We start from the raw sequence: 111,643 nt of genomic DNA on the forward strand, positions 1-111,643 counted from the left end.
CGGGTCGTGGGCCACCTTGAACAGCGGCCCGTCGCCGTTGCGGTTCTGCGCGGCGAGCTCGGCGCGCCGCTGCTCGGCGTCGACGCACATCGTGCGGAACTTGAGGATCGAGAAGGTGCGCCCGTCCCGGCCGACCCGCACCTGGCGGAAGAGGACGGGCCCCGCGCTGTCCAGCCGCACCGCCACCGCGACCGCCACGAGCACGGGCAGCACGAGCACGAGGGCGAGGGCCGCCACCACTCGGTCGATCAGCTCCTTGACCAGCCGCTTGGGACCGGTGAAGACCGGCTCCTCCACGTGCACCAGCGGGAGGCCGATGAACGGGCGCACGTGCATCCGCGGGCCGGCGACCTCCATCAGCCCCGGCGCGACGAGCAGCTCCACACCGCTGCCCTCGAGCTCCCACGAGAGGCGGCGGAGGTAGACGGCCGCGGTCTCGCTGGAGCTGGTGACCGCGACGGCGTCGACGTCGAGCCGTCGCGCCAGCTGGGCCGCCGACCGCAGGTCGCCGCCGACGGTCACGGCGGTGCCGGCGAGCGAGGTCCCCACCGTGGCCTCGGGGACGCAGGCCGAGACCACGACCATGCCGCAGTGCCGGTCATGCTCGAGCTGCCGGACGAGGTCGGCGACGGCGTTGGTCCGGCCGACGGCGAGGACCGTGCGCAGGCAGCGACCCCGGGCGCGCGACCGGTGGACGACCCGCCGGAGGACGTGGCGCCCGACCGCGCTGGCCAGGAGGGCCCCGGGCAGTGCCACGACGACCAGCCCGCGGGAGAGCTCCAGCGCGAACGCGTAGGAGACGAGTGCGACCAGCGCCAGGCACCCGACGCCGGCCCGGATCACCGCCCGGTACTCCTCGGTGCCCGTGCCGAGGTGGGCGCTGCGGTGACCCCCGGCCAGCGTGACGACCGCGAGCCAGACGACCGGGAACAGGCCCATGACCAGCCAGGTGGCGGGGACGACCTCGGTGCCGAACCGGACGGCCTGCGCGAGTGCTCCCGCCAGCGCGGCGGCGAGCAGGTCGGAGACGACGGTGGCGGCGCGGTACCGGCGGACCCACCTCGGCGCCGGGCGGCGGGCGCCGCCGACCGCGGTCGGCCACCCGGGTGCGGACGGCAGCGCGAGCGGTGGAGCGGGCTGGGTGTCGACGGCTGGGAGCGTGCCCACCGGCACCGACCCGCGCATGCCGTGCAGCGCCATGTCCGCCCCCTGTCTGCTCGAGTGGGCAGGGGGCGGACGCGACGCGCAGCCCCCGTACCTCCGCGTACGGACGGCGACCCGAGGGATCAGGGTCCGTTCGCTGGAGCGGCGCCAACGAACCAGAGCGCGGTCACCGTGCGCAACCCCCTTGCGCGCCGCCTGCGCAGTTGACGCAGTTTCTCCGCGGTCGGTGGTGCACGATCCACCACGGACGGTGACGACGCCCGAGAGCTTGAAATCTCAGGGACGCACGACGGACGGCGAGGAGGCGTCCGGTACGAGGATCGCCGGACGACTGTCCCCGGTCGGCTCCGCGGCCCAGACGTCCGCCTCACCGGAGTCGGCCAGGCCGCGCGCCACGGGGTAGAGCAGCCGGTCCCCGTCCCAGGTCACCTGGTCGTCGACCGCCCGCCCCTCGGGGAGAGGAGTGCGCTCGCCCGTCGCGACGTCGTAGGCGACGAGCAGGTCCGCCCGCGAGACGGGGTCGACCGTCTTCATGACGATCGTCGCCCCGTCGGCCGAGACCGAGGGGCAGGCGCCGTCCTCGGCGACGACGGTCAGCGTCCGCGTCCCGGCGTCACCGCGCACGAGGTACCGCACACCGCCGGTCCCCATGGTGGCGTAGAGGTCCGGGCCGTCCCCGACGAAGGTGACGCCCCAGAAGTTGCGGTCCTCCGCGGTCACCGGCGTGCCGTCGGCGTTGGTGGTCGTCCAGGACTCCAGGTTGCCGAGCGGCTCCGGGGTCTCCCCGGTCAGGTCGGTCACGACGGTCTCGGTGGAGAACTGCGCGTCGGTGTAGGCGTGCCCGGTGACGAAGACCGTCGTCGCCGCGTAGCTGGCGTCGGCCGACATCCGCGCCCGGCTCGGGATGCCCGGCAGGTCGGCGGTGCCGATCTCGGCGAAGTCGCCGTCGAGGAAGACCGCGCGGTAGGTGGGGACCACCCCGCTCACCGACTGCAGGCACACGGCCCCGTCCCGCACGGCCGCGACGCGCTCGCAGCTCACGTCCACGACGGCCCGGGGCCCGGACGGGTCGTCGAGCGGGACGAGCGCGACCTTGCCCGACGACGGGCCCGGCTCGGTGTTCCGCACGACGAGGTGCGGCACCTGCTGCACGTCCTCCACGGCCAGCCGGGGGCGGCCGGCCTCGTCCTCCGCCGCCGCGGCGGCGGCCGCCTCGTCCCCCTTGCGCTGGACCATGAGGTAGGCCACGGTCGCCGCGACCGCCAGCACCGCGACGACGACGAAGGCGAGCAGCCGGCGACGATCACGCACGCGGACCTCCCTGGATCCCCCGCAGCGCCCGCAGGGCCGCGGGCAGGACGACGACGAGGGCGACGGCGAACCCGGCGAGCGCCGTCCACTGCCCGGTGAGGGTCCAGAGCAGCCCGAACAGCAGGGCCGAGACCGACCGGCCGGCCGCCACCGCCGTCTGCACCAGGGCGATGCCCGACGTCCGCACGTCCTCGGGGCTGAGCTCGGCGGCCAGCGCGGCGAGGACGCCGTCGGTGGCCGCGTAGTAGACCCCGAGCGTCGCGACCACGAGCCCGGCCAGCAGCGGCCCGCCGCCGGGCAGCAGGAGCAGCGCGGCGTAGGCGGCGAGCAGCGCGACGTGGCCGGCGACGATGACCGGCACCCTGCCGACGCGGTCGGTCAGCCGGCCCAGCGGCACCGCGAGGACGAGGTAGACCGCCGCGGTGCCGACGAACAGCAGCGGGAACAGCGCGGCACTGACCGCCTCCCGCTCGCGGACGAGGAGGTAGAGGAAGCCGTCGGTGACGGTGAGCAGGCCGAGCACCGCGCCGGTCAGCGCCACCCGGCGCACCGGCCGGTGGCCGAGCAGGGCGGCGACCTGGCGCCAGCGGACCGGCGGGCGTCCGGTCGCGCGCCGCCGCTCGGGCACGAAGGTGACCAGCACCGCGAGGCCGAGCACCGCGAACACCGCGCTGACGAGGAAGAGGCTGTCGTAGTCGCCGGGCAGGTAGAGCAGCAGCCCGACGGCGAGCAGCGGGCCGAGCAGCGCGCCGGTGGTGTCCATGGCGCGGTGCACGCCGAAGGCCCGTCCGAGTGCGCCGGCCGGTGCCGCCGCGGCGATCAGCGCGTCCCGCGGTGCGGTCCGCAGCCCCTTGCCGGTGCGGTCGACGGCGAGCACCGCGCTGAGTGCGGCCGCGCCGGAGGCGGCCAGCAGGCCGAGCTTGCACAGCGCCGAGAGTCCGTAGCCGAGGGCCGCCGTCGTCTTCGGCCGCGACCACCGGTCGGCCGCGGCGGCGGCCCCCAGCCGGACGAGCACCGAGGTGCCCTGGTAGATGCCGTCGACGACGCCGAACGCGAGGGGCGACAGGCCCAGCGTGAGGGTCAGGTACACCGGCAGGACGGCGGCGACCATCTCCGAGGAGACGTCGGTCAGGAGGCTGACCGTGCCGAGGGCGAGGACCGTGCCACCGACCCGGGTGCGGGTCCTCGCGGTCGGCGCGCCCGCCTGCGGGACGTCGCGCACGCTGGCGTACACCCGGCCTCCTCCCCGCGGCCGGCGTGCTGCCGGCCCCGTGCCGCGCGCAGTATGCGGGCGCGGGCGGGCCGAGGGGACCCCCTCCGGGCCTCAGCTCGTGAGTGCGGGAGCCGAGCCGCCGGCCTCCAGCGCCTGCAGCGCCCGGCGCAGCGCGGTGCTGGAGGTGTGCATCGTGTACGGGAAGTAGTGGACCGTGACGCCGACGGTGGCCATGTCGCGCTCGAGCCGGTCGCCCTTGGGGGTCCCGCGCCAGTCGTCGCCCTTGAACAGGACGTCGAAGCCGACGGCGCGCCACGCCTCGAGCTTGTCCGGGACGACCTCGGCGTGGACGTCGTCGACGAAGCGGAGGTTCCGAACGATCTCCATGCGCTCGGCGAGCGGCACGACCGGCAGCCTGCCCTTGGTCTCCAGCAGCACCTCGTCGGCGACCACGCCGGCCACCAGCCGGTCGCAGTGCGCGGCGGCGTGCCGGAGCACGTTGAGGTGCCCGATGTGGAACAGGTCGTACGCGCCCGGCGCGTACCCGATCACCGTCATGACTCCCCCAGGACCTCGTCCGACGTCCCGGGCAGTCGACCAGCCGTGGTGACTCTGCGTCATCCCCCGGACGGGTCGACACTGCTCGGTTACACCCGGTCGGGCGACACGGTGACGGGTCGTGAGCGTCCGCGGCGGCGGTCAGCCCGTCGCGGCGGCGGCGAAGAAGGCGAGGACGCCGTCGAGGTCGTAGTGCGAGGCGTCGCCGTGCTGGCCGCGGGCCGGCAGCACCTCGGCCGTGCCGCCGTCGGCCAGGACCTGCGCGGCGCACGCGTCGGCGTTGCGCTCGCGGGCCACCACCGTGTCGTCCCCGGACGCCCACAGCCGCACCGGCACCCCGGCGTCGAGCCGCACCGGGGACAGCCGCTCCAGCGCCTCGTCGACGCCCGCGCCGTGGGCGGCGCGGATCGACCCGGCGAAGTCCCCGTACACCGACCCGAGGTCGCACAGCGGCGCGATGCCGGCGTAGGCGCGCAGCCCCTCGATCCGGTCGCCGGTGACCAGCTGCGCCGCGGCCAGCCCGCCCATGGACTCCGCCACGAGGAACACCTCGTCCGCGGCGGCCAGCCCACGGGCCGTGGCGGCCAGCGCGGCGTGCGCCTCGACGCTGGCGGCGCTGCCCCAGGCGTCGCCCCCGGCGTCGGAGGCCGCGACGGCGTAGCCGGCGGCGACGAGGCCCTGCGCCAGGCCCCCGAACGCCTCGTCGTCGAGGAGGGCGCCGAGGTCGGCGCCGTAGCCGTGCGCGTAGACGACCAGCCGGCCGGCCGGCTGCTCCGGGACCAGCACCACGGCGGGCGCGCCGGCCACCTCCAGGGAGTGCACCCCCGGGTCGAGCGGCACCCCGGGCGCCGTGCCCGGGACCGGTGAGGGTGCGACCGGGCCGGACCCGGTCGCCACCGCGCCCGGCCGGCCGTCGGCCGAGGTGCAGGCGCCGAGGAGCAGCGCCACCGCGACCAGGACGGCCGCCCTCACCGGCCGGGCCCGGTCGCCCCCGCGCCGCGCATGCGCCAGGAGTGCCGGGCCAGCTTGGCGAGCAGCTGGGGCGCGCCGTCGGTGGGGGCCACGTAGAAGCGCGGGATCGTGAAGCGGTCCCCGGGCAGGTAGTCGCCGGTGACGCAGGCGTGGTCGTGGCCGGCGGCGCGCACCGCGTCGGCCGCGGCGGCGTCGAAGTGGCCCCACGGGTAGGCGAACCCGGGCACGTCGGCCTGCAGCACGTCCTCCAGCACCCGCCGGCTGCCGCCGATCTGCTCGGCGAGCACGGCCGGGTCGGCTCCGCGGAGGGAGACGTGGTGCAGCGTGTGGCTGCCGACCTCGTGCCCCGCGGCGGCGATGGCGCGCACGCCGTCGGCGTCCACCAGGTCCAGCCGCGGGCCGTCGTCCCACTCGTTCTGCCCGGCCAGCCGGCCGGCGACCACGTACACCGTGCCGGTCATGCCGTGCCGGGCGAGCACCGGCGCGGCGTGCTCGAGGAAGTCGGTGTAGCCGTCGTCGAAGGTCAGCCCCACCAGCCCGGCGGCGGCGCCGCGGTCGTGGGCCGCGACCAGCTCGGCGAGGGGGACGCCGCGCAGGCCGAGGCGGCGCAGCAGCCGCAGGTGCCGGTCGAGCCGGTCGGGCCGGACCCGCACGCGGTGCGGGTCCGGCAGCGCCGACGGGCTGATCGAGTGGTACATGAGCACGGGCGGGACCCGCAGCCGCGTCCCGGCCGCCGGGGCCTGCGGCGCGGTCGCGCTCACGCGGCGCCCAGCCGGGACATCTCGCGCCGCCAGCGCGGCAGGGCGGCCAGCACGAAGCCGGCGGTGCAGAGCGCGAGGAGGCCGTAGCCGGCGAGGAACGCCGGCGCGGAGCCGAGCAGCACGAACACCAGGCACAGCGCGCCGTAGTCCGTGGGGAGCACGAGCAGCGAGCGGAGCACGCTGGCCCGCCCTGCCCGCGGCGCGGCGCGGGTCGGGGCGCCGTGGGCGGTGCGCAGCGCCTCGTTGAGCAGCATCGCGGAGAAGTAGACGACGTCGGAGACCACGAAGACGACCGGCACGAGCAGCCAGCCCGCGGCGACCTCGCCCTGGCGGAAGAGCCCGACGAGGACGGCGAGGTGGATGGACACGGTCTTCGCCGCGTCGACCATGTGGTCGAGCCACTCCCCCGCCGGGGTGCCGCCGCCGCGCAGGCGGGCGAGCTGCCCGTCGGCGGAGTCCAGCGCGTAGCCGAGGACCAGGCCCAGGGCGACGAGGACCCCGACCCACCAGGTGTGCGGCGCGAGCGCGACCGTGGCGATGGCGGAGAACGAGAAGGCGGCGCTCGTGGCCGTGACGGCGTCGGGCGTCAGGCCGCGGTGGAAGGCCAGCGCGGCCAGGACGCGGCCCGCCGGCCGGTTGACGAAGCGGCTGTAGGCCGGCGCCCCGTGCGCGCCCTTCTGCGCGCCGGCCAGCCGGCGGACGGTGTCGGCGAGCGACTCGCCGGGGGCGGGCCGCGACGGTGCCCGGGTCGGGGTCGCGGGCGCCTCCGCGACCGCCACGTCGTCCTGCAGCACGGGTCCTCCGGGGGTGTCGTGCGGTCCGCCTGCGCGGACCGGCCCGCCGAGTCTCGCCGCCGGCGGGGGCCCGGACGCCGGTCTCGGGGGCACGTCTCATCCGAAGGAGCGGGGTCCTCCGCGCTGCGGGGGCCCGGTCCACCCCGAAGGGGTCACGGGGCGTGGTGACGTCCACCCGGCCGCGGCTAGCGTCCGACGACCGCACCGACCCGACCGGGGGCCGCCACCGGCCGCCGACACCTGGAGCGCCCCGTGGGAAGACCGCGCACCGGCCGCGTCGTGGCCGTGCACCCGCACGCCGACCTCTACGGCAGCGACCGGATGTTCCTCGAGAGCCTCGGTGCGCTCGGACCCGACGTCCTGGCCGTCCTGTCCACCTCCGGCCCCCTGGTCGGTGCCGTGCGCGCGCGGGGGGTCGAGGTCCTGGTCAAGGACTTCCCCGTCCTGCGCAAGGTGGAGCTCAGGGACCCCCGCCGGGCCGTGGTCTTCCTGTGGCGCTTCCTGACCTCGGTGCTGACCCTCGCGGCCTGGCTGCGGAGGCAGGGCACCGCCGTGCTCTACGTCAGCACCGTCACCGCGCCCGAGTGGCTGCTGGCCGGCCGGCTCGGCGGCGTCCGCGTGGTGTGCCACGTGCACGAGAGCATGCCGATGCCGCGGCCGGCCGCCACGCTGCTGCTCCTCCCCCTGCTGGCCGCCGACGTGGTGGTCGCCAACAGCGGCGACACGCAGGGGTGGATCCGGGCCTCCCTCGGGGAGCGCGGCGCCCGGCGCACCCGCGTCGTCCACAACGGCGTGCGCGAGCCGGCGTCCCCCGCCCCCGCCCCCCGGGTGCCGGGCGGGCCGCGGAGCCTCGTGGTCGTCGGCCGGCTCTCGGCCATCAAGGGCCAGGACACCGCCATCCGCGCGACCGCGCTGGTGCGGCAGGCCGGCCACGACGTCACGCTCACCCTCGTCGGCGACTGCTATCCCGGCTACGAGGCCGTCGAGGACGGCCTGCGCGACCTCGCCGTGCAGCAGCGGGTCGACGACGTCACCGTCCTCACCGGCTTCACCGACCCCGCGCCGCACGTCGCCGCCGCCGACGTCGTCCTCGTGCCCTCGCGGGTCGAGTCCTTCGGCCTGGCCGCCGTGGAGGCCCTCCTGCTGGGGCGGCCGGTCGTCGCCACGCGGATCGGCGGGCTGCCCGAGGTGCTCCGCGACGGGGAGACGGGGCTTCTCGTCCCCGCCGACGACCCGCGGGCCCTGGCCGACGCGGTGCTCCGGCTGCTGGGCGACCCGCGGCTGGCCGCCGCCCTGGGCACGGCCGGCCGCGCCGACGCCCGCGCCCGCTTCTCCATGGCGGCGTTCACGGCGGCCCTCGCCGACGTCGTCCTCCCGGGTCCGGCCGAGGACCTGCCCGCCGCCGCCTGACGGAGGACCACCCTTCCCCCCGCCTCGCACGCTCGGCGCGGGCCCCTGAAAGGTGGCCTCCCTCAGCCGACCGCGCGGGCCAGCCGGTCGACGGCGTCCTCGAGCACCGCGAAGCACCGCCGGTACTCCTCGGGGGGACGGCGGTGCGGGTCGGCCACCTCCGCGGGGGCCGCGCCGGGCACGCGGTGGCGCGCCGCCAGCCCCGGCAGCGCCGCCAGCCGGGCCGCGGCCGAGGAGGCCACGTCGGCCGGCCAGCCCGCGGCGGCCGTGGCCTCGGCGATCGCCACCGCGTCGGTCAGCAGGAAGGTGCGGCGCAGCGCCGCGGGGGCCAGCTGCACCACCGCGGCGCGGTGCTCCCGGGTCATCGTGAGCACCAGCCCGGCCTGCCGGAGGTCGGCCGGGCGCAGCTCGCGGGCCCCCGAGGGCCCCGCCGGCACGCCGGCGGCCTCCAGCAGCGCCGCCATCGGCGGGTCGAGCGGCATCCCGGCGGGGGCGCGGGTGCCGGCGCTGGTCACCGTGACGCCGGAGCCGGCCAGGCGCCGGGCCAGGAGCCGCTCGGCCACGGGTGAGCGGCAGACGTTGGCGGTGCAGACGACGAGGACGGTGACCCCGGCGGGGTCACCGTCCTCGTCGTGCGGTCGGGACGACGGCATCGCTACCCGCGGCCCACCGGCGTCGCGTCCCGGGGGGCCCGGGCGAGCGGGGCGCGCCAGGACGAGGCCGGGACCTGCTCGGCGGCCCCCTCCTGCGACTCGTAGCCGTAGGTGTCGCCGGACCGGCGGCGGACGTGGGTGAGGACGATGCCGACCACGCGGGCGTCGAGCCGGCGCAGCAGCGCCAGGGACGAGGTCAGCGCGGGGCGCCGGATCCGGGTGGTGTCGCCGACGACCATCGTCCCGGAGACGACGCGGGCCAGGACGGCGGAGTCGGTGACCGGCAGGAGGGGCGCGCCGTCGACGAGCACGACGTCGTGGGTCCGCTCGAGCCGGGCGAGGAGGTCGGTCATCGCCGGGGAGGCGAGCAGCTCGCTGGGGTTGGGCGGCAGCGGGCCGGTCGTCAGCACGTGCAGGCCGGCGCTGCCCCACTCCTGCAGGACGTCGTCGAGCTCCGCCTGGCCGATGAGCACGGTGGTGAGGCCGGCAGCGCCCTCGAGCCCGAAGGTGTCGGCCACGGAGGGGCGGCGGAGGTCGGCGTCGACCAGCGCGACCCGCAGGCCGGCGTCGGCGAGGGCCAGCGCCAGGTTGGCCGCGACGGTGGACTTGCCCTCGCCGGAGTGCGACGAGGTCACCAGCAGCGACAGCGGCCGGCCCGGCTGCGCGGAGAACTGGACGGCGGTGCGCAGCGAGCGGACGGCCTCGGCGGCGGGGCTGCGCGGGGCGGTGAGGACGACGAGGTCGCGGCTGTGGTCCCGCCCCGGCGGGGTGTCCAGCGCGGCCAGCAGCGGCAGGTCGGTCACGCGGGACAGGTCCTCGGGCCGGCGGACACGGGTGTCGGTGAGGTCGCGGGCCAGCCCGGCGGCGATGCCCAGCACCAGCCCGGCGAGCAGGCCGATCGCGAGGTTCAGCGTGGTCCGCGGCGCGCTCGGGGCGGTCGGTGCCACGGCCGGCGACACGGTGGTGCCCCGGACCGTCGGCTGGCCCTCGGCGGTGGCCGGCGCGAGGTCGGCCACCGTCTCCACGAGCTGCTCGGTGACGGCGTTGGTCAGCTCGGCGGCGCGCTGCGGGGAGGCGTCGGAGACGCGGACCTGCAGCACCACGGTCCCGGCCATGACCTCGGTGGAGACGCGGCCGGCCAGGCGGCGGGCGGTCGTGTCCAGCCCCAGCTCGTCGATGACCGGGTCGAGCACGGTCGGCGTGGTGGCCAGCATCGCGTAGGAGGCGACCTGGTTCTGCGCGAACGCCGAGCCCTGGACGAGGTCGTCGGCGGAGTCGCCGAAGCTCAGCGAGAAGAACACGCTGCTGCTGGCCTCGTAGGACCTCGGCGTGGTCAGCGAGGCGGCGCCGGCCACGGCCAGGCCGACCAGCGCGCCGGCGACCACCCACCGCCAGCGGCGGCGCAGCATCTGCAGGAACTCGTGCAGGTCCATCAACTCTCCCCGTGCGTGCGCACACCGATCGGCCGGGCCCCGCGGGTCGTCGGCGGTGCCGGTGCGGTGACCAGCGGTCACCTCCGGCGCAAGGTACCGAGACGGGACCGGCCCGGGACCCCGTCGGGACCAGGGGTGACCCGAACGGGTTGCCCCCGCCGTCCCCCCGGGCCGGCGGGGAGGACGGCCTGCCACTTCCGGGTGGGAGCGTCCCGCGCCGCGGCCGCACGGCACGGCGGCGGCCGCACACTCCCTCCCGTGGAGAGCGGGGACGGCGACGAGCGCCGGGCTGGGGCCGACGGCGACGTCCGGAGCGGCCCGCTGCTGACGCGGCCGGGGACGGTGCTGCTCGCCGTGGTGGCGGCCTGGACCGCCGTCCCCTCGGTCGTGGCCCCGCCGAAGCTCACCTGGGGACTGCTGGCGCTGCTCCTCGGCGCCGTGGCCGTGGTCCTGCTCCGGCACGCGCGCGGGATGCGCTGGACCACCCCGGTGACGCTCCTGACGGTGGTCCTGCTCTGCGCCACCGTGTCCGCCGTCCGCTCCGCCGCCGTCGACGAGCTGGTCACCGCGACGCTCACGGCGGCGCTGCTCGTCGGGTGCGCCCTGCTGGCCGTCAACTGCGGCCCCGGTGACGTGCGGCTGCTCACCCGCGGCCTGGTGCTGCTCGCGCTGGCCGAGCTGGCGGTGGCCCTCGCCAGTGCCCTGCTCGGCGTGCCCGCCCCGTGGGGCTACCTCGGCATCGCCGGGACGACGTTCGAGGTCAACGACCTGGTCCCGGCGCTGGGCGGCCGGTCCACGGGCTCGATGGCCCACCCCATCCCCTTCGGCACCCTCATGGCCCTCGCGGCCGCCCTGTGCCTCACCTCGGTGACCCGCTGGCCGTTGCTCGTCCGCACGGTCGCGGGGGCGGCGGCCTGCTACGGCCTGGCCCTGTCGGGGAGCCGGAGCGCCGCCCTGGTCCTCTGCACCGCCGCCGTGGTCACCGTCCTCACCCCGCGGGCGCTGCGCATCGGCGCGGCCGCCCGCGTGGGCGTGGTGCTCGTCCTCGCCGCGGCGGTCCTGGCCCTGCAGGACGCCCGCCTGTCCGCCGTCACCAGCCTGCAGGGCACCGGCTCGCTGACGCACCGGCTCGGTGCGCTGGACGCCCTCACCCGGCTGCTGGGCCGCCCGCCGGCGGAGACGCTGCTCGGCAGCGGCACCGGGTCGCTGGACGACCTGTTCGCCGCCGGCCTCCTGCAGCGCGACGGCTTCCTCACCGTCGACAACCAGCTCGTGACCACCTTCGCCCTGTCCGGGCTGGTCGGGCTCGCCGCGCTGCTCGGGATGGTCGCCGTCGGCCTGCTGCGCGGCGTCCCCGGGGTCCGCCCGGCGGCGCTCCTCCTCGTCGGCATGGTGATGTCGTTCGACCTGCTGGAGTGGACCGCCACGGCGGTGCTGTTCGTGGTGCTCGTGCTGCTCGGCTCGGCCCGCCGCCCGGCCGCCGCACCGCTCCTGGACGACGCCCTCCCCGCACCGGCCGCGGCGGTGCGGCCGTGACCGCGACCGAGGCCCCGCGCCCGCCCGGGGCGCAGCCGCGCGCCGCCCGGGCCGCCGGGGTGACGCTGGTGGGGCAGGCGCTGCGCATCGTCGTGCAGTTCGGCTCGATCCTGCTGCTGGCCCGGCTCCTGCTGCCGGAGGACTACGGCCTGCTGGCGATCGTGCTCGTCGTCGTCGGCATCGGGGAGATCGTCCGCGACTTCGGCCTGAGCACCGCGGCGATCCGCGCGCCCGAGCTGTCGGAGGACACCCGCGACGCGCTGTTCTGGATCAACACCGCGATCGGCGCCGTGCTGTGCGTCGTCGTCGTCGCGTGTTCCGGGCTGCTGGCCGACCTGTTCGACCGCCCGCCGCTGACCGCGATCGCCTGCGCGCTGGCCGGCACGTTCGTGCTCAACGGCATGGCCACCCAGTACCGGGTCACCCTGACCCGCGAGATGCGGTTCCGCTCCCTCGTCACCGCCGACGTCGTCGCCCAGACCGCCGCGGCGGCCGTGGCGATCGCCCTCGCCGCGCTGGGCACCGGGTACTGGGCGCTGGTCGCCCAGCAGCTGGTCCAGTCCGCGCTCGTGCTGGTCCTCGTCGCCGTCCCGGCGCGCTGGCTGCCTGGCCGGCCGCGCCGCACCCCCGGCCTGCGCCCGTACCTGACGCTCGGCCTGCACCTGGTGGGCACCCAGCTGGTCAACTACGCCGGCAACAACGTCGACACCGTCACCATCGGCCTGCGCTTCGACGCCGCGGCCCTGGGGCTCTACAACCGCGGCTTCCAGTTGCTGATGACCCCGCTCAACCAGCTGCGCTCCCCCGCCACCACGGTCGCCCTGCCGGTGCTGTCCCGGCTGCAGGACGACCGCGAGCGCTTCGACGAGTACCTGCGGCGCGGGCAGCTCGCCCTCGGCTTCCCCATCGTGGTCTCCCTCGGCGTGGTCGCGGGCGCGGCCGGGCCGCTGGTCGAGCTGCTGCTCGGTCCGCGCTGGTCGGGCGTGACGCCGATCCTCGCGCTGCTGGCCGTGGCCGCGGCGTCGCAGACGCTGGCCTTCGTCGGACTGTGGACCTACCTGTCGCGCGGCCTGGGCGCCGCGCTGTTCCGCTACACCGTGGGCACCTCGGTCCTGCGCCTGGTCTGCGTCCTGACCGGCAGCGCCTGGGGCGTCGTCGGGGTGGCCGCCGGCTACGCGCTGGCCGCCTGCCTCGAGTGGCCGCTGTCGCTGTGGTGGCTCTCGCGGATCACCGACTTCCCGGGGCGGACGCTGATGGCCGGCGCGCTGCGGGTCCTCGCCTGCGCGGTCCCGGCCGGGCTGGCCGCCTGGCTGGTCGCGCAGGCCGCCGCCCTGCCCACCGCGGTCACCCTGCTGCTCGCCGTCCTGGCCGGCGCCGCGGTCGTGGCCCTGGCGGCCGCCGTCTCCCGCACGGTCCGGGCCGACCTCGCCGGCGTGCTCGCCTTCGGCCGCTCGATGGTCCGGCGGTGACCACCGCGCCGGCGGCCCCGACCGTCCCGAACCCGATCCAGGAGGACCCCGCGGCCATGAGTGCCGACGTCCCGGCGGCAGCGCCCCGGCCGTTCACCGTCCTGCAGTCCTTCCCGGAGCCGCGGGAGACCACGAACCCCTACGTCGTGATGCTGCGGGAGGCGCTGGACGCCGTCCCGGGCACGCGGGTGCTGACCTTCTCCTGGCGGCGGGCCCTGACCGCGCACTACGACGCCTTCCACGCGCACTGGCCGGAGATCCTCGTCGACGGCAACGGCCCGGTGAAGAAGGCCGTCCGCCAGGGCCTGTTCGTGCTCCTCCTGCTCCGGCTGCGGGCCACGCGCACGCCGCTGGTCCGCACGGTGCACAACCTCGAGCTGCCCGAGGGCATCTCGCGGCGCGAGCGGGTGCTGCTGCGGTGGGCCGAGCGCGCGACGGCGTCGCGGATCCGGATCAACGAGAGCACCGACCTGGACGCCGGCACGCCGGTGGAGACGATCGTGCACGGCCACTACCGCGACTGGTACGCCCCGCACCCGCGCCGGGAGCGCCGTCCCGGCCGCCTGGCCTTCGTCGGCCAGGTGCGCCGCTACAAGGGCGTCGACGCGCTGGTGGACGCCTTCGCCGAGACCCGCGACGAGGAGCTGAGCCTGCGGATCGCCGGCCGGCCGACGTCGGAGGAGCTGGCCGCGCGCCTGCGGGAGGCCGCCGCGGCCGACCCCCGGATCAGCCTGTCCCTGCGCTTCCTCCCCGACGCCGACCTGGTCGCCGAGGTCTCCGAGGCCGAGCTCGTCGTGCTGCCCTACCGGGAGATGCACAACTCCGGCGGGGCGCTGGCCGCGCTGTCCCTCGACACCCCGGTCCTCGTGCCGGACAACGCGGTCAACCGCCGGCTGGCCGAGGAGGTCGGCGACGGCTGGGTGCACACGTACACGCCGCCGCTGACCGGCGACGACCTGACCGGGACGCTGGCCCGGCTGCGCGCCACTCCCCCGGCGGCCGCGCCGGACCTCTCCCGGCGCGAGTGGGCCGAGGCCGGGCGGGCGCACCTGGCCGCCTACCGGCGGGCGCGGGCGGCGCTGCGCCGCTGACCGCGGCGCGGGACCGGCGGCGCGGGACCGGCCGCGCGGGACCGGCGGCGCGGGACCGGCCGCGCGGGACCGGCCGCGCGGGACCGAGGCCTCCCCCGGCCTCAGCGGACGAAGCGGGCCTCGCGGACGGCGGTGCCCCCGGCCAGCACCTCGCCGAGCGAGCGGGCCCGCAGCCCGTCGGCGGCGTAGCCGGCCAGGACCTCGGTGACGAGCCGGCCCTTGTCGAGGACCGGGGCCGGCCCGTCGGCGGCGCCGTCCTCGGGCCCGGCGAAGCCGTCGTGCGCCAGCACGATCGCGCCGCGGTGCAGCCCCTCACGTGACTTGGCCAGGCGCCGCTCGTGCGGCACGTCCCGCCAGTCCCAGGTGGTCGGGCCCCACAGCACGGGGGTCAGCCCGGCGCCGGTGACGGCCCGCCAGGTGCGCGGGGTCTGCCGCCCGTTCGGCGGGCGGTGCCAGCGCACGGTGCGGCCCAGGGCGTCCTCGAGCTCGGCGCGGCCGGCCCGGAGCACCGGCCCGACCTCGTGCGGCGGGAGCGTCGGCAGCGGGCGGTGGTCCACGCCGTGCAGCGCCACCTCGTGGCCGGCCGCGACCACCTCCTCGAACAGCGCGCGGTGGCGGCGCACCCGGGTCATCAGCACGAAGAAGGTGGCGGTGGCGCCGGCGTCGGCCAGCGCGGCGAGCACGCGGTCGGTGCCGCCGGGCTCCGGGCCGTCGTCGAAGGTCAGGGCCACCGACGGCGCCGTCGTCCGGACCGACACCACCGACCCGGCCACGGTCCCGGCGGCCCGGCGCGCGGCGGTCAGCGCGGCGCGGCGGCCGGCCCGGTAGACCCGCGCGGCGGGCGGGGTGCCGGTCATCGGGGGGTGACCCGGCCCAGGCGCCACCGGCGCCCGTCCCGGGCGTACTCCTCGTAGACGACGCCGAGCGCGCCGCCGAGCATGCCGAGACCGCGGAAGAGCGCACGGGCGCCGCGGGCCTGGTGCCGCGCCGAGCCGGTGAGGCGGCCGAGTGCCCAGCGGACCCCTCCACCGCCGAGGCGGAGCAGCCCGCGCAGCACGCCCCGGGCCCGGATCCGCAGCCGGGCCGCGGTGCCGCGAGCGAGCCGCAGCTCGGTCAGCACGGTCGCGTTGCCGTGGCTCCAGGCGCGGGTGAGGACCCAGCGGCGGGTCGTCCGCTCGGCCGGCACGCGGTCGACCGCCGCCGACTCGTCGCACCACACCATGCGCGCGCCGGCGTGCGCCAGCGAGCGGCTGAACAGGGTGTCCTCGCCGCCGGCCAGCCCCAGGGCCGACTCGAAGCGGGTGCCGGCGGCGCGGACCTGGTCGAGGTCGAGGAGCAGGTTGCCGGTGGCGGCGACGTCGATCTCGGTGCCGGTGGGCATCCGGCGGCGCACGAAGAACCGCCCGGCGAGGATCCAGGGGTCGACCGGGCCGGGGTACTCCGCGAGGATCCGCCCCGAGACCGCGGCGGCACCGGAGTCCTCCCAGGTGGCCAGCAGGGCGCCGAGCCAGTGCTCGCAGGGCCGCTCGTCGTCGTCGATGAAGGCGAGCAGGCGGGACCCGGCCGCCTCGTCGAGCGCGCGGTTGCGCACCGCGGCGATCCCCGGCCGGGACTCGACGACGTAGCGGACGCCGGGGACGGCCGCCGCGACCTCCGCGGCCGAGCCGGCGGGGTCGTTGTCGACGACCAGCACCTCAACGGTGAACCGGCCGCCCGCGCCCACCTCGGCCACGTGGTCGAGCAGCCGCGGCAGCAGCTCGCGCAGGTCGCCCGGACGGCGGAACGTCGGGACGGCGACGGTGACCCGCACGCCGCCCGGGCCGGGCCGGCCGGGGGTCGACGGCAGGGTGGTCGACGACAACGGGGGCGTGGCGGTCACGCCTCATCCCATCACCGGCGCAGCGGCGTGCGCCTCCCCCCAACGGGCTGGGAGGAGGGCCCGCGGACCAGCGCGACGAGGGCGATCCCGGCCCCCTCCAGGCTGCCCCGCACCGCCGCGAGCAGCGGCCGGGGCGAGTGCACCAGCTGGCGCCGGCCGCCGCGCAGCAGGATCTCCCAGCTGACCCACGGCGTCCGCAGCAGCCAGCCGAGCAGCTGCCGTCGGGAGAGGTTGCGCGCGGCGAACACGAGGCGGTTGCGGCAGTTGTAGCGGTAGTAGAGGTCGGACTTGGCGTCGCCCTCCCGCTCCCCCTGGGTGCCGCCCTCGTCGTGGACGGCGACCAGGTCGCTGCGGACGACGAGGGACCCGCCGGCGGCCAGCGCGCGGTGGCTGAGGTCGACGTCCTCCCAGTAGAGGAAGTAGCCCTCGTCGTACCCGCCGAGCCGGTCGGCCATCTCCGCCGAGACCACCAGGCAGGCACCCGTCAGCCAGTCCTCGACCGGTCCGCGGGACCGGGTGGGACTGTGCCGGGCGCCCGTGCGCCCGTCGCGCAGGCCCAGGGTCGACCCCGCGAAGACCGTGGTCCCGGAGGAGTCGACGATGCGCGGGGCGAGGACCGCGAGGGGGTCGGCCAGGCTGGCCCGGCGCAGCTCCTCGAGCACCTCGGGGGTCGCCGAGGCGTCGGGGTTGAGGCAGCAGAAGGTGGCGCAGCCGAGCTCGCGGGCCCGGGCGAAGCCGGCGTTGGACGCCGCGCCGAAACCCCGGTTGTCCGGGAGCGCCACCAGGTCCCACCCGCGCTCGGCCGCCAGCGCCGTCACGGCCGCGCGTTCGGCGTCGGTGCTGTGGTTGTCCACCACCACGACGCGGACGTGCGGGCCGAGCGCCGCGGCCGCCGCGAGGTTCCGGCGCAGCAGCGCGCTGGAGCCGTAGTTGACGACGACCAGGCCGAGGCCCCCCGGGCCGCCGCGGTCAGCGGCGGCGCGAGGGGCCTCGGTGCTCTCCGGTGACACGGGAGCAGTGTCGGTCACGGAGCCGCCGGCGCCGTGCCCGCCTCGCCGACCCACAGCTGGTCGAACCGGACCGCGGTGGCCGCCGTGGCGGAGCTCGACACGTAGGTGTCCAGCAGCACCGTGCCGGCGCGCTGCAGCACCGCGGCGTCGTCGGTGCGGACCAGCGCCCAGGCCGCCGGCTCGGCGGTCCCGGTGGCCCACGCCTTGACCCGCAGGGTCGTGGTGCCGGTGCCGGCGGCCTCGAACCGGACGGTCAGCGAGGAGCCGGGCCGGTAGCCGCCGGGCAGGAGGTAGCCGCCGAGGATGGTGTCGACGTCGTTCACCGTCCGGACCAGCATGACCTCGACCTGGCCGTCGGCCCGGAACCGCATCTTCACCCGGTAGTCGGTCAGCCCCACGCTGCGGGCGGCCAGGCCGACGTACGCGCCACCCCCGGTGGGGGCCTGCGGGAGCGTCAGCGCGACCTGCACCGCGACGTCCTGCCGGGAGAACTGGGCGAGCGCGGCGCTGCTCGTCTGCCCGGCCGGGACCGACAGCTGGCCGGCGCCGCCGGTCACCGAGGCGTTGGCCACCGGGCCGGCGACGGCCCAGGGACCGCCGGTGTCGGCCGTGCCCCACCCGCCGGTGACCTGGCGCTCGAAGGCGTCGGCGGCCAGCGGCTGGGTGCCCGGCTGGGGCTGGGCGGCGGCGACGGTCACCGACCGGGTGGTGGTCCCGGTCAGGCCGGCCGCGTCGGTGACCGTGAGCCGCACGGTGTAGGTGCCGGCCGCGGCGTAGGTGTGCGACGCGGTGGCCCCGGTGGCGGTGCCGTCGTCACCGAAGTCCCACGCGTAGCCGGTCACGCCGGTGTCGTCGGTCGAGCCCGAGCCGTCCACGGCCACCGTCAGGGCCGACGGCGTCGCGGTGAACGCCGCCACGGGCGCCTGGTTCGTCGGCTGTGCCGCCGCGACGGTCACCGACCGGGTGGTGGTCCCGGTGGCGCCGGCCGCGTCGGTGACGGTCAGCCGCACGGTGTAGGTGCCGGCCGCGGCGTAGGTGTGCGACGCGGTGGCCCCGGTGGCGGTGGCGCTGTCACCGAAGTCCCACGCGTAGCCGGTCACGCCGGTGTCGTCGGTCGAGCCCGAGCCGTCCACGGCCACCGTCAGGGCCGACGGCGTCGCGGTGAACGCGGCCACCGGAGCCTGGTTCGGCTGCGGGGTCGGCGTGGTGCCCGTCGTGCCGGCCGGGTCGACCCGCAGGTCGTCCACGCGCACCGTGGCGGTCGCCGTCGAGCTGCCGGAGGTGTAGGTGTCCAGCGCGACCGCGCCCGGGCGCTGCAGGGCCGCCGTGGTGTCGGTCCGGGTCAGGTCCCAGGCCGTCGGCTGGGTCGTGCCGGCGCGCCACACCTTGACCTGCACGGTCGTGGTGCCCGTGCCGCTGGTCTCCAACCGCACGTTGAGCGACGTCCCCGCCGTGTAGCCGCCGGCCAGCAGGTAGCCGCCGAGGATGGTGTCCTCGTCGTTCACCGTGCGCATCAGCATGACCTCGACCTGGCCGTCGGCGCGGAACCGCAGCTTGGCCCGGTAGTCGGTGAGCCCGACCTGCTGGGTGGCGAGGCTGACGTACGTCCCGCCGCCGGTCGTCAGCTGGGGCACCGTGAGGGTGGCCTGCACGACGACGTCGGTCCGGTTCACCCCGGCCAGCCGCGCCGAGGCGCTCTGCCCCCTGGCGCCGCTGAGCTGGGCGGCCCCGCCGGTGACCGACGTGGTGCCGGACGTGGTCCACGCCCCGCCGACCTCGGCGGTGCCCCAGCCCGAGGCGACCTCCCGGCCGAACGTGTCGGCCGCGATCGGCGCGCCCGGCTGCGGACCGGCCGGGGGCGCCGTGACGGTCACCGTGCGGGTGGTGGTCCCGGTCAGGCCGGCGGCGTCGGTGACGGTCAGCCGCACGGTGTAGGTGCCGGCCGCGGCGTAGGTGTGCGACGCGGTGGCCCCGGTGGCGGTGGCGCTGTCACCGAAGTCCCACGCGTAGCCGGTCACGCCGGTGTCGTCGGTCGAGCCCGAGCCGTCCACGGCCACGGTCAGCTGCGACGGGGTCGCGGTGAAGGCCGCCACCGGAGCCTGGTTCGGCTGCGGGGTGGGCGTCGTCACCGTGCCGGCCGGCTCGACCCGGAGGTCGTCGACGCGGAGCGTCGAGGTCGCCGTCGCGCTGGCGGAGACGTAGGTGTCCAGCGACACCGCGCCCGGGCGCTGCAGCGACGCGGTCGCGTCGGTCCGGGTCAGGCTCCAGGCCGCGGGCTCGGCCGTGCCGGCCGGCCACACCTTGAGCCTGAGGGTCGTGGGCGCACCGCCGCTGGTCTCGAACCGCACCGTCAGGGCCGTGCCCGCGGCGTACCCGCCGGGCAGCTGGTAGCCGTCGAGGATGGTCTCCACGTCGTCCACGGTGCGGGCGAGCATGACCTCGACCTGGCCGTCGGAGCGGTACCGGAGCTTCACCCGGTAGTCGCTGAGCCCGACGCTCTGGGCGGCGAGGCCGACGTAGGTGCCGCCGCCGGTGGCGAGCTGCGGCATGGTCAGCGTCGCCTGGAGGGCGACGTCGGTCCGGCTCACGCCCGACAGCCGCGCCGAGGCGCTCTGCCCGGCGGCGCCGGCCAGCCGGCCGGTGCCGGCGCTGACCGAGGTCGAGCCGGAGGTGGTCCAGACGCCGCCGCGCTCGGCGGTGCCCCAGCCGGAGGCGACCTCCCGGCCGAAGGTGTCGGCCGCGATGGAGCCGGCGCCGGTCGGGGGCGCGGTGACGGTGACCGACCGGGTGGTGGTGGCGGTCAGGCCACCGCCGTCGGTCACGGTCAGCCGCACGGTGTAGGTGCCCGGCGCGGCGTAGGTGCGCGCGGCGGTCACCCCGGTGGCCGTGGTGCCGTCACCGAAGTCCCAGGCGTAGGAGCGGATCACGCCCTCGGGGTCGGTGGAGGCGCCGGCGTCGACCCGGGCGGTCAGGTCGGCGACCTGCGTGCCGAAGGCGGCGGTCGGGGCGAGGTTCTGGCCCCGGCCGAGGGCGGCGTGGTTCGCCACCTGCTGCGCCGACAGCGCGGACGGGTAGACGGCGACCTCGTCGATCCGCCCGGTGAACCACGGGGAACCGCTCCAGGAGGCGTCGCCGCCGATCCGCCAGTAACCGTTGAACGCCTGGGCGCGCATCGAACCGGTCTTGGAGGCGACGAGGGTCCCGTCGACGTACAGGGCGAGCCCGGACCGGGTCATCGTGCCCACGACGTGGTGCCAGCGGCCGTCGTTGTAGGCGGTGGAGCCGGTGACGGTCTGGGCCGTGCCGTCCCAGATGGCGAACGACAGCCGGCCACTGGTGTCCATCCAGACGTGCCGGTCGCGGTTGTCGCTCAGCCCGGTGGTGCGATCACCGAAGCCGATGATCTTGCCGCCGGCGGTGGACGTCGTCTGGAACCACGCCTCCACGCTGAACGTCTGCGGGCCGGCGACGGCCGTGCCGGTGGACGCGGTGCCGCTCGAGGTGCCGTTGAAGGTCGACGCCGTGTTGGTGTCGCCCGGGATGGCACCCGCCGCGCCGCGCGTCACGCCACCGCCGACCGTGAGGTCGCGGGTGCCGGCGTAGTCGTAGGCGATGCCGCCGGAGCCCTCGCCGAGCCACCAGTGGTCCAGGGCACCGTCGGCCGCCACCGCTCGGGCGTACGGCCGGGACGCGCCGCTGCTGGCGGCGGGCACCGTGGCGGTGACCCACGCGGAGCTCAGCCGGTTGCCCGCCGGGTCGCTGACCGTCACCAACCAGCGGTGCGAGCCCGCCGAGGCGCTGGTGTCCACGCAGCCGAACGCCGGCAGGTCCCACCACCGGGTCGGCCGGGTGGCCTCGCAGACCGGCGCGGAGGTGTCGCTGTCCCGGTACACGCGGTAGGTCAGGTTCTCGTTGTCCCGGTCGGTGACCGACGGCCAGGTCAGCCGGACGGCGCCGGGGACCATCGTGGTGGTCAGCGCGAAGGGCCTGCTGGTGGCCGGGCCGACCCGGTTGGGCGCCAGCGCCGGGACGGCGAAGCGGACGAGGCCCTGCTGGCCGACGCCGTTGACGGTGGGGAACTCCCCGCCGTAGACGACGTAGTCGCCGTTGCCGGTGACCGACCAGCCGGCCTGGAACTGGCCGGTGTAGGTGCCGGCGATGAAGTCCGGGTCCCACGGGAGGTACGAGGGGGCCGGCTGACCGACCAGGTTGGTGTTGCCGCCGCGCAGGTCGCTGATCCGCTGCACGGTCCCCGTCGCTGCCGCGGACAGCGCGTTGGCGAACATGTGCACGCGGGGCTGCTGCTCGGGGAAGCTGCCGATGTTGGCGCAGTCGTGGGCGTGCGACGCGGTGTAGACGACGGTGCTGGTCGCGTGGACCGAGTAGTGGTCACCGCGGCAGTCGGAGAACCAGACCGCCTGTCCCCCGTCGGCCCGCGCGGCGAAGGTGTCCTCGAGGTTGCCCGGGCCGCCGAAGTCGTAGCCGGTGCCGTAGACGACCCCGTTGCTGGTCGTGAGGCTGTAGATCGCGGCGTCCGGTCCCTGGTTGGTGATCCGCTGCCCGACGGCGAAGGGCCTCGTGGCGCCGGTGGTGGCGTCGAGGGCGCCGACGCCGGACGTCGCCGTGCCGTTCAGGGAGGCGAACCGGCCGCCGACGACGACCTGGTTCGTGCCGGCCAGCGTGATCGCCAAGATCTGGTTGCTGGTGCCGCCGGGCTGCGGCGCCCAGGCGGTGAGGGCGCCGGTGGCGGCGCTGACGGCGGCCAGCCGGGTACGGGCGACGGAGCCGACGGCGGTCACGGTGCCGCCGAAGTAGACGGTCGCGTTGGTCGCCGCGATGGCCGACACCTGACCGGACACGGCCGGCCGGAAGTCGGTCACCAGCTCCCCGGTGGCGGCGTTGAAGGCGGCGATGCGGCTGCGCACCTGCCCGTTGACCCGCCCGAAGTCGCCACCGACGTAGAGGCGGGAGCCGTCCGGCGAGGCGGCGAGGGCCAGGACCTGACCGTCGAGCGCCGGGGCGAAGGAGGTGATCAGCTCACCGGTGCGGATGTCGTAGGCGAGCAGGTTGCTGCGCGGGGTCTCCGCGACGCCGGGCGCGGCGCCGGCCGGGCGGGCGGTGCTGAAGTCGCCACCGACGAAGACGGTGTTGCCCACCACGACCTGGGTCCAGGCGACCCCGTTGATCTGCACGGTGGGCAGGGCGTCCGCCGTCACCGTGGCCGGGGTGGCGGGGTCGGCCGGGTTCACCGGCGCCCAGTCCGCCGAGGCGGTGCCCGGCACCGCTGCGCCGAGGACCCCGGCGAAGAGCAGGGTCGCGAGGAGGCCTGCCAGGAGAGCCCTGGGCGAGGCGGCCGTGCGTGCTGACGTCACTTGATCCCCCGTGTGTCGCGTCGAGCGCGTGGCCGTCCTCCGGCCAGGCGGATGAACACTAAGCGTGACGACAGGGGGGTCCCATCCCCCGTTACGGGGACATGTCCGCAGGTCGTGCGGAGATCTTGCGGATCCGTCATGACCCACGGTGAGGACCGCGCGAACGACAGCAGGGCCCCGGCCGGAGCCGGGGCCCTGCTGTGCGAGGGGCGGAGCGGGTCAGCCGGCGGAGCCGGTGAAGACCATGAACGGCGCTCCCGCGCGGTGGCCGACGGAGACCGTGACCGTGCCGCGGTCGTCCGGGGGGACGCTGAACACGTAGACGCCCTCGGCCGTCTCCCCCGGCTCCAGCGAGCCGGAGAAGGGGGCGTGCGACCGGTCGTCCAGCGGGGACGCGGGCACGGCGTCGGTGCCGTGGGTCAGGTCCACGGCCACCCCGCCGAGGTCGAGGATGTCGTCGGTGCCGTTGGTGATCGTCAGGGTCACCCGCAGCGCCGGCCCCGACACGTTGCCGCGGCCCTGGCCGAAGCCGTTGATCGCCTCGACCGAGGCGACCGTGGCCGTGACCCCGTCACCGGCCGCGGCCGGCTGGTCGAGGGCGACGGGGGCCTGGCGGGGCGGCAGGTCGTCGACGGCGGCCTGGGACGCCTCCGCCGGAGGGGTCGCCTGGGCCCCGGGGGCGTCGGCGCCCAGCGACGGTTCGGTGACGGTCGCCGGCGTCGAGGACGCGGTGGCGGCGGGAGAGCCGCCCGGCTCGTCGTCGTCCCCGCGCACGAGGACGAACACGGCGACCAGGGCGACCAGCGCCACCGCGGCCAGCGCGAGCAGCAGTCGCACCCGGGACGGACGGCGTCCCTCCTCCGGCCGGCTCACTGCTGGGCCGCCCGGAGGTCCTCGTCGGCCCACTGCCGCGGCTGCGCCGGGGTGGGCAGGGGGACCACGGTGCCCGCGGGCGCCGGGACGCCCGGCAGGTCGGCGTCGGTGGGCCGGCGGTGTCCGCTGGGCCGCCTCCGGGGGAAGCGGCGGGAGGCCAGGTCCTCGGCGAGGGCCTCGTAGCCGGCGGCGACCTCGTCCCAGTCGTAGCCGCGGGCGAGCTCACGGGACCGGCGGCGGTCCCGCTCGACGCGGGCGGGGTCGGCCTCGACGGCGGCCAGCTGGCGGGCGACGTCCTGCGACGTGCGGAAGAAACGGCCCGCGTCGCGCACGACCTCGCGGTTGAAGGCGACGTCGAAGGCGGTCACCGCCGCGCCGGCGCCGATGGCGCGCAGCAGCGAGGGGTTGGTGCCGCCGACCGAGTGGCCGTGCAGGTAGGTCGCGCAGTTGGCGTAGAGCTGGTCGAGCAGCCGCTGGTCCCACACCCCGCCGAGGAAGCGCACCCGCTCGTCGGCGAGGGCGTGCACGCGCCGGGTGTAGCCGTCGTTGTAGGGCGCCGAGCCGACGACGACCAGCGGCTTGCCGGCCTCGCTGGCGACGTGGCCCCGGACGATGACGTCGACGTGGTTCTCCGGCTCGAACCGCGCCACCACCAGGTGGTAGCCGCCGGGCTCGAGGCCGACCCCGGCGAGCAGGTCAGAGCCCGGGTCCACCAGCGGGGCGCCGTAGGTGAGCAGCGTGGTCGGCGCGTCGAAGGTGTCGCGGTAGTAGTCGGCGATGCCCTGGGCGTCGGCGATGAGGACGTCGGACCAGCGGACGGCCAGCGACTCGGCCACCCGGTAGTAGCGGCGGCCGGCCGGGCCCCACTTGGCGCGCTTCCACTCCAGCCCGTCGACGTGCGTGGCGACCGGGATGCGCGCCGCGCGCAGCACCGGCAGGAGCGGGGCGTTGGCCGCGTTGAAGACGATCGCTGCGTCGGTGCGGTGGGCCAGCAGGTGCCCGACCGACAGCGCGGTGTGGCTGAGGGTCTCCAGCGACCGGCGGCGGGCGGCGGGCAGGTGCACCAGCTCCATGCCGAGGTGCTCGGCCGGCGGCGGCTCCTGCGCGCCCGGGGTGGTGCGGCAGTAGACGACCACCCGGTGCCCGCGGTCGGCGAGCCGGCGGCCCACCTCCTCCACCGCCGTCTCGAAGCCGCCGTAGCGGGCGGGGACCCCGCGGGTCCCCACCAAGGCGATGCTCGTGCGGGCCATCGGTCGGTCCTCCGGGGTGCGCGTGCGAACGGGACGTCAGCGGCCTCGGGAGAGGCCGGGTCCGACGCTAGGAACGGAACGAGGGTGCGCTCGTCCCCCCGCGGGGTGGGGCGGGGGTGAGGCGCGGGTGAGGCCGGTCAGTACGCGCCGGAGCTGCTCACGACGGCGCGGACGGTCTTGACGAGGATCAGCGCGTCGAGGGCCAGCGACCAGTTCTCCACGTAGCGGAGGTCCAGGCGCACGGCCTCCTCCCAGGACAGGTCGCTGCGGCCGGAGATCTGCCACAGGCCGGTGAGCCCGGGCTTGACCAGCAGCCGGCGGCTGACCGAGGAGTCGTAGCGCTCGACCTCGGCCGGCAGCGGCGGCCGCGGGCCGACCAGCGACATGGTCCCGCCGAGGACGTTGAACAGCTGCGGGAGCTCGTCGAGGGAGAAGCGGCGCAGCCAGCGGCCGACCCGGGTGACCCGCGGGTCGCGGCGCATCTTGAACAGCAGCCCGTCGCCCTCGTTGCGGTCGAGCAGCTCGGCCAGCCGGCGGTCGGCGTCGACGGCCATGCTGCGGAACTTGAGGATGGTGAACCCGCTGCCGTTCACGCCCACGCGCTCCTGGCGGTAGAGGACCGGCCCGGGGCTGTCCAGCCGGACGGCGAGCGCGATGACCAGCAGCACCGGCGCCAGGAACAGCAGGGCCAGCGCGGCCGCGGCGCGGTCGACGCCGCCCTTGACCACCCGGCGCCAGCCCTCGAAGCGCGGCTGCTCCACCGACAGCAGCGGCAGGCCCTCGAAGGGCCGGATGTGCAGCCGCGGGCCGGCGACCTCGATGAGGCCCGGTGCGACGAGCAGCTCGGTGCCGGTGCCCTCCAGCTGCCAGGACAGCCGGCGCAGGTACTCCGCCGCGGTCTCGCTGGCCGAGGTGACCGCGACGGTGTCGGCGCCGTGGCGGGCGACCGCGGTGGCGACGTCGTCCAGTCCCGAGACGGGGACGCGCAGCGCCTCGGCCACGCTGCTGCGGCTGTCGGGCGTCACGCAGGCGGCCACGACCTCCAGGCCGGCGAAGTCGCCGCGGCGCAGCCGGGCGGCCAGCTCGGTGACCGCGCGGCCGCGGCCGACGACGACGACCCGCTTGGTGCACGAGCCCCGGGCGCGCAGCCGGCGCAGCCGGCACCGGGCGGCGTACCGGCCGGTGAGGGTGAGCACGGTGAGCGCGGGGACGGCGAGGACGACGAGGGCGCGGCTGAGGTCGAGCTGCGCGACGTAGGACACGAAGCTGGTCAGGGCGAGCAGGAGGAAGCCGGCCCGGCCGACGCGGCGGAACTCGTCGCTGCCGGTGCCGAACACCCGCTCGTCGTGGGCGCCGGCGGCGGCCAGCAGCACCGGCCAGGCGAGCACCATGACGACGGCCGGCACCAGCAGGGCCGCCCGGACGTCGGCCGACGAGGCGAAGAGCACGGTGCCGGTCGCGGCGACCGCGGCGGTCAGGTCGAGGGCGTGCAGGGCGGCCGAGTAGCGGCCCTCCCAGCGGCGCGACGGCGGGCGGGACACCGCGCGCAGGCGGCCTGCGGCGCCGCCCGGGGCGGCTCGGAGCGCCGTCGTCCGCGCAGCCGTCCCCGGTCCTGCGCCGTGGTGGTCCAGCAGCACGTCTCCCCCTCGGCTCGCGTCACTCTCGGTACGCGGAGGAGGTGCCGGTCACGGTGTGTGTCAGTTCATCGAACGCCGTGCTCGCACATCTCCCCCTGAGCACGGCTGACACTCACAGAGCGTCATGAGAGGGTCAATGCGGAGAGTGACCGGTTCACCCGAAGGGGAGACGTCGCGGTCAGGTGCGGGGGTGCACCACGTTCTGCGCCCCCTCGAGGCCCAGGGCGAGCAGCTCCTCGGCGGCGTCGGCGGCCTCGGCGACCAGCAGGTCGAGCTCCTTGCGCTCGGTCGCGGAGAAGTCCTTGAGCACGAAGTCGGCCGGGTCCTGCCGGCCGGGCGGGCGGCCGATGCCGACCCGCACGCGCAGGTAGTCCCTGGTCCCGGTCGAGCGGCTGATGGAGCGCAGGCCGTTGTGGCCGCCCTCGCCGCCGCCGCGCTTGAGGCGCACGGCCGCGAAGGGGATGTCGAGCTCGTCGTGGACGACGACGAGGTCGGCGACCGGCAGCTTGTGGTAGTCGAGCAGGCCGCGGACGGGACCGCCGGACTCGTTCATGTACGTCGTCGGCCGGGCCAGAACGACGCGGCGGCCGGCCAGGCGTCCCTCGCCGGCCAGCGCGCGGGCGCGCGCGCCCTTGCCGGCGGTGAGCTTCACGCCGGCGCGCGCGGCGAGCTCGTCGAGCACCATCGCGCCGACGTTGTGCCGGTTGCCCGCGTAGCCGGGGCCCGGGTTGCCCAGGCCCACGACGAGGAAGGGGCCCTCGGAGGGAGGGGACGCCGCAGGGGCGCCGGCGGTGCCGGCGCCCCTGCGGGTGGTGCTCTCGGTCAGCGGGGACCTCAGCTGTTCTCGGTCGACTCGATCGACTCGCCGCTGCCCTGCGCCAGCGGCTCGGGGACGACGTCGCCCTGGCCGACGCCCTCGGCGGCCGGCGCGGACTCCTCGCGCTCGATGCCGGCCTCGGCCTCGGCCTCGGCGAGCTCGGCGTCGAGCTGCTCGGCGGTCGGCGCACCGAGGAAGCCGATGACCAGCGCCTCCGGGTCGGTGACCAGCGTGGCGCCGCGCGGGAGGACGAGGTCGCCGGCGGTGATGTTCTGGCCGGCGGTGCGGCCGGTGACGTCGACCTCGATCGTGTCGGGCAGCGCCGTGGCGTCGGCCTCGATCGAGACGGTGTTGAGCTGGTGGTTGGTGATCGCGTCCACGCCGGGCTCGCCGACGACGACGAGCGGCACCTCGACGGTCGTCTTCTCGCCGCGGCGAACGGCCAGCAGGTCGACGTGCTCGTGCTGGCGGGTCAGCGGGTCGCGCTGCACCGACTTGGTGAGCGCGAGGTGCTCGGTGCCGTCGAGGACGACGGTGATCAGGGCGTTGCTGCCCCCGTTGCGCAGGACCGCGGCGAACTCGCGGGCCGGCAGGGACAGGTGGACGACGTCCTGGCCGTGCCCGTAGAGGACGGCGGGGACGCGGCCCGCGCGGCGGGTCCGGCGGGCGCTGCCCTTGCCGAACTCGGTGCGGGCCTCGGCGACGAGGCGGTGGTCAGCCACGGTGGTGTGCTCCTCGGAGGTGGGTTCTGGCGGTGGCCGGCACACGGCGCGGCACACCCCTCGGGGCACACGCACGTCGATCACGGAGTACGGACGGACCGTCTCCCTCGCCGGGCTCCCGCCGAGTGTACGCGACGCCTCCCGGGTCCCGGGCAGCAGAACGTCCGCCTGACCAGGCCCCGCGGGTCCCGGCGCAGGTCACCGGGCCGCCACGAGGCACGCCCGGACCCCCCGGGACGCCACCGCGCGGACGGGCGCCGGCGCGCCCGCCCGCCGCGGGCGTCCGCGCGCTAGCTCGCGCCGCCGAAGAGGCTGGTGACCGAGCCGTCCTCGAAGACCTCCTTGATCGCCCGTGCGAGCAGCGGGGCGATCGAGAGGACGGTGAGCTTGTCGAACTGGCGGGCCGGCTCGATCGGCAGCGTGTTGGTCACGATGACCTCGCTGACGCGGCTGTTCTTCAGCCGGTCGACCGCCGGGCCCGACAGGACGCCGTGGGTCGCGCAGACGATCACGTCGGCGGCACCGGCCTCGAAGAGCGTCTCGGCGGCCTTCACGATCGTGCCGCCGGTGTCGATCATGTCGTCGACCAGGATGCAGACCCTGCCCTCGACCTCGCCGACGACGCGGTTGGCGACGACCTCGTTGGGCCGCATCGGGTCGCGGGTCTTGTGGATGAAGGCCAGCGGGACGCCGCCGAGCTTGTCGCTCCACCGCTCGGAGACCCGCACCCGCCCGGAGTCCGGCGACACGACGGTGATGTCGCGGTCGCCCCAGCGCTCCTTGACGTGGTCGACCAGCAGGTCGAGGGCGAAGAGGTGGTCGACCGGGCCGTCGAAGAAGCCCTGGATCTGCGCGGTGTGCAGGTCGACGGTCATCAGCCGGTCGGCACCGGCGGTCTTGAACATGTCGGCGACCAGGCGGGCGGAGATGGGCTCGCGGCCGCGGTGCTTCTTGTCCTGCCGGGCGTAGGGGAAGAACGGCGCGACGACGGTGATCCGCTTGGCCGACGCGCGCTTGGCGGCGTCGACCATGAGCAGCTGCTCCATGAGCCAGGTGTTGATCGGCGCGCTGTGGCTCTGCACGATGAAGGCGTCGCAGCCGCGGACGGACTCCTCGAAGCGGACGAACAGCTCGCCGTTGGCGAACTCGTAGGCGGCCGTGGGCGTCGGCGTGACCCCCAGGTGCCCGGCGATCTCGGCCGCCAGCTCGGGGTAGGCCCGGCCGGAGAAGAGCATCAGGCTCTTGCTCGTCGTCTGTCGGATCGCGCTCATGAGCTCACTGCCTCACTGCTGGTCGTCGGCCACGGGCCGGGCCGGCTGGTCCGGGACATCGGTCGCGGGCCGGCTGGCGGCCACTGCTCCTCTGGCTGCCGACGCGGCCTGCGCGGCGGCAGTCCCAGGGCGTCGGCGTTCCACCCAGCCTGCCACATTCCGCTGACGGGCCCGCGCCACACCCATGGCTCCCGGCGGGACGTCCTGCGTGATGACCGAGCCCGCGGCGGTGTAGGCGCCGTCCCCGATGGTGACCGGGGCGACCAGCATCGTGTCCGATCCCACACGCACCTCGTCGCCGACGGTCGTGTGGCTCTTGGTCACGCCGTCGTAGTTCACGAAGACCGTCGCCGCGCCGATGTTCGACCCGCGGCCGATCGTCGCGTCGCCCACGTAGGACAGGTGCGGCACCTTCGACCCCTCGCCGACCACGGCGTTCTTGGTCTCCACGAACGCGCCGACCTTGGCGTCGGCGGCCAGCCGGGTGCCCGGCCGCAGGTAGCTGAACGGGCCGACGGCCGCCCGGGGCCCGACCTCGGCCGAGCTGCAGTGCGAGCGGACCACGGTGGCGCCCTCCCCCACCGTGCAGTCGGTGAGCGTGGTGTCCGGGCCGACGACGGCCCCGGCGGCCACGGTCGTCGTCCCGTGCAGTTGGACGCCGGGCAGCAACCGGGCTCCCGGGAGGACGGCGGCGGTGACGTCGACCCAGGTGGTCGCCGGGTCGACGACGGTGACGCCCGCGACCATGAGGGCGTCGAGCACGCGGTCGTTGAGGGTGCGCCGCCGCGCGGCGAGCTCGCGCTGGTCGTTGCAGCCGAGGACGTCGGCCGGGTCCTGGGCGGGGACGGCGGCCACGGGGGCGCCGCCCTCGACCAGCGGCGCGAGCGCGTCGGTCAGGTACTGCTCGCCCTGGGCGTTGTCGGTGGACAGCCCGGCCAGCACCCGGCGCAGCGTGGCGGCGTTGGCGACGTAGACGCCCGCGTTGACCTCGCGGATCGTCCGCTGCTCGTCGGTCGCGTCCTTCTCCTCGACGATGGCCCGCGGCGCGCCGTCGGCACCCCGCACGATGCGGCCGAGCCCGGCCGGGTCGTCGACCTCGGCGGTCAGCACGGTGAAGACGCTCCCGGCGGCGGAGTGCGCGGCCACCAGCGCACCCAGCGTGGCGGGGGTGAGCAGCGGGGCGTCGCCGTTGACCACGAGCACCGGGCCCTCGAGGTCGGGGACGGCGTCCAGCGCGACGCGGGCGGCGTGTCCCGAGCCGCGCTGCTCCTCCTGCAGCACCGGGCGGGCGTCGGGCGCGACCGCGGCCAGGTGCTCCTCGACGGCCTCCCGCCCGGAGCCGACGACGACCAGGGTGGTGCCGGCTCCCAGCGGCGCGGCCGCGGCGAGGACGTGGCCGAGCATGCTGCGCCCGCCGAGCTCGTGCAGGACCTTCGGGGTGGCCGACCGCATCCGGGTGCCCTGGCCGGCGGCCAGGACGACGACGGCGGCGACTGCCTGCTGCGGGCTCACGGAACTCCTCGGGACGGTGGGGGGCTGCTGCCGGCCGGACCTGTGCCGGCCGGACCTCTGCGGGTCGGACCCTGCCGGCCGGACCTCTGCTGGGGGACTCGGACTCGAACCGAGACTTCCCGGCTCCAAAGGCCGGCGGGCTGCCGATTACCCCATCCCCCACCGCGCGCCGTCCCCGCACGGCACCGCGTGGGACGAGCCTAGGGCGCGCGTCCGGCCCGGGCACGGGAGCCGGGGTCCCGGGGACGGGCCCTCGGAGGAGCGGCCGCTCCTACGGTGACGTAGGTTACGGCCTCGTAGCCGCCGGTCGCCGGACGCGCGCGGCCCGCGACGGACGACCCCTGGAGGCCACGTGTCCGCCCCTTCCCTCACCCGGCCGACGGCCTTCACCCCCGCGGACCCGGACCGGGGTCTGCCGGCCAACGCCTACGGGAAGGAGAAGGGCCACCTCGAGCAGCTGGTCCTGTACGTCTTCGTCGTCATCCCGTTCCTCGCCCTCGCCGCGATCGTGCCGGTCGTGTGGGGCTGGGGGATGTCCTGGCTCGACGTCGCGCTGTTCGCCGCGTTCTACTTCGTGCCCCTGCTCGGCGTGACCGTCGGCTACCACCGCTACTTCACGCACGGCTCCTTCAAGGCGACGCGGCCGCTGCGCATCGCGCTGGCGATCGTCGGCTGCATGGCGATCCAGGGTCCGGTCGTGCAGTGGGTGGCCGACCACCGCCGGCACCACGCCTTCTCCGACCGCGAGGGCGACCCGCACTCGCCGTGGCGCTACGGCACCGACACCCGCGCCCTGCTCAGGGGCATGTTCCACGCCCACCTCGGCTGGCTGTTCGACCGCCGCCAGACCAACGCCGCCCGCTACGCCCCCGACCTGCTCAAGGACCGCGGCCTGACGATCACCAGCCGGCTGTTCAGCCTGTGGGCGTTCCTGAGCCTGGCCCTGCCCGCCGCGATCGGCGGCCTGGTGACCGGCAGCTGGGCCGGCGCGTGGAGCGCGTTCTTCTGGGCCGGGCTGGTCCGCACCGGGCTGCTGCACCACGTCACCTGGTCGATCAACTCGATCTGCCACGTGGTGGGCAACCGGCCGTTCGCCTCGCGCGACCGCGCCACCAACTTCTGGCCGCTGGCGATCCTCAGCGCCGGCGAGTCCTGGCACAACCTGCACCACGCCGACCCGACCTGCGCCCGCCACGGCGTCCTGCGCGGCCAGATCGACATCAGCGCCCGCGTGATCTGGGTGTTCGAGAAGCTCGGCTGGGCGCACTCGGTCAAGTGGCCCGACCCGGTCCGCCTGGCCGCCAAGCGCGTCCCTGCCGCGAGCGCCGCCTCCTGAGCGACGCCGGGGCGCCCCGGCCCCGGCGCCGGCCCCGGATGACCGCGGCGCAGCGGCGGGAGCAGCTCGTCGCGGTCGGCCGGGAGGTGTTCGCCCAGCGCGGCTACGAGGCGACCTCGATCGAGGAGCTGGCCGCCCGCGCCGACGTGAGCAAGCCGGTCGTGTACGAGCACTTCGGCGGCAAGGAGGGGCTCTACGCCGTCGTCGTCGACCGGGAGATGGAGCGGGTGCTCGACCGCTTCACCTCGGCCCTCGCCGCGGGCGGCAGCTCGCGGGCGCTGCTCGAGCGCGCGGCGCTGGCGCTGCTCGACTACGTCGAGGAGGACACCGCCGGCTTCCGCGTGCTCTCCCGCGACTCCCCCGGGTCGTACTCCTCGCTGATCGGCGAGCTCGCCCGGCGCGTCGAGCACCTGCTGGGCGAGCGGTTGGGCGAGCGCGGCTACGACCCGCTGGTGGCCGCGCTCTACAGCCAGGCGCTGGTCGGGATGGTCGCGCAGGTGGGCCAGTGGTGGCTGGAGACCCGCTCGCCGGGCAAGGCCGAGGTGGCCGCCCGCCTGGTCGACCTCGCCTTCGCGGGGCTCTCCCGCCTCGACCCCGAGCCCGCCCTGCGGCACGGGGGCGACTGAGCCGTCGCTCAGCCCACGAGGCGGGCGCCGGGCACCGGCCCGTGCACGACGCGGACGGTGCGGAACAGGCCCTCCCCGGCGAGGACGGCGGCCAGGCGCACCGCGGCGTCCTCGTCCGCGGCGAGCGCCGCCACCGTCGGGCCCGAGCCGCTGACCACCGCGGCGGCGGCACCGGCGTCGGTGGCGCCGCGCAGGGCACGGCGCAGCGCGGGCCGCAGCGACACCGCGGGGGCCTGGAGGTCGTTGGCCAGGGCCGCGGCCAGGGCCTCGACCGGCCCGCTGCGCAGCGCGGCGACCACCGGCTCGGGCGAGGGGAAGGCGGCGCCGTCGGGCAGCCGCCCCTCGGCCCGCAGCCGGTCGAGCTCGGCGTAGACCGCCGGGGTGGACAGCCCACCCCCGGCGATGCCGAGCACCCAGTGCCACGGCCGCCGGGCGAGGACGGGCGTGAGCCGCTCCCCGCGGCCGTTGCCGATCGCGACCCCGCCGGCCAGGGAGAACGGCACGTCGCTCCCCAGCTGCGCGGCCAGGGCGGTGAGGTCGCCGCGGGTGGCGTGGGTGCCCCACAGCGCGTCGAGGGCGACCAGCGCGGCCGCGGCGTCGGCGCTGCCCCCGGCCAGCCCCGCGGCGGCCGGGATGGCCTTGTCGACGGCGATGGCGGCGTCGGGGGCGACCCCCGCGTGGTCGGCGAGCAGCTCGGCGGCCCGCCACACCAGGTTGCGCCGGTCGGTGGGCACCGGGTCGGGCCCGTCGGCGCCCTCGCCGGTCACCGTGACCGACAGCCCCTCGCCGCGGCGCACGGTCACCGTGTCCAGCAGCGAGACGGCCAGGTAGACCGTCTGCAGGTCGTGGTAGCCGTCCTCGCGCAGCGGGCCGACCGCCAGCGAGACGTTGACCTTGGCGGGGGCGTGGGCGGACACCGCGCCGTCGCCGCGGGTGTGCCCGGGGCCGCCGGCGGTCGACCAGGTCACGGCGCCGTCGCCGCCAGCCGCGCGAAGTCGGCCACCGAGAGCTGCTCGCCGCGGGTGGTGGGGTCGATGCCGGCCGCCCGCAGCCGCTGCTCGGCCGCGGCCGGGCTGCCCGCCCAGCGGGCGAGGGCCGCGCGCAGGCCCTTGCGGCGCATGGCGAACGCGGCGTCGACGACGGCGAACGTCGCGGCCCGGTCGCCCGGTGGCGGGTCGTGCCGGTCGAGGGCGACCAGCCCGGAGTCGACGTTGGGCTCGGGCCAGAACACGCGGCGGCCGACGCTGCCGGCCCGGCGGGCGGTGCCGTACCAGGCGGCCTTGACCGACGGCACGCCGTAGGCGGCGCTGCCGGGGGGTGCGGCCAGCCGGTCGGCGACCTCGGCCTGGACGAGCACCAGGGCGCGCCGCAGGGAGGGCAGCAGCTCGAGCAGGTGCAGGAGGACGGGCACGGCCACGTTGTACGGCAGGTTGGCCACGAGCGCCGTGGGAGGCGGTCCGGGGAGGTCGGTCACCCGCAGCGCGTCGGCCTCGACGACGGTCAGCCGGCCGGCGAGGTCGGGCCGGCGCGCGGCCACCGTGTCGGGCAGCAGGGCGGCCAGCCGCGGGTCGATCTCGACGGCGGTGACGGCCGCGACGGCGGGCAGCAGGCCGAGGGTCAGCGAGCCCAGCCCCGGGCCGACCTCGAGGACGACGTCGTCGGGCCGCAGCTCGGCGGTGCGCACGATCCGCCGGATGGTGTTGGCGTCGTGCAGGAAGTTCTGCCCGAGCGTCTTGGTGGGACGCAGACCGAGCTGCTGGGCCAGCTCGCGGATCGCGGCCGGGCCCAGCAGCCCGTCGGTCTGCTCGGGGGTGCTCAGCGGCGTCTCGTCAGCTGAACAGGCGCGGGCCGCAGTGCGGCCACTGACCGGCGCCGGAGCGCTGGTACAGCAGCTGCGCGCGGTGGGTCTGCTCGTCGGGCGAGGCCTGCGACGGCAGGCCTGTCCCGCCGACCGACTGCCACGTGCCGACCGAGAACTGGTAGAGGCCGTGGTACCGGCCGGTGGAGCTGACCGCGTTCGCGCGGCCGCCGGACTCGCACTGGGCCAGCGCCGCCCAGTTCAGCCCGTCGGCGGAGGGGGCGTTGCCGCTGCTGGCGGCCGGGGCCGGGCGCTCCTTGGTGCCGACGCTGACGAGCTCGTCGACCGCGGGCCGGGTCACGGCGGTGTCCAGCTGCTCGCGGGTGGTCGGCACGCCGTCGACGTAGGTGACCCGGAACGTGGTGGCCTGCTCGCCCTCCACGCCCTCCTGGGTGACGGTCCGGGTCCCCTCGAGGGCCTCGGGGTCGTCGGTCTCGACGGTCCGGTAGTCGACGGCGGCGGTGACGACCTCCTCGACCACCTGCACGCGGTAGACCTGCAGCCGCATCGCGTTGAGCAGCGGCTGGGTGGCGAACAGGCTCAGGCGGTCGTCCGGCCCGAGGCTCACGCCCTCCTCGGCCAGCAGGTCGCCGGCGGTCGCGGCCGTGGTGGTGACCACCCGGGTGCCGCCGTCGACGACCAGCGTCACGTCCTTGGGGGTGGTGATCGACAGCTCCATGCCGTCGAGCGGGAGCCGCTCGCTGCGGCTGGCCGACAGCACCATGTCCTCGGCGCGGTAGCCGAGCTGGTCGAGGGCCTCGTCCACCGACAGTGCGGTCACGTAGACCTCGCGGGCGACGCCGTCGACGGTGAGCTGCAGCGGGCGGGCGCGGTTGACCACGACCGTGTCACCGTCACCGACCGCGGCCTCGGGGGCGGGGAGGACGACGTCGTGCGACTGCGTCTGCAGCCCCTCCTCCTCGAGCACCTCCCCGACGGTGTCGGCGTAGGTGCTGACCTCGCGGGCCTGGCCGTCCACGGTGAGGGTGAGCGACTTCTGCGCGGCGAACCAGGCCACGGACCCGCCCACCAGTCCGAGCAGGACGAGGGCGCAGAGGGCGAGCTTCAGCGTTCGGGGCACGACACTTCCACGAGGTCGGGGGACCGGGCAGGGGTGTCGTGCGCGCGAACGACAGCCTCGGGGATCCCGGGACCGTCGGACGCCGCCCGGGTCGATCCCCACTCCGGCTGTCAGTCACGACACGATAACGAGCCCGGTGCGTGTGGCAACTGTGCGCACGGAGTGAAGCAGAGGGACGACGTGTCGACATGCAGCCGCGCCGACACGGTCAGTGAGGAACGCGCCGCGTGTGACGGGTGGGACGGATGCGGTTCACGAGGTCAGCTCGTGATCGAGGTCACGGTGTGACCGGTGCCGCGGCGGGGCATCCGGCGCGGTCAGCCGGCGAGCGCCCGCTCGCTGATCCGCACCGGACGCAGCCAGGTGACGAGGAACGCGGCCACGGCCAGCCCGGCGGCCAGCGCCGCGAAGCCGCCGGCCACCAGCGCCACCGGGAGCAGGTCGACGCCCTCGGTCACGCGGTCGCCGAGGTCGATGCCGGCCGCCAGGAGCAGGGTGCCCAGGGGCAGCAGGGCGAGCACGCTCGTCGCCGCCGTGACCAGGTGCGCGGTCCACGTCCGCAGCGCCTCGTCGACGGGCACGTCGGCGCCCTCGGCCGGCAGCGACCGGAGCAGCGTGCGCAGCAGCGCGGTCTCGGCCAGCAGCCAGGCCACCAGCGGGACGCCCACGGCGACCCAGCCGACGGTGTCGGCGAGGTCCCCCCGCCGCCACATCACGACCGCGACCACGACCTCCGCGACGACGACGGCGCGGGTGGTCCACAGCAGCCACAGCGAGACCTGCTCGCTGCGGCGGGGCCGGCGGGCGGGGTCCGACGGCCGCCAGCGCGGCCGCGGCCGGGTGGCCTCGGCGAGGACCACCCCGGCGAGGAGCCCGACCAGGAGGGCCGGCAGCCAGAGGAAGACCGACGCCTCGGCGAACATGACGACGCTGGCGGCGATGCCCACGAGGCCCAGCAGCAGCCCGAGCCGCCGGACCCGGCGGCCGTGCTGCGCCTGACGCTGCAGCGTGGCCACGCCCTCGGCCGTGGGGGTCGCGAACTCCACGGCCGCCGACGCGACGGCGCGGCGGCCGGCCGCCAGGGCCCACGCGCGGGCGAGCAGCACGCCGGGCACCAGGACGGCGATGAACAGCACGACGGCGATGAGGCGGCCCACGCCGACCAGTGTGCAACGCCACGGCGACTAGCCGGTGGAGTCGGTCCCCCAGGAGCCGAAGACGCGTTCGGCGTTCCGGGTCAGCGCGTCGCAGAGCTGCGCGAGCTCCACCCCGGTGACCTCCGCCAGCGCCCGGACGGTGTGCGGCACCAGCCGCGAGGCGTTGGGGCGGCCGCGGTGCGGGACCGGCGTGAGGAACGGCGAGTCGGTCTCGACGAGCAGCTGGTCCAGCGGCGTGCGCGCCGCCGCCTCCCGCAGGTACCCGGCGTTGCCGAAGGTCAGCGTGCCGGCGAAGGAGAGCACGTGGCCACGCTCGACGCAGGCCGTGGCGAAGGCGGCGTCGCCGGAGAAGCAGTGGAACACCGTGTGCTCCGGCGCCCCCTCGTCGTCGAGGACCCGCAGGATCTCCTCGTGCGCGTCGCGGTCGTGGATGACCAGCGCCACGTCGTGCTGCTTCGCGATCCGGATGTGCGCGCGGAAGGACGCCTCCTGCGCCGCCCAGCCCTCGGGGCCGGTGCGGTAGCGGTCCAGCCCGGTCTCCCCCACCGCGCGGACCCGCGGGAGCGCCGCCAGCCGGTCGATCTCGGCCAGCGCGTCGTCGTCGGCCGCGCCCTCGCCCGCCTCGTTCGGGTGGACGGCGACGGCGGCCAGCACGTTCGGGTGCCGGGCCGCCAGCTCCGCCGACCAGCGCGAGGAGGGCACGTCGACGCCGACCTGCACCAGCCTCGGGACCCCGACGGCCGCCGCGGCCGCGATCTCGGCGTCCACCGCGGCCCCGTCGACCGGGCCGTCGGCGGGCTCGTCGGAGCGGAAGCCGTCCAGGACGATGTCGAGGTGGGTGTGGCTGTCGACCGCCGGTGCCGGCAGCGGCTCCGGCGACGGCGGCGGCTCCCCCCGCCGGTTGGCGCGCGACGCGGCCGACCGACTCACTCCTCGCCCTCGAGCCGGCGCAGCTCCTCCTCGACCACGGAGTCGTCGAGCTTGCGGAACACCGGGGTGGGCGGGGACAGCGGCGTGCCCGACGGCAGCGGGCGGGAGGCCCACACCGCCTGCGCGTCGCCGTAGTCGCCGGTGATGACCGGGTAGGGCGAGCCGTCGTCGAGGTCGGTGACCTCCTCGATCCGCGGCGCCGGGGACCACACGCCGGTGCCGCCGAGCAGTTCGTGCACCTTCTGCGCCGAGTGCGGGAGGAACGGCGTGAGCAGCGCGTTGCAGTCGCTGATCGCCTGCAGTGCGGTGTGCAGCACGGTGTCCCGGCGGGCCGGGTCCTCCTTGAGCTTCCACGGCGCCTGGTCGGACAGGTACTTGTTCGCCTCGCCGACCACCCGCATCGCCTCGGTGGCCGCGGCCTTCTGCCGGTTGCGCGCGAGCAGGTCGCCGATCGGGGTGAACGCCGACGACGTCGCCTGCAGCAGCGCGCGGTCGGCGTCGGTCAGCTCCCCCGGCGTCGGGACGGCGCCGACGTTCTTGGCCGCCATCGACACCGTGCGGTTGACCAGGTTGCCCCAGCCGGCGACGAGCTCGTCGTTGTTGCGCCGGAGGAACTCCGCCCAGGTGAAGTCGGTGTCCTGCGACTCCGGGCCGGCGACGGCGACGAAGTAGCGCAGCGCGTCGGCGTCGTAGCGGGCGAGGAAGTCGCGCACGTAGATGACCACCTGGCGCGAGGAGGAGAACTTGCGCCCCTCCATCGTCAGGAACTCGCTGGAGACCACCTCGGTGGGCAGGTTCAGCCGGCCGAGCGAGCCCGGGGAGCCGCCGCGGTCCCCCTCGCCGTCGTAGCCGAGCAGCTGGGCCGGCCAGATCTCGGCGTGGAAGACGATGTTGTCCTTGCCCATGAAGTAGTAGGCGTCGGAGTCCGGCGTCTGCCACCACTGCCGCCAGGCCTCGGGGTCCCCGGAGCGGCGGGCCCACTCGATGGAGGCCGACAGGTAACCGACGACGGCGTCGAACCACACGTAGATGCGCTTGTCGGGCCGGTCGCGCCACCCGTCGAGCGGCACCGGCACGCCCCAGTCGATGTCGCGGGTGTAGCTGCGCGGCTTGAGGTCCTCGAGCAGGTTCCGGCTGAAGTTGAGGACGTTGGGCCGCCAGCTCTTCCGCGTCGCCAGCCAGTCGCCCAGCGCGCGGCTGAAGGCGGGCAGGTCGAGGAAGTAGTGCTCGCTCTCGACGAAGCGCGGCGTCTCGCCGTTGATCCGGCTGACCGGGTTGATCAGGTCGGTGGGGTCGAGCTGGTTGCCGCAGTTGTCGCACTGGTCGCCGCGGGCGCCGTCGTACCCGCAGATCGGGCAGGTGCCCTCGATGTAGCGGTCGGGCAGCGTGCGGCCGGTCGACGGGCTGATCGCGCCGAGCGTCGTCTGCGGGAAGACGTACCCGTTCTTGAGCAGGCCGAGGAAGATCTCCTGGCTGACCTGCGCGTGGTTGACCGTGGTGGTGCGCGTGAACAGGTCGTAGCTCAGCCCCAGGGCCTGCAGGTCGCCGACGATCAGCCGGTTGTTCCGGTCGGCGATCTCCCGCGGGCTCACCCCCTCGGCGTCGGCGGCGACGGTGATCGGGGTCCCGTGCTCGTCCGTGCCGCTGACCATGAGGACGCGGTCCCCGGCCATCCGGTGGTAGCGGCTGAAGACGTCCGAGGGGACGCCGAAGCCGGAGACGTGGCCGATGTGCCGCGGGCCGTTGGCGTAGGGCCAGGCCACGGCGGTCAGGATGTGCCGATCACTCACGGCACGAGAGTAGTGAGCGGCGGCCACCCACCGGATCAGTGACCGGAGACGCTGCTCACCGGCGGCAGCTCGCCGCCGACCGGGGTGGTGACCGCCAGCGCCCCGAGGGCGATGCCGATGAGCGCCACGGTGGCCAGGCGAAGCCGCGGGTGGCGGGCCGGAGCGGCGGTGCGCACGCGCGGCGGGGCGGCCTCGGCCCAGGCGAGGGTGGCCGGTGCCGAGGTCAGGAGCAGCTTGCCGACCGGCACGGCCAGGGCGAGCAGCGCGACGGCCGGCAGCGGCAGGGTGGTGGGCAGGTCGCCGACCAGCGGGGTGACCTGGCTGACGACGACCAGCGCGGCGACGGCGGCGATCTCGGCGCAGGCGAGGCCGTTCACGAGGCGCCGTCCGCCCTCCAGGGCCGCCAGCCCGCTGCCCGCGCAGAGCACGACCCAGCCGGCCAGGCCGCCGAGCACGGTGACCACGAGGGGCACCGACGGCCGCAGCGAGGCGGTGAACAGCCCGTCGAGGCCGGTGAGGCCCCGGCGAGCAGCGCGAGGGCCTCCAGCCCGCAGAGCGCGGCCAGCGCGAGCACCGGCGCCGGCCACCACCCGCGCGCGGGGACGGCGGGGACGGGGAGGGGGGCGTCGAGGACGCTGGTCGCCACGGGTCTGCTCCTGGCCGGGGACGTCGGTCACCGGTCAGGTCGTCGCCGGCGCGGGTGCGCTGGAGACGGGGCGGAGGGGACCTCACCCCTCCGGGGGGTCAGCGGACGCGGCGGCGCGCCTCCGTGTCGGCGGCGAGGCGTTCGGCCGCGGCCTCGCCCTCGGCTCCGGCCAGGCGGCTGTGCCTGCGGCCGTAGAGGTAGTAGATGGCCACGCCGAGCGCCATCCAGACCGCGAACCGCACCCAGGTGTCGGCCGGGAGGTTCAGCATCAGGTAGAGGCAGGCCAGCGCCGAGACGATCGGCAGGAGCGGCACCAGCGGCACCCGGAAGGAGCGGTGCAGGTCCGGCCGGGTGCGCCGCAGCACGATGACGCCGACCGAGACGAGCACGAAGGCGAACAGCGTGCCGATGTTGACCAGCTCGGCCAGAGTCCCGAGCGGGAGGAAGCCCGCGAGCAGCGCCACGAAGATCCCCGTGCCGATCGTGATCTTGTACGGGGTGCCGTAGCGGGGGTGGACGGCGGCCATGCCCGGGGGCAGCAGGTGGTCGCGGCTCATCGCGAACAGCACCCGCGACTGCCCGAGCATCAGGATCATGACCACCGACGTCAGCCCGGCCAGGGCGCCGACGGAGATGACGCTGGAGACGAAGGACAGCCCCACGCTGCTGAACGCCTCGGCCAGCGGCGCCTCGGTGGACAGCTCCGAGTACGGCTGCATCCCGACGACGACCAGCGAGACGGCGACGTAGAGCAGCGTGCAGACGACCAGCGAGCCGATGATCCCGCGCGGCAGGTCCTTGCGCGGGTCCTTGGTCTCCTCGGCCGCCGTCGCCACGATGTCGAACCCGATGAAGGCGAAGAACACGATGGAGGCGCCGGCGATCACGCCGCCCCAGCCGAAGCTGCCCTGGGTGAACCCGAGCAGCTGGATGAGCGGGGCGTGCCAGCCGCCCTCCCCCTCGGCCGCGGGCTCGGCGGGCGGCACGAAGGGCGTGTAGTTGTCGGCGGTCAGGTAGAAGAGGCCGAGCACGATGACCAGCAGGACGATCGCGACCTTGATGGCCACGATCACGCTGGTCACCCGCGAGGACAGCTTGATGCCGAGGACCAGGACGGCGGTCATCAGCAGCGCGATGACGATCGCCGGGATGTTGACCGTCGCGGTCTCCCCCGCGATCGACGTCGGCAGCGGGATGCCGAGGTCGCCGAGCAGCTGGTTGAGGTAGCCCGACCAGCCCACCGACACGGTGGCGGCGCCCAGGGCGAGCTCGAGCACGAGGTCCCAGCCGATGATCCAGGCGACCACCTCGCCGAGGGTGGCGTAGGAGAACGTGTACGCCGAGCCGGCCACCGGCACCGTCGAGGCGAACTCGGCGTAGCAGACCGCGGCCAGCCCGCACACGACGCCGGCGATCACGAACGAGATGGCCACCGCCGGCCCGGCCGTCGTCTTCGCCACCTCGCCGGTGAGCACGAAGATGCCGGTGCCGATGATCACCCCGACGCCGAAGACGGCGAGGTCGAGGCCGGAGAGGTTCTTCTTGAGCCGGTGCTCGGGTTCCTCCGTGTCACGGATGGAGTCCTCGACCGACTTCACCCGGCGCGTGCCTGCGGTCATCGCGTCCTCCTCGGCGGGGGTACTCCCGGCAGCGTCGCACGGAGGCCCGGGTCCCGCACGCCTACGCTTCTGCTGCCCGCCGTCGCGGGCGGATCGGAGGAGGTGCGCCCGTGACCGACACCCGTCCAGGGACGCCACCAGGGCCGCCAGCAGGGCCGCCACTGCCCGCCACGCGACCCGCCGGGGTCCCGCGCCGGGCCGGCACGCGCCCCGCGGGAGCCGACGCGATCGTCGACTGCGCCGTCTACGTCGACGGCCGCCGCGAGCCGCCGGTCGACCCGGGCGACGCGCTGGCCGCCGCCGCCGAGCGCGGTGGCTTCGTGTGGCTGGGCCTGTTCGAGCCGACGGAGGCCGAGCTCGGGCGGATCGCCGAGCGCTACGGGCTGCACCCGCTCGCGGTGGAGGACGCCGTCTACGCCCACCAGCGACCGAAGCTCGAGCGCTACGACGACGACCTGTTCATGGTGCTCAAGACCGCGCGCTACGTGGAGCACGAGGAGCTGACCGCGACCAGCGAGGTGGTGGACACCGGCGAGGTGATGGTGTTCCTCGGCTCGAACTACGTGATCACGGTGCGGCACGGCGAGCACGGCGACCTCGCCGAGCTGCGGCGCCGCATGGAGGAGGAGCAGCACGACCTGCTCTGCCTGGGCCCGGCCGCGGTCCTCTACGCGGTGGCCGACCTCGTCGTCGACACCTTCGTCGAGGTCGTGGCCGCCGTGCAGGACGACGTCGACGAGCTCGAGGCGTCGGTCTTCAGCCCGGAGCGCACCGACGACATCGGCCGGCTCTACCAGCTCAAGCGCGAGCTGATGTCCCTGCGGCGGGCGGTGGCGCCCCTGGAGGTGCCCCTGCAGAAGCTGGCCGAGCGCCAGGTCGACGTCGTCCCGGGCGCGATGCGCTCCTACTTCCGCGACGTGCAGGACCACGCCATCCGGGTGCGCGACCAGCTCGGCGGGCTCGACGAGCTGCTGTCGTCGATCCTGCAGGCGTCGCTCGCCCGCACGACGATGGCCGACAACGAGGACATGCGGAAGATCTCGGCGTGGGCCGGGATCATCGCGGTGCCCACCGCGATCGCCGGGATCTACGGGATGAACTTCGAGTTCATGCCCGAGCTCGAGTGGCGCTACGGCTATCCGATGGTGCTGCTGGTCATCGTCACCGCCTGCGTCCTGCTCTACCGCGGCTTCAAGCGCAACGGCTGGCTGTAGGGGGGCGCCGGCCCGCGCCGTGTGCACGCAGCGCGAGCGGGGCGGCGCCGCGGGGGCGCTGCGTGCACGAACTGCCCGGGCGCGGCGTGCCAGGCCCCGTCGTACTCGACGGCCACCCGGAGCCCCGGCCACGCGAGGTCCACCCGCGCGACGAAGCGCCCCTCGTGCTCGACGCCGTACTGGGCGACGGGCGCCGGGAGACCGCCGTCGACGACCAGCAGCCGTGGACGCGTCTCCTGCGCCCGGGACGCGGCGCGGGTGGGATCCCGGCGGCAGGACCAGTTCGACGTCGTCCCGCTCGTCGGCGAGGTCGACGCCCCACAGGACCGCGGCACTCAGGCCCGAGACGACGGCGCCGGGCAGCAGCAGTCCGGCCGCTGCCCGGGCCCGGAGCCGGTGGGAGTCAGGAACCCGCGCGTCGACGTAGACGTCGCGGGAGAGACGCCGGCAGGAGGGGCCGCGCAGGCGGGCCGGGGTGAGCAGCCCCCGGCGCACCACGTCGGTTCCTCGGAGGACGCGGTGGCGAAGGGCCTCGGGGAGGGCGGTCGTGGGCACACGCGCACGCTCGCCGGATCCGCCGACGTGACGTGGCAGGACGTCCACAGCCCGCGGTGTGTGCGCACGTCGCCGCGCGAGCGCCCACGAGGGCGCGAGGTGTGCACGGGACGGGCGGGTCGCTCAGCCCTTGGCGGCGACGACGGCGTCGTAGACGGTGCGGCGGGACAGGCCGGTGCGGGTGACGACGGCGCGGATCGCGTCCTTGCGCGTGGCGCCCGCCGCCTCCTCCCCCGCCACGAGCACGGCCAGCTCGGCGGCCGAGAGCTCCACCGGCTCCGGGGAGGCGCCCGCGACGACGAGGGTGATCTCCCCGCGCACCCCGTCGGCGGCCCACTCGGCGAGCTCCGACAGCGGCCCGCGCCGGACCTCCTCGTGCGTCTTCGTCAGCTCCCGGCACACGGCGGCCTCCCGCGCCGGCCCGAACGCGGCCGCGGCGTCGGCGAGCGCGTCGGCCAGCCGGTGCGGGGACTCGAAGAAGACCATCGTGCGGCGCTCGCCGGCCAGCGCGGTCAGGCGGGACCGCCGCTCACCGCCCTTGCGCGGCAGGAAGCCCTCGAAGCAGAACCGGTCCACCGGCAGCCCCGAGAGCGCGAGCGCGGTGACCACCGCCGACGGCCCGGGCACCGAGGTCACGTCGACGCCGGCGTCGATCGCCGCGCGCACCAGCGTGTAGCCGGGGTCGGAGACCGAGGGCATGCCGGCGTCGGTGAGCAGCAGGACGGTCGCCCCGTCGGCCAGGGCGGCCATGAGCCCGGGCAGCCGCGCGCGCTCGACCGACTCGTGGAAGGTGACCACCCGCCCGGTCAGCGTCACCTCGAGGTCGGCGGCCAGCCGGTGCAGCCGGCGGGTGTCCTCGACGGCGAGGACGTCGGCCGAGGCCATCGCCTGCCGCAGCCGCGGGCCGACGTCGCCGGGCTGGCCGAGGGGTGCGCCACCGAGCACGAGCCGTCCCGTCACGGCGACGAGCCTGTCACGCCGGGCGGCCCGGCCGGCCCACCTACCCTGAGGCGCATGGCGGTCCTGGCTCCCGAGCGCACGGACGCCGAGCCGCCGGCCGAGGACCTCCCCGCCCGCCCGCCCCGCCGCTGGCCCGCGCCGCGGCCGCGGGTGGACCGCACTCCCCCGCTGCCCGCCGACCGGCTGCTGTCGTGGGTGCTCGCCGCGGTGCTCGGCGTCGCGGCGCTGGTCAGCCGCCTGGTCGGCATCACCTACCCCGACACGCTGCTGTTCGACGAGGCGTACTACCCGCCCGAGGCGCACGACCTGCTCGTCTGGGGCCACGAGTACAACCGCGGCTACACGTTCATCGTCCACCCGCCCCTGGGCAAGTGGCTGATCGCGGTGGGCGAGCACGTCTTCGGGTACACCAGCCTCGGCTGGCGCCTCCCCTCGGCGGTGGCCGGCGCGGTCGCCGTCGTCCTGCTCACGCGGCTGGCCCGGCGGCTGACCGGCTCGACGCTGCTCGGCCTGGTCGCCGGCCTGCTGCTGGCCCTCGACGGCTTCGCGTTCACCGTCTCCCGCATCGGCCTGCTCGACGTCTTCCTGCAGGTCTTCGTGCTCGGCGCGGTCGCCTGTCTCGTCGTCGACCGCGACCGCGTGCGGGCCCGGGTCGCCGGTGCGCTGCCGGTCCCCGCCACCGGGTTCCGCCTGGGCCCGCGGGGCTGGCGGATCGCGGCCGGGTTCCTCTTCGGCTGCGCCTGCTCGGTGAAGTGGAGCGGGGTCTACTTCCTGGCGTTCTGCGCCGTCCTGTCGCTGTTCTGGGACCGCGCGGCGTGGCGGGCGGCCGGCGTCCCGAGCCCGACGGCGACAGCGCTGCGCCGCGGGCTGCCCGGCGCCACGTGGGCGCTGGCCGCCGTCCCGGTCCTCACCTACGTCGCCAGCTTCGCCGGGTGGTTCCTCGGCGAGACGGCGCAGGGCCGCTGGTGGGCGCAGCGCAACCCCGACACCGCCTTCCCGTGGATCCCCGACGCGCTGCGCTCGTGGTGGCACATGCACGTCGAGTGGTGGACCTTCCACAACGGCCTGTCGACGCCGCACCCGTGGGAGTCCGGCCCGTGGACCTGGCTGGTGAACGGCCGGCCGATCCTGCTGTGGAACCCGCAGGGCCTCACCGACCCCGCGGGCGACCAGGTCATCCGCTACATCCTCATGGTCGGGACGCCGACCCTCTGGCTGGCGTTCGCCCCGGCGCTGGCCTGGACGCTGTGGCGCATCGTCGCCCGCCGTGACCCCGCCGCCGTGCTGGTCGCCGTCACCGTGACCGCGGGCTGGGGCACCTGGTTCCTCAACGGCGAGCGCACGATGTTCGTCTTCTACACGGCCCCGGTGCTGCCGTTCTTCGTGCTCGCCGTGACGCTCGTCCTGCAGGACGTCCTCGGCCGCCCGGGCGCGCCCGCGTGGCGGCGGACCGCCGGGCTGGCCGCGGTCAGCGGCTACGTGGCGGTCGTCGCCGGCACCTTCGCCTTCTTCTACCCGGTGCTCGCCGGGCGCCCGCTCTCGCACGCCGAGTGGCTGCTGCGCATGTGGTTCCCGTCGTGGTTCTGAGGAGTCCGCTCCCCCGACAGGCGGTCGGGGACCGACAGCGGGGTTCCCGCGGGGACCTGCGCGCCCGCGCCTGACGCCGCCGGTCAGGCGGGGACGGCGACGGGCGCGGGCCGCACGAGCAGCGGGTCCGGGGTCCCCACGACGTCGTCGCGGCGACCGTCGTAGGGCAGCACCGACAGCACGTGGCGCACCGCCTCGAGCCGGGCGCGCGGCTCGTCGTTGGCCCGGACGGCGGTCCACGGGGGCGTCGGCGTCGCGGCGAGGACCGTCTCCCCGGCGGCCGTGTGCGCGTCCCAGCGGTCGAGGACGGCGAGGTCCGCGGCCGTGAGCCGGTACCCGTCGCGGCGCAGCGCCAGCCGGGTGCGCTGCTCGCCGCGCGTGACGGACAGCCACACCTTGACCAGCCGCAGTCCGCCGGCCACGAGCAGCCGCTCGGCAGCGGCCACCGCGCGCAGGTCGCCCACGGTGCCGGTCTCGACCGCCGGCCGGCCGTACCACGACCGGTCGAACAGCACGAGCTCCCCGGCGGCCGGCAGGGCGGCCAGGGACAGCCGTACGGGCGCCGACGCGTCCCCTGGCGCCACCACCCGGGTGCGGCGCGGGTCCAGGTGCTCGGCGACCACCCGGACCAGCCCGTCGGTGCCCGCGGCCTCGTGTCCTTCGAGGACGACGGCCACCCGCTGCCCGGTCGCGCCGGCCCAGCGCTGCAGCTTCAGCAGCTCGACCTGCAGCCGCAGTGCCTGCAGCTCGTACTCCGAGGGGTCCAGCAGCGCGTCGTGGGGGTGGTCCTCGCGCCACGTCTCCGGCCGCCGTCCCGGCGCGGCGTCCCGGCCGGGCGACCAGCGGCCGGCGTCCACACCGGGACGCGGGCGCGGGACGGGCGCGGCCGAGCGGTGCACCGGCGCGACGCCGGGCAGGGGCAGCCGCAGCAGCTCCACCGGCGCCCACACCACGCGCGGCGCGCCGGCGACGTCGACCCGGACCCGCACGCGGCAGCGGCCCGCGCCGTCGTGGCGCCAGCCGAGCACCGCGGCCGGGTGCCAGACGCCGTCGAGGTGCAGCTCCGCGGGCTGCGCCTGGCACAGGGAGGCGACCCGGTGCTGCTCCCCCGCCATGCCCGGAACGCTAGGAGGCGCGGCGGCGCGGCAGGCGCAGGCGGGATGACGAAGTCCGGCCGCCGTCGCTGTCGAACCCGGCCCACCCGAGGAGCCCCCGGACGACGGACGCCGCCGGGGCGGGTGCCCCGACGGCGTCGGTCGTGCGTCTGGGTGGAGCTGAGGGGATTCGAACCCCTGACCCCCTCGATGCGAACGAGGTGCGCTACCGGACTGCGCTACAGCCCCTGACTGCGGGGGCAAGACTACCGCCCGCGACCCCGGGTGCCACCGGCGGGGGTGGCACCCGGGGTGTCGGCGCGCTCAGCCGTTGACCACCCGCGGCTGGTACAGGTCGATGTCGGCGAACCCGATGTCGTCGTCGTCCAGGCCGACGACGGCGCTGTCCTGCCAGCCGGCCGGCACCGGGCGGGCGGCGACGACGCGGGCCGGGCGCAGCGGGTGGACCGGCGCGAGCGGCAGGCTCGGGTGCGGCAGGCCGACGGTCGGGTGCACCGGCTCCTCGGTGAGGACCGGGCCGGCCACCATCGGCTCGGCCACGCGGGGGCCGGCCGGGGCGCGGGGCGCGCGGCCGGGCGGGCGGCGGCACGGGCGGCGCGACGGGCCGCGGCACGCTCCCGGCGGGCCGCGGCGCGCAGCACCACCAGGTAGCCGACCAGCGCGACGTCGAGCAGCCCCTGGGCCACCCACAGCCACGGCGTGAGGGTCAGCGCACCGGCCAGTGCCAGCAGCGTGAGCGCCACCAGCCCGGCGAGCGTGCGCCGCCGGACGGCGTGCACGTCGATCCGCAGCTCGCCGGTCTGCCGCAGGAACTCGCGGTCGACCGCCACGCGCTCCGTCTCCGCCGAGCGGACCGGGTCACTCCCCCGCCGGCGCTGCAGCGTCCGGCCCGGAGTGACCTCCGCGCGGGTCGCCGAGGAGTCGCCGCGGGTCACCACCATCGGCACCAGCACGACGAACCACAGCACGACCAGCGCGGCCAGCAGGACGCCTGACCCCATCGAGAACACCACCCGTCACACGAGTCACTTGCCGCGGGAGGTTATGCAGGTCGCTGCCCACATCGAGGGAGGCGCGCGGCGTGTCGCGCGAGTGTCGTGTGACTGCAGTGGCAGCCGCGGCGGCGTGTCGACACGGCGTCGGACGGGCACCGCGCGTCCGCGTGCTAGGAGCGGGGTGCGCGGGAGGCCCAGACGGCGACCACGCCCCGCGGGGAGTCCTCGGCCAGCAGCGCGTAGGACAGGTGGTCGCGCCAGTCGCCGTCGATGTCGAGGTAGCGGCGCAACAGCCCCTCGCGGGAGAACCCGAGCCGCTCGACGAGGCGCTGGCTGGGCCCGTTCTCCGGGCGGATGTCGGCCTGCAGCCGGTGCAGACCACCGGGGCCGAAGGCGTGGTCGCACACCAGCGCCACCGCCAGCGACGCCATCCCCCGCCCGGCCACCGACCGGTCGACCCAGTAGCCCAGCGACCCCGACCGCAGGGCGCCGCGGACGATGTTGTCCACCGTCACCTGCCCGGCCAGCCGGCCCTCGACGCGGACGGCGAAGGGCATCGACGTCCCGGCCCGGGCCCGGCGGGCGACCGAGCGGCGCATGAGGCGGTAGGCCGCCGGCGTGTGCCGGACCGACCAGGCCACCCCGGCCGAGGGCTCCCACGGCCGCAGCCAGGACTCGTTGGCCAGCCGCAGCCGGCTCCACTCGGCGGCGTCGCCACGCCGCAGCGGGGCGAGCTCCACGGGTCCGTACGCCAGCCGGGCCGGCCAGCCCGGGTGCGGCACCGGGTCCAGGTCAGCCGCCCAGCAGCAGGGGCATGACCGTCACGAGCCCGCCCTCGGCGACCTCCGTGACGTCCTCGTCGACGACGATGAGGCAGTTGGCCCGCGCCATGCGCGCCAGCATCGCCTCGTCGCCGTCGCCGAGCGGCTCGACGACGTAGCCGCCGTCGGGGTGCCGCATGACCTGGCCGTGCAGGTACTGCCGGTAGCCCAGCGGCGAGACCAGCCGCTCGGCGCTGATCGCCTGCACGGTGCGGCGGAACAGCTGGCGCTTGCCCAGCATCGAGCGGATCGCCGGGCGCACGAAGACCTCGAAGGACACCAGCGCGGCCACCGGCTCCCCGGGCACGCAGATGACCGGGACCTCGTCCCGGCCCAGCCGGCCGAAGCCCTGGACCGGTCCGGGGTGCATCGTCACCTGACGGAAGCGCATCGGCCCGAGCTCGGCGAGCACCTCCTGGACCAGGTCGCCCTCGGTGGCGAACGTGCCGGCGATGAGCACCAGGTCGCTGCGCAGCAGCTGGCTCTCCAGCACCTCGGTCAGCCGGCGGCGCTCGGTGGGCAGGATCCCCCACCGGTAGGCGGCCGCCCCGGCGTCGCGGGCAGCGGCGGCCAGTGCGTAGGTGTTGACGTCGACCACCTGGCCGGGCGTGGGCTGCGCGGTGATGTCGACCAGCTCGGCGCCGGCGGAGAGCACGGCGACCCGCGGCCGGGGCCGGACGTGCACGCGGTCACGTCCGACGGCGGCCAGCAGGCTGATCTGCGCCGGCCCGATGGGGGTGCCCAGGCGGACCGCGACGGTGCCGGGCGAGACGTCGTCGCCGGCCCGGCGCACGTAGCCGCCGGCGTCCGGCCCGCCGTGGACCTGCACCCGGACCACGCCGCGGTCGGTCCACACGGCCGGGACGACGACGTCGGCGCCGGCCGGCAGCATCGCCCCCGCGCTCACCTTCTGGGCGAGACCGGGCGCCAGCGCGGTCGGCCCGGCCGCCCCGGCGACGGTCTCCCCCACGACGGCGAGCTCCACCGGCGCGTCCGGCGTGGCCGCGGCGACGTCCTCGGCCCGGGCCGCGTAGCCGTCCAGCGCGGCCTGGTCGAAGGCCGGCAGCGCGCGGGCGCTGACCACCTCCTCGGCGCACAGCAGGCCCTGGGCGTCGAGGACGGCGAGCTCGATGGGCTCCGGCTGCGGCACCGCCGCGAGGATCTCGTCGAGGTGCGTCTCGACCGTGCGCAGCACCGGCGTCTCGGGCTCCGGGGCCGGCGGCGGCGGGAGGGCCGCGCCGCGGTCGATGGCGGCGGTGGCGTGCACCGGCAGCCGGGGGGACGTCGCGGGGTCCAGGGTGGCCCCGCTGCGGAGGTCCAGCGCGGTGGTGTCCCGCCCGCCGTGCGTGCCGTTCTCGCTCATCGCTGCGATCGTCCCCCCTGCGGGGAGCGCCTCAGGCCCGCGACGCGCCCTCGGCGGGCAGGTCGGCCACGAACTCGGTCAGCCACGAGCGCAGCGCGGGGCCGAGGTCCTCGCGCTCGGAGGCCAGCCGGATGACCGCCTTGAGGTAGTCGAGCTTGTCGCCGGTGTCGTAGCGGCGGCCGTCGAAGACCACGCCGTGCAGCGGGTGCCCGCGCTCGACCAGCGTGGCCAGCGCGTCGGTCAGCTGGATCTCCCCGCCGCGGCCGGGCGCGGTCTCGCGCAGCACGGCGAAGACCTCGGGCGCGAGGACGTAGCGGCCGATGATCGCCAGGCTGCTCGGCGCCTCGTCGACCGGCGGCTTCTCGACCAGGCCGGTGACCGTCACGACGCCCTGCTGCGTGTCCTCCCGGATCGCGACCGCGCCGTACTTGTCGATGTTCTCCCGGCCCACGTCGAGCAGCGCGATCACCGACCCGCCGTGCTCGGCCTGGACGGCGAGCATCTGCTCGAGCAGGTGGTCGCGGGCGTCGATGAGGTCGTCGCCGAGCAGGACGGCGAAGGGCTCGTCGCCGACGAAGGCGGCCGCCTGCAGCACCGCGTGGCCCAGGCCCCGGGCCTCGCCCTGCCGCACGAAGTGCACCTGGGCGACGTCGGTGGACTCCTGGACGGCGGCCAGCCGTCCGGCGTCGCCCTTCTTCTCCAGCGCCGTCTCGAGCTCGGGGGTGCGGTCGAAGAAGTCCTCGATCGCGGCCTTGTTGCGGCCGGTGACCATGAGCACCTCGGCGAGGCCGGCGCGGGCGGCCTCCTCGACGATGTACTGCAGCGCCGGGCGGTCCACGACCGGCAGCAGCTCCTTGGGCACCGCCTTGGTGGCGGGGAGGAACCGTGTCCCCATCCCCGCGACGGGGATGACGGCCTTGCGCGCCGCACGCGGCGTCGGGGTCGACATGGCGGCGAGCCTAGCCAGAGCCCGCGCGCCGGCACGGGGACGAGCCCCCGCACCAGCCCGGACGGGGCCTCCGGCACTAGATTCCGAGGGTGACCTCCGCGCAGGGCGCCGAGCCGGCCAAGGCCGCGCTGCGCGAGGCGCTCACCGCCCGCCGCGGGGCGCGGTCCCCCGCCGAGCGGGCCGCCGCGGCCGCCGCGGTCGCGGTCGCGCTGCTGCAGCGCCTGGCCCGGATCCGGGTGCTGGCCGCCTTCGCCCCCGACGAGACCGAGCCCGGGCACGGCCGACTGCCCGCCGCCTTCACCCAGCTCGGCGCGCGGGTGCTGCTGCCGGTGGTGCCCGACGCCGGCGCGGAGCTGCGCTGGGCGGTCGACACCGGCCGGCTGGCGCCGGGCCGCTTCGGGCTGCTGGAGCCGGTCGGCCCGCGGCTGGGCCCGACGGCGCTCGGGACGGCCGACGTCGTCGTCGTGCCGGCGCTGGCCGTCGACCGCCAGGGCATCCGGCTGGGCCGCGGCGGCGGCTACTACGACCGCGCGCTGGTGCACGCCCGCCCCGGCGCCGTCGTCGTGGCGCTGGTCTTCGACGACGAGTTCGTCGACCGGCTGCCGGCCCTCGAGCACGACCGCCCGGTGACCGCGGTCGTCACCCCGTCCGGCGGCTGGCAGGAACTACCCGCCGGTAGGTGACACGGTGAGCCGTCGACGCCGACGCCGACGAGAGGAGCCTCCCCCGTGTCCCCGGAGATCGTCACGATCCTGGCGCTGGTCGCCATCTTCGCCATCGCCACGTTCCTGCCGATCAACATGGGCGCGCTGGCCTTCGTGGCCGCCTTCCTGGTCGGCACGCTGTCGGTCGGGCTGAGCACCGACGACATCCTCACCGGCTTCCCCGCCGAGCTGGTCGTGACGCTGATCGGCGTCACCTACCTGTTCGCGATCGCACAGAACAACGGCACCGTCGACCTGCTGGTGCGCGGCGCGGTCCGGCTGGTCGGCGGCTACGTCGCGGCGATCCCGTGGGTGATGTTCGCCGTCACGGCGCTGCTCACCGCCATCGGGGCCCTGTCCCCCGCGGCCGTGGCGATCGTCGCGCCCATCGCGCTGGGCTTCGCCGCGCGCTACGACATCAACCCGCTGCTCATGGGGATGATGGTCGTCCACGGCGCGCAGGGCGGCGGCTTCTCGCCGATCAGCGTCTACGGCCTCACCGTCAACGAGATCGTCGAGCAGGAGGGCCTCCCCTCCAGCCCGGTCACGGTGTTCTTCGGCAGCCTGCTGTTCAACATGGCCATCGGGGTCGTGCTGTTCCTCGTGCTCGGCGGCCGGAAGCTGATCGGCCGGCGGGTGTCGGCCACGGTCCCCGCGCACGTCGAGCACGCCGAGGAGCCCGTGGTGAGCGGCCACGGCGCTCCCCCGGGGCCGGCCGTCGGCCCCGACCACCTCCGGGACGACGGTGCCGACGGCACGGCGGACGGGGCGCCGCCGCGGGTCACGCTGGACCAGGTGCTCACGCTCGTCGGGCTGGTGACCGTCGCGGTGCTGGCGCTGGTCTTCGACCTCGACATCGGCTTCGTGTCGATCACCGTGGCCACCGTCCTGGCGCTGTTCGCCGCGGCCCGCCACAAGGGCGCGGTCAGCCAGATCAGCTGGTCGACCGTGCTGCTGATCGCCGGCGTGCTCACCTTCGTGTTCGTGCTGCAGGAGGCCGGCACGATCGACTACGTCGGCGAGGCCGTCATCGGCCTGGGCATCCCGCTGCTCATCGCGCTGCTGCTCTGCTACATCGGCGGGGTGGTGTCGGCCTTCGCGTCGTCGACCGCGATCATCGGCGTCGCCATCGCGCTGGCGGTGCCGTTCCTGCTCAGCGGGGACGTCGGCGCCGTCGGGGTGGTGGTGGCCCTGTCCGTGGCGTCGACGATCGTCGACGTCAGCCCGTTCTCCACCAACGGCGCGCTGGTGCTGGCCAACGCGCAGGGCGTGGACAGGGACCGCTTCTACAAGCAGATGCTCGCCTACGCGGGGATCGTCGTGGCCGTCGGACCGCTCCTGGCCTGGCTGGTCTTCGTCGTCCCGGGCTGGCTCTAGACCGCTCCAGGGAGAGGGACCCCATGACCGGACCGCTCGACGGGATCCTCGTCGTCGACCTGACCCGCGCCCTCGCCGGGCCGCACGCCGCGATGATGCTCGGCGACCTCGGCGCCCGGGTGATCAAGGTGGAGAACCCCGGCGGCGGGGACGACACCCGCGGCTGGGGACCGCCGTTCGTGCAGCCCGAGTCGGGGGACCGGGAGTCGACCTACTTCCTGTCGGCCAACCGCAACAAGGAGTCGGTCACCCTCGACCTGAAGGACGACGCCGACAAGGAGCTCCTCCGCGAGCTGGTCCGGCGCGCCGACGTGCTCCTGGAGAACTTCCGCCCCGGGACGCTCGAGCGCCTCGGCTTCGGCACCGCCGTGCTCGCGGGGCTCAACCCCCGGCTGGTGACGCTGTCGATCAGCGGCTTCGGCCACGACGGGCCCGAGGGCGGGCGGGCCGGCTACGACCAGATCGCGCAGGGCGAGGCCGGGCTGATGTCGCTCACCGGTCCGGGCCCGGACGACCCGCAGCGGGTCGGCGTCCCGATCGGCGACCTGCTCGCCGGCATGTACGGCGCCTACGGCGTGCTCGCCGCGCTGCACGAGCGCGAGCGGACGGGCCGCGGCCAGGTGGTGCGCACGTCGCTGCTGGCCGCCGTCGTGGGCGTGCACGCCTTCCAGGGGACGGCGTGGACGGTCGGCGGGCAGGTCGGCCGCGCGCAGGGCAACCACCACCCCTCGATCGCGCCGTACGGCCTGTTCCACTGCAAGGGCGGCAGCGTGCAGCTGTCCTGCGGGTCGGAGGGGCTGTGGCGGCGGCTGTGCGCCGAGTTCGGCCTGGACCCCGAGGCCCCGGGCCTGGCCACCAACGGCGAGCGCGTGGGCAACCGGCAGCAGGTGATCGAGCTGCTCGAGCGCACGTTCGCCGACGTGGACGCGGAGACGCTGCTGGCCCGGCTGGCCGCCGCCGGGGTGCCGGCGGGCAAGGTGCGCACGATCGACGAGGTCTACGGCTGGGACCAGACGCAGTCGCAGGGGCTGCTGGTCGACGTCGAGCACGCCACCCTCGGCCGGCTGCAGCTGCCCGGCCCGCCGCTGCGCTTCTTCGCCGCCGGTCCCGACGGCGAGACGGAGACGACGCGCCGCGAGCACGCCGCTCCCCCGGTGCTGGGCGGCTCGGACGCCGAGATCCGCGCCTGGCTCGAGAAGTGAGTCCCCGGCTCGACGCCCGGACCCTCCGCGACCTCGTCCTCGACCCCGGCTCCTGGACGAGCTGGGACGCCCCGGTCGGCCCGCGCGACGTCGACCCGGACTACGCCGCCGACCTGCGCGCCGCCGCGGAGCGCAGCCGGCAGGACGAGGCCGTGGTCACCGGCGAGGGCAGGCTGCGCGGCCGGCGGGTGGCCGTCGTCGCCGGGGAGTTCGGCTTCCTGGCCGGCTCGATCGGGGTGGCGACGGCGGAGCGGCTGGTGGCGGCCGTCGAGCGGGCCACCGACGAGGGGCTGCCGCTGCTGGCCGCCCCGGTGTCGGGCGGCACCCGCATGCAGGAGGGCACGGTCGCCTTCCTGCAGATGATCGGCATCACCGCGGCGATCGCCCGGCACAAGGCTGCGGGCCTGCCCTACCTCGTCTACCTGCGCGACCCGACGTTCGGCGGCGTGCTCGCCTCCTGGGGGTCGACGGGACACGTCACGATCGCCGAGCCCGGTGCGGCGGTCGGCTTCCTCGGCCCGCGGGTGTACGAGGCGCTCTACGGCGAGCCGTTCCCCGCAGGCGTGCAGACCTCCGACCACCTCGCACGGCTCGGGCTCATCGACGCCGTCGTGCCGCACGAGGACGTGGCCGACCTCGCCGACCGGGCCCTGTCGGTGCTCTCGGCCCGGCGCACCTGGCACACCGACGTCCGCGACGCCGAGCGTCCCCGCCGCGAGGACGGCACCGAGACCGACGACCCGGAGGACGGCCGCAGCGCGTGGGACGTCGTCACCTCGTCACGGCGGCGCGACCGCCCGGGCGTGCGGCGGCTGCTGCGGACGGCGGCCACCGACGTCGTCGGGCTGTCGGGCACCGGCGCCGGCGAGAAGGACCCGGGCCTGCTGCTGGCGCTGGCCCGCTTCGGCGGCGCGCCGTGCGTCGTCCTCGGGCAGGACCGGCGGGGACAGGTGCTGTCGGCGCCGCTGGGCCCGGCGGCGCTGCGCGAGGCCCGGCGCGGCATGCGGCTGGCCGCGGAGCTGCACCTGCCGCTGGTCACGCTGATCGACACCCCGGGCGCGGCGCTGTCGGTCGAGGCCGAGGAGGGCGGGCTGGCCGCGGAGATCGCCCGCTGCCTGGAGGACCTCGTGACGCTCAGGGCGCCGACGCTGGCGGTGCTGCTGGGCCAGGGCACCGGCGGCGGCGCGCTCGCGCTCGTCCCGGCCGACCGGGTGCTGGCCGCGGCCAACGGCTGGCTGGGCCCGCTGCCGCCGGAGGGCGCCTCGGCGATCGTGCACCGCACCGTGGACCGGGCCCCGGAGATGGCGGCGGCGCAGGGCGTGCGGGCGACCGACCTGTGGCGGGCCGGGATCGTCGACCGCGTCGTGCCCGAGCGGCCCGACGCCGCCGACGAGCCGGTCGAGTTCTGCCGCCGGCTGGGGCGGGTGCTCGGCGAGGAGCTGGCCGGGCTGCTGGGCCGCGACGACGCCGAGCGGCACCGCAGCCGCCTGCACCGCTACCGCCGGCTGGGGCGCTAGGGGGGTGCAGCACGATCAGGTGGCCTGATCGTGCTGCGTCCTGGCTCGGTGCCGACGGTGAGGTGGGACGCGTCCCGGTGAGCCAGGACGGCGCCGATCAGGCCGCGGCGGCCGCCGGCGAGAGGCCCTCCGCGGCGGCGACGAGCTCCAGGCTGCGCACCCGCTCGACTCCCCGTGGGTGGACGCCGGCAGCATCGGGACACCACCGGCGGGAACACCGCCGGTGGTGTCCCCGGCTTCCCGGACTCAGCAGGCGGCCCCGGCGTCGCCGCCGTGGGCGACCCGGCGGCTGCTGTCGGGGTCGAGGGCCTCGACGACGGTCTCGAGCACCTCGCGCAGCGCCTCGGTCTGCTCGACGGACAGCGGGTCGAACAGCGCGGCGCGGACGGCGTCGACGTGCCCGGGCGCGACGCTGCGGACGAGGTCCCAGCCGGCGTCGGTGAGCACGGCGAGGTTGCCGCGGCCGTCCTCGGACGAGCGCTCGCGGCGCACCCAGCCGCGGTCCTCCAACCGGGCGACGGTGTGCGAGAGCCGGCTCTGCGACTGGTTGGCCCGCCGCGCGAGGTCGCTCATCCGGCGGCTGCGGCCGGGCGCCTCGGACAGCATCGCCAGGACGACGTAGGCGGCGTGGGAGAGGCCGGCGTCGCGCTGGAGCTGGGCGTCGAGCTCGCGCGGGAGCAGCTCGGCCAGGGTCAGCCAGGCCCGCCAGGCCCGCTGCTGCGTGTCGTCGAGCCAGCGCGCGGTCACGGCGCGACGGTACCGGCGCGTCGTCACCCGGATGCGCCGACCGCCACCTGACCAGGTGGTACGCACTGTGAGCGGTCGACCACCGCATGACACCTGTCGGGGGGACGGGTGACACCCCAGGGACTGTGAGCTGATCGACCGTTGACGCTCCGTCACCGGAACCTGAGGGTGTCCTGCGGCCGGATCGACCGGCCGACCACGGAACGGAGACCTCGTGCACCACGGCCACCCGCCGACCCCCAGCCCCACCGGCGGCCGGCGCGACGCCTTCGCTCCCCTGCTCGACAACCCCCTCGCCGCCCTGTTCCGCGAGCACGACCGCGCGGGCGTGGCCACGCACGGCGTCCCCACCGGCGGCGCGCCCGAGCCGGTCACCGTCTACGACGACGGCGTCCCGCGGGTGAACCTGGGCAGCAACAACTACCTCGGCCTGGCCGGCGACCCCCGCGTGGTCGAGGCCGCCGTCGACGCCGTCCGCCGCTTCGGGACCAGCACCTCCGGCAGCCGCGTCCTCAACGGCACGACCCGGCTGCACCTGCAGCTGGAGGAGGAACTGGCCGACCACTACGGCGTCGAGGCGGCGGTGCTGACCTCCTCGGGCGTGAACGCCAACGTCGCGCTCCTGTCCACCGCGGGCGGCCCCGGCGACGCGCTGCTGGTCGACGCGCACGCGCACGCCAGCGTCCACGCCGGGGCGGCCGCCAGCCGCGGCACCGTCGTCCGGTTCCGGCACAACAGCCTGGAGTCGCTGGCGCAGCGGCTGGGCCGGCTCGACCCGCGGGCCGGCGTCGTCGTCGTCGTCGACGGGGTCTACTCGATGTCCGGTGAGACCGCGCCGCTCGCCGGGCTCGCCGACCTGTGCGCCGTCCACGGCGCGCGCCTGGTCGTCGACGAGGCGCACGGCCTCGGCGTCCTCGGCGAGCGGGGCCGCGGGGCGGCCGAGCACTGCGGGGTCCTCGACCGGGTCGACGCCGTGACGCTCGCGTTCAGCAAGTCGCTGGCCAGCGTGGGCGGTGCGGTGCTGACGTCGCGGGCGGTGGCCGACGGCATCCGCGCCAGCGCCGTGCCCTACGTCTTCAGCGCCGCCAACGAGCCGGCCGGCGTCGGTGCGGCCCTCGCGGCGCTGCGCATCCTGCGCGCGGAGCCCGAGCGCCGCGACCGGCTGCGGGAGAACGGTGCCCGGCTGCGCGTCGAGCTGTCGGTGGCCGGCGCTCCCCCGCTGCCCGGCAGCGGCGCGGTGGTCGCCGTCCCCACCGGCAGCGAGGAGGCGACGGCCGCGGCGTGGCGAGCCGCCTACGAGGCCGGCGTCTACTGCAACGCGGTGGCCTACCCGGCCGTGCCGCGCGGGCAGGGGGTGCTGCGGCTGTCGGTGATGGCCACGCACACCGCCGAGCAGCTGCAGGCCGCCGCGAGCTCGGTGGCCGCGGCCGTCCGGTCGGCCCGGGACGCGCAGGCCCCCGAGCGGGCGCTCGGCGGGCGGCTCGCGGTCGCCTGACCGGCCGGGCCCGTGGTTGTGGTCACGCGGGGACGCCGGCCGCCACCCGGCCGAGCCGCTCGAGGTCTGCGCGCAACCCGGCGGTCCGGTCGCGGTGCGCGGGCAGCAGCAGCGCCGCCACCCGCTCCAGGAGCGCCGGCATGCCGGTGAGGTCGTAGCGCTGCTCGACGCGCGTGCCCGTGGCGGTGGGCGTGAGCGTCACCCGCCACTGCGTCCGGTCGCGGTAGGGGCCGCCCGGGACGGTGCGCCAGGCGAGCAGCCGTCCCGGGTCGACCTCGGTGACCTCGCACACGCGCGCCCACCGCGACCAGCCCGAGCGGTTCCACCCGCGGAACCGGGCGCCGGGGACGACCCGCGACGAGCCGGGCAGCCACGCCGCCCGGACGCACTCCCCGCTCCACTCCCCCACCCGGGTCGGGTCGGCGAGCACCGCCCACACCGCCGCGGGCGGCGCCTCGACGTCCACCGACACCGCCACCGACGGCGGGATGCGCAGGGTCACGCGCCGGATGCTGCACCCGCCGGCGCCCGGGGGCCAGGGGTCCGCGCTCTCGCGGACGACGTCGAGGAGGGAGCCGTGCCCGGGTGGGCGTGGACGCCGGCCGGCGTCGGCGGGGCCCTCCTGCTCTGCTGGCCGTGCTCGTGACGGCGCTGTGGATGGCCCGGCTGCCGGGCTAGCGCGGCGTCGTCGTCCCCGGGCGGAAGGGTGCGCCGTGGCCCGGGACGACCAGCGTGGCCAGGTCCAGCACGCGCTGGCGCTGCTCCCGCAGCTGCTCGCGGTCCGGCGCGTACGGGTCGTCGGCGGGGCCCTCGCCGGTCCACCACAGGTGGGTCAGCGCGACGACGTCGTCGGGCGTGCCCACCAGCGTCGTCACGTCCTGCGGGGTGTGCCCGGGCGTGGCCAGCAGCCGCACCGCCGGCGTCAGCTCGACCCCGTCGGCCGGGCGGCGGGTGAAGACGTCGCCCTCGATGACCGACTGGAAGTCGTGGACCGGCACCACCGGGAACAGCGCGATGTTGACCGTGTGGTCGAGGTGGTGGTGGCTGACGACGACGTCGGTGACGTCCTCCGGCGCCACGCCCAGGTCGCGCAGCGGGCGCAGCAGCAGGTCCCGGGCGGCCACCATCCCCGGGTCGACGACGACCACCCGCCCGGCGTCGCGGACCAGGCTCACCGTGCCGGCGACGTTCGGCAGCCGGGCGTAGCCCTCGAGCAGGACGTCGACGCGGGCGGTGCGGGCGAGGTCGGCCATGAGCGCGACCGTAGGGCGGCCGCGGTCCCTCCGCAGGAGGGCGACACCACGCGGATCGTGCTCAGTCGCCGTCCGCGTCACCGGAGCCGCCGTCGGCCCACGGCAGCGGGTCGACCCGCCAGTCGGCGGGGGGAGGAACCGGCTCGGACCGCACCTCGACCTGCTCGTCCAGGGGAACCCGCGCACTCGCGTAGAGCTCGTCCTCCGGGAGGTGGTACCTGGACTCCGTCATGGCGACAGCCTGGCACGGCCGGGTGCCGCGGTCCCGCGCTCGTCGCCCGCCCGCGGTACCGCGCACGCGTGCCGCAGAGCTCACACTCGCCGACACACGTGGACGCCGGGCCGGGGCCTGGCGCATGATTGGCAGTCGAGGTCCCCGAGTGCCAGCCTCCGCCGGCCCCGGGCCCCGCCCCACCCCCGCTCGACCAGGAGTGCCACGCCGTGCCCACGTACCAGTACGTCTGCGCCAACCCCGAGGGCAAGCACCAGTTCGAGGTGGTGCAGTCCTTCACCGACGCGGCCGTGGCCGAGTGCCCGACCTGCGGCGCCGCGGTGCGCAAGGTCTACGGCTCGGTCGGCGTGGTCTTCAAGGGCTCGGGCTTCTACCGCACCGACAGCCGCTCCGGCTCGTCGGCGAGCGAGAAGGCCGCGAGCACCCCGGCGTCCTCGGACTCGGCGTCCTCGAGCACCTCGTCGACGACGTCGTCGTCGTCGTCGAAGGAGTCCTCCGGCAGCTCGTCGTCCTCCTCCAGCGCCGGCGCGAAGGCCGCCGGCAGCTGACCCCCGGCAGTCCACAGCCGGACGGCCGCTCCACAGCCGGCCCGCCCCGGGTCCCGCGGGGCCGCCCGGCGGCGAGCCTGGGCCGGTGCCCCGCCTCCGCCTCCGCCTCCGCCGTCCCCGCTCCCCCGCCACCCTGCTGCGCCGGTGCCTCGCGGCGGCGCTGGCCGTCGGCGCCCTCGTGCTCGCCCTGCGCCCGCCGCCGGTCCCGGCGGCGGCCCCGCCTCCCGGCACGCCGGTCGTCACCGCCGCCGCCGACCTGCCGGCGGGCACCGTCCTCACCCCGGCCCTGCTGAGGACCGCCGAGCTGCCGGCCGCGGCGGTCCCCGCCGGCGGAGCGGCCGACCCGGCGTCGCTGGCCGGCCGGGTGCTCGCCGCGCCACTGCGGGCAGGCGAGCCGGTCACCGACGTCCGGCTGCTCGGCCCGGGCCTGACGGCGCTGCTCCCGCCCGGTCAGGTCGCCGCACCGGTCCGGCTGGCCGACCTCGCCGTCGCCGGGCTGGCCGCGGCCGGGGACCGGGTCGACGTGCTCGCCACCGCGTCCGGCGCGGCGCGCGCCGAGGTGGTCGCCTCCGGGGCCCTGGTCCTGGCCGCACCGCCCGAGGGGAGCCCGGACGGCCCGGCCGGCGGCGGGCTGCTCGTGCTCGCCGTCGACGAGGCCACCGCCGCCACTCTGGCCGCTGCGGCCACCACCGCCACGCTCACGTTGAGCCTGCCGGGGTCGCCGTGAGGCATGCCGGGGTGCTCGGGGGCTCCACGGACCTCGTGCCGCGCGGCAACGTCGTGGAGCCGGCCGTCGCGGTCGTCATCGGCACGGCGTCCACCGCGGTCGTCGCGGCGTTCGCCGACTCGTCCCTCACGCCGCTGATCGGCCTGACCGGCGCGGCGGGGTGGGCGGCGAGGTGGTGGTCGACGGCGAGTGGTCCACCTACGGCGCGCGTCCGTCAGCCGGGTGGTCACGTCCGTGCTGACCGCGGCGGTCGTGCACTTCCTCGTGGTGCTGCCGACGACCCGGCTCGCCGAGCGCCGCCGGCGGGGCGTGGAGGCCGGGACCGGGGCACGCCGTCCCGCTAGTCGCTGCCCCAGTGCGGCGGACGGTCCTCGAGGTAGCGCCGGTCGGGGTCGTCGGGCCGCTCGCCCCAGCCGACGTCGCGGTCGTCGGGCGCCCGCTCCGCCGGGGGCACCGGCGCCGGGTCGGGGGCCTCGGCCACCGGCACGCCCAGCCCGTCGAGGACCTCGGCCGTGGGCAGCCCGGCCAGGACCGCCCCGGGCACCGCGATCTTCGCCCCCCGGGTCCCCGAGCCGACGACGACGATCCCGGCGGCGGCCACCGCGGCGTCGACCAGCACCGGCCAGGACGCCGGCAGGCCGATCGGGGTGATCCCGCCGTAGGCCATCCCGGTCTCGGCGACGGCCACGTCCTGCGGCGCGAACGACGCCTTGCGCGCCCCCAGGTGCCGGCGGACCAGCCCGTTGACGTCGGCGCGGGTGGTCGCCAGCACGAGGCAGGCGACGAGGGTGGTCTGCCCCGCCCGGCGGGCGGCCACGACGACGCAGTTGGCCGACGCCTCGGGCGGCACGCCGTAGGCCTCGGTGAACGCGGCCGTGTCGGCGAGGTCGTCGTCCACGGGCGCGACCCACGCCGGACCGGACAGGGCGGGCAGGGCCGCTGCGACCGGGGCGCCGAGGAGGTCGGGCCGCGCGGCGGCCGGCTCCCAGGTCAGCGAGCCGAGGGCGGGGGCTGGTCGAGGGGGTCCGGCACGCCCGCGATCCTGCCCGGTGGCCGGATCCGCGCGATCGTCGGCCGGATCCCCGGCGGTGCCGCGGGCCGGTGCCGGTCAGGATGGGGGCCATGATCGGTCAGCTGCACTCCGTCGTGGTCGACGCGCCGGACGCACACGCGCTCGCCACCTTCTACGCCGAGCTGCTGGGGCTGGAGGTGAGCAAGGGCGGTCCCGGTGACGACTGGGTCGTGGTCAGCGGCCAGGGGCACCGGCTGGCGTTCCAGCAGGCGCCGGACCTCGTGCCGCCGGACTGGCCCGACCCGCAGCGCCCGCAGCAGTTCCACCTCGACGTCTACGTCGCCGACGTCGACGAGGCCGAGCCCAGGGTGCTCGCGCTCGGCGCGCGGAAGCTGCCCGGCGGCGGGGGCGACTTCCGCGTGTACGCCGACCCGGTCGGCCACCCCTTCTGCCTGGTGTGGGACGCGTGAGCGCCGAGCTGCCCGGCGTGGACCGGGCCTCGAGCAGCGCCTTCGTCGCCGCCACCGGCTTCGACGTCGGCGAGGTCAGCGGCACCCGGGTCACCGGCACCGTCGAGCTGGGCCCCGACCAGCACACCCCGTGGGGCGTCGTCCACGGCGGCGTCTACTGCGCGGTGATCGAGTCCGCGGCGTCGATCGGCGCCAGCGCGGCCGTGGCCGACCGCGGCCAGTTCGCCGTCGGGGTCAACAACAGCACCGACTTCCTGCGGCCGGTCACCGCCGGGCGGGTCGACGTCGTCGCCGAGCCGGTCCAGCAGGGCCGCACCCTGCAGCTGTGGCTGGTGCAGCTGACCCGCGAGGACGGCAAGCTCGTCGCCCGTGGGCAGGTGCGGCTGCAGAACGTGCCGCTGCCCGGGGCGTGACCGGGCGGGCCGCGCGGGCGGTGGCCGCCGCGGTCGCGGTGGCCACCGCCTCCGGCGTCCGGTGCGGCGCACCGCGGGTCCTGCACGACGGCGTGAACGCGGTCGTGCACCTGGCGCCGGCACCGGTGGTGGCGCGGGTGGCCACCCTGACGCCGCTGCTGCGACCCGACCCCGCCCGCCCGTTCGGCCGCGAGGTCGCGCTCGCCGCCGCCCTGGCCGCGGCGGGTGCCGCCGTCGTCCCGCCGAGCGACCTGCTGCCGCCCGGGCCGCACCGGCACGACGGGCTGACGCTCACCTTCTGGACGCACGTGGCGGTCCTCCCCCGCACGCCCACGCCCGCCGAGGCGGCCGCCGAGCTCACCGCCCTGCACCGGCACCTGGCCGCCCTCCCCGTGACCGGGTCGCCGCTGGACACCCCGCTCGACGACCTCGCGGTGTGGACCGACCGCTCCGGCGCCTGGGGCGTGTCCCCCGCCGTCCGCGCGCGGACGGCGGAGGAGCTCGACGAGCTGCGGCCGCGGCTCGGCGGTCCGGCACAGGTGCTGCACGGCGACGCCCACCCCGGCAACCTGCTGGCGACGCCGGACGGGTGGCGGTGGACCGACCTGGAGGACACCTGCACCGGCCCGGCCGCGTGGGACCTCGCCTGCCTGCGCCTCACCTCCCGGCTCGACGGCCGGGCGGCGCTGGACGCCGTGGGCGGTCCCTCCGACGCCGAGCTCGCGCCCTGGCTGGAGCTGCGCCGGCTGCACGCGCGGGCCTGGACGACGGTGGTCGCCGGTCCGGCTCAGACCAGCGGCAGCGCGGGTTCCCGGTAGGTGGTGCCGGCCAGCGACGGCGGCAGCACGTCGGGGTCGATCACCACGGAGAACAGCGCGCGCGGGTCCTGCAGCGTCGCGGGCGGGCGGGCCGCGGCGCGGGGCACCACGTGGTCCCAGCGGGCCGGCCGCCGGTGCGGCAGCAGCTCGCGGCCGTCGAAGAGGTAGTCGCCGAGCACCTCACCGACCAGCAGGCCGGCGCCGTGCTCGATGGGCAGCGCCACCGGGTCACCGGGGCGGATCTCGTCGAGGAACGTCGAGAGCTGGCGCAGGTCCTTGCTGGGCCGCCGTCCCGAGATCTCCTTGGCCAGCGCCCGCAGCTCGGCCGGCGACAGGCCCGTGGCGTCGACGTCGACGCCCGACTGGGTCCCCAGGCCGACGACGCCCGCCGCCAGGCAGGCGCCGAGCTCGTTGTGCGCCCGCGGCCGGACCACCCACACCCGCGTGCCCTCGGGCTCGGGAGCCGGCGGGACCTCGTCGGGACCGGGCCACACGTAGGGCAGGTCGTCGGGCTCGCTGCCGAACAGGGGCTGGAACAGCGGCCGGTAGAAGTCCGGGTCCTTGGCCAGCAGGTTGGACCGGTGGGACAGGTGCAGCGCGTCGTCCCCCACCCAGGAGGGCAGCAGGCCGGCGCGGGCCATCTCATCCTGGGAGGCCCCCTCGACGTCGGGGGCGAACTCGGCGATCAGCGTGTGCGTGCTGTCGGCGAACCCGCGCTCGCGCCACACCCTGACCATCGCCAGGCCGTAGACCACCAGCGCCGCCGTCCGCCCGCGCCACATGTGCACGACCGGGTGCGAGGCCCAGCCGTAGTCGGGCAGCTCGAGCGCGCGCAGCACCTGCAGCGTCTCCACGCGCTGCTTGCCCAGCCGCGGCGAGTCCAGCAGCCGCGCGCTCTCCTCGAAGTCGGCCACCGGCAGGAAGGTCTGCATCGCGGGTCTTCCTGCCCGTCCGGGTGGCGGGTCAACCGCCGAGCGCCTCCAGCGCCTCCTCCCACCGGGCGCGGCGGGCGTCGTCGTCCTGGTCCCACCAGGCCGGGCCGCGCTCGCCCAGGCCGGTCTTGGCCAGCTGCACCCGGTCGCGCGCGGCCCGCACGGCCGCGGGGTCGGCAGCGGTGCGTACCGCCGAGCGGGCGGCGCCCAGGTGCGACAGCAGCCGGGCGCGGACGTCGTCGGGCAGCGCCGGGTCGGCCTTCCGCCAGCGCCGCCCGTCGACGACGACCCAGCGGCCGTCGTCGGTGTGCTCGACGTCCCGGCTCATGCCCCGCAGCGGCGGGCGAGCTCGGGCAGCACCTCGCCCAGCGGCGCGTCGACCTTCACGTCGGCCTTCGCGTCGCCGCGGGTGGGCCCGAGGGTGACCACGCCGACCGGGATGCCGAGCTCGGCGGCCCGCAGCACGAACCGGTAGCCGCTCATGACCGTCAGCGAGGAGCCGAGGACGAGCAGGCTGCCTGCGTCCTCGAGCATCCGGAAGCAGGTGTCCACGCGGTCGCGCGGCACCGTCTCGCCGAAGAAGACGACGTCGGGCTTGAGCGGGCCGCCGCCGCAGGCGGTGCAGTCGACCATCACGAAGCCGTCGAGCACCTCGTCGGGCAGCTCGGCGTCGCCGTCGGGGTTCACCTCGTCCGCGCGCGGGCCGAACCCCGGGTTGGCCACCCGCAGCCGGCGGTGCAGCTCCGCGCGGCCGGCGACGTCGCCACAGGCCAGGCAGACGGTGCGGTCCAGCCCGCCGTGCAGCTCGACGACGTCGCGTGCGCCGGCCGCCTGGTGCAGGCCGTCGACGTTCTGCGTGACGACGCCGCCGAGCAGGCCGGCGCGCTGCAGCCGGGCGACCGCGGAGTGCCCGGCGTTGGGCCGGGCGGCGGCCATCTGCGGCCAGCCGACGTAGCTGCGCGCCCAGTAGCGGTGCCGCCCGCGCGGGTCGCGCCGGAAGGTCTGCCAGGTCATCGGGGTGTGCCGGCGCAGCGAGCCGGTGGCGCCCCGGTAGTCGGGGATGCCGGAGTCGGTGGACAGGCCGGCGCCGGAGAGGACGAGGACGTCGCCGTCGGCGACCAGGCCGGCCAGCTCGTCGAGGCCCGCCGGGCTCGCGACGGCGGGGAGGGCGGCGGTCACCGGCCCATGGTCCTCCGCGACGGCGCGCCGTGCCGCCCCCGTCGGGGTCCCGGTCAGCCGAGCCGCCGCTCCAGCCGGCCCAGCAGGTCGTCGTAGACGCGGCGCAGGCCGCGCGGTGCGAAGGTCCGCTCGAAGAAGCCGCCGACGCCGCCGGCGCCGTCCCAGGTGGTGCGCACCCGCACGGTGCTGCTGCCGGCACCCGCGGGGGTGACCGTCCAGGTGGTGACCATCGACGAGCGGGTGTCGCGCTCGACGAGGCTGCCCTCGGGCTCGGTGACCTCGACGTCCTGCTCGCGCACCCGCTTCGACGTCGCGGCGAACCGCCAGTGCACGCGGGTGCCCGAGCCCTGGCCGCCGGCGTCGACCCGGTAGTCGCTGAACTGCTCGGGCAGCACCTCCCGCCGGGTGCCGGTGTAGTCGGCGAGTGCCGCGCGGACCCGCTCGGCGGGTGCGCGGACGGTGCGTTCGGCGGTGGCGACGACCTGACCCATGACCCCATCCTCCACCGGCCGGGACAGTGGCCGACGTCACCGCGGGAACGGCGTCGGGCCGGGTACCCGTCCGGGGTGCCCGTCCTCCCCCTCCGCGCACCGCTGTCCGTCGCCCGCTCCGGCCGGGGTGAGCCACTGGTGCTCCTGCACGGCATGGGCAGCTCCCGGCGCGACTTCACCGCCGTCGTCCCCGAGTTGTCCGAGCGGTTCGACGTCCTGGCGCTGGACCTGCCCGGGTGCGGGGAGTCCCCGCACCTGGAGGAGCGGCCGACCGTCGCGGCGATCACCGACGCCGTCGAGCGGACCCTCGACGCCGAGGGTGTCGGCCGGGTGCACGTGCTGGGCAACTCCCTGGGCGCCCGGGTGGCCCTGGAACTGGCCCGCCGGGGCCGCGCGCGGTCCGTGGTCGCCATCGCGCCGTCGGGGCTCAACGTGCCGCCCGAGCGCGTCTTCCAGGGCACCGGGATGGCGGTGGCCCGCGTGGTCATGCGGACGGCGGCCCCGCTGGTGGAGCCGCTGTCGCGCTCGCGGATCGGCCGCAGCGCCATGCTCGCCCCGCTCAAGGCCCAGCCGTGGTCGACGAGCCGCGAGGAGGCCATCGGCGCCCGCGAGGGGTTCTCCGACGCCCGCGACTACTGGCGCACGCTGCTCCACGCGCTGCTGCTCGACGTGCCCCGCGGCATGGACCGCATCGCGTGTCCCGTGACGCTGGTGCAGGGCGTCGCCGACTGGATCTCCTCGGGGCAGACCGTCCGCTACCTGCCGCTGGTGCCGGGGTCCCGGTTCCGCCCGCTGGTGTGGGCCGGGCACGCGCCGCAGTCGGACCGGCCGCGCACCGTCGTCCGGCTGGTCGAGGAGACCGCCGGCCGCGCTCCTGCCGACGCGTCCGCCGAGGAGGCGCCGGCCGTCAGCGCTCCTCGGCGTCCAGGTACGAGCAGCGGAACCGCGCGCCGGCCATCGCCTCGGTGAAGCGCGCCTCCCAGGCGGGGTCGTCCGCCGGGAAGGTCGCGAACACCCGGTCCTCGAGCACGACCGGCGACCCGTCGGCTCCGGGGCGCCAGTGCCGCAGCAGCACCCGTGTCTCGCCGTCGACCTCGACGTGCGCCGCCGTCCAGTGCGCCGGGGCCGCGACGGCCCGTCGTGCGGCCGACCACGCGCCCAGGCGGGTCACCAGCAGGCCGAGGACCACCAGCAGCAGCACGATCTCCACCACCGCGAGGAGCACGGTCCGACGGTAGCCACCCGGGACGCTGCGCGGGAGCGCCCGACCCGCCCCGGTAGCCTCGTCCGGCACGCCCCGGTCGGCTCCGCGCCGACGAGCCCCCGTAGCTCAGGGGATAGAGCATCGGTTTCCTAAACCGTGTGTCGCAGGTTCGAATCCTGCCGGGGGCACCAGGGGGCTGCCCGTCGGTCAGCGCTCCCGGCTCACGCGCGCGACCTGAGCAGCCAGGCCGGTGAACCAGCGCGCCAGGTGGGGCGCCTGGTCGCGCGAGAGCAGGGCGATGCCGTCTCCGACGAAGTCGACCGTCCAGTGGCCGCGGCGGATCGACTCCGGGATGACGAAGTCGTCCATCCGCCGTCCTTCGACGCATGCCGCGTCCCGCTGGGCGAGTGAGGCTCCGCTGGTGCCGTCGACGTCGAAGATGCGGCGCAGCGTGACCTCGATGAGCACGGGGCGCTCCTCGAGGTACCGCAGCACGGCCTGACCGTCGAAGGCGCCCGGCACGCGGGTGACCAGGAAGAGCACGGCGCCGCGGTCGACCGGGGCCGGGACCAGTCCCTCGTGCGCCCAGTCGAACTGGGCCCGGACAACCCGGATGCGGTCCCACGCCTTCGGGCTGCGCAGGAACCGCGCCGACCACTCGCCGGCGAACGCCTCGAGGTGCTCGGGGAAGAACGCCTTCGGCAGGTCGTGGGCGTCCGGGAGGTCCAGCGGGGCTCACGACCGGCCCCGCACCGCCTCGTCCCAGCGGACGAGGCGGGGTCGAGCGTGTCAGGACTCGCCGCTGGGCGCGTGCACGACGTCAGGAGCCCCGGTCGGGGGCTTCAGTCCTGCCCGCGCCTGGTGTCGAGGAACAGGACCTCCAGCGTCAGGGTCCCCGTCTCGTCCCCGAACTCGACCAGCGTCCCCTCACCGCCGATGCCGCGGTAGGCACCCGTTCCGCCGGTCAGGGCGATCGGCTTCGGGTCGGGGCCGGGGCTCGTGGCGAACTGACCGGTGATGTGGCCGTCGGGGAGGCGGACCACGATGCTGCAGTCGGCCAGGATCTGCGGAGCCAGTGCGACGATGACGCAGGACCCGGCCTCGTCGCCGACCTGCTCGCCGTCCACGAACAACTGGTCGTGGAAGAGGTTCGCGTCGCCGAGCGCCAGGGGGCTGTCCGGATCGCGCTCGTTGTTCGTGGCGACCAGGGTCTGTGGGCTGAACCGGACGTCGAAGGACAGCGATGTCGAGGCGTCCCGGCGGTCGTCGTCGGCACGTGACACGGCGGAGAGCGACAGCGCCCCGGCGAGGCCGAGGAGCAGGGCCGTGACGGCGACGACGAGGACGGGCCTGCGCACGGCTGCCCCTCGGGTGCGGCGCGGCGGTGGTACGGCCGTGGTCGTGGGCGGTCGTCCTGGGACGGGCGGCTGCTGCGGCGTGGGACGTGTCATCGCGGTGATCCCTTGCGAGAGGTGGGTGGTTCCCGGAGGTCCTCCGGTCCCCCGGGTGCCCGTCACCCGGCGAGGACGCCGGGAGACGGGCACCCGGGGGGGGGGTGCTACGTGGTGGCGGCTCGCCGGCTACGGGTGACGGCCACGACGACGAGGGCGATCCCCGCCGTGGCGAGGACACCGCCACCGATCAGCACCCCCAGGGACACGGGGAAGGCGTTCGGCAGTTCCAGTCGGACCTGCGCCGTGCTGGTCAGCCCAGGACTGCCGTCGGCGTTCATCACGACGAGCTGGTAGTCCCCGTCCTGCACCGGCCAGGCGAGGTCGGCCACCGACTGCGAGGTGGCCGACGCCACCCAGAAGTCCTGGTCACCCGGCGGCGCCGCCGAGGCCACGCCCGGTTCGCCCGTCACGTCGAGACGGAGGGGGTCCACGGAGAAGTCGGTGATCCGGTCGAACGCGACGCCGGACAGGTACTCGGTGACCGCGTCGGCCGGTCCCACGCCGACGAAGACGCCGGACGGACCCGTGCTCGTCGCCGACAACCGGAGGGTCGGCGAGCCGGTGACGGCGGCGATGCCGTCGACGTCCTCCATCGCGGCGACGTCGGTGACCAGCGCGGCCGAGGACGTGGACACCTCGGCGGAGCCCGAGTCGAGCGAGCCGCTCGATCCGAAGGCGACGATCACGGCGGCGGCGGCCGCGGCCGCGAGGCCACCGAGCGCCGTCATCACCGTCCCCGTCACGGCGAGCGCCGCACGGCGCCGTGGGGCAGGGACGGGCGTCAGGGGTGGTGGGTCGTACGTGGTGGTCATGACGTGCTCCCGGTGGGTGGTCGGGTCGTCCGCTCGGGCGGACGACCGGTGCGGACGACGGGGTGACGCGCTGCTGCGCGGGCGGAGGCCGGGGCCGTCAGGCGTCGCGACGGGTCAGGGCGACAGCGGCGGCGACCAGGGCGACGGCGGCCTGGAGGCCGAAGACCCCCAGGCCGGCCCAGGGCGGCAGCACACCGTCCGGGGGACTGATCTGCATGATCGCGGCCCCGGCGTTGTTCGGGAGGTACGGCTCGGTCGCCGGCAGCAGCTGGCCGAGGAGCGGCAGCACGAACAGCAGGCCGAACAGGGCCGCCATGGCACCGATCGCGCTGCGCAGCAGCGAGCCGAAGGCCACCGCCATGACCGCCGTGAGAGCGAGGTACAGCGCGGAGCCCACGAGCGCTCGGAGGACCCCCGGATCACCCAGGGACGTGTTCACGTCCGCGGACGACATGACGGCTCGCGCCGTGAGGAAGGAGGCGAGCGCGGCCACCAGTGCGGCGACGAGGACCGCGCCCGCCGTCACGACGGCCTTGGCCCAGAGCACGGGCAGCCGCTTCGGCACGGCGGTGAAGGTCGCCCGGAAGAGGCCGGTGCTGTACTCGCTGGCGACGACGAGGACGCCGAGTGCGACGACCAGCACCTGGGTGAAGCTCACGCCGGTCAGCGCGGCCCCCAGCGGATCCGCGGCACCGCCCTCGCCCTCGGGCGGGGCGTCGGCGAGGGTGGAGGTGAGCGCGGAGGAGAGCGCCGCCGCGACGATGCTCAGGACGCTGATGACGAGCAGCCAGACGACTGGGCGCTGGCTGCGCAGCTTGATGCCCTCGGCGGCGAGGACGCGTCGTTGGGTGACGCGCAGGCCGGAGGATCGGCCGACGGCGGCTGCGGACCGGGGACGGTCGGTGGTGGTGGTCATGCGGCGGCCCTCCCAGGGGCGGTGCGGTCGTGGTCGATGGCGCGGTACTGGACGTCGTGCTCGGTCAGCGCCAGGTAGGCGTCCTCCAGCGAGGCGTGGACCGGGGTGAGTTCGGTCAGCAGGATCCGGGCCGAGAGCGCGGTCTCGGCGATGTCCGTGCTGGTGCGTCCGGCGATCGACAGGAGGTCGGGCCCGGACTGCGTGATCGCCGCGCCGTTCCCGGAGAGCAGGCGGGCGAGTTCGTCGGCCTGCGGGCTGCGGACCCGGACCTGTCCGGACGCGGAGGCGGTCATCTCCTCCATGGAGACGTCGGCCAGCAGCCGGCCGCGGCCCACGATGACCAGGTGGTCGGCGGTCAGCGCCATCTCGCTCATCAGGTGCGAGGAGACGAAGACCGTGCGCCCCTCGGCTGCGAGGCCGCGCAGGAACCCGCGGATCCAGCGGATGCCGTCGGGGTCCAGCCCGTTGACCGGCTCGTCGAGCAGGACGACCTCGGGGTCGCCCAGGAGGGCGGCGGCGATGCCGAGGCGCTGCGCCATCCCCAGGGAGAACCCGCCGACCCGCCGGTTGGCGACCTCCTGGAGACCGACCATGGCGATGACGTCGTCGACGCGGCTCCGGGGGATGCCGTTGGTCACGGCCAGTGCGCGCAGGTGTGTCAGGGCCGTGCGGCCCGGGTGCGCGGCCTTCGCGTCCAGGAGGGCCCCGACCTCGCCCATCGGGGCGGGGTGGTCGGCGTAGCGCCGTCCGGAGACGAGGACCTCCCCGCTGGTGGGGCGGTCGAGACCGACGATGGCGCGCATCGTCGTGGACTTCCCGGCGCCGTTGGGGCCGAGGAACCCGGTCACCCTCCCGGGACGCACGGTCACGGTCAGCTCGTCGACGGCGCGGGTCGCTCCGTAGACCTTGGTCAGGTTGCGGATCTCGATCATCGGTGCTCCTCCGTCGTCGTGGTCAGCGGACGCGGGAAGGACGCTAGGGAGACCGGAGGAGCGGCAGGAGCCTGCGAGCACCACGGTCGGGCGGAGGACGGCACCCCTTCCCGGGGTGCTGGCTCACCGCGGGTGTGAGGGGAGCCCCCCGCGCCGTTACGGTTCCGCAATGGCCCTGCGGGTGGTCCTCGCCGATGACAACTTCCTGGTCCGTCAGGGCACGGCGGCGCTCCTGGCAGAAGCCGCGGACGTCGACGTCGTCGCGCTGGCGGAGGACGGTCCGTCACTCGTGCAGGTCGTCCGGGCCACCGCGCCGGACGCGGTGCTCACCGACATCCGCATGCCCCCGACCTGGACCGACGAGGGTCTGCGGGCGGCGAAGCAGATCCGCCGGGACCATCCCGGCACCGGCGTGGTCGTGCTGTCCCAGTACGCCGAACCGGCCGACGTCATGGACCTGCTGTCCGGTGGCGTGGCCGGCCTGGGCTACCTGCTGAAGGAGCGGATCGGGCGCCTCGACGAGCTGGTGGCCGCGCTGGAGGCGGTGTGCCGCGGTGGGTCCGCGCTCGATCCGCAGGTGGTGGAGGCCCTGGTGACCCGCCGCAGGGAGCAGGAGCGCTCACCTCTGGCCGCGCTCTCGGAACGGGAACTCGCCGTGCTGCGCGAGATGGCCACCGGCAAGAGCAACGCGGCGATCGCCCGTGCGCTCCACGTCAGCGAACGAGCAGTGGAGAAGCACACCAACGCGCTGTTCGCGAAGCTCGGGGTGAGCGAGGAGCCGGACGTCAACCGCCGGGTGCTCGCCGTGCTCCGCTTCCTGGAAGCGGCCACACCCGACTGAACCGCGGTCGGCGCCGGCACCTCCCCCGGGCGCGGCCGGGGCCCCTGTTCCGACCGGGTCCCCTCCCCCACACTCCCTGCGTGGCCACCGGCGACCGGCATCCCCGGACCACGGTCGGCGCTCGACTGGTCGTCGCCGTGTGCCTGGCCGGATACGTCCTGGCGATCTACTGGGTGCTGGTCCTCGGCGGCGGGATGCTGCTCGGGAGCCGTCCTCCGAGCGTGCCGCTGGCCGTGGTCGCGACCGCGGTCGTCGCCGTGACCTTCGAACCCGTCCGCCGGCACCTGTCCCGGCGCTGGCTGACCTCGCCGTACGACGTGCTCGCCGAGTTCAGCCACCAGGTCGCCGGCGCGGCGGCAACGGCCGAGCTGGGGCCGCGGATGGCGCGGCTGGTCGCCGAGGCGACCGGTTCCCGCCGGGTGGAGGTGTGGCTGCGTCGTGAGGACTCCGCCGACGAGGACCTCGCCGCGCGCTGGCCCTCCGACGCGGACCCCATCCCGACCTCCGGGGCGGGGGTGCAGCGCCACGACGTCCGGCACGCAGGTGAGGTGATCGGCCACGTCGTCCGGGACGCGGGCGGGGCGTCCACCCGCCTGAGCCCGGTGGAGCAGCGTCTCCTCGAGGACCTGCTGGCCTCGGCCGGCCTGGCGCTGCGCAACCTCGTGCTGACGGCCGGACTGCAGCGCCACATCGAGCAGACCGTCGAGCGCTCGGCCGAGCTGCGGGCCTCCCGGCAGCGGATCGTGGCGGCCTCGGACGTCGCTCGCCGCCGCCTGGAGCGCGACATCCACGACGGAGCGCAGCAGCACCTGGTGGCGCTCACCGTGAACCTCGGTCTCGCGGCCACCCTGGCCGGTCGCGATCCCACCCGCGCCGCCGCACTGGTCGCGGAGCTGCGGCCGGCCGCCCAGGCGGCGCTGGCCACGCTGGAGCAGCTGTCGCGAGGGGTGTACCCGCGACTGCTGGCCGAGGCGGGACTGGCCGAGGCGTTGCGAGGCGCGTGGGCGACCAGCCCCGTGCCGGTGCAGGTGGTGGACCGGACCGAGCGACGGTTCCCCGCCGAGGTGGAGTCGGCCGCCTACTTCTGCTGCCTCGAGGCCGTGCAGAACGCGGTCAAGCACTCCCGACCGACGTCCGTACAGGTGCGGCTGGCAGGGACCGGTCCGGCGCTGTCCTTCGAGGTGCGCGACGACGGCACGGGCTTCGACCCCACCGGCGCGCTGCACGGGGCGGGTCTGGCGAACATGCGCGACCGGGTCGAGTCGCTCGGGGGCACGCTGACGATGGACAGCCGGCCGGACGCCGGCACACGGGTCCGGGGCCGGGTACCGGTCCCGGTGGGGCCGGGTGGCTCCGATGGCTGAGCAGGTGGTCCCGCAGGGCGCCGCGGCCCGCCGGTGGGCATGGTCCCTGTGCGTCGTCACCGTCGCCGTGTCCGCCGGCCAGATCGTCGTGCTGGTGGCCGGCGGACTCCCGTTGCTGGCGGCCGAGAGCCTCGACGAGCCCTTCCCGACGGTCACGGTCGCCGTCGCGATCGGGTCCGTGATCGGCGCCGTGATCGTCGACCGGCATCCTCGTCACCGCGTCGGCTGGCTGATCTGCACGGGACAGGCAGGCGCCGCCCTCGGGCTGGGCGCCCAGGCGCTCGGCCTCGCGGTCCTGGTCGGCGACCTCCCGGTGCCCGAGCCGGTCGGACACGTGGCCGGGTGGGTCGGCTCGGTGTTCGGGGCCTCCTACGCACTGACCCTGCTGGGGCTGGTCCTGCTGCTGGTCCCGGACGGGCACCTGCCGTCGCGTCGCTGGTGGCCGGTGGCGGTCCTCCTGGTCGGCGGGTTCTGCGTGGCGACCTCCGGCCTGCTCCTCGTGCCGCCGACCAGCTTCGGCGCGACGGACACGCTGGAGGCCCCGGCCCTGGCCGTCGCGCTCGCGGGAGGCGGCCAGGTCGCGGTGACGGTGGGCCTCGCGGGCAGTGCGGTGGCGCTCGTGCGGCGACTCCGTCGCGCTCGGGGCGAGCTGCGTCAGCAACTGCGCTGGATGGGAGCAGCAGCCGCGACCGTCGCCGCGGCGGTAGCCGCCGTCGTGTTCGACGGCGTCACCCGGGGCGCTGACGCTCCGCAGCGGTGGTACCTGCAGCAGTTGCTGTACCTGAGCTACCTCGCGTTCCAGGTGGCCACCGGTTTCGCCGTCCTGCGCTACCGGCTCTACGACATCGACCTGATCATCGGCCGCACCGTGCGGCTGGCTGTCCTGGGTCTGTTCGTCACCGCCGGCTACGTGAGCGCGGTGGTGGCCCTCGGTTCCCTGCTGGCCGGCTCGACGACGGGGTTGTGGCCCTCACTGACGGCCTACGTCCTCGTCGCGCTCGCGTTCCAGCCGCTGCGCAGGCAGGTGGACCGCTTCGCCGACCGCGTGGTCCACGGTCACCGCGCCGCGCCGTACGACAACCTCGCCGAGCTGACCCGCCAGCTCGCGACGGGCGGGCTGTCCGACCGCGAGCTGCTCGGGCTCGCGGCGCGGTGCGGTGCCCTGGCCGTCGGGGCCTCCACCGCCCGCGCGACCGTCGCCGTGCCGGCGGGTGAGGACGTCAGCACCGACTGGCCCCCGGACGCCGAGCACCGGACCGACGTCGTGGTCCCGGTCGTCGACCGCGGCGAGGTCCTCGGCCGGGTCGAGCTCGGACTGCGGCCGGGGCACGCCCTCACCCGCGGGCAGCACCGGTTGCTCGACGAGCTGGCCACCCACCTCGTGCTCGCCTTCCGCAACGTGCGCCTGACTGCCGCCCTGCACCGGCGCGCCGAGGAGGTGACCTCCCACCGGGCCGAGCTGGAGGCGTCGCGCCGACGACTGCTCACCGCCGCCGACACCGAGCGCCGGCGAGTGGCCGCAGCGATCCGCGCGGAGGTCGCCGTCCACCTCGACCCGTTGCCCACCGCCCTGACCGACGTCCAGGACCGCCTGGACCGGGACCCGGCCGGAGCGCGGTCGAGACTCCACGAGCTGCAGGAGTCCGTGACCCGGGCGATCGAGGCGCTGCGGACGATCACCGCCGGGGTGCTGCCGCCGCTGCTGGCCCGGCGTGGCCTCACCGCCGCCGTCCACGCCCACGTCTCCCGCACTCCGCGCAGGGCGACCGTGCTGGTCGGGGAGGACCTCCCGGAGCGCCTCGACCCGTCGGTGGAGGCCGCTGCCTACCAGTTCGTCGTCCAGGCCCTCACGACCGTGGGGCCCGGGTCCGAGGTGAGCATCGCTCCCGCGGACGGCGGTCTCGCGCTGTCGGTGCGGGGCAGGTCCACCGGCCGCGCGGCTGACCGGCTGCCGGTCCTCGACCGGGTGCAGGCCGTCGGCGGTCACCTCGACGAGGTGGACGGCCCCGGAGGGGGCGTGGAGCTCCGGGCCGTGCTGCCGCTGGAACCGAGCGCCCAGGCTGCGGCGAGCCGGTCGGGCCCGAAGGCCGACTTCTTGATGTAGGCCACGGCTCCGCACGAGCGGGCACCGTCACCGAACTCGTCCTCGTCGTGCGTGGACACCAGCACCACGACCGGACGGCGGGCCAGCGTCGCGAGGCGGCGCGTCGCCTCCATGCCGTCGATCCCCGGCAGGCCCACGTCCATGAGCACCAGGTCCGGCTGCAGGGTCCGCGCGGCGACCAGGCAGCTCTCCCCCGACTCGGCCGTGCCCACCACGACGAACGGGTCGGTCGACTCCACCACGGCGGCCGCGGCTCGCCGGAAGGGCGCCTGGTCGTCGACGATGAGCACCCGCACCTGGGCCACCGACCATCACCTCGCCGCCAGTCTCCTCGACACCGGGAGAGCACACCCTCGTGCCCTCCACACCTGTCGGGGGTGCCAGCCCCACCCCGGCACCCTCCTCGGCCCGGCCCGCGGCAGCGATGCCCCAGCCGACCCACGGAGCGAGGTCGGTCCGGGTGGTCGAGGACCATCGGCGACGTCGAGCACCCCGCCTGCCCGGAGCAGGCGCGGCGTCGTCGGGACCTCGTTCGGTCCGGCCGGTCCTACTCCGGCAGGAGGGCGCACACGTCGGTGACGTGGGGGGTGTAGCTGACGACCCGCTGACTGAACTCGACGGGCATGCCCGTCTCGGGGTCGACCCGCTCCTCGATGACCACCCGTCCCCTGACCAGGGAGACCTCGGGCAGCCCGGCGGCGGCGAGGGCGGCAGCCTGCCCGGGCGTCTCGGGGTACAGCAGGTTGGCCCCGGACAGGACGATCGTCTGCGTGTTCGTCCGGGGGTCCACCGTGAGGACGAGGCGTCCGGGGATGTGGATGTCGACGGAGGAGTCCTGGCCGGCCTCGAGGTCGTGGAGCCGGACCACGCTGTTGCCGACCAGCTGGAACCCGAACTCCCGCTCGACGAAGCGGGTGGTGTCCTGGAGGACCTCCACGCCGATGGTGGTTCCGCAGGCCTCGAAGGTGACGTCGATCTCCTGTGCCTGGGCAGGAGTGGCGATGGCGACTGCCAGCGGTGCGGACAGCGCGAGTGCAGCGGTCTTGCGCATCAGAGCTTCCCCGTTCCTGGTCGTCGGTGACGTCGTGAGCGTCGGGGAGAGGGTGGAGCCCGGTCGGGGTCACCCGGACTCCCCGGACGTCGAGGACCCGCCCCTGCAGCGGCCGTGCAGCGAGTCGCTACGGCGCGTACCCCCCGCACGGACGGCGCGCGGCCGGGACCTGCCCGGCGCACCTCTCGACGCCGACCGGGTACGCAGGCCGCATGGCACTGCGCAACGCGGCGGTCGCGGCCGCCGGTCAGTGGACCGACCCCGACGACGGGATCCGCTATCCCAGCGGTGAGGTGCACGCCTGGGAGCGCGGGCGCAACGAGACGGTCTGCGGCCTGTCGCTGTCCCGCTCCCGGCTGGCCCGCTTCCCGCACGTGAGCTGGGCCGACGTCCAGCCCGAGTCCGGCCGGCACGCCGAGGAGGTGCAGGCCGTGTGCCGCCGGTGCCGGGCCGCCCTGGGTGCGCGCCGCGACGACCGCGGCTGGACCCGCACGAACCCGCGCCCCTGACGTCCCGTGGTACGCCTGTACCACGGGACGAGCGGGAGGTCGGCATGCGGTTCGCCCTGGTGCCGCTGGCGGCGGTCGCAGGCGCCGTCCCGGCGCTGGGGAGCGGCAACGGCTGAGCGACCCGTTGGGCGGACACTCCTCGCAGAGGGAAACCCTTCCGGCTCCGAAGCGTTACCGTTCCAGGTGCACGTCGTACCCCTCGGCAACGGCGCCGGGGGACAGCGGAGGTGGGAACGCAGCGATGGAGACCACGGTGGTGGACGTCCCCGAGCGGGGACGGTTCGAGGTGCGGGTCGGCGACCGCGTCGTCGGGTTGGCCAGTTACCACGTCGAGAACGGGACGATGGCCCTGCCGCACACCGAGGTGGACCCGAGCATGGGTGGCCGCGGTCTCGGCAAGGTCCTGGTCAGCGGGGTCCTCGACGCCGCCCGCGAGCGCGGGCTCACCGTCCTGCCCTACTGCTCCTTCGTGCGCCACTACATCGAGCAGCACCCCGAGACGCTGGACCTGGTCGCCGACGAGGACAAGCCGCACTTCGGCCTGGCCACCGCCGACCACTGAGCCGCTGACCTGCGGTCCCCCGCCGGGTTGCCTAGCCTGGCGGGGGTGCCGACAGCTCTGCTCTGGTTCCGCCGCGACCTCCGACTCAGGGACCACCCGGCGCTCGTCGCCGCGGTCGAGGCCGCGGGTGGCGACGGCACGGTGGTGCCCGTCTTCGTCGTCGACCCGCGCCTGTGGGAGACGTCGGGCCGGCCACGGCGGGAGTTCCTGCGCGGTTGCCTGGCCGACCTGCGCGAGCAGACCGGCGGGGCCCTGGTCATCCGCTCCGGCGACCCGGTGCGCGTGATCCCCGACCTGGTCCGCGAGACCGGGGCGGGGAGCGTGCACCTGTCCGCCGACGCCGGCGTCTACGGCCGGGCCCGCGACGCGGCGGTCGAGCAGGCGCTCGGCGACGTCCCGTTCGTGCGCACCGGCTCGCCGTACGGCGTCACGCCCGGGCGGCTGACCAAGGACGACGGCACGCCGTTCAGGGTCTACTCCCCCTTCGCGCGGGCCTGGCGGGCCCGCGGACTGCACGGCCCCGCGCCGCGACCCGACGTCGCCTGGGCCCCGGACGTGCCCACGGAGGACCTCCCGCCGGCGCAGGACCTCGACGGCACGGTGCTCCCCCCGGCCGGGGAGCGGGCCGGGCTCGACGCCTGGGCGCTGTTCCGCGACCAGCGGCTGCTCGGCTACGCGACCTCCCGCAACACGCCCGGCACCGACGGCACCAGCCGGCTGTCGGCGCACCTCAAGTACGGCACCGTGCACCCGCGGACCCTCCTCGCCGAGGCGCAGGGACTCGCCGAGGACCACGCCGGAGCCGTGGACACGTTCGTCGGGGAGCTCATCTGGCGCGACTTCTACGCCGACGTCCTGTGGCACCGCCCCGAGACCGCGCGCGAGCCGTTCAACGAGCAGATGAAGGCCATGCGGTACGACACCGGCCCGGTCGCCGACGAGCACTTCGCCGCCTGGGCGGAGGGCCGCACCGGCTATCCGATCGTCGATGCCGGGATGCGCCAGCTGCACGGCGAGGCCTACGTGCACAACCGAGTGCGGATGGTCCTGGCGTCCTTCCTGTGCAAGGACCTGCACGTCGACTGGCGGCGCGGCGCCCGCTACTTCCTCGACCACCTCGTCGACGGCGACCTGGCCAGCAACCACCACGGCTGGCAGTGGGTGGCCGGCACCGGGACCGACCCCTCGCCGTACTACCGCGTGTTCAACCCGACCCGGCAGGGCCAGCAGTTCGACCCCGACGGTGCCTACGTGCGCCGCTGGGTGCCGCAGCTGCGCGACGTCCCCGACCGGTACGTGCACGAGCCGTGGACCATGCCCGGTGGGCCGCCGGAGGGCTACCCGGCGCCGATCGTCGACCACGTCGAGGAGCGCCAGGTCGCGCTGGCCCGCTACCAGGCGGTGCGGGATGCCTGAGGGCCACACCCTCTACCGGCTGGCGAGGGAGCAGTCGGAGCTGTTCGCCGGCCGCCCGGTGCACGTGACCAGCCCGCAGGGCCGCTTCGCCGCCGGGGCCGCGCTGCTCGACGGCCGCGTGCTCGAGGAGGTCACCAGCTACGGCAAGCACCTGTTCGCCGACTTCGGCGGCGACGTGCTGCACGTGCACCTGGGCCTCTACGGCACCTACTCCGCCGGGGTCGGGGACCCGCCGCCGCCGCGCGGGGCGCTGCGCATGCGCTGGGTGGCCGACGGGCCGGAGGGCGAGGGCGTCTGGACCGACCTGCGCGGGGCGACGGCGTGCGACGTCCTCACCCAGCCCGAGGTCGACACCATCCTCGACCGGCTCGGCCCCGACCCGCTGCGCACCCGCCGCGGCGGCCCGCTGTCGTACGCCAAGGTCGGCCGCAGCCGGACGGCGGTCGGCGCGCTGCTCATGGACCAGTCGGTCCTGGCCGGGGTCGGCAACGTCTACCGCGCCGAGATCCTCTTCCGGCACCGCATCTCGCCGTTCCGCCCGGGCCGTGACGTCGGCGCCGACGAGTGGCAGGCGCTGTGGGACGACCTCGTGGTGCTGCTGCGCGCCGGCGTCCGGATGGGCCGGATCGTGACGACGCGGCCGGCCGACCGCTCCCGCCGCTCCGGTGCGGTCCGCCGCGAGGACGCGCACTACGTCTACCGGCGCACCGGCCTGCCCTGCCGCATCTGCGGCACCGAGGTGCGGACCGAGGAGATGGTCGGCCGCAACCTCCACTGGTGCCCCGTCTGCCAGGCCGTCTAGCACCGGGTCGGGGAACGGCGGCTAGAGGGCGCCCTTGACGGGGTCGCCGGCGGGGTGGGCGGTGAGCACCTGGACCGCGGGGCGCTCGGTGAGCTTGCCCTCGAGCCTCGCCGACAGCGAGGTCAGGGGCTCGGCCTTGCCGTGGGTGGCCAGCGCCTCGGGGCTCTCCCACTGCTCGACCATGAGGAGGACACCGCGGCCCTCGTGCAGGGCGTACCGCTCGCAGCCGGGCTCCTCGTGCACCTTCGGCACCGTCTCGAGCACCGCCTGCCGGACCTCGTCCACGTGCTCGGGCTTCGGGGTGATGGTGGCGACGACGACGACGGACACGGGCGGTCCCCTCTGCTGTGGACGGTGGGCTCGCCGGGCGCGTGATCTGGCGCACGGACGCCCGGCGGGGCCAGGATGCCAGTCGTGTCGGACGACGGTGAGCGCGCCCCGGAGGACGGCAGGCCGCTGCGGGTGGCCGTGGTGGGCGCCGGCCCGGCCGGCATCTACACCGCGGAGACCCTGACCCGCCGGGCGCCGGTGCCGGTGACCGTCGACCTGATCGACCGGCTGCCCACCCCCTTCGGCCTGGTCCGGCACGGCATCGCCCCCGACCACCCGAAGATGCGGGCCATCCGCGACACCCTGCACCGGGCGCTCGACCACCCCGGCGTGCGGTTCGTCGGCAACGTCGAGGTGGGCACCGACATCGCCCTCGACGAGTTGCGCACGCACGTCGACGCCGTCGTCTACACCTACGGCGCGGCCCTCGACCGGCCGCTGTCCGTCGACGGCGAGGACCTGCCCGGCAGCCTGGCCGCCACCGACCTCGTGGCCTGGTACTGCGGGCACCCCGACGCCGACCGGGCGAGGGTCGAGGCGGCCCTGAGCGGCGTCCGCCGCGCGGTCGTAATCGGCGTCGGCAACGTGGCCCTCGACGTGGCACGGGTGCTGGCCCGCGCCCCGCAGGAGCTCGAGCCCACCGACATGCCCCAGCACGTGCTCGACGTCCTGGCCGCCACGCCGGTCGAGGAGGTCACCGTGCTCGGCCGCCGCGGCCCCGCGCACGCCAGCTTCACCACCATGGAGCTGCGCGAGCTCGACGGGCTGGACCAGGCCACCGTGCTCGTCGACCCGGCCGACCTCGAGCTGACCCCCGCCGCGGAGGAGCGGGTCGCCGCCGACCGCAACGCCTCCCGCAACCTCGCCGTCCTGCGCGAGTGGGCCGGCCACCGGCCCGAGCCCGGCCGGGTCCGGCTGTCGCTGCGCTTCTACCGCCGGCCGGTGCGCCTGCTCGGGGACGACCGGGTCACCGGCGTGGAGGTGGAGCGCACCGCGGTGGACGACGACGGCCGGGCGACCGGCACCGGCGAGTACGAGGTGCTGCCCGCCGACCTCGTCGTCCGCTCGGTCGGCTACCGCGGGCAGGGGCTGCCCGGCCTGCCCGTCGACACGCGCACCGGCACCGTGCCCAACGAGGAGGGCCGGGTGCTGCGCGGGGGCGCCCCGTCGGCCGGCGAGTACGTGGCCGGCTGGATCAAGCGCGGCCCCAGCGGAGTGGTGGGCACCAACAAGCACGACGCCCGCGAGACCGTCGCCTCGCTGCTGGCCGACGCCGAGGCCGGGGTCATCGGCCCGCACGGCGACCGCGACGACCTGGTGAACACGCTGCGGGCCCGCGGGACCGAGCCGGTGCTGCTGGAGGACTGGCGGGCGATCGACGCCGCCGAGGTGGCCCTGGGCGCCACGCGCGGGCGGGCCCGCACCACGATGCACGAGCGCGAGGCGCTGCTCGCCGCCGTCCGGGCGGCCGCGGACCGACGAGTTCCGGCTCTCCCGCCGGTCGACCCCGCATGCAGCTGAGCAACGTCCTCGCCGTCCTGCCCGTCGACGACTTCCCCACCGCGGAGGCGTGGTACCGGCTGCTGTCGACCGGGAACCCGACCGCCGTCCGATGGCCACCCGCGCGGAGTGGCAGCTGACCGACGGCGGCGCCGTCCAGGTCATCGCGCTGCCCGACGCGCCGCGCGGGACGACGGTGGTGCTCGGCGTCGACGACGCGGACGCACGGGCCGCCGAGCCCGCCGGACGCGGCGTCGACGCGCGGCTCTCGACCACCCCCGACGGCGCCTTCCGGCTGGCGGCCTGCACCGACCCGTCGGGCAACACCGTCATGCTCGGTCAGGTGCTCTGACCCAGCACCGCGGCGGCGAGGTCGCGCGCGCCCTGTTCGGAGGCCGCGGCCACGAACCGGATGAGCGTCCCGGTGTCCGGGCGCAGCCGCAGCGGCCCGCCGTCGTCGGTCAGCGCCACCCCGCCCGCGGCGGCCAGCACGGCCAGCCCGCCGGCGACGTCGTGCACGTGGGTGCCGCTGCGGTCGAGGTCGTGCCAGGCGGCGGCGGACCCGTCGGCGACCAGGCACAGGTCGACGGCGGTGCAGCCGGTCACCCGCACCCGGTGCGCGGTGGCGGGCACCCGGACGGTGCGTCCCGACGGCGCGACGACGGTGCTGCCCTCCCGCACCCGCGCCGGCACGCCGTCGCGCTGCGCGCCGGCGTCCACGGTCCCGGCCCAGCGGCGGCCGGAGGACAGGTCGACGACGAGCCCGGCCACCGGGCGGCCGCGGTGCACCAGCCCCGCCGAGAACGCCCACGGCGGCAGCCCGGCGCGGAAGTTGCCGGTGCCGTCGAGCGGGTCGAGCACGATCCACGGCTCGTCGCCGGTCACGTCGGGGTCGGGGCGCTCCTCCGACAGCACGGGCACGCCGAGCGGTGCCAGCGTCTCGGCGGCGGCGTCGTGCGCGGCGTCGTCGGCGGCCATCGACCAGCTGCCGTCGTCCTTCCGGACGTCCCGCCCGGTGTCCCGGGCCAGCGCGACGGCCACCTCGACCCGGGTGGCGGCCAGCGCGGCGAGGTGGGCGAACCGCTCGGTCAGCGGCGCGTCGGCCGGCGGCGCGACCACCTCGACCACCCGCCCGGTCCCCGCGTCACGGACCTGCGAGCAGCCCCAGGCCGCGGCGACGGCGAGCAACCCGGCCCGGCCGGTCACGTGCGTGGAGCGGTGGACGACGACGGCCTCGGTGGTGCCCTCGTCGGTCCAGCGGCGTCGCAGGTGCGCCGCCGCGCCGTCGCCGACGAGCAGCCGCGCGCCGGGGTCGAGCAGCTCGGGCGCGAGCGCGGCCGGCCCGACGCCGAGCAGCCGGGCCGCCGCGCGCAGGTCCTCCCCCGACGCCGCCACCCGCATCGTCTCCGCCACCACTCCCCCGCTCCGCCCGCCCTCCCGCAAGGTAGGCCACCGGGGGCGCCGGGGTAGGGCGCCACGGTGACGGCTCCCGCGCGCACCGGTCTCGACGACGTCGACGTCGTCCTCCTCGTCCACCAGGAGCCCCCGGAGCTGCTCGCGCGGCACCACGCGGCGCTGTCGGCGGCCACCGGCCCCGGCTGGCGCGGCCGGGCGCTGCTGGTGGAGAACGCCGCCGCGCCGGCGACGTCGGCGGCCGCCCGCGGGCACCTGTCCGAGCACTACCCGGACGCCGACCGGTGGGTCCTGCGCTCCCCGCGCAACCTCGGCTTCGCCCGCGCCATGGACCTCGCCCTCGACGCCTGCCGCGGCCGGTTCGTGGCCCTGGTCAACTCCGACGGCGAGCCCGACCCGGGCATGCTGCACCGGCTGGCCGGCGTCCTCGACGCCGAGCCCCGGGCGGTGTGGGCGGCGCCGGCGGTCTCCGGCCCCGGCGAGGACGACGACCCGCCCGGCCCGCCGTTCGAGGCCGGCGAGCTGGGCGGCACCGCGCTGCTGGTGCGCCGGGCGGAGTTCCTGGCGGCCGGGGGCTTCGACCCGCTGTACTTCTTCTACAACGAGGACCGCGACGCCTCCGCCCGCCTGCGCGCGGCCGGGCACCTGCTGCTGCGGGTCCCCGACAGCCGTTTCCGGCACGGCAAGGACGGCCGGAGCGCCCGCGGGGTGTTCCTGCGCGAGTGGCACTACGGCCGCACCGTCCAGGTGTTGCTCCCGCAGCACGCGGACCGGCCGGTGCGGGAGGCGCTGACCTTCCTCGCCCGGCGGCCGCGCGCGGTCGCACAGCACCTGCGCGACGGCGACCTGCCCGGCGCGGCCGGCATCGCGCTGGCCACCCTCGAGCTGCCGCGCGGGCTCCTGGTGGCCGCCGCGCGGCGCCGCCACCCCTGGGACGGCGCCCGGCTCGCCGCCTGGCTGGAGGAGCACCGCGGCGACGTCGAGCTGGACCGCTGTCCCTGAGCCGGTCCGGCTCAGCCCGAGTTGCGCAGCGCCGTCGCGATCCCGTTGATCGTCAGCTGGATGTTGCGCCGGACCAGCTCGTCGTCGTCGCCGGTGCGGCGGCGGCGCAGCATCTCCACCTGCAGGTGGTGCAGCGGCTCCAGGTAGGGGAACCGGTTGCGGATGGAGCGGACCAGCGACGGGTTGTCGGCCAGCAGGGAGTCGTCGCCGGTGACCGCGAGCAGCATCCGGCAGCTGCGCTCGTGCTCGGCGGTGATCTGGTCGAACACCCGCGCGCGCAGCTCCTCGTCGGGCACCAGCCCGGCGTAGCGGGCGGCGAGCTCGAGGTCGGTCTTGGCCAGCACCATCCCCATGTTCGACAGCACCGTGCGCAGGAACGGCCAGCGCCGGTGCAGCTCCCGCAGCCGGTCCAGGCGCGCGGGGTCGTCGCCGATCCAGGACTCCAGCGCCGACCCGGTGCCGTACCAGCCGGGCAGCATGATCCGCGCCTGCGACCAGCTGAACACCCACGGGATGGCCCGCAGGTCGGCGATCCGGTCGCCGGCCTTGCGCGAGGGCGGCCGGCTGCCGATGTTGAGCTCGGCCAGCTCGCGGATCGGTGTCGCGGCGCGGAACCACTCCACGAAGCCCGGGGTGTCGTGCACCAGCGCGCGGTAGGCGTCCTGGGCGCGGGCGGCGAGGTCGTCGAGCAGCGCGTAGGCCTCCTCGGCGTCGTCGCCGAGCCCCTCGACGTCGAGCAGCGTCGCCTCCAGCGTGGCCGCGACCAGCGCCTCGAGGTTGCGGCGGGCGAGGGCCGGCTCGCCGTACTTGGCCGCGATGACCTCGCCCTGCTCGGTGAGCCGCAACGCCCCGGCCACCGCGCCGGGCGGCTGCGCGCGGATCGCCTCGTAGCTCGGCCCGCCGCCGCGCCCGACCGTGCCGCCGCGGCCGTGGAAGAGCCGCAGCCGGATGCCCTCGGCGCGCGCCACCTCGACCAGCGCCAGCTCGGCCCGGTACAGCGCCCAGTTGGCGGCCAGGTAGCCGCCGTCCTTGTTGCTGTCGGAGTAGCCGAGCATGACCTCCTGCGCGTCGCCCCGGTTGCGCACCAGCTCCCGGTACACCGGCTGGGCGAGGACGGCGGTCATCGTCTCGCCGGCGCCCTGCAGGTCGGCGATCGTCTCGAACAGCGGCGAGATGCCGACCGGGCAGGTGGGGCCGTCCTCGCCGTCGGGGTCGAGCAGGCCGACCTCCTTGAGCAGGACGGCGACCTCCAGCACGTCGCTGACCGACTCGCACATGCTGATCACGTAGTTGGGGATCGCCCGCGGGCCCAGCAGCGCCACCTGCTCGGCGGCGGCCACCAGCAGGTCCAGCTCGCCGCGGGCCAGCTCGGAGAGCTCCGCGGCCGGGCGCACCAGCGGCCGGCGCATCCGCAGCTCACCGGCCAGCAGCTCCACCCGCGCGGCCTCGTCGAGGGACGCGTAGTCGGGGCAGACGCCGGCCCAGGCCAGCAGCTCGCCGACCACCTCCTCGTGGACGGAGGAGTTCTGCCGCATGTCCAGCCCGGCCAGGTGGAAGCCGAACACCTCGACGGCGTCGCGCAGCCGGGCCAGCCGGTCGTCGGCGAGCGCGCCGGCGCCGTGGCTGCGCAGCGAGGCGTCGACGACGGCGAGGTCGGCGATCAGCTCGCCGGGGGTGTCGTAGGGGGTGAGCTCGGCGTGCGGCGCGGCGCCGGGCACCCGCCCGAGGACCCGCCGCGCGGTGGCCGCCAGCCGTGCGTGCACCCCGTTCAGCGCCCGGCGGTAGGGCTCGTCGGCCCGGAACGGCGAGTCGTCGCGGGAGGCGTCGGCCAGGTGCGACAGCTCCGGCGTCGGCGTGACCAGCCGGTCGGACATCGAGAGCTCGCTGCGGAGCTCGACGAGCTCCGACAGGTGGTGGGCCAGCGCGGTCTCGGCCTGGCGGGTGCTGGCGCGGCGGACGGCGTCGGCGGTGACGAACGGGTTGCCGTCGCGGTCGCCGCCGATCCACGAGCCCGGCTGCAGCACCGGCTGCGTGGGCAGCCCGCTGGAGGGCCAGCGCTCCCCCAGCGCCCGGCGCAGGTCGGCGTTGATCTCGGGGACGACCCGGAACAGCGACAGGTCGTAGTAGCGCAGCGCCTCGTCGATCTCGTCGGCCAGCCGCAGCCGCGACAGCCGCAGCAGCGCCGTCTGCCACAGGGTCAGCACCGAGCGCTGCAGGGCCGTCGACCACCGCTGCTCGTCGACCTCGCCCGGCGCCATCCGGTCGCGCTCGCGGATGAGCTCGGCGACCTCCCGCTGGACCTGCGAGATCGTCCGGCGGCGCACCTCGGTCGGGTGCGCGGTGACCACCGGCACGACCAGCGCGCCGGACAGCTCCCGCGCGACCACGTCGGGGTCGAGGCCGGCCCGGTCGAGCAGCGCGAAGGTGGCCGCGAGGCTGCCCGGCTGCGGCGGCGACCCCGCCCGGTGGTGGTGCCGGCGGCGGCGCTCGTGGTGCAGGTCCTCGGCGAGGTTGGCCAGCAGCGAGAAGTGGCTGAACGCGCGGATGACGTGGTTGGCCGCCCGGACGTCGAGGTCGCCGAGGCGGGCGGCCAGCCCGGCACGGTCGGTCTCCGAGCGGCGCACGGCGAAGGCCTGCACGCGGGTGGACTCGACGAGGTCCAGGACGTCGTCGCCGGTCTGCTCGCGGATGACCTCACCGAGCACCCGGCCGAGGAGCCGGATGTCGTCCCGCAGCGGGGCGTCGTCGGCACGGCCGTCCCCCTGCGGGTCTCGGCCGGGCAGGCGCAGGTCGGCGACGTCCACGGTGGCTTCGGACATGGAGGGCAGTATCCGTCCCCCGTGTGACGGGCGGGTGTCGCGGGCACCTGCCCGCCCGTGCTGACGCTGCGCGCCACCCCCGCCGACCCCGCTCCCGCCGGCCACGGGGAGGGCCCCACCTGGGACGCCGCCCGCTCCGAGCTGCTGTGGGTCGACATCTCCGCCGGCCTGGTCCGCCGCGCGACCCTCGACGGCGACACCCTGGCCGACGCCGGCTCGCTGCGCGCCGGGGACACCGTGGGCGCCGTCGTCCCCGCGGCGGCCGGCGGCTGGCTCGCCGCGGCCGGCGGCAGCTTCACCCACCTGGCCGACGACGGCACCGCCCGCGTCCTGCTCGAGCTGACCGGCGTGGGCGGCAGCGAGGCCGACGGCGGCACCCGCATGAACGACGCCAAGTGCGACCGGGCCGGGCGGTTCTACGCCGGGACCATGGCCTTCGACGAGCGCCCCGGCGCCGGCGTCCTCTACCGGCTCGACACCGACGGCACCGTGACCACCGTCCGGGAGGACCTCACGGTCTCCAACGGCCTGGGCTGGTCACCCGACGACCGCACCGTCTACCTCGCCGACTCCGGCCCGGGGCTGGTGCACGCCTTCGACCACGACCCGGGCAGCGGCGAGTGGAGCAACGCCCGCGTGCTGCTGGAGACCGGCGGCGCCGACGGCGTCGCCGACGGGCTCACCGTCGACGACGAGGGCTGCCTCTGGACGGCGATGTGGGGCGGCGGCCAGGTGCGCCGGTGGTCCCCCGAGGGTGAGCTGCTCGCCGTCGTCGAGGTGCCGGTGGCCAACACCTCCAGCTGCGCCTTCGCCGGTCCCGACCGGGGCCTGCTGGTGATCAGCACCGCGCACGGCGAGGGGGACGAGGAGCAGGCCGGGCGGCTGTTCACCGTCCGGCCGGGCGTGACCGGCCCGCCCGCGAGCCCCTACCGCGGCCCGCTGGCGGCCCTGCGCCAGTAGGAGGACCCCACCGCCCCCGCCACTCGGAGGCTCGCGGCGGGCCCCTGCGGTGGGGCCGGCTCAGCTCTCCTGCAGCAGCGCCAGGGCCGCGGCGGCGAGCTGGTCGCCGGCGGCGGCGCCGCGCTCGAACTCCTCGGCCGCGCCGGCGATGTCGCCGCGGTCGGCCAGGAGCACGCCGAGGTTGTGGTGGCAGTAGGCGTCGCCCGCGTGGATGCCGGCGCGGTAGGCCTCCTCGGCCGCCTCGTCGTCGCCCAGCTCCTCGCGGTAGAGGTTGCCCAGGGGCAGCCACGCCACCTGCTCGCCGAGCTTGGCACCGCGCTCGAGCACCGAGCGGGCCTCCTCGGCGCGGCCGGTCTGCAGCAGCAGCGCCGCGAGGTCGGCGCGCGCGGCGGCGAAGTGGGCGGCCCCGGCGCGCAGCCGCGCCTCGAGGGCGGGGTCGAGGGTGGCGCACCACTGCCAGCAGGCGGCCACGGCGTCGGCCTCGGCGTCCCCGGCGGCGGCGAGCTCCTCGGCGACGGCCAGCGCCTGCTCCCGCTCCCCCTGCTCGCGCAGCAGGAACGCCAGCTGCAGCCCGCCCTCGGTGTCCCCGGCCTCGGCGGCCCCTCGGTAGGCGGCCATGGCCCCCGCGAGGTCGCCGAGCTGCTCGAGCACCAGCCCGAGGTTGCGCCAGGCGTCGGACTCGCCACCGGCCAGCGCGACCTCGTAGGCGTCGACGGCCTCGGCCCAGCGCTCCTGCGCGGCCAGGCTGTTGCCCAGGTCGTAGTAGCCGGTGACGTCACCGAGGGCCGCCGCGCGGCGGAAGCACCACTCGGCGTCGGTCAGCCGGCCGGCGTCGGCGAGGTCGCAGCCCAGCTCGATCAGCTCGTCGGCGTCCTCGGAGGCCTGCAGCCGCCAGAGGCGCGCGTCCAGGTCCTCGGTCATGGCGCCGATGATGGCCGCGCTGACCTGGGCGCACGCCCTCCGTCGGGGTGAGGTCACCCCAACGTGTCCGGCGCTCGTCCCGGCGGGTGTCGCCCCGCCGGGATCAGGCCTCGCCGGCCCGCAGCGCCTCCCGCAGCTTGGTCTTACCGCCGGTCCGCAGCAGGGCCCCGGAGTACACCCGGCCGCCCAGCCGGACCACCAGCGCGATGGCCACCAGCATGAGGACGACGGCCACGGCGACCTCCCACAGCGCCACGTCGCCGGCCGCCTGGCGCACCGGCATGACCATCGGCGAGAGGCCCGGAACGTAGGAGGTCACGACCGCCAGCGTCCCGTCCGGGTCGCTCGCCGCCTGGACGGCCACGACGAACCCGGCCACCAGCACCAGCGACGCCGGCGTCAGCACGCTGCCGAGGTCCTCCTGCCGGCTCACCAGCGAGGCGGCGACGGCGAACAGCGAGGCGTACAGGGCGTAGCCGAGCACGAACCAGAACAGCAGCCACAGCACCGTCCCGACCAGCTCGCCGGGCAGGTCCACGACGTCGAAGGCCAGCGCCCCGCCGATCCCGATCGCGGCGATGACGGCGATCTGCCCGAGGCCGAGGACGCCGAGGCCGAGGATCTTGCCGGCCAGCAGCTGCCACGGCCTCATCGTGGCCAGCAGCAGCTCGACCACCCGGCTGGACTTCTCCTCGACCACGCCCTGCGCGACGAACTGCGCGAAGAGGATGAGCAGGCTGTAGAGCAGCACGACCCCGATGACGGCGACGACGGTGCGCTGCGTGTCGGCCGCGGAGTCGCCGTCGAGTGCCGTCACCGTGAGCTGCGGCAGGTCGGAGGGGTCGACGCCGGCCTGCGCCAGCGCGTCGCCCAGCGCCACCGCGCCGACGGCCCCGGACACGACCGCCTCCAGCGTGGTGTCGGGGTCGACGACCACGAGCTCGGGAGCGCTGCTGCCGCCGACGAGTGCGCCGTCGACCTCCTCGTCCTCGACGGCGGTGCGCGCCGCGTCGTCGGTGTCGAAGCGGACCACCTCGACGTCGACGTCGAGCGCCTCGCCCTGCGCCTCGAGCGCGGTGTCCACCTGACCGGGGTCACCGACCACCCCGATCCGGCTGGTGTCCTCCCCGGAGTTGACGACGACCTGGAAGACCAGCACGCCGAGGATCAGCACGATCATCAGCACCGAGCTGGCGATGAACGTCTTGTCGCGGACGCGCGAGGAGATCTCGCGCCCGGCGACCAGGCGGACCAGCCGGCCGCTCGACAGCGGCGCGCTCACGCCGCCACCTCCTCGCGGACCGCGGCCCGCTGCGCCGGGTCGGCGACGACCTCGCGGAACAGCTCGACCAGCGTGGCCTCGCGCCAGGCGAAGTGGGTGACCCGGCCGGTGCGCAGCGCGGCGGCGAGCACCTGCTGGTCGTCGGTGTCCCCGGCGAGCTCGAGCAGCGTGTCGCCGGCCCGCTCGGAGACCACCCGGACGCCGGGCACGGCGGCCGCCCAGCCCGGCGCGGCGTCGGGGACGACGACCCGCAGCACCCGGCCGGACTCGCGGCGCCGCAACTCCTCGACGGTGCCGGTGGCGACCATCCGGCCGCGGGCGAGGATGCCGACCGAGTCGCACAGCCGCTCGACCAGGTCGAGCTGGTGGCTGGAGAACACGACGGGCACGCCGGCGCGGCACCGCTCGAACAGCGCCTCGGCCAGCGCGTCGACGCCGACCGGGTCCAGGCCGCTGAACGGCTCGTCGAGGATGAGCACCTCGGGCCGGCTGACCAGCGCGGCGGCCAGCTGCACGCGCTGCTGGTTGCCCAGCGACAGCTTCTCGACCGGGTCGCCGCGGCGCTCGGCCAGGCCGAGGCGGCCCGACCACTCCTCGGCGGCGCGGGCCGCGGCGGCGGTGTCCATGCCGTGCAGCCGCGCGAAGTAGGACAGCTGCTCGGCCACCCGCATCTTCGGGTAGAGCCCGCGCTCCTCCGGCATGTAGCCGATGCGCCGCCGGGCCTCCTCGTCCAGGGGCCGGCCGCGCCAGCGCACCTCACCGGCGTCGGCCCGGGCCAGGCCCATCGCGATGCGCATCGTCGTCGTCTTCCCGGCCCCGTTGGACCCGCAGAAGCCGAACATCGAGCCGGGGGCGACGGTGAAGCCGACACCCTCCAGCACGCGGTTGTCGCCGTAGCTCTTGTGGAGCCCGTCGAACTCGAGCACTGCCCCTCCGTCCAGAGATCCCCGTGCCCCGGCGACGCTATCGGGCGGGACGACGCCGCCGACACATCCGATCCGAACCGGGTCCGGAACGTGACCCGGCTCGCGGGCCGGACACACCTGCGGTGTCATCGGGGCATGAGCCAGGAGAACGTCCCCGCCAGCCCACCGTCGGGCGTCGGGCTGGACGGCCTGCGGCAGGCGGCGGCCGGGTGCCGGGCCTGCGAGCTGTGGGAGCCGGCGACCCAGACGGTCTTCGGGGAGGGCCCCGAGACCGCGCGCATCGTGTTCGTCGGCGAGCAGCCCGGCGACCAGGAGGACCGCAGGGGCGAGCCGTTCGTCGGCCCGGCCGGCCGGCTGCTGGACCGGGCGCTCGCCGACGCCGGGATCGAGCGGAACGACGCCTACGTCACCAACGCCGTCAAGCACTTCCGGTTCACGCCCACGGCCAAGCGGCGCATCCACCAGTCGCCGGGCGCGGAGCACGTCCGGGCCTGCCGGCCGTGGCTCGAGGCGGAGTTCGAGGTGCTCAAGCCCGAGGTCGTCGTCTGCCTGGGCGCGACCGCCGCCAAGGCCCTCATCTCGCCGTCGTTCCGGATCACCAAGGAGCGCGGCGTGCTCATGCCCTGGACGCCGCCCGGCGTCGCCCGTGCCGAGGCCGGCGACGACGAGCCCGACGAGGACGCCCCGGCGCAGACCTGGATGCTGGCCACCGCCCACCCCTCGGCGGTGCTGCGGGTGCCCGACGAGGACCGCCCGAAGGCCTACGACGCGCTGGTCGCCGACCTGCGCGTGGTCGCCGGCGCGCTGGCCTGACGCCGTGGACCGGCTCCACACGGCCGAGGCCACCGCCGCCGGAGCCCGGACCGGCCAGGTGCGCACCTCCGACGGCCGGCTCGACGTGCACCTGTCCCGCCCCGCCGAGACGGGTGGCGACGGCGGCCCCGGCTACTCCGGTCTCGGCGTCGACCCCACCGCCCGGCTCCCCGCCCTGGACGCGGAGGAGGGGCGGGCGCTGGTGGAGCGCACGCACACCATCTGCCCGCACTCGCGCGCCACGCGGGGCGACGTCGAGGTGGGCCTGCACGTGGCCGGGGACTAGCCGCCCGACCGCGACGCCCGGAAGTGCAGGAACGAGGGCACCAGCAGCGCGACGACGACCATGGCGACCACGACGACGACCCCGCCGGACACCATCGCCACGCCGACGCCCGCGGCGCTGGCCATCGCCCCGGCGCGCAGGTCGCCCAGCCGCGGGCCGCCCGCGACGACGACGATGAACACGCCCTGCATGCGGCCGCGCATCTCGTCGGGCGCGGCGGTCTGCAGCATCGACGAGCGCAGCACCGCGCTGACCATGTCGCCGGCACCGGCGACCGCCAGGAACAGCACGGCGAGCCAGAGCGACGGCGCCAGCCCGAAGCCGACGATCGCCACGCCCCACACGACGATGGCGGCGAGCACCACCGCGCCCTGCCGGTCGACCCGCGACACCCAGCCCGAGGTCAGCCCCATGAGCAGCGCCCCGATCGAGATGCCGGCGAACAGCCAGCCGTAGGCGTTGGGCGAGCCGGCGTAGCGGCCCTCGGCGAGCTCGGGGAACACCGCCTGCGGCCAGGCGAACAGCATCGCGATCACGTCGACGACGAAGGTCATGAGCAGCACCGGCTGGGTGCGCAGGAACGTGAAGCCCTCGCCCACCCCGCGCAGCGCGGCGCCCGGGCGCAGCGGCCCGGCCACGCCGGCCGGGGCAGCGGCGGCAGGCCGCGGATGAGCACGGCGGCGACCAGCAGCGTGGCGGCGTCGACCAGGTAGGCCACGAAGATGTCGCCGAGGGCGATGAGCAGGCCCGCCGCCAGCGGCCCGGCGATGACGCCGACCTGCCGCACGGTCATCGCCAGGGCGTTGGCCGCGGCCACCCCTCGGCGCCGACCAGCGCGGGGATCACCGCGCTGCGGGCGGGCTGGTTGACCGCGGTCAGGCCGGAGACGGCGGCCACCAGCAGCCACAGCAGCCAGAGGTTGCCACCGCCGGGCAGCAGCGCCTGCGCGGCCAGCAGCGCGCTGGTGACCGCCGAGCCGACGCCGGTGACCAGCATCAGCCTGCGGCGGTCCATCGCGTCGGCGATGGCGCCGCCGAGCAGGCCGAAGACGACCAGCGGGACCAGCGACACGATCGAGGTGACGCCGACCAGCAGCGAGTCGCCGGTCAGTGCGTAGACCTGGTACGGGACGGCGACCAGCGTCATCTGCTGGCCGACCATCGTCGCGGTCAGCCCCCAGAACAGCCGCCGGTAACCGGGATCGCGCAGGGGGCTGGTGTCGATCGCCCAGCCCCTCGGCGACGGGGACCGGCGGCGCGGCACGGGCGCGGGCTCGGCGACCTCCCCCGGCTCGACCGGGTCGAGGGGCAGCTGCCCGCCGGGCCGGCCCCGCTGCAGGGGCCCGCGCCGAGCCTGCGAGGTGTGGGGGGCAGCGGGGTCCTTCCTCACGGGGCGAGCCGCTGGAGGACCCAGCCGCCGCCCTCCTCGTCGTCGCGGACGAAGCGCAGCCGGTCGTGCAGCCGCCCCGGGCCGCCCTGCCAGAACTCGACGTGCTCGGGCACCACCCGGTACCCGCCCCACGTCGGCGGCCGCGGCACCTTCTCGGTCGTCGTCTCCTCGTCGAGCAGCCGCACCCGCCCCTCGAGCTCCTCGCGGGAGTCCACGACGGTGGACTGCACCGAGGCGACGGCGGCCAGCTGTGCCTCGCGCGGGCGGGGGTCCCAGAGGTCGTCGGAGGCGGCGTCGCCGATGCGCTCGACGGTGCCGGTCACCCGAACCTGGCGCTGCAGCGCGTGCCAGGGGAAGACCAGCGCCGCCCGCGGGTTGGCCGCCAGCTGCGCACCCTTGGTCGAGGCGTAGCTGGTGCCGAAGACGAAGCCGGCCTCGTCGTAGCCCTTGAGCAGCACGATGCGCGCGTCCGGGGCGCCGTCGGCGTCGGCCGTGGCCACGACCACCGCGTTCGGGTCGGGGACGTCGGCGGCGACGACGTCGCGGAACCAGCGGTCGAACTGCTCCACCCACGTCGGCGCGAGGTCCTCCTCGCGCAGCCCCGGGCGGTCGTAGTCCCTGCGCATGCGGGAGAGGTCGGCCACCCCGCCATGCTGACACCGCCGCCGCGGCGGGGTGCCGGGCGCCTCCCGCTGGACGGCAGCCCCCCGTGTGACGGGGGCGACCGCTGGGCCTAGTGTCGCGGTGCAGTCGTGCGCCGCGGAACGTGCGGGCACGAGGTCCGCGCGCAGAGGAGCATGCGAGATGGCCGACGACTTCGTACCCGGCCTCGAGGGCGTCATCGCCTTCGAGACCACGATCGCCGAGCCCGACAAGGACGGCGGGTCCCTGCGTTACCGCGGGGTCGACATCGAGGACCTGGTCGGCAAGATCACCTTCGGCAACGTCTGGGCGCTGCTGGTCGACGGCAAGTTCGGCCCCGGCCTGCCCCCTGCCGAGCCGTTCCCGATCCCGGTGCACAGCGGCGACGTCCGCGTCGACGTGCAGGCCGCGCTGGCGATGCTGGCCCCGTTCTGGGGCTACCGCCCGCTGCTGGACATCTCCGACGAGGAGGCCCGCAACCAGCTGGCCCGCGCCGCGGTCATGGCGCTGTCCTACGTCGCGCAGTCCGCCCGCGGCATCGGCACCCCGGCGGTGCCGCAGAGCCGCATCGACGAGGCCTCGACCATCGTCGAGCGCTTCATGGTCCGCTGGCGCGGCGAGCCCGACCCCCGCCACGTCGCCGCCGTCGACGCCTACTGGACGTCGGCCGCCGAGCACGGCATGAACGCCTCCACGTTCACCGCCCGCGTCATCGCCTCCACCGGGGCCGACGTCGCCGCCGCGATGTCCGGCGCCATCGGCGCCATGTCCGGCCCGCTGCACGGCGGCGCCCCCTCGCGCGTGCTGCACATGCTCGACGGCGTCGAGCAGGAGGGCGACGCCGAGAAGTACGTGAAGGGCCTGCTGGACCGCAAGGAGCGGCTCATGGGCTTCGGGCACCGCGTCTACCGTGCCGAGGACCCCCGCGCCCGCACCCTGCGCAAGGCCGCCAAGGAGCTCGGCGCCCCCCGCTTCGACGCCGCGCTGGCGCTGGAGCAGGCGGCGCTCAAGGAGCTGCGCGAGCGGCGTCCCGACCGGCCGATCGAGACCAACGTCGAGTTCTGGGCGGCCATCGTCCTCGACTTCGCCGAGGTCCCGAGCCACATGTTCACCTCGATGTTCACCTGCGCCCGCACCGCGGGCTGGTGCGCGCACATCCTGGAGCAGAAGCAGACCGGCCGCCTCGTGCGCCCGTCGGCCCGCTACGTGGGCCCGGCGGCGCGCAAGCCCGAGGAGGTCGAGGGCTTCGACACCATCACGGTCAAGGCCGTCGACCAGGCAGCCCCCGCCTGACCGGCCCGAACGGAGCGCCCATGAGCATCGAGATCCCCGCCGGCCTGCTGCCCGCCGACGGCCGCTTCGGGTGCGGACCCTCCAAGGTCCGCCCCGAGGCGCTGCGGGCACTGGCCACCGACGGGGCGGCGCTCATGGGCACCTCCCACCGCCAGGCCCCGGTCAAGGGGCTGGTCCGCCAGGTGCGGGAGGGGCTGGCCGAGCTGTTCGGCCTGCCCGAGGGATACGAGGTCGTGCTCGGCAACGGCGGGAGCACGGCGTTCTGGGACGTCGCCACCTTCGGCCTGATCCGGCAGCGCAGCGCCCACGGCACCTACGGCGAGTTCTCGGCGAAGTTCGCCTCCGCGGTCGCCGAGGCGCCGTTCCTCGACGAGCCGGTCGTCGTCGCCGGCCGGCCGGGGACGCTGGCGCTCCCGGAGGGGCAGCCGGGCGTCGACGCGTACGCGTGGGCCCAGAACGAGACCTCGACCGGGGTCATGGCCCCGGTGGTGCGCCCCGCCGGTGCCGACGACGACGCGCTGGTCCTCGTCGACGCCACCAGCGGCGCCGGCGGCCTGCCGGTCGACGTCACGCAGGCCGACGCGTACTACTTCGCCCCGCAGAAGTCCTTCGCCTCCGACGGCGGCCTGTGGATCGCGCTGATGAGCCCGGCGGCACTGGAGCGGGTGGCGGAGGTCGAGGCGTCGGGGCGGTGGATCCCCGGGTTCCTCGACCTGGCGACCGCCGTCGACAACTCCACCAAGGACCAGACCTACAACACCCCCGCGGTGGCCACGCTGTTCCTGCTCGCCGACCAGGTGCGCTGGATGCTCGGCCTCGGCGGGCTGGCCGGCACCGTGGCGCGGACGACCGACTCCTCGGGCCGGCTCTACGGCTGGGCGGAGAAGTCGCCCTACGCCACGCCGTTCGTCGCCGACCCGTCGCAGCGCAGCCTCGTCGTGGGGACGGTCGACTTCGACGAGTCCGTCGACGCCGCGCAGGTGGCGACGGTGCTGCGGGCCAACGGCGTCGTCGACGTCGAGCCCTACCGCAAGCTCGGCCGCAACCAGCTGCGCGTGGGCATGTTCCCCGCCGTCGACCCCGACGACGTCAGCGCGTTGACCGCCTGCATCGACTTCGTCGTCGAGCGGCTGTAGTCGGCCCCGCTGCAGGGTCCTAGCGGGCGATCTCGCCGTCGGCCGGCTGGACGGCGGTGCTCGGGAAGTCCCGCAGGTCTCCGGTGGGCGTGCGGTCCCAGCTGCGGAACGTCAGGTCCGTCTGCAGGTAGAGCGCGATGAGCTCGGCGGTGCTGCGGATCCCGTCGAGGTGGGTGCGCTCGTTGCCGTGGCTGCCGTCGATGCCGAAGCCGACCAGCGCCGCGCGGGTGTTGGCCCCGGCCTCCAGCGCCGAGGCGGCGTCGGACCGGTAGTACTTGTAGACGTCGCGGCGGTGCGGCACCTCGTGCACGCGGCACAGGTCGATCAGGTGCCGGGTCAGGTGGTAGTCGAAGGGCCCGGTCGAGTCCTGCATCGCGATGTTCACGCAGTGCTCCGACGACGCCTGTCCCGGCGCCACGACCGAGGTGTCGATGGAGACGAGCTCGGCGACGTCGGCGTCGAGGCCGTGGCTGGCGCCGAGGCCGACCTCCTCGGCGATGGTGACCAGCAGGTGCGCCGTCACCGGCACCTGGACGCCGGAGTCGACGATCGCCTTGAAGGCGCCCAGGGCCGCGGCGACGCCGGCCTTGTCGTCGAGGTGCCGGGAGTTGACGAAGCCGCTGGCGGTGACGACCGGCTGGGCGTCGATCGCGACGAAGTCGCCCACCTGGATGCCGCGGCGCTCGAGGTCGGCGCGGCTGTGCGTGACCTCGTCCACGCGCACCTCGACGTGGTCCCAGCCGACGCCCTGCTCGTCGACCTCGTCGCCGAAGCGGTGCCCGCTGGCCTTGTTCGGCAGGATCGTGCCGGTGTGCCAGTAGTCGCCGGAGACGTCGTCGCTGAAGATCGTCACCCGGGCGCCCTCGGCGAAGCGGGCGCTGTGCGTCCCCACCGGCACGATCGCCAGCCGCCCGTTGTCCTTCAGCTGGCTGACCATGCAGCCGATCGTGTCGGCGTGCACGACCACCGTCCGGTCGGCGCCCGGGGAGCGGCTGGGCAGCTCCGCGATGAGCGCACCGCGGCGGGTGACCTCGAAGTCCAGGCCCATGTCGCGCAGCTCGCCGCCGATGACCTGCATGACGTGGTCGGTGCGCCCCGACGGGCTCGGGATGTTCAGCAGCTCCAGCATCACGCGCTGCACGTAGTCCATGTCGATCGGCAGCCGCTTCTGGCCGGCGTCGACCGGGGAGGGCAGGAAGCGGGCGTTGAGCTCGCCCTCGTCGCGCGGGTCGTCGCGGACGAGGCCGGTGTCGTCCCGGGGGCCGGTCAGCATGGGCGCCGAGTCTAGGTGCGCCCGGCGCCCCGCACGGGGACCGGGGAGTGCCGTCCGGCGCCGCCACGCCGGGCCACGTCCGGCGCGCACCCCTCCCGCGCGGATAGCCTCGCGCGTGGCCCCTCTAGCCGGGGGCGTCCGCCCGTCCCGTCGTCCGAGGAGGTCTGCGTGCGCACGCTGCGTCTCGTGGGCCTGTCCGAGGACGGCAGGAGCCTGGTCCTCACGGTCGACGGCGGGGACGGCACCGACGACGGCGAGCGCTTCGAGCTGCCCGTCGACGACCGGCTGCGCGCCGCCGCCCGTGGCGACGCCCGCCGGCTCGGCCAGATGGACGTCGACAGCGGCCTGTCCCCCCGGGTCATCCAGCAGCGCATCCGCTCCGGCGAGACGCCCGAGCAGGTCGCGGCGAGCTCCGGGACGCGCGTCGAGCGGATCATGCGCTTCGCGCACCCGGTGCTGCAGGAGCGCGAGCGGATCGCCGACCAGGCCCGCGAGGCCCGCGTGCGGCTGTCGGAGGGCACGCCGAGCGTCCCGCTGCAGCAGTTCATGGCCGAGCGGCTGCGCCTGCTCGGTGCCGACCTCGACGCCGTCCGCTGGGACGCCGCCCGCTCCGACGACGGCACCTGGGTGGTGACGGCGGCCTGGCGGGCCGGCGCCAAGGAGGGCACCACGCAGTGGGCCTACGACCTCGCCGGGCGCGCGGTGAGCCCGCTCGACGCCGCCACCCGCGACTTCGCCGAGGGCACCCGGCTGGTCCGCGTCGTCCCCGGGGTCCCCGCCGAGCGGCCGGTGCTGCCCGTGCACCGCAGCGCCGCCGTGCCGGAGCGCCCGGTCGCGGAGCGCCCCGCCGCGGAGCGGCCGGCGCCCGCCGCTCCTCCTGCCGCGGACCCCACGCGCCCGGCTCCCACCGAGCGGCGTACCGACCCTCCCGCCCCGCCCGCCGACGACGAGGACGTCTCCGAGCACGACACCGTCGTCCTGCGGACCGGCGAGACCGACGGCGAGGACGAGGACCCGCGCGCCCGCGTCCCGGCGTGGGAGGACATCGTCTTCGGGGTCCGCCGCAACCACTGACCGGGTGTGACCGGTCGGACGTGTCCAACCGATCGGCCCGGGTACCCCTCCCGCACCGGAAGCGCGGAGGTGGGAGCGAGTCATGTCGATGTCGGTGTCCATGCCCCTCGGGGGCGTCCAGGTCGGTTCCTACGACAGCTACCAGCAGGCGCAGGCGGCGGTGGACCACCTCTCCGACGAGAAGTTCGCCGTCGAGAACGTGACGATCATCGGCTCGGACCTCAGGATGGTCGAGCGGGTCACCGGCCGGCTGAACTGGGGCCGCGCGATCGGCGCGGGTGCCGCCGGCGGCGCCTGGTGGGGCCTGTTCGTCGGCCTGCTGCTCGGGATCTTCGCGCCCGACGGCACGAGCTGGTTCAGCTCGGTCCTGACCGGCCTGCTGATCGGTCTCGTGTTCGGCGCGCTGTTCGGCGCGATGGGGTACGCCGCCACCCGCGGTCAGCGCGACTTCACCAGCGTCTCGCAGGTCACGGCGAGCCGGTACGACGTCATGTGCGACCCCTCGCGCGCCGAGGAGGCCCGCGCCATCCTCGCCCGCTGGTCGCTGCGCCAGTAGTCAGCGCAGGGTCGCGAACGCGACGGCCGCCGCCGCGGCGACGCCGAGGGAGTCGACGCCGGCGCGCATGGGGATCCGGGCGCGCACCCGGGCCGCCGCCTGTGCCTCGGGGGTGAGCCCGGGCCCTCGGCGCCGAGCAGCACCGCGGTGCGCGGGTGCGTGCGCGGATCGACCTCGGTGAGGTCGACGGCGTCCGGTGCGGGGGTGAGCGCGACGGTGAGGTAGCCGGCCTCGGACAGCCGGGACAGCCCACCGGGCCAGTCCGGGAGGACGGCGAACGGCAGGGCGAGCACGTGGCCCATCGAGACCCGCACCGCGCGCCGGTACAGCGGGTCGGCGCAGCGCGGGTCCAGCAGCAGCCCGTCGATGCCGAGAGCCACCGCCGAGCGGGCGATCGAGCCGAGGTTCTCCGCGTCGTTGAGCGCCTCGAGCACCGCCAGCCGCCGTGGCGCCGCCGGGTCGGGCCCGGCGAGCAGCTCCCCGACGTCGGCCGGGGGGCGGCGGTCGGCCGAGGCCAGCACGCCGCGGGTCAGCCGGAAGCCGATGAGCTCCGACAGCGCCCACTTGTCCATCTCGTAGGCCGGCACGTCGCCGGGCAGGTCGAGGTCGGCCAGCCGGCCGGGCACGCCCAGCACGGCGCGCACCCGGTAGGGCGAGGCCAGCAGCCGCTGCACCGCCGGCACGCCCTCGACGATCACCGGGCCGGTGCCCCGCTCCCGTCCCGCGGGTCGGTCGCCGGCGTGCAGGTCGCGGAAGTCGGCGACCCGCGGGTCGGCGACGTCGGAGATCGGCTCGGGCACGCCCGCGATCCTCCCCGAGCGCCGCGACCGCCCTGCCCGCAGGATCCAGGAGTGGCCACCTCGACCGTCGTCGTCGGAGCCGGGATCGCGGGGACGGCCTGTGCCCGGGCGCTCGCGCACGCCGGCGTGCCGGTGCGCGTCCTCGACCGCGGGCGCCGCCCCGGGGGCCGCATGGCCTCCCGCACGCTGGGCGGCCGGGTCACCGACCTCGGCGCCTCCTACCTGACCGCGCGGGACGGCACCCCGTTCGCCGCCGTCGTCGACGACTGGGTGTCCCGCGGGCTGGCCCGGCCGTGGACCGACACCTTCGCCGTCGCGGGGCCCGACGGGCTGCGGGACACCACGAGCGGTCCCGTCCGCTACGCCGCGCCGGGCGGGCTGCGCTCGCTGGTCGCCGACCTCTGCACCGGCCTCGACGTCGTCCAGGAGTCCGTGGTGCAGCGGGTGGAGCCCGGCCCACGGGTGGACGGCGCGGACGTGGCCGCCGCGGTCCTGGCGCTGCCCGACCCGCAGGCCCGCCGTCTGCTGCCCGCCGACCTCGCCGCCCGGCTGCTCGGCGAGGAGGCCGAGCACCCCTGGCAGCCCACCCTGGCCGTCGCGCTGGGCTGGGACGAGCGCCGGTGGCCGGCCGACCTGCACGGCGCGTTCGTGCACGACGACGTCGTCGTCGAGTGGATCGCCGACGACGGCGACCGGCGCGGCGACGGCGCCCCGGTGCTCGTCGCCCACACGACGCCGGGCACCGCCGCCGCCCACCTCGACGACCCCGACCGCGCCGCGCCGGAGGTCACCACCGCCGTCCGCCGGGCGCTCGGGATCGACACACCGCCGGCGTGGACGCACGTGCACCGCTGGACCTCCGCCAAGCCCTCCGCCCCGCGCGAGGCCCCCTTCGGCCTGACCGACGGCGTCGGCGCGTGCGGTGACGGGTGGCGGGCGCCGTCGAAGGTGGAGAGCGCCTGGAGCAGCGGGCACCTGCTCGGCATACAGCTCGGTGGCCGCTGACCGGCACGACGGAGGGCGTTGACGCGGTCCCGGCAACTCACCTACCGTTGAGTTCACCAGGCGTTGAGTTCTCGTCCCCGGGAGGCTCCCATGGCCGACGCCGTCACCGTCACCGATCTCGTCGTCGAACGCGGGCGTCGCCGGGTCCTCCACGAGCTGTCGTGCGCCGTGCCGGCCGGGCGGGTCACCGGCCTGCTCGGCCCGAGCGGCAGCGGCAAGACCACCCTGATGCGGGCCCTGGTCGGGGTGCAGCGGGTCCGCTCCGGCGAGGTCACCGTCCTCGGGCAGCCGGCGGGCTCCCCCGGCCTGCGCTCCCGGGTCGGCTACGTCACGCAGGCGCCGAGCGTCTACCCCGACCTCAGCGTCCGCGAGAACGTCCGCCACTTCGCCGCCCTGTACGGGCGCGGCGCCGGGGCGGCCGACGACGCGCTCGCCGCCGTCGGGATGACCGACGCGGCCGGGCAGCTGGTCGCCGACCTCTCCGGCGGGCAGCGCGGCCGCGCGTCGCTGGCCTGCGCACTCGTGGGCGAGCCGGAGCTGCTGGTCCTCGACGAGCCGACCGTCGGCCTGGACCCGCTGCTGCGCGTGGACCTCTGGGACCGCTTCCACGCGCTGGCCGCCGCCGGGACGACGCTGGTGGTCTCCAGCCACGTCATGGACGAGGCCGGCCGGTGCGACCGGCTGCTGCTCCTGCGCGAGGGCCGGCTGCTCGCCGACTCGACCCCGGCGCGGCTGCGCGCCGAGTCGGGCACCGACGACCTCGAGGAGGCCTTCCTCCGCCTGGTGCGGACCCGGCAGGAGGTGGCGGCGTGAGCACCGCGACCGCCGTGCTGAGCCCCCGGCTGACCGCCGCCACCACGGGGCGGGTGCTGCGGCAGCTGCGGCACGACCACCGCACCATCGCGATGATGGTGCTGCTGCCCAGCCTGCTGCTCGGGCTGCTGTACCTGCTGTGGCGCGACGTCCCGACCCTGCCCGGCCGGCCGTCGGTGTTCGACCGGGTCGGGCTGACGATGCTCGGCGTCTTCCCCTTCGTCGTGATGTTCCTGGTCACGAGCATCGCGATGCTGCGCGAGCGCACGTCCGGCACGCTGGAGCGGCTGCTCACCACCCCGCTGTCGCGGCTGGACCTCCTGCTGGGCTACGGCGTGGCCTTCGGGGCGGCCGCCGCGGTGCAGGCGGTCGTCACGGTGACCGTCGCGACCACGCTCTACGACCTCGAGGTGGCCGGGTCGCTGTGGCTCGTCGTCCTCATCGCCGTCGTCGACGCCGTCCTCGGGGTGGCGCTCGGGCTGCTGGCCAGCGCCTTCGCCCGCAGCGAGTTCCAGGCGGTGCAGTTCATGCCGGTGGTCGTGCTGCCCCAGTTCTTCCTGTGCGGGCTGCTGGTCCCCCGGGAGCAGATGGCCGGCTGGCTGCAGGCGGTCAGCGACGTACTCCCGCTCACCTACGCCGTGGAGGCCCTCCAGGAGGTCGGGCGGTCGGCCGCGGAGACCGGGACGATGTGGCGGGACGTCGGTGTCGTGGCCGGCGCGGCGGTGCTCGCCCTCGCCCTGGCGGCGGCGACCCTGCGGAGGAGGACCAGCTGAGCGAGGCCCACCGACGGCCCTCCGGTCGTCGCCCCTCCGGTCGTCGCCCCGGCAACCCGGACACCCGGGAGGCGGTGCTGGCCGCGGCCCGCACCGCCTTCGCCGAGCGCGGCTACGACGGCGCGTCGATCCGCGCCATCGCGACCGCCGCCGGCGTGGACCCCGCGCTGGTGCACCACTACTTCGGGACCAAGGACGCCCTGTTCCTGGCCGCGGTGCAGGTGCCGGCCGATCCCGACGACTTCCTGCCCGAGGTGCTGGCCGCGCCGCCGGACGAGCTCGGCGCCGCCGTCGTCCGCACCGTCCTGCGGGTCTGGAACGGGCCCGCCCGGCCGGGCATCCTGGCCCTGGTCCGCTCGGCGGTGAACCACGAGTGGTCCGCCCGGCTGCTCCGCGAGTTCGTCCTGGCGCGCGTCATCCGGCGGGTGGTCGGCACGCTGGAGCTGCCGGCCGCCGAGCGGGAGGCCCGCGGCGCGCTGGTCGCCTCGCAGGTGGTGGGGCTGGTCATGACCCGCTACGTGCTGCGCCTGGAGCCGCTGGCCTCGGCCCGCCCGGACGACGTCGTCGCCGCGGTCGCACCCACCGTGCAGCGCTACCTCACCGGCGAGGTCGCCCTCCCCGGGCGCCGGGACTAGCGCGCCACCCGGGCGAGCTGCCGGGCCTGCGCGACCAGCCGTCCGGTGGAGTCCCAGATCCGGCACTCCTCGTCCGACCAGCCCCCGGCCACCTCCGTCGAGCGGGACTCGACGACGCACCAGCCCGGCGCCGGCAGCCCGCGGACGAGGACCTGCAGCTGCACGGTGGGCGCCCAACCCGGCTTGCCGACCGCGAACGCGGTGGGCGGCAGCGCGTCGGCGAACAGCAGCAGCGCCAGCGGGTCGGGATCGCGGCCGTCGGCCAGCCGGATCCAGGCCCGCAGCAGCCGCACGTCCGAGGGCCGGCCGGCCGTCCAGCCCGCCGTCGCCGGGTCCAGCCGGGTGTCGAGCTGCCGCGCCAGTCCGACGGCCGGGCCGCCCTCGCTGGTGCGGGTGGCCACGCACTCGTCGGGGCCGGGCAGCCGCGGCACCGGGTTGACCGTGTAGTCGGCCCGGTCGGTCCCGAGGGTCGCCGTCGTCACCTGGACGGCGAGCGAGGGGCCGGCCGCGCCGCTGAGCAGGACGGTCGAGTGCGCCAGGGTGCGTCCGGCCGGGCCCGCGGTGACGGTGAGGTCGGCCGGCCCGCCCGGGGTGGCGCGCAGGTAGCTCGCCGACAGCGCGACCGGGTGCGGGTGCGGGCTGTCCAGCAGCGCCGCCCGCGCGACGACGCCGAGCAGGTAACCGCCGTTGAGGACGCCGTTGCCGACGTCCCAGCCCGGGTCGAGGTCGGCGCGGACGCCGCCGCCCTCGGTGCGGGTGACGGCGGTGGCCCGGTCGAAGGCCGAGATCTCGGCGTCGGTCTGCGGCACGCCCGACAGGGTGCCAGGCTGCTCAGACGTGGAGTACACGCACCTCGGACGCAGCGGCCTGTCGGTCTCCCGGCTCTGCCTCGGCACCATGAACTTCGGCTGGCGGACCGAGGAGGCCCCCTCGCACGCGATCATGGACCGTGCCCACGCCGACGGCGTCAACTTCTTCGACACGGCCAACGTCTACGGCTTCGAGGCCGGCAAGGGCCGCACCGAGGAGGTGCTGGGCACCTGGTTCGCGCAGGGCGCCGGCCGGCGCGAGCGCACGGTGCTGGCCACCAAGGTGTACGGCGGCATGTCCGACTGGCCCAACGACACCTTCCTGTCCGCCCGCAACATCGTCCGCGCGTGCGAGGCCTCGCTGCGGCGCCTGCAGACGGACTGGATCGACCTCTACCAGTTCCACCACGTCGACCTCGCGACGCCGTGGGACGAGATCTGGCAGGCCTGCGAGACGCTGGTCGCCCAGGGCAAGGTGCTCTACGTCGGGTCGTCCAACCACGCCGCCTGGCAGCTCGCCGCGGCCAACGAGGCCGCCGCCCGCCGGCACTTCCTCGGCCTGGTGAGCGAACAGTCGCACTACAACCTGCTCACCCGGCACGTCGAACTCGAGGTGCTGCCGGCCGCGCGCCACTACGGCATCGGGGTCATCCCGTGGAGCCCGCTGGCGCAGGGCCTGCTGGCCGGCGTCCTCGGCGACCAGGAGGGCGACCGCCGGCACGCCGAGCGCAACCGCGAGCGCATCGAGCAGCACCGCCCGGCCCTGCAGGCCTTCGAGGACGCCTGCCGGGAGTGGGGCCTCACCCCGGCCGACGTCGCGCTGGCCTGGCTGCTGCACCAGGACGGCGTCACCGCCCCGATCGTCGGCCCGCGCACGACGGAGCAGTTCGAGGGCTCGCTGGCCGCGCTGGGCGTGCGGCTGGAGCAGGCCCAGCTCGACCGCCTCGACGAGGTCTTCCCCGGCTTCAGGGCGGCGCCGATGGAGTACGCGTGGTGAAGGACGCGAGCACCTCGTGCCGGCCGGCGGTGCTGCGCACCAGCGTCACCTCGCGCAGCGGCCACTCCGGCCCGCGGTAGCCGGCCAGCCGGGCGGGCAGGTCGCCGTCGGCGGGACGGCGCGGGTGCCAGCGGCCGAGGGTGAGGTGCGGGCGGAACGGCCGGTCCTCCACCGGCAGGCCCAACCCGCGGGCCCCCGCGGCCAGCCGCCCGGCCAGCGCCGTGACGGCGTCGACGTCGCCGTCGAGCCCCGCCCAGAACACCTGCGGCCGCCGCACCGACCCGAACCGGCCGGCCCCGGCCAGCCGGAGCGCGGCCGGGGCGTGCCGGCGACCGCCGCGCCGACGGCGCCGGTCAGCCCGGGCAGCGCCCCCGGCGGCACCGCCCCGAGGAACAGCAGGGTGAGGTGCCAGCGCGCCGGGTCCCCCCAGCGCGGCGCACCCGGCGCCGCGCGCAGCGGCTCGAGGGCCGCCGCCAGGTCGGCGCGCGCCCGCGCCGGCGGGGCCACCGCGACGAACAGCCGCAGCGGCGCCGGCTCGCTCAGCGCACCACCAGGCCGGCGTCGGACAGCGCCGTCTGCAGCCGCAGCCGCTCGACGTCGCGGGCGAACCCGTGCGGCACGGTGCCCAGGGCGTGCGGTACGGCGAGCAGCGCGGCGGCCTCGGTGAGGACGTCGTCGTAGGCGGCCTGCAGCCCCCGCCGGCGCACCTGGGGCGCGCCGGCCGGGACCGCGTCCAGCTGGCGGCCGAGCCGGCGCACGTCGGCGGCGACGGCCTCCACCGGCCGGAGTGCGGCGGGCGTGGGCGGATCCCCCTCGCGGGCTCTGCGGCGGGCGCGGAGGTCGAGCAGGAACTGCCCGGAGAAGAGGCGGAACAGCAGGCCGAGCGCGGCGAAGGCGCCGACGAGCATCGCGGTGATGCCGGCGAGCTGGAGCAGGGCGGAGGTCATCGGCACTCCGTGGACGCGGGTGGCCGCGACGGTACGTGCCGACGGGGGCCGCCGCCAGGGGGGCAGGTCAGCGCCCCGCGGCCTGCTCCCCGCGGACCTCCCCGACGTGCAGCAGCAGCCGCGGCGGGACGACGTGGGCCTCCAGCCGGACCCGCCGCCCGCGGGCCAGCCACAGCCCGGCGAGGGCACCGGCCACGACGACGACCGCCCCGCCGAGGATGAGCCCCCACGGCGCCCCGAGGTGCTCGGAGACCCAGCCGATGACCGGCGCCCCCAGCGGCGTGCCGCCCATGAAGCACATGAAGTACAGCGCCATCACGCGTCCGCGCATCTGGGGGTCGGCGCCGAGCTGCACGAAGCTGTTGTTGGCCACGCTGAAGACCAGCGCCGCCGCGCCGGTGGGCACCAGCAGGACGGCGAAGGGCAGGAAGCCCGTCGTCAGCCCGCACGCCACGGTGAGCAGGCCGAAGACGACCGCCGAGGTGACCAGGAACCGCTGCCGCGGTCGGGCGCTGCGCCGGGTGGACAGGAAGGCGCCGGTCAGCGACCCGACGGCGAACGTCGTCGACAGCAGCCCGAAGGCCTCGGCACCGAGGTCGAAGACCTCGCGGGCCATGAGCGCGATCGTGACCTGGAAGTTGAACCCGAAGGTGCCGATGACGAAGGCGAGCACCATCGCCAGCCGCAGGTCGGGACGCGCCCAGGTGTAGGCCAGGCCCGCCCGCAGCTGGCCGCGGGCGCGCGCCACCGGCTCGCTGCGCCGCAGCTCCTCCGGCCGCATGAGGAGCAGCGCGCCGATCGTGAAGGCGAAGCTCGCCGCGTTGACCAGGAACGCCGGCGCGGTGTCCCCGCCGGAGGCGCCGATGAGCAGCCCGGCCAGCGCCGGGCCGACCAGCCGGGCGCCGTTGAAGATCGTCGAGTTCAGCCCGACGGCGTTGGCCAGCAGGTCGCCGCCGACCATCTCCGAGACGAACGCCTGGCGCACGGGGGCGTCGATCGCCGACACCGAACCCAGGCCCGCCGCCAGCACGAACACGTGCCACAGCGCGACGGTGCCGGTGGCCACGAGCAGCCCGAGACCGACGGCGAGCAGCCCCATGAGCACCTGGGTGACGACGAGCACGCGGCGCTTGTCGTAGCGGTCGGCCAGGACGCCGCCGTACATGCTCAGCAGCAGCGACGGGCCGAACTGCAGGGCGGTGATGAGGCCGAGGGCCACCCCGCTGTCGCCGGAGAGCTGCAGCACCAGCCAGTCCTGGCCGATGCGCTGCATCCAGGTGCCGGTCAGGCTGACCAGGTTCGCCGACGCGTAGAGCCGGAAGTTGTGCACGTGCAGGGAGCGGAACGGGCTGCGCCCACCGGCCGCCGGTCGCCCCGACGTCGGGTCAGCGGCCGTCGACGTCACCCACCGGCGAGCTCCTCCATGATCGCGGCGGCCTCGCGCAGGGTCGCCCGCTGCTCCGGGGTGAGCCGGTGCAGCTGGCTGGACAGCCAGGCCTCGCGGGCCCGGGCCTCCTCGGTGAGCAGCGTCTCGGCGGACGCGGTCAGCTCGATGACCACCTGCCGGCCGTCGGTCGGGTGCGGCGTGCGGGTGACCAGGCCCATGCCCTCGAGCGCGACGACGACGCGCGTCATCGACGGCGGCTGGACCCGCTCGTGCGCCGCCAGCTCGCCGGGGCTCATCGGCCCGTGGCGCTGCAGCGTGGACAGCGCCGCGAGGTGGGTCAGCGTGACCGAGGTGTCCACCCGCTGGTTGCGCAGCCGGCGGGAGAAGCGCATGACCGCCAGCCGGAGGTCGTGGGCGAGCGCTGCGGTGTCCAGCGTCGACCGAGTCACGGGCCGCACCCTACCGGTGGTTAGCCGGGCTCAGAACAGTTGCTGGAGCGGCTCCAGTGCGAAGTACACGACGAACGCCGCGGCGATCACCCACATCAGCGGGTGCACCTCCCGCCGGCGGCCCACCGCCGAGCGCAGCAGGACGTAGCTGACCACGCCGGCGCCGATGCCGTTGGTGATCGAGTAGGTGAACGGCATGAGCGCGATGGTGAGGAACGCGGGGATGACCAGGGACATGTCGTCCCAGGTCAGCGTCCGGATCTGGCTGATCATCAGCGCGCCGACGATCACGAGGGCCGGCGCGGCGGCCTCCGAGGGCACGACCTGCACCAGCGGCGTGAAGAACATCGCCAGCAGGAACAGCACGCCGGTCACGACGCTGGCCAGGCCGGTGCGGGCGCCGTCGGCCACACCGGAGGCGCTCTCGATGTAGGTCGTGTTCGACGAGACGCTCGCCGCACCGCCGGCCGCGGCGGCGATCGAGTCGACCAGCAGCACCGGCTGCGCGCCGGGCAGGTTGCGGTCCTCGTCGAGCAGGTCGCCCTCGGCACCGACGGCGGTGACCGTGCCGACGGTGTCGAAGAAGTCGGCGATCATGATCGAGAAGACGATGAGCAGCGCGGCGACGACGCCGATCCGTTCGAACCCGCCGAACAGCGAGAACTGCCCGACGATCGACAGGTCCGGGGCGCTCACGACGTCGTCGGGGAGGGTGGGCACCTGCAGCGCCCAGCCGCGCGCGTTGGCCTCCGCGCCGTCCGGCCCGATCCGCGGGCCGACGTCCGCGACCGCCTCCACGACGATCGCCAGCACGGTCGAGACGACGATGCCGATGAGCAGCGCGCCCCGCACCCGGCGGACGACGAGGACGGCGGTCAGCAGCAGCCCGACGACGAAGACCAGCAGCGGCCACCCGGCGAGCTGGCCGCCCACGCCGAAGCTGATCAGCGGGTTGCCCGGGCGGATGACCCCCGCGTCGGCCAGGCCGATGATCGTGAGGAAGAAGCCGATGCCGACGGCGATCGCCGTCTTCAGCTGCGGCGGGATGGCCTCGAAGACGGCCTTCCGGAAGCCGGTGAGCACCAGGACGGTGATCAGCAGGCCCTCGAGGACGACCAGGCCCATGATCTCCGGCCAGGCCAGCTGCGTGGCGGCGAAGACGGCCACGATGGCGTTGATGCCCAGGCCGGTGGCCAGCGCGAAGGGGTAGCGGCCGACGACGCCCATGAGCACGGTCAGCGCGCCGGCGACCAGCGCGGTCACCGCGGCGACGGCACCGAAGGGCAGCGAGGCGCCGGTGACGTCGGTGCCCGACAGGATGATCGGGTTGAGCACCACGATGTAGGCCATCGTGAAGAAGGTCGTCAGCCCGCCCCGGACCTCGCGACCCACGGTGCTGCGCCGGGCGCTGATGCCGAAGTAGCGGTCCAGGCCGTTGCGGGGTCGCACCCGCGGGCCGGGGCTGCGCCGCGGCCGGGACGCACCCGCCGCGACGTCGGCCGGCGTGTCCCCGGTGGGAGCGGCCACGCTCGCGCCGCGGGCGGGACGGGACTTCTCGGGCATGCGGGCTCCTGCGGACAGCTGATGCCGGGGACGAGCGGCGACAGAGTGCCACACCGCTCCTGAGCCCCCGCGCGGTCCGGGCGGTGCGGCGCCTAGTGTCGGCCGCGTGTCCCGGCCTCCTGCCCCCGGCTCCCTGAAGCCGGCTCCTCCCCCGCTGCGGGTCGACACCGCCCGGGTCGTCCTGGCCGGGGCGGCGCTGTGGGCCCTCGCGCTGGTCGTCCTGCTGTTCCTCGGCGACCGGGTGGACCGGGCCTGGACCTGGACCTGCGTGGTCGGCATCGTGCTCGCCGCGGTCGGGCTGGCGGTCATGCGCTGGCAGGGCCAGCTCGGCCGCCGCCGCTAGACGAGGGACCCTCCGCCCCACCGCTCGCACGCTGGCGGCGGGCTCCTGCGGAGAGGCCGTCGGGGGCCGTCTCCTACAGGACGTCGAAGTCCGCGGTGTCGTAGCGGGCGGACGTCACGACCTCGGCCGGCTCCCCGACGGCGAGGGTGGCCTGGCTGTGCGCGCCGCAGCCGTAGTCGACCGCGACCACCCGGCCGTCGGCCGGTGCGTACTCGTTGCCGCACGCGCCGAGCAGCCCGCGCAGCGAGCCGGCCAGCGGGAGGAAGAAGCCGCACGTCCCGCACGGGCCCGGCGCCGAGCGGGCCATCGGCGAGCGCGGGCCGAAGTCACCGGCCAGCCAGCGGGCGGCCGCGGCGCTGCGCCCCTCGCGGGACATCACCCGCTCGCGGCCCAGGCCGAGCTCGGTCGCCAGCGCCTGCGCCTCGGGATCGGCCGCGGCGTCGTCCTCGGCGGTGTAGGAGGGCACGAGCCGCGGGTCGTCCTCGGTGGCCGGCAGGACGTCGCCGACCGACAGGTCGCCGGGGCGCAGCCGCTCGTGCCACGGCACCCACGCCGGCGCGAGCAGCGCGGCGTCACCGGGCAGGAGCACGACCTCGTCGACGGTCACCTCGTCCCCGCCCGGGACGTGCGCGAGGGTGACCGCCCAGTGCCAGCCCACGTAGCCCGGCAGCCGGCTGGCGAAGGAGTGGGTGACCACCTCGCCGAGGACCGCGGGACCGCCCCCGGCGTCCCCGAGCGGCTCGGGCCCGGCACCGAGGTGCTCGCCGACGACCGCGGGGTCGCCGGCGGTCTCCTCGGCCGCGGCACGGGCGAGGTCGACCGCGCCGGTCAGCACGTCGCTCGGGACGGAGTCGGGAGTCACGGCGTCATCGTCCCAGACGGGCGGGGCGGGCAGGCACAGCCGGGCGACCCGCGTGATCACGACTCCCCCGGACTGCCAGGCGGGTACGGCACCATGGTGGCGTGCCGTCGTCGCGTCCGCCCGGGTCCCGCCGGGGCCCGCTGCGCCGGTCGCGGCAGGAGCCGGACTCTCCCGACCGGCTGGACACCACGCCTCTGGGGTTCCCCGCGGCGGGGACGCAGCCGCAGGCCGCGGCCCCGCCGCCGTACCCC

113 protein-coding genes, 3 tRNA genes and 2 pseudogenes (1 of these 118 cut by a window edge) are annotated in these 111,643 nt (G+C 76.0%); 44 read left to right on the plus strand and 74 right to left on the minus strand.

Going from position 1 to position 111,643, the window contains the following annotated elements; genetic code table 11:
* From JD79_RS02580 to JD79_RS02610, 7 genes are all read right to left on the minus strand, one after another.
* A protein-coding gene (locus JD79_RS02580; RefSeq protein ID WP_245899570.1) for a sugar transferase crosses the window boundary here: on the minus strand, positions 1–1,200 show its 5' portion. 330 nt of this gene lie to the left of the window's left edge; only the first 1,200 of its 1,530 coding nucleotides appear in the window; it begins with the start codon at positions 1,198–1,200; its stop codon lies off the left edge, out of view.
* Between the two features lie 240 nt (positions 1,201–1,440).
* A complete protein-coding gene (locus tag JD79_RS02585; protein WP_110004276.1) occupies positions 1,441–2,475 on the minus strand; it encodes a TolB-like translocation protein in 1,035 nt (344 codons plus the stop codon).
* Positions 2,468–3,709, minus strand: a complete 1,242-nt coding sequence (locus JD79_RS02590; protein WP_110004277.1) for an MFS transporter — start codon at positions 3,707–3,709, stop codon at positions 2,468–2,470. Before JD79_RS02590 ends, JD79_RS02585 begins: the two co-directional genes overlap by 8 nt.
* 90 nt (positions 3,710–3,799) lie before the next feature.
* Positions 3,800–4,246, minus strand: coding sequence for an FAD synthase family protein (locus JD79_RS02595; RefSeq protein ID WP_110004278.1), 447 nt, complete (start codon positions 4,244–4,246; stop codon positions 3,800–3,802).
* Positions 4,247–4,387: 141 nt separating this feature from the next.
* A complete protein-coding gene (locus tag JD79_RS02600; RefSeq protein ID WP_110004279.1) occupies positions 4,388–5,218 on the minus strand; it encodes an alpha/beta fold hydrolase in 831 nt (276 codons plus the stop codon).
* The gene (locus JD79_RS02605) at positions 5,215–5,979 is read right to left on the minus strand and encodes a polysaccharide deacetylase family protein (RefSeq protein ID WP_110004280.1); all 765 of its coding nucleotides are present in this window, start codon (positions 5,977–5,979) and stop codon (positions 5,215–5,217) included. The genes JD79_RS02600 and JD79_RS02605 overlap by 4 nt, the downstream gene beginning before the upstream one ends.
* Positions 5,976–6,773 carry a CDP-alcohol phosphatidyltransferase family protein gene (locus JD79_RS02610; RefSeq protein ID WP_245899572.1) on the minus strand — a complete coding sequence of 266 codons (798 nt, stop codon included), beginning with the start codon at positions 6,771–6,773 and terminating at the stop codon, positions 5,976–5,978. Before JD79_RS02610 ends, JD79_RS02605 begins: the two co-directional genes overlap by 4 nt.
* 252 nt (positions 6,774–7,025) lie before the next feature.
* Between JD79_RS02610 and JD79_RS02615 the strand changes: the two genes are divergently transcribed.
* The gene (locus JD79_RS02615; RefSeq protein WP_146220370.1) at positions 7,026–8,183 is read left to right on the plus strand and encodes a glycosyltransferase family 4 protein; all 1,158 of its coding nucleotides are present in this window, start codon (positions 7,026–7,028) and stop codon (positions 8,181–8,183) included.
* A gap of 62 nt (positions 8,184–8,245) precedes the next feature.
* On the opposite strand, the gene JD79_RS02620 is transcribed toward JD79_RS02615, so the two are convergent.
* Positions 8,246–8,836, minus strand: coding sequence for an arsenate reductase/protein-tyrosine-phosphatase family protein (locus JD79_RS02620; protein ID WP_110004282.1), 591 nt, complete (start codon positions 8,834–8,836; stop codon positions 8,246–8,248).
* Positions 8,837–8,838: 2 nt separating this feature from the next.
* Complete coding sequence (locus tag JD79_RS02625; RefSeq protein ID WP_110004283.1) at positions 8,839–10,269, minus strand: tyrosine-protein kinase domain-containing protein; 1,431 nt, start codon at positions 10,267–10,269, stop codon at positions 8,839–8,841.
* Positions 10,270–10,527: 258 nt separating this feature from the next.
* Here JD79_RS02625 and JD79_RS22395 point away from each other — a divergent pair, with 258 nt between their 5' ends.
* Genes JD79_RS22395 through JD79_RS02640 form a run of 3 tightly spaced genes read left to right on the plus strand, consistent with a single transcriptional unit; the run spans position 10,528 to position 14,365 of the window.
* Positions 10,528–11,805: a hypothetical protein gene (locus tag JD79_RS22395; RefSeq protein WP_170149089.1), complete on the plus strand. Its 1,278-nt coding sequence runs from the start codon at positions 10,528–10,530 to the stop codon at positions 11,803–11,805.
* Positions 11,802–13,274, plus strand: coding sequence for a lipopolysaccharide biosynthesis protein (locus tag JD79_RS22400; RefSeq protein ID WP_170149090.1), 1,473 nt, complete (start codon positions 11,802–11,804; stop codon positions 13,272–13,274). The genes JD79_RS22395 and JD79_RS22400 overlap by 4 nt, the downstream gene beginning before the upstream one ends.
* Positions 13,271–14,365, plus strand: a complete 1,095-nt coding sequence (locus JD79_RS02640; protein ID WP_211307838.1) for a glycosyltransferase — start codon at positions 13,271–13,273, stop codon at positions 14,363–14,365. The genes JD79_RS22400 and JD79_RS02640 overlap by 4 nt, the downstream gene beginning before the upstream one ends.
* A gap of 101 nt (positions 14,366–14,466) precedes the next feature.
* Here JD79_RS02640 and JD79_RS02645 read toward each other — a convergent pair whose 3' ends face one another.
* The 12 genes from JD79_RS02645 to JD79_RS02700 form a co-directional block, all read right to left on the minus strand.
* Positions 14,467–15,222: a polysaccharide deacetylase family protein gene (locus JD79_RS02645; RefSeq protein ID WP_110004285.1), complete on the minus strand. Its 756-nt coding sequence runs from the start codon at positions 15,220–15,222 to the stop codon at positions 14,467–14,469.
* A complete protein-coding gene (locus tag JD79_RS02650; RefSeq protein ID WP_211307839.1) occupies positions 15,219–16,244 on the minus strand; it encodes a glycosyltransferase family 2 protein in 1,026 nt (341 codons plus the stop codon). Before JD79_RS02650 ends, JD79_RS02645 begins: the two co-directional genes overlap by 4 nt.
* Positions 16,245–16,255: 11 nt before the next feature.
* Complete coding sequence (locus JD79_RS02655; protein WP_110007354.1) at positions 16,256–17,254, minus strand: glycosyltransferase family 2 protein; 999 nt, start codon at positions 17,252–17,254, stop codon at positions 16,256–16,258.
* A 14-nt stretch (positions 17,255–17,268) separates the two neighbouring features.
* Positions 17,269–22,626, minus strand: coding sequence for a PKD domain-containing protein (locus tag JD79_RS02660; RefSeq protein WP_110004286.1), 5,358 nt, complete (start codon positions 22,624–22,626; stop codon positions 17,269–17,271).
* A gap of 219 nt (positions 22,627–22,845) precedes the next feature.
* Positions 22,846–23,463, minus strand: a complete 618-nt coding sequence (locus tag JD79_RS02665) for a DUF4352 domain-containing protein (protein WP_110004287.1) — start codon at positions 23,461–23,463, stop codon at positions 22,846–22,848.
* A gap of 32 nt (positions 23,464–23,495) precedes the next feature.
* The gene (locus JD79_RS02670; RefSeq protein WP_110004288.1) at positions 23,496–24,749 is read right to left on the minus strand and encodes a DUF1972 domain-containing protein; all 1,254 of its coding nucleotides are present in this window, start codon (positions 24,747–24,749) and stop codon (positions 23,496–23,498) included.
* A 137-nt stretch (positions 24,750–24,886) separates the two neighbouring features.
* On the minus strand, positions 24,887–26,290 hold the full coding sequence (locus tag JD79_RS02675; RefSeq protein WP_110007355.1) for a sugar transferase: 1,404 nt from the start codon (positions 26,288–26,290) through the stop codon (positions 24,887–24,889).
* Between the two features lie 274 nt (positions 26,291–26,564).
* The gene (gene pth, locus JD79_RS02680; RefSeq protein WP_110004289.1) at positions 26,565–27,128 is read right to left on the minus strand and encodes an aminoacyl-tRNA hydrolase; all 564 of its coding nucleotides are present in this window, start codon (positions 27,126–27,128) and stop codon (positions 26,565–26,567) included.
* A 92-nt stretch (positions 27,129–27,220) separates the two neighbouring features.
* Complete coding sequence (locus tag JD79_RS02685) at positions 27,221–27,925, minus strand: 50S ribosomal protein L25/general stress protein Ctc (RefSeq protein WP_110004290.1); 705 nt, start codon at positions 27,923–27,925, stop codon at positions 27,221–27,223.
* Between the two features lie 290 nt (positions 27,926–28,215).
* Positions 28,216–29,196, minus strand: a complete 981-nt coding sequence (locus JD79_RS02690) for a ribose-phosphate diphosphokinase (RefSeq protein WP_110004291.1) — start codon at positions 29,194–29,196, stop codon at positions 28,216–28,218.
* Between the two features lie 12 nt (positions 29,197–29,208).
* Positions 29,209–30,708, minus strand: coding sequence for a bifunctional UDP-N-acetylglucosamine diphosphorylase/glucosamine-1-phosphate N-acetyltransferase GlmU (glmU, locus tag JD79_RS02695; RefSeq protein ID WP_110004292.1), 1,500 nt, complete (start codon positions 30,706–30,708; stop codon positions 29,209–29,211).
* An 89-nt stretch (positions 30,709–30,797) separates the two neighbouring features.
* Positions 30,798–30,870, minus strand: a tRNA-Gln gene (locus tag JD79_RS02700).
* Between the two features lie 190 nt (positions 30,871–31,060).
* Between JD79_RS02700 and JD79_RS02705 the strand changes: the two genes are divergently transcribed.
* Both JD79_RS02705 and JD79_RS02710 read left to right on the plus strand, forming a co-directional pair.
* Positions 31,061–32,044: an acyl-CoA desaturase gene (locus JD79_RS02705; protein WP_110004293.1), complete on the plus strand. Its 984-nt coding sequence runs from the start codon at positions 31,061–31,063 to the stop codon at positions 32,042–32,044.
* A 38-nt stretch (positions 32,045–32,082) separates the two neighbouring features.
* Positions 32,083–32,670, plus strand: coding sequence for a TetR/AcrR family transcriptional regulator (locus JD79_RS02710; protein ID WP_110004294.1), 588 nt, complete (start codon positions 32,083–32,085; stop codon positions 32,668–32,670).
* An 8-nt stretch (positions 32,671–32,678) separates the two neighbouring features.
* Here JD79_RS02710 and JD79_RS02715 read toward each other — a convergent pair whose 3' ends face one another.
* The 8 genes from JD79_RS02715 to JD79_RS02750 form a co-directional block, all read right to left on the minus strand.
* Positions 32,679–33,638, minus strand: coding sequence for a 4-(cytidine 5'-diphospho)-2-C-methyl-D-erythritol kinase (locus JD79_RS02715; RefSeq protein WP_110004295.1), 960 nt, complete (start codon positions 33,636–33,638; stop codon positions 32,679–32,681).
* Positions 33,635–34,354: a 16S rRNA (adenine(1518)-N(6)/adenine(1519)-N(6))-dimethyltransferase RsmA gene (gene rsmA, locus JD79_RS02720; RefSeq protein ID WP_245899574.1), complete on the minus strand. Its 720-nt coding sequence runs from the start codon at positions 34,352–34,354 to the stop codon at positions 33,635–33,637. Before rsmA ends, JD79_RS02715 begins: the two co-directional genes overlap by 4 nt.
* Positions 34,355–34,499: 145 nt before the next feature.
* Positions 34,500–35,609, minus strand: a complete 1,110-nt coding sequence (locus JD79_RS02725) for a resuscitation-promoting factor (RefSeq protein WP_110004297.1) — start codon at positions 35,607–35,609, stop codon at positions 34,500–34,502.
* 317 nt (positions 35,610–35,926) lie between these two features.
* On the minus strand, positions 35,927–36,766 hold the full coding sequence (locus JD79_RS02730; RefSeq protein WP_110004298.1) for a hypothetical protein: 840 nt from the start codon (positions 36,764–36,766) through the stop codon (positions 35,927–35,929).
* A gap of 27 nt (positions 36,767–36,793) precedes the next feature.
* Positions 36,794–37,696 carry a TatD family hydrolase gene (locus JD79_RS02735; RefSeq protein WP_110004299.1) on the minus strand — a complete coding sequence of 301 codons (903 nt, stop codon included), beginning with the start codon at positions 37,694–37,696 and terminating at the stop codon, positions 36,794–36,796.
* Positions 37,693–39,486, minus strand: a complete 1,794-nt coding sequence (gene metG, locus JD79_RS02740; protein WP_110004300.1) for a methionine--tRNA ligase — start codon at positions 39,484–39,486, stop codon at positions 37,693–37,695. Before metG ends, JD79_RS02735 begins: the two co-directional genes overlap by 4 nt.
* 35 nt (positions 39,487–39,521) lie before the next feature.
* Entirely contained in the window at positions 39,522–39,959 is a 438-nt protein-coding gene (locus JD79_RS02745; protein ID WP_110004301.1) for a hypothetical protein, read from the minus strand.
* A 271-nt stretch (positions 39,960–40,230) separates the two neighbouring features.
* Positions 40,231–41,751, minus strand: coding sequence for an amino acid permease (locus JD79_RS02750; protein ID WP_110004302.1), 1,521 nt, complete (start codon positions 41,749–41,751; stop codon positions 40,231–40,233).
* A gap of 110 nt (positions 41,752–41,861) precedes the next feature.
* Between JD79_RS02750 and corA the strand changes: the two genes are divergently transcribed.
* Positions 41,862–42,965: a magnesium/cobalt transporter CorA gene (gene corA / locus JD79_RS02755; RefSeq protein WP_211307840.1), complete on the plus strand. Its 1,104-nt coding sequence runs from the start codon at positions 41,862–41,864 to the stop codon at positions 42,963–42,965.
* A 678-nt stretch (positions 42,966–43,643) separates the two neighbouring features.
* Here corA and rsmI read toward each other — a convergent pair.
* A complete protein-coding gene (rsmI, locus tag JD79_RS02765) occupies positions 43,644–44,480 on the minus strand; it encodes a 16S rRNA (cytidine(1402)-2'-O)-methyltransferase (protein WP_110004303.1) in 837 nt (278 codons plus the stop codon).
* 54 nt (positions 44,481–44,534) lie between these two features.
* Here rsmI and JD79_RS02770 point away from each other — a divergent pair, with 54 nt between their 5' ends.
* Entirely contained in the window at positions 44,535–46,067 is a 1,533-nt protein-coding gene (locus JD79_RS02770) for a dolichyl-phosphate-mannose--protein mannosyltransferase (RefSeq protein ID WP_110004304.1), read from the plus strand.
* An 83-nt stretch (positions 46,068–46,150) separates the two neighbouring features.
* Here JD79_RS02770 and JD79_RS02775 read toward each other — a convergent pair whose 3' ends face one another.
* The 7 genes and pseudogenes from JD79_RS02775 to galU form a co-directional block, all read right to left on the minus strand.
* The gene (locus JD79_RS02775; protein ID WP_110004305.1) at positions 46,151–47,182 is read right to left on the minus strand and encodes a polyphosphate kinase 2 family protein; all 1,032 of its coding nucleotides are present in this window, start codon (positions 47,180–47,182) and stop codon (positions 46,151–46,153) included.
* A gap of 154 nt (positions 47,183–47,336) precedes the next feature.
* Positions 47,337–47,410, minus strand: a tRNA-Ala gene (locus JD79_RS02780).
* A 75-nt stretch (positions 47,411–47,485) separates the two neighbouring features.
* A complete protein-coding gene (locus tag JD79_RS23295; RefSeq protein ID WP_245899576.1) occupies positions 47,486–47,722 on the minus strand; it encodes a hypothetical protein in 237 nt (78 codons plus the stop codon).
* A 65-nt stretch (positions 47,723–47,787) separates the two neighbouring features.
* Positions 47,788–48,183: pseudogene (gene sepX / locus JD79_RS24615) on the minus strand (divisome protein SepX/GlpR); the annotation flags it as partial.
* 164 nt (positions 48,184–48,347) lie between these two features.
* A complete protein-coding gene (locus JD79_RS02790) occupies positions 48,348–48,917 on the minus strand; it encodes a GNAT family N-acetyltransferase (protein WP_245899578.1) in 570 nt (189 codons plus the stop codon).
* 52 nt (positions 48,918–48,969) lie between these two features.
* On the minus strand, positions 48,970–50,361 hold the full coding sequence (gene glp, locus JD79_RS02795; protein ID WP_211307841.1) for a molybdotransferase-like divisome protein Glp: 1,392 nt from the start codon (positions 50,359–50,361) through the stop codon (positions 48,970–48,972).
* Positions 50,362–50,392: 31 nt separating this feature from the next.
* Complete coding sequence (gene galU, locus JD79_RS02800; protein ID WP_110004307.1) at positions 50,393–51,310, minus strand: UTP--glucose-1-phosphate uridylyltransferase GalU; 918 nt, start codon at positions 51,308–51,310, stop codon at positions 50,393–50,395.
* 89 nt (positions 51,311–51,399) lie between these two features.
* On the opposite strand from galU, the gene JD79_RS02805 reads away from it, so the two are divergent.
* From JD79_RS02805 to JD79_RS02820, 4 genes are read left to right on the plus strand one after another with little or no spacing between them, the layout of a single operon-like run.
* Positions 51,400–51,993: a 5-formyltetrahydrofolate cyclo-ligase gene (locus JD79_RS02805; protein ID WP_110004308.1), complete on the plus strand. Its 594-nt coding sequence runs from the start codon at positions 51,400–51,402 to the stop codon at positions 51,991–51,993.
* 45 nt (positions 51,994–52,038) lie between these two features.
* On the plus strand, positions 52,039–53,391 hold the full coding sequence (locus JD79_RS02810) for an SLC13 family permease (protein WP_110004309.1): 1,353 nt from the start codon (positions 52,039–52,041) through the stop codon (positions 53,389–53,391).
* A gap of 23 nt (positions 53,392–53,414) precedes the next feature.
* Positions 53,415–54,593 (plus strand): CaiB/BaiF CoA transferase family protein, encoded by a 1,179-nt coding sequence (locus JD79_RS02815; protein WP_110004310.1) that lies wholly within the window; start codon positions 53,415–53,417, stop codon positions 54,591–54,593.
* A complete protein-coding gene (locus JD79_RS02820) occupies positions 54,590–56,110 on the plus strand; it encodes a carboxyl transferase domain-containing protein (protein ID WP_110004311.1) in 1,521 nt (506 codons plus the stop codon). The genes JD79_RS02815 and JD79_RS02820 overlap by 4 nt, the downstream gene beginning before the upstream one ends.
* 246 nt (positions 56,111–56,356) lie before the next feature.
* Here the strand turns inward: JD79_RS02820 and JD79_RS02825 are convergent, their stop codons facing one another.
* The gene (locus tag JD79_RS02825) at positions 56,357–56,857 is read right to left on the minus strand and encodes a MarR family winged helix-turn-helix transcriptional regulator (RefSeq protein WP_110004312.1); all 501 of its coding nucleotides are present in this window, start codon (positions 56,855–56,857) and stop codon (positions 56,357–56,359) included.
* A gap of 214 nt (positions 56,858–57,071) precedes the next feature.
* Here JD79_RS02825 and JD79_RS02830 point away from each other — a divergent pair, with 214 nt between their 5' ends.
* A complete protein-coding gene (locus JD79_RS02830; protein ID WP_110004313.1) occupies positions 57,072–58,352 on the plus strand; it encodes an aminotransferase class I/II-fold pyridoxal phosphate-dependent enzyme in 1,281 nt (426 codons plus the stop codon).
* Positions 58,353–58,374: 22 nt separating this feature from the next.
* On the opposite strand, the gene JD79_RS02835 is transcribed toward JD79_RS02830, so the two are convergent.
* The 3 genes from JD79_RS02835 to JD79_RS22405 all read right to left on the minus strand — a co-directional run bounded on the left by JD79_RS02835 (position 58,375) and on the right by JD79_RS22405 (position 59,837).
* Positions 58,375–58,854 carry an SRPBCC family protein gene (locus JD79_RS02835; RefSeq protein ID WP_170149092.1) on the minus strand — a complete coding sequence of 160 codons (480 nt, stop codon included), beginning with the start codon at positions 58,852–58,854 and terminating at the stop codon, positions 58,375–58,377.
* A gap of 172 nt (positions 58,855–59,026) precedes the next feature.
* On the minus strand, positions 59,027–59,605 hold the full coding sequence (locus JD79_RS02840) for an MBL fold metallo-hydrolase (protein WP_110004315.1): 579 nt from the start codon (positions 59,603–59,605) through the stop codon (positions 59,027–59,029).
* Positions 59,606–59,666: 61 nt separating this feature from the next.
* Positions 59,667–59,837, minus strand: a complete 171-nt coding sequence (locus JD79_RS22405) for a hypothetical protein (protein WP_170149093.1) — start codon at positions 59,835–59,837, stop codon at positions 59,667–59,669.
* A gap of 209 nt (positions 59,838–60,046) precedes the next feature.
* Between JD79_RS22405 and JD79_RS02845 the strand changes: the two genes are divergently transcribed.
* The 3 genes from JD79_RS02845 to JD79_RS24435 all read left to right on the plus strand — a co-directional run bounded on the left by JD79_RS02845 (position 60,047) and on the right by JD79_RS24435 (position 61,456).
* Positions 60,047–60,385: an FmdB family zinc ribbon protein gene (locus JD79_RS02845; RefSeq protein WP_110004316.1), complete on the plus strand. Its 339-nt coding sequence runs from the start codon at positions 60,047–60,049 to the stop codon at positions 60,383–60,385.
* A gap of 85 nt (positions 60,386–60,470) precedes the next feature.
* Positions 60,471–61,112 carry a Flp pilus assembly protein CpaB gene (gene cpaB / locus JD79_RS02850; RefSeq protein WP_110004317.1) on the plus strand — a complete coding sequence of 214 codons (642 nt, stop codon included), beginning with the start codon at positions 60,471–60,473 and terminating at the stop codon, positions 61,110–61,112.
* 53 nt (positions 61,113–61,165) lie between these two features.
* Positions 61,166–61,456, plus strand: a complete 291-nt coding sequence (locus JD79_RS24435) for a hypothetical protein (protein WP_425454183.1) — start codon at positions 61,166–61,168, stop codon at positions 61,454–61,456.
* On the opposite strand, the gene JD79_RS02860 is transcribed toward JD79_RS24435, so the two are convergent.
* Positions 61,453–62,010 carry a YbaK/EbsC family protein gene (locus tag JD79_RS02860; RefSeq protein WP_245899581.1) on the minus strand — a complete coding sequence of 186 codons (558 nt, stop codon included), beginning with the start codon at positions 62,008–62,010 and terminating at the stop codon, positions 61,453–61,455. The genes JD79_RS24435 and JD79_RS02860 overlap by 4 nt on opposite strands.
* Before the next feature lie 224 nt (positions 62,011–62,234).
* On the opposite strand from JD79_RS02860, the gene JD79_RS02865 reads away from it, so the two are divergent.
* From JD79_RS02865 to JD79_RS02875, 3 genes are read left to right on the plus strand one after another with little or no spacing between them, the layout of a single operon-like run.
* The gene (locus tag JD79_RS02865; RefSeq protein WP_211307842.1) at positions 62,235–62,594 is read left to right on the plus strand and encodes a VOC family protein; all 360 of its coding nucleotides are present in this window, start codon (positions 62,235–62,237) and stop codon (positions 62,592–62,594) included.
* Entirely contained in the window at positions 62,591–63,007 is a 417-nt protein-coding gene (locus tag JD79_RS02870; RefSeq protein ID WP_211307843.1) for a PaaI family thioesterase, read from the plus strand. Before JD79_RS02865 ends, JD79_RS02870 begins: the two co-directional genes overlap by 4 nt.
* Positions 63,004–63,825 carry a phosphotransferase family protein gene (locus tag JD79_RS02875; protein ID WP_110004320.1) on the plus strand — a complete coding sequence of 274 codons (822 nt, stop codon included), beginning with the start codon at positions 63,004–63,006 and terminating at the stop codon, positions 63,823–63,825. The genes JD79_RS02870 and JD79_RS02875 overlap by 4 nt, the downstream gene beginning before the upstream one ends.
* Here the strand turns inward: JD79_RS02875 and JD79_RS02880 are convergent.
* Genes JD79_RS02880 through JD79_RS02895 form a run of 4 tightly spaced genes read right to left on the minus strand, consistent with a single transcriptional unit; the run spans position 63,795 to position 66,427 of the window.
* The gene (locus tag JD79_RS02880; protein WP_110004321.1) at positions 63,795–64,757 is read right to left on the minus strand and encodes an MSMEG_6728 family protein; all 963 of its coding nucleotides are present in this window, start codon (positions 64,755–64,757) and stop codon (positions 63,795–63,797) included. The two genes, JD79_RS02875 and JD79_RS02880, sit on opposite strands and share 31 nt — an antisense overlap.
* Positions 64,758–64,788: 31 nt before the next feature.
* Positions 64,789–65,085, minus strand: coding sequence for a biopolymer transporter Tol (locus JD79_RS02885; protein ID WP_110004322.1), 297 nt, complete (start codon positions 65,083–65,085; stop codon positions 64,789–64,791).
* The gene (locus JD79_RS02890; protein ID WP_110004323.1) at positions 65,082–65,936 is read right to left on the minus strand and encodes an NAD-dependent protein deacetylase; all 855 of its coding nucleotides are present in this window, start codon (positions 65,934–65,936) and stop codon (positions 65,082–65,084) included. Before JD79_RS02890 ends, JD79_RS02885 begins: the two co-directional genes overlap by 4 nt.
* Before the next feature lie 53 nt (positions 65,937–65,989).
* Positions 65,990–66,427, minus strand: coding sequence for an SRPBCC family protein (locus JD79_RS02895; protein ID WP_110004324.1), 438 nt, complete (start codon positions 66,425–66,427; stop codon positions 65,990–65,992).
* Between the two features lie 75 nt (positions 66,428–66,502).
* Between JD79_RS02895 and JD79_RS02900 the strand changes: the two genes are divergently transcribed.
* The gene (locus JD79_RS02900; protein ID WP_211307844.1) at positions 66,503–67,396 is read left to right on the plus strand and encodes an alpha/beta fold hydrolase; all 894 of its coding nucleotides are present in this window, start codon (positions 66,503–66,505) and stop codon (positions 67,394–67,396) included.
* Here the strand turns inward: JD79_RS02900 and JD79_RS02905 are convergent.
* Entirely contained in the window at positions 67,335–67,652 is a 318-nt protein-coding gene (locus JD79_RS02905) for a hypothetical protein (RefSeq protein WP_146220372.1), read from the minus strand. The two genes, JD79_RS02900 and JD79_RS02905, sit on opposite strands and share 62 nt — an antisense overlap.
* Positions 67,653–67,746: 94 nt before the next feature.
* Here JD79_RS02905 and JD79_RS02910 point away from each other — a divergent pair.
* Positions 67,747–67,822, plus strand: a tRNA-Arg gene (locus JD79_RS02910).
* 16 nt (positions 67,823–67,838) lie between these two features.
* Here JD79_RS02910 and JD79_RS02915 read toward each other — a convergent pair.
* The 5 genes from JD79_RS02915 to JD79_RS02935 form a co-directional block, all read right to left on the minus strand.
* Positions 67,839–68,174, minus strand: a complete 336-nt coding sequence (locus JD79_RS02915; protein WP_110004326.1) for a hypothetical protein — start codon at positions 68,172–68,174, stop codon at positions 67,839–67,841.
* Between the two features lie 299 nt (positions 68,175–68,473).
* Complete coding sequence (locus tag JD79_RS02920) at positions 68,474–68,989, minus strand: allene oxide cyclase barrel-like domain-containing protein (protein ID WP_110004327.1); 516 nt, start codon at positions 68,987–68,989, stop codon at positions 68,474–68,476.
* 200 nt (positions 68,990–69,189) lie between these two features.
* Positions 69,190–69,897: a hypothetical protein gene (locus tag JD79_RS22130; protein WP_146220373.1), complete on the minus strand. Its 708-nt coding sequence runs from the start codon at positions 69,895–69,897 to the stop codon at positions 69,190–69,192.
* 97 nt (positions 69,898–69,994) lie between these two features.
* A complete protein-coding gene (locus tag JD79_RS02930) occupies positions 69,995–70,813 on the minus strand; it encodes an ABC transporter permease (RefSeq protein ID WP_110004328.1) in 819 nt (272 codons plus the stop codon).
* Complete coding sequence (locus JD79_RS02935) at positions 70,810–71,745, minus strand: ABC transporter ATP-binding protein (protein WP_110004329.1); 936 nt, start codon at positions 71,743–71,745, stop codon at positions 70,810–70,812. The genes JD79_RS02930 and JD79_RS02935 overlap by 4 nt, the downstream gene beginning before the upstream one ends.
* Before the next feature lie 169 nt (positions 71,746–71,914).
* Between JD79_RS02935 and JD79_RS02940 the strand changes: the two genes are divergently transcribed.
* Positions 71,915–72,586, plus strand: coding sequence for a response regulator transcription factor (locus JD79_RS02940; protein WP_110004330.1), 672 nt, complete (start codon positions 71,915–71,917; stop codon positions 72,584–72,586).
* 80 nt (positions 72,587–72,666) lie between these two features.
* The gene (locus tag JD79_RS02945; RefSeq protein ID WP_110004331.1) at positions 72,667–73,950 is read left to right on the plus strand and encodes a sensor histidine kinase; all 1,284 of its coding nucleotides are present in this window, start codon (positions 72,667–72,669) and stop codon (positions 73,948–73,950) included.
* Between the two features lie 1,983 nt (positions 73,951–75,933).
* Here JD79_RS02945 and JD79_RS02950 read toward each other — a convergent pair.
* Together JD79_RS02950 and JD79_RS02955 are read right to left on the minus strand one after the other, a co-directional pair.
* The gene (locus JD79_RS02950; protein ID WP_211307845.1) at positions 75,934–76,359 is read right to left on the minus strand and encodes a response regulator; all 426 of its coding nucleotides are present in this window, start codon (positions 76,357–76,359) and stop codon (positions 75,934–75,936) included.
* 242 nt (positions 76,360–76,601) lie between these two features.
* Positions 76,602–77,105 carry a hypothetical protein gene (locus tag JD79_RS02955; RefSeq protein WP_110004332.1) on the minus strand — a complete coding sequence of 168 codons (504 nt, stop codon included), beginning with the start codon at positions 77,103–77,105 and terminating at the stop codon, positions 76,602–76,604.
* 212 nt (positions 77,106–77,317) lie between these two features.
* On the opposite strand from JD79_RS02955, the gene JD79_RS02960 reads away from it, so the two are divergent.
* The 4 genes from JD79_RS02960 to JD79_RS02975 all read left to right on the plus strand — a co-directional run bounded on the left by JD79_RS02960 (position 77,318) and on the right by JD79_RS02975 (position 80,394).
* Positions 77,318–77,614, plus strand: coding sequence for a hypothetical protein (locus JD79_RS02960; protein ID WP_110004333.1), 297 nt, complete (start codon positions 77,318–77,320; stop codon positions 77,612–77,614).
* A gap of 241 nt (positions 77,615–77,855) precedes the next feature.
* Positions 77,856–78,176 (plus strand): GNAT family N-acetyltransferase, encoded by a 321-nt coding sequence (locus JD79_RS02965; RefSeq protein ID WP_110004334.1) that lies wholly within the window; start codon positions 77,856–77,858, stop codon positions 78,174–78,176.
* A 45-nt stretch (positions 78,177–78,221) separates the two neighbouring features.
* On the plus strand, positions 78,222–79,592 hold the full coding sequence (locus tag JD79_RS02970) for a cryptochrome/photolyase family protein (RefSeq protein WP_110004335.1): 1,371 nt from the start codon (positions 78,222–78,224) through the stop codon (positions 79,590–79,592).
* On the plus strand, positions 79,585–80,394 hold the full coding sequence (locus JD79_RS02975) for an Fpg/Nei family DNA glycosylase (protein ID WP_110004336.1): 810 nt from the start codon (positions 79,585–79,587) through the stop codon (positions 80,392–80,394). The genes JD79_RS02970 and JD79_RS02975 overlap by 8 nt, the downstream gene beginning before the upstream one ends.
* Positions 80,395–80,415: 21 nt before the next feature.
* Here JD79_RS02975 and JD79_RS02980 read toward each other — a convergent pair whose 3' ends face one another.
* Positions 80,416–80,724, minus strand: coding sequence for a putative quinol monooxygenase (locus tag JD79_RS02980; protein WP_110004337.1), 309 nt, complete (start codon positions 80,722–80,724; stop codon positions 80,416–80,418).
* Positions 80,725–80,808: 84 nt separating this feature from the next.
* Between JD79_RS02980 and JD79_RS02985 the strand changes: the two genes are divergently transcribed.
* From JD79_RS02985 to JD79_RS02990, 3 genes are read left to right on the plus strand one after another with little or no spacing between them, the layout of a single operon-like run.
* Positions 80,809–82,245, plus strand: coding sequence for an FAD-dependent oxidoreductase (locus tag JD79_RS02985; RefSeq protein WP_245899583.1), 1,437 nt, complete (start codon positions 80,809–80,811; stop codon positions 82,243–82,245).
* Positions 82,236–82,364 carry a hypothetical protein gene (locus JD79_RS24130; protein ID WP_281270264.1) on the plus strand — a complete coding sequence of 43 codons (129 nt, stop codon included), beginning with the start codon at positions 82,236–82,238 and terminating at the stop codon, positions 82,362–82,364. Before JD79_RS02985 ends, JD79_RS24130 begins: the two co-directional genes overlap by 10 nt.
* A complete protein-coding gene (locus JD79_RS02990) occupies positions 82,337–82,576 on the plus strand; it encodes a VOC family protein (protein ID WP_110004339.1) in 240 nt (79 codons plus the stop codon). Before JD79_RS24130 ends, JD79_RS02990 begins: the two co-directional genes overlap by 28 nt.
* Here JD79_RS02990 and JD79_RS24390 read toward each other — a convergent pair.
* Positions 82,564–83,637 carry an inositol monophosphatase family protein gene (locus JD79_RS24390; RefSeq protein ID WP_342767640.1) on the minus strand — a complete coding sequence of 358 codons (1,074 nt, stop codon included), beginning with the start codon at positions 83,635–83,637 and terminating at the stop codon, positions 82,564–82,566. The genes JD79_RS02990 and JD79_RS24390 overlap by 13 nt on opposite strands.
* A gap of 66 nt (positions 83,638–83,703) precedes the next feature.
* Between JD79_RS24390 and JD79_RS03000 the strand changes: the two genes are divergently transcribed.
* Positions 83,704–84,639, plus strand: coding sequence for a glycosyltransferase (locus tag JD79_RS03000; RefSeq protein WP_110004340.1), 936 nt, complete (start codon positions 83,704–83,706; stop codon positions 84,637–84,639).
* Positions 84,640–84,650: 11 nt separating this feature from the next.
* Here JD79_RS03000 and ppc read toward each other — a convergent pair whose 3' ends face one another.
* On the minus strand, positions 84,651–87,458 hold the full coding sequence (ppc, locus tag JD79_RS03005; RefSeq protein WP_110004341.1) for a phosphoenolpyruvate carboxylase: 2,808 nt from the start codon (positions 87,456–87,458) through the stop codon (positions 84,651–84,653).
* A gap of 57 nt (positions 87,459–87,515) precedes the next feature.
* Between ppc and JD79_RS03010 the strand changes: the two genes are divergently transcribed.
* Complete coding sequence (locus JD79_RS03010; RefSeq protein WP_110004342.1) at positions 87,516–88,418, plus strand: SMP-30/gluconolactonase/LRE family protein; 903 nt, start codon at positions 87,516–87,518, stop codon at positions 88,416–88,418.
* A gap of 60 nt (positions 88,419–88,478) precedes the next feature.
* Here the strand turns inward: JD79_RS03010 and JD79_RS24135 are convergent, their stop codons facing one another.
* The 3 genes from JD79_RS24135 to JD79_RS03025 all read right to left on the minus strand — a co-directional run bounded on the left by JD79_RS24135 (position 88,479) and on the right by JD79_RS03025 (position 91,547).
* Complete coding sequence (locus JD79_RS24135) at positions 88,479–89,339, minus strand: tetratricopeptide repeat protein (protein ID WP_110004343.1); 861 nt, start codon at positions 89,337–89,339, stop codon at positions 88,479–88,481.
* Between the two features lie 103 nt (positions 89,340–89,442).
* The gene (locus JD79_RS03020) at positions 89,443–90,621 is read right to left on the minus strand and encodes an ABC transporter permease (protein ID WP_110004344.1); all 1,179 of its coding nucleotides are present in this window, start codon (positions 90,619–90,621) and stop codon (positions 89,443–89,445) included.
* Positions 90,618–91,547: an ABC transporter ATP-binding protein gene (locus tag JD79_RS03025; protein ID WP_110004345.1), complete on the minus strand. Its 930-nt coding sequence runs from the start codon at positions 91,545–91,547 to the stop codon at positions 90,618–90,620. Before JD79_RS03025 ends, JD79_RS03020 begins: the two co-directional genes overlap by 4 nt.
* A 135-nt stretch (positions 91,548–91,682) precedes the next feature.
* Here JD79_RS03025 and JD79_RS03030 point away from each other — a divergent pair, with 135 nt between their 5' ends.
* Both JD79_RS03030 and JD79_RS03035 read left to right on the plus strand, forming a co-directional pair.
* Positions 91,683–92,360, plus strand: coding sequence for a UdgX family uracil-DNA binding protein (locus JD79_RS03030; protein WP_110004346.1), 678 nt, complete (start codon positions 91,683–91,685; stop codon positions 92,358–92,360).
* Between the two features lie 4 nt (positions 92,361–92,364).
* Positions 92,365–92,646 (plus strand): OsmC family protein, encoded by a 282-nt coding sequence (locus tag JD79_RS03035; protein WP_110004347.1) that lies wholly within the window; start codon positions 92,365–92,367, stop codon positions 92,644–92,646.
* Here the strand turns inward: JD79_RS03035 and JD79_RS23310 are convergent.
* From JD79_RS23310 to pdxH, 4 genes are read right to left on the minus strand one after another with little or no spacing between them, the layout of a single operon-like run.
* Positions 92,643–93,284, minus strand: coding sequence for an MFS transporter (locus JD79_RS23310; protein WP_245899585.1), 642 nt, complete (start codon positions 93,282–93,284; stop codon positions 92,643–92,645). The genes JD79_RS03035 and JD79_RS23310 overlap by 4 nt on opposite strands.
* A complete protein-coding gene (locus JD79_RS23315; RefSeq protein WP_245899587.1) occupies positions 93,197–93,439 on the minus strand; it encodes a hypothetical protein in 243 nt (80 codons plus the stop codon). The genes JD79_RS23310 and JD79_RS23315 overlap by 88 nt, the downstream gene beginning before the upstream one ends.
* On the minus strand, positions 93,436–94,035 hold the full coding sequence (locus tag JD79_RS23320) for an MFS transporter (RefSeq protein WP_245899589.1): 600 nt from the start codon (positions 94,033–94,035) through the stop codon (positions 93,436–93,438). Before JD79_RS23320 ends, JD79_RS23315 begins: the two co-directional genes overlap by 4 nt.
* Positions 94,032–94,679 (minus strand): pyridoxamine 5'-phosphate oxidase, encoded by a 648-nt coding sequence (pdxH, locus tag JD79_RS03045; protein WP_110004348.1) that lies wholly within the window; start codon positions 94,677–94,679, stop codon positions 94,032–94,034. Before pdxH ends, JD79_RS23320 begins: the two co-directional genes overlap by 4 nt.
* A gap of 160 nt (positions 94,680–94,839) precedes the next feature.
* Here pdxH and JD79_RS03050 point away from each other — a divergent pair, with 160 nt between their 5' ends.
* Together JD79_RS03050 and serC are read left to right on the plus strand one after the other, a co-directional pair.
* A complete protein-coding gene (locus JD79_RS03050) occupies positions 94,840–95,970 on the plus strand; it encodes a citrate synthase 2 (RefSeq protein ID WP_110004349.1) in 1,131 nt (376 codons plus the stop codon).
* 20 nt (positions 95,971–95,990) lie between these two features.
* Positions 95,991–97,106 (plus strand): phosphoserine transaminase, encoded by a 1,116-nt coding sequence (serC, locus tag JD79_RS03055; protein WP_110004350.1) that lies wholly within the window; start codon positions 95,991–95,993, stop codon positions 97,104–97,106.
* 19 nt (positions 97,107–97,125) lie between these two features.
* On the opposite strand, the gene JD79_RS03060 is transcribed toward serC, so the two are convergent.
* Complete coding sequence (locus JD79_RS03060; protein WP_110004351.1) at positions 97,126–98,379, minus strand: osmoprotectant NAGGN system M42 family peptidase; 1,254 nt, start codon at positions 98,377–98,379, stop codon at positions 97,126–97,128.
* 168 nt (positions 98,380–98,547) lie between these two features.
* Between JD79_RS03060 and sepH the strand changes: the two genes are divergently transcribed.
* Complete coding sequence (sepH, locus tag JD79_RS03065; protein ID WP_110004352.1) at positions 98,548–99,453, plus strand: septation protein SepH; 906 nt, start codon at positions 98,548–98,550, stop codon at positions 99,451–99,453.
* An 82-nt stretch (positions 99,454–99,535) separates the two neighbouring features.
* On the plus strand, positions 99,536–100,009 hold the full coding sequence (locus tag JD79_RS03070; protein WP_110004353.1) for a YflT domain-containing protein: 474 nt from the start codon (positions 99,536–99,538) through the stop codon (positions 100,007–100,009).
* On the opposite strand, the gene JD79_RS03075 is transcribed toward JD79_RS03070, so the two are convergent.
* Positions 99,892–100,809, minus strand: coding sequence for a TrmH family RNA methyltransferase (locus tag JD79_RS03075; RefSeq protein WP_245899591.1), 918 nt, complete (start codon positions 100,807–100,809; stop codon positions 99,892–99,894). The genes JD79_RS03070 and JD79_RS03075 overlap by 118 nt on opposite strands.
* Before the next feature lie 51 nt (positions 100,810–100,860).
* Between JD79_RS03075 and JD79_RS03080 the strand changes: the two genes are divergently transcribed.
* From JD79_RS03080 to JD79_RS03095, 4 genes are all read left to right on the plus strand, one after another.
* Entirely contained in the window at positions 100,861–101,814 is a 954-nt protein-coding gene (locus JD79_RS03080) for an NAD(P)/FAD-dependent oxidoreductase (RefSeq protein WP_110007363.1), read from the plus strand.
* 90 nt (positions 101,815–101,904) lie between these two features.
* Positions 101,905–102,627 (plus strand): ABC transporter ATP-binding protein, encoded by a 723-nt coding sequence (locus tag JD79_RS03085; protein WP_110004354.1) that lies wholly within the window; start codon positions 101,905–101,907, stop codon positions 102,625–102,627.
* Positions 102,624–103,400: an ABC transporter permease gene (locus JD79_RS03090; protein ID WP_245899593.1), complete on the plus strand. Its 777-nt coding sequence runs from the start codon at positions 102,624–102,626 to the stop codon at positions 103,398–103,400. Before JD79_RS03085 ends, JD79_RS03090 begins: the two co-directional genes overlap by 4 nt.
* A 74-nt stretch (positions 103,401–103,474) precedes the next feature.
* The gene (locus JD79_RS03095; protein WP_110004355.1) at positions 103,475–104,035 is read left to right on the plus strand and encodes a TetR/AcrR family transcriptional regulator; all 561 of its coding nucleotides are present in this window, start codon (positions 103,475–103,477) and stop codon (positions 104,033–104,035) included.
* Here the strand turns inward: JD79_RS03095 and JD79_RS03100 are convergent.
* A complete protein-coding gene (locus JD79_RS03100) occupies positions 104,032–104,844 on the minus strand; it encodes a thioesterase family protein (protein WP_110004356.1) in 813 nt (270 codons plus the stop codon). The genes JD79_RS03095 and JD79_RS03100 overlap by 4 nt on opposite strands.
* 28 nt (positions 104,845–104,872) lie before the next feature.
* On the opposite strand from JD79_RS03100, the gene JD79_RS03105 reads away from it, so the two are divergent.
* Positions 104,873–105,841 carry an aldo/keto reductase gene (locus JD79_RS03105; protein WP_110007365.1) on the plus strand — a complete coding sequence of 323 codons (969 nt, stop codon included), beginning with the start codon at positions 104,873–104,875 and terminating at the stop codon, positions 105,839–105,841.
* Here JD79_RS03105 and JD79_RS03110 read toward each other — a convergent pair.
* The 6 genes and pseudogenes from JD79_RS03110 to JD79_RS03130 all read right to left on the minus strand — a co-directional run bounded on the left by JD79_RS03110 (position 105,810) and on the right by JD79_RS03130 (position 110,187).
* Positions 105,810–106,271 (minus strand): 2'-5' RNA ligase family protein, encoded by a 462-nt coding sequence (locus JD79_RS03110; protein ID WP_342767672.1) that lies wholly within the window; start codon positions 106,269–106,271, stop codon positions 105,810–105,812. The genes JD79_RS03105 and JD79_RS03110 overlap by 32 nt on opposite strands.
* A pseudogene (locus tag JD79_RS24440) lies at positions 106,235–106,348 on the minus strand (RNA 2',3'-cyclic phosphodiesterase); the annotation flags it as partial. The pseudogene JD79_RS24440 and the gene JD79_RS03110, both read right to left, overlap by 37 nt.
* A gap of 32 nt (positions 106,349–106,380) precedes the next feature.
* Positions 106,381–106,788 carry a hypothetical protein gene (locus tag JD79_RS22410; protein WP_170149095.1) on the minus strand — a complete coding sequence of 136 codons (408 nt, stop codon included), beginning with the start codon at positions 106,786–106,788 and terminating at the stop codon, positions 106,381–106,383.
* Between the two features lie 67 nt (positions 106,789–106,855).
* On the minus strand, positions 106,856–108,193 hold the full coding sequence (locus tag JD79_RS03120; RefSeq protein ID WP_110004358.1) for an MFS transporter: 1,338 nt from the start codon (positions 108,191–108,193) through the stop codon (positions 106,856–106,858).
* Positions 108,190–108,624, minus strand: a complete 435-nt coding sequence (locus JD79_RS03125; RefSeq protein WP_245899595.1) for a MarR family winged helix-turn-helix transcriptional regulator — start codon at positions 108,622–108,624, stop codon at positions 108,190–108,192. Before JD79_RS03125 ends, JD79_RS03120 begins: the two co-directional genes overlap by 4 nt.
* 30 nt (positions 108,625–108,654) lie before the next feature.
* Positions 108,655–110,187 carry an NCS2 family permease gene (locus tag JD79_RS03130; RefSeq protein WP_110004359.1) on the minus strand — a complete coding sequence of 511 codons (1,533 nt, stop codon included), beginning with the start codon at positions 110,185–110,187 and terminating at the stop codon, positions 108,655–108,657.
* Positions 110,188–110,293: 106 nt separating this feature from the next.
* On the opposite strand from JD79_RS03130, the gene JD79_RS03135 reads away from it, so the two are divergent.
* Positions 110,294–110,530 (plus strand): DUF2530 domain-containing protein, encoded by a 237-nt coding sequence (locus JD79_RS03135; protein WP_245899597.1) that lies wholly within the window; start codon positions 110,294–110,296, stop codon positions 110,528–110,530.
* A 73-nt stretch (positions 110,531–110,603) separates the two neighbouring features.
* Here JD79_RS03135 and JD79_RS03140 read toward each other — a convergent pair whose 3' ends face one another.
* Positions 110,604–111,392, minus strand: coding sequence for a DUF3027 domain-containing protein (locus tag JD79_RS03140; protein ID WP_110007368.1), 789 nt, complete (start codon positions 111,390–111,392; stop codon positions 110,604–110,606).
* Positions 111,393–111,643: the final 251 nt, after the last annotated feature.

Origin of the sequence: Geodermatophilus normandii (assembly GCF_003182485.1) — a bacterium.
Lineage (GTDB): Bacteria > Actinomycetota > Actinomycetes > Mycobacteriales > Geodermatophilaceae > Geodermatophilus > Geodermatophilus normandii.

What these genes read in the sequence shown, in the direction of transcription:
- JD79_RS02595 (WP_110004278.1), bottom strand. Translation starts at nt 4,246, where the DNA reads ATGACGGTGATCGGGTACGCGCCGGGCGCGTACGACCTGTTCCACATC.
- JD79_RS02620 (WP_110004282.1), bottom strand. Translation starts at nt 8,836, where the DNA reads ATGCCGTCGTCCCGACCGCACGACGAGGACGGTGACCCCGCCGGGGTC.
- JD79_RS02625 (WP_110004283.1), bottom strand. Translation starts at nt 10,269, where the DNA reads ATGGACCTGCACGAGTTCCTGCAGATGCTGCGCCGCCGCTGGCGGTGG.
- JD79_RS02645 (WP_110004285.1), bottom strand. Translation starts at nt 15,222, where the DNA reads ATGACCGGCACCCCGCCCGCCGCGCGGGTCTACCGGGCCGGCCGCCGC.
- JD79_RS02670 (WP_110004288.1), bottom strand. Translation starts at nt 24,749, where the DNA reads ATGGCCCGCACGAGCATCGCCTTGGTGGGGACCCGCGGGGTCCCCGCC.
- JD79_RS02690 (WP_110004291.1), bottom strand. Translation starts at nt 29,196, where the DNA reads ATGAGCGCGATCCGACAGACGACGAGCAAGAGCCTGATGCTCTTCTCC.
- JD79_RS02710 (WP_110004294.1), top strand. Translation starts at nt 32,083, where the DNA reads ATGACCGCGGCGCAGCGGCGGGAGCAGCTCGTCGCGGTCGGCCGGGAG.
- JD79_RS02750 (WP_110004302.1), bottom strand. Translation starts at nt 41,751, where the DNA reads ATGACCGCAGGCACGCGCCGGGTGAAGTCGGTCGAGGACTCCATCCGT.
- JD79_RS02770 (WP_110004304.1), top strand. Translation starts at nt 44,535, where the DNA reads ATGGCGGTCCTGGCTCCCGAGCGCACGGACGCCGAGCCGCCGGCCGAG.
- JD79_RS02775 (WP_110004305.1), bottom strand. Translation starts at nt 47,182, where the DNA reads ATGGCGGGGGAGCAGCACCGGGTCGCCTCCCTGTGCCAGGCGCAGCCC.
- glp (WP_211307841.1), bottom strand. Translation starts at nt 50,361, where the DNA reads ATGAGCGAGAACGGCACGCACGGCGGGCGGGACACCACCGCGCTGGAC.
- galU (WP_110004307.1), bottom strand. Translation starts at nt 51,310, where the DNA reads ATGTCGACCCCGACGCCGCGTGCGGCGCGCAAGGCCGTCATCCCCGTC.
- JD79_RS02815 (WP_110004310.1), top strand. Translation starts at nt 53,415, where the DNA reads ATGACCGGACCGCTCGACGGGATCCTCGTCGTCGACCTGACCCGCGCC.
- JD79_RS02840 (WP_110004315.1), bottom strand. Translation starts at nt 59,605, where the DNA reads ATGGCCGACCTCGCCCGCACCGCCCGCGTCGACGTCCTGCTCGAGGGC.
- JD79_RS22405 (WP_170149093.1), bottom strand. Translation starts at nt 59,837, where the DNA reads ATGACGGAGTCCAGGTACCACCTCCCGGAGGACGAGCTCTACGCGAGT.
- JD79_RS02865 (WP_211307842.1), top strand. Translation starts at nt 62,235, where the DNA reads ATGATCGGTCAGCTGCACTCCGTCGTGGTCGACGCGCCGGACGCACAC.
- JD79_RS02880 (WP_110004321.1), bottom strand. Translation starts at nt 64,757, where the DNA reads ATGCAGACCTTCCTGCCGGTGGCCGACTTCGAGGAGAGCGCGCGGCTG.
- JD79_RS02885 (WP_110004322.1), bottom strand. Translation starts at nt 65,085, where the DNA reads ATGAGCCGGGACGTCGAGCACACCGACGACGGCCGCTGGGTCGTCGTC.
- JD79_RS02895 (WP_110004324.1), bottom strand. Translation starts at nt 66,427, where the DNA reads ATGGGTCAGGTCGTCGCCACCGCCGAACGCACCGTCCGCGCACCCGCC.
- JD79_RS22130 (WP_146220373.1), bottom strand. Translation starts at nt 69,897, where the DNA reads ATGACCACCACGTACGACCCACCACCCCTGACGCCCGTCCCTGCCCCA.
- JD79_RS02930 (WP_110004328.1), bottom strand. Translation starts at nt 70,813, where the DNA reads ATGACCACCACCACCGACCGTCCCCGGTCCGCAGCCGCCGTCGGCCGA.
- JD79_RS02935 (WP_110004329.1), bottom strand. Translation starts at nt 71,745, where the DNA reads ATGATCGAGATCCGCAACCTGACCAAGGTCTACGGAGCGACCCGCGCC.
- JD79_RS02940 (WP_110004330.1), top strand. Translation starts at nt 71,915, where the DNA reads ATGGCCCTGCGGGTGGTCCTCGCCGATGACAACTTCCTGGTCCGTCAG.
- JD79_RS02955 (WP_110004332.1), bottom strand. Translation starts at nt 77,105, where the DNA reads ATGCGCAAGACCGCTGCACTCGCGCTGTCCGCACCGCTGGCAGTCGCC.
- JD79_RS02960 (WP_110004333.1), top strand. Translation starts at nt 77,318, where the DNA reads ATGGCACTGCGCAACGCGGCGGTCGCGGCCGCCGGTCAGTGGACCGAC.
- JD79_RS02965 (WP_110004334.1), top strand. Translation starts at nt 77,856, where the DNA reads ATGGAGACCACGGTGGTGGACGTCCCCGAGCGGGGACGGTTCGAGGTG.
- JD79_RS02975 (WP_110004336.1), top strand. Translation starts at nt 79,585, where the DNA reads ATGCCTGAGGGCCACACCCTCTACCGGCTGGCGAGGGAGCAGTCGGAG.
- JD79_RS24130 (WP_281270264.1), top strand. Translation starts at nt 82,236, where the DNA reads ATGCAGCTGAGCAACGTCCTCGCCGTCCTGCCCGTCGACGACTTCCCC.
- JD79_RS02990 (WP_110004339.1), top strand. Translation starts at nt 82,337, where the DNA reads ATGGCCACCCGCGCGGAGTGGCAGCTGACCGACGGCGGCGCCGTCCAG.
- ppc (WP_110004341.1), bottom strand. Translation starts at nt 87,458, where the DNA reads ATGTCCGAAGCCACCGTGGACGTCGCCGACCTGCGCCTGCCCGGCCGA.
- JD79_RS24135 (WP_110004343.1), bottom strand. Translation starts at nt 89,339, where the DNA reads ATGACCGAGGACCTGGACGCGCGCCTCTGGCGGCTGCAGGCCTCCGAG.
- JD79_RS03030 (WP_110004346.1), top strand. Translation starts at nt 91,683, where the DNA reads ATGAGCCAGGAGAACGTCCCCGCCAGCCCACCGTCGGGCGTCGGGCTG.
- JD79_RS23315 (WP_245899587.1), bottom strand. Translation starts at nt 93,439, where the DNA reads ATGACCGTGCGGCAGGTCGGCGTCATCGCCGGGCCGCTGGCGGCGGGC.
- JD79_RS03050 (WP_110004349.1), top strand. Translation starts at nt 94,840, where the DNA reads ATGGCCGACGACTTCGTACCCGGCCTCGAGGGCGTCATCGCCTTCGAG.
- serC (WP_110004350.1), top strand. Translation starts at nt 95,991, where the DNA reads ATGAGCATCGAGATCCCCGCCGGCCTGCTGCCCGCCGACGGCCGCTTC.
- JD79_RS03060 (WP_110004351.1), bottom strand. Translation starts at nt 98,379, where the DNA reads ATGCTGACCGGCCCCCGGGACGACACCGGCCTCGTCCGCGACGACCCG.
- JD79_RS03070 (WP_110004353.1), top strand. Translation starts at nt 99,536, where the DNA reads ATGTCGATGTCGGTGTCCATGCCCCTCGGGGGCGTCCAGGTCGGTTCC.
- JD79_RS03085 (WP_110004354.1), top strand. Translation starts at nt 101,905, where the DNA reads ATGGCCGACGCCGTCACCGTCACCGATCTCGTCGTCGAACGCGGGCGT.
- JD79_RS22410 (WP_170149095.1), bottom strand. Translation starts at nt 106,788, where the DNA reads ATGACCTCCGCCCTGCTCCAGCTCGCCGGCATCACCGCGATGCTCGTC.
- JD79_RS03130 (WP_110004359.1), bottom strand. Translation starts at nt 110,187, where the DNA reads ATGCCCGAGAAGTCCCGTCCCGCCCGCGGCGCGAGCGTGGCCGCTCCC.